The following is a 93,782-nucleotide window of genomic DNA, read 5'->3' as shown; positions in this document are numbered from 1 at the left end:
GGCAGACGACGCTACTTTCGCAACGCGCCCTAGGCCACGAGGTCGCGCATCCTGCTGATCTCGGTCGTCTGCTGGGCGATCACGTCGTCGGCCATCTCCTCGATCAGGATGTTGTTGCCCTGGGACTTGACGTCCGTGGCCATCGTGATCGCCCCCTCGTGATGAGTGATCATCAGCTTCAGGAAGAGGCGGTCGAACTCCACCCCGTCGAGCGTGCCGAGTTTCTTCAGCTGCGCCTCGGTCGCCATGCCGGGCATCTCCCCGTGGTCGTGCGACGTGCCCTTCCTGTCGTCGTCGTTGACCTTCAGCCAGCCCTCCATGGCCTCGATCTCCGGCTTCTGGGCGGCCGAGATGCGCTCGGCGATCCGCTTCACCTGTGTCGACTTCGCGTGCTTCGGCGCGAGTTCGGTCATCTCCAGGGCCTGGCCGTGGTGGACGATCATCATGCGGGCGTAGGCGAAGTCCGCGGAATTCGGCGAGTCGTCCTCGGCGCGCCGCTTTTCCGCCTCCTCGGGGGACAGAGTGTGGGCCGCCTCGCCGGGTTTTCCGGGTGCGATCACCGCGGGTCCGCCGGACCGGCCGGAAGCGCCGTCGGGTTCGGCGTCCGACCCCGAGTCACAGGCCGCGAGCGCGAGGAGAGCGGCCGTCAACGAGGCCGTGACCAGCGACGCGCGGGATGTGCGGCGAACGAGCACAGTGACCTCCTGGGCAGAGCAACGGGTGTGCACCTGGTGGGTGTTGACGATCGTTCCTAACACGCATTCAGGTGCCTGTGATCAAATTTGTTCGTTACAAATACATGGCCACCTGTTGTTCTGTGCATGCTGAAGACGATACTTCGGAGGTGCCTGAACCGTTCGACTGCGAACGGCTACGAGGGAGGACACAGTGACCCTGTTAGACAACCTTCGGACGCGCCGCAGACGACTGGGGGTGGCCGCCACGGCGGCCGGACTCCTGGCCGCGCTGTTGACGGCCGGTCCGGCGGCGGCGACTCCCGACCCGGGGGACGCGCCCACCGTGCGCGAGAAGGTCTCCAAGAGCGACGCGGCCGAGGCGCGCGAGGCGATCGCCGCCGGGGAGATACCCGGCAAGGACGAGATCGTCCACTCCGCCAACATCGAGCACCTGACCAACATCCCGAAGGAGGCGCTGCCGGGCACCAACTCCGACCTCGCCTTCCAGGGGAAGTACGCGTTCGCCGGCAACTACGACGGCTTCCGCATCTTCGACATCAGCAACCCCAGGTCCCCGAAGACGGTCGCCCAGGTCCTCTGCCCGGGCTCCCAGAACGACATCTCCGTCTCCGGGAACCTGCTCTTCCTGTCCACGGACTCCTCGCGCAGCGACAGCTCCTGCAACAGCACCACGCAGCCCGCGAGCGAGAAGTCGTCGTGGGAGGGCATGAAGATCTTCGACATCAGCGACAAGGCGAACCCGAAGTACGTCGCCGCCGTCGAGACCGCCTGCGGCTCGCACACCCACACGCTGCTGCCGAAGCGGAAGAACGTCTACGTCTACGTCTCGTCGTACTCGCCGAACGCGGCGTTCCCCGACTGCCAGCCGCCGCACGACGGCATCTCGGTCATCAAGGTGCCGCGCTGGGCGCCCGAGAAGGCGGCCGTGGTGGGCTTCCCCGTCCTCTTCCCCGGTGAGGGCCCGGACGGCGGAGGCAACCCGGGTGGGCCCACGAACCCCGGCGTCTCCAAGACCACCGGCTGCCACGACATCACGGTGCTGCCCTCGAAGGACCTCGCGGCCGGCGCCTGCATGGGTGACGGCATCCTGTTCTCCATCGAGGACCCGGAGAACCCGAAGATCATCGACCAGGTCCAGGACAACGTGAACTTCGCGTTCTGGCACTCGGCGACCTTCAACCAGAAGGCCAACAAGGTCGTCTTCACCGACGAGTTGGGCGGCGGCGGCGCGGCCACCTGCAACGCGGAGATCGGCCCGAACCGCGGCGCCGACGGCATCTACGACATCGTCGGCAGGGGCGACCACCGCAAGCTCGTCTTCAAGAGCTACTACAAGATCCCCCGCCACCAGGCGAACACCGAGAACTGCGTCGCCCACAACGGCTCACTGATCCCGGTCAAGGGCAAGGACATCATGGTCCAGGCCTGGTACCAGGGCGGTGTGTCCGTCTGGGACTTCACCGACTCCGCCAGCCCCAAGGAGATCGCCTACTTCGAGCGCGGTCCCCTCTCCACGGACACGCTGGTCGGCGGCGGTGCCTGGTCGGCGTACTACTACAACGGCTACATCTACTCCAACGACATGGTCAAGGGATTCGACGTCCTGAAGATCGACGACCGGCGCACGAACCCCGCCCGCTGGGTCCACCAGCGTGAGCTGAACGTGCAGACTCAGCCGGACTACTTCGACTTCGGCTGGTAGGACGCCGGACCGACACCGTCAGGTGGCGAAGAAACGCGACAGATCCCTGTCGTACGTCCCGCCGGTCCCCTCGGGGGTCGGCGGGACACCCGACTCCCAGTCGAGTCCGTAGCGCCCGAAGAGTTCCGCGCGCAGGGTGGTGACCGGCAGCGGCGCGTTCGGGAGCACCATCGCGTACACGGCACCCATCAACAGGGCCCGCAGCAGCGGGTAGTCGGCGTCCGGGTCCGTGGAGCCGTGCCGGGTCACCGTGTCCCGCAGCAGTTCGCCCAGCCGCCGCTGCTCGGCGCACTGCACGAACCCCTCCGGGGCCTGGAGCAGGCCCGCCATGTGCTGGCGCATCAGCACGGGCCGGTCCAGGGCCAGTCGCAGGATCGCGTCGACCGCCCGCGCCATCCGCTCCCGCCCGTCGTCGCTGCGCGGCTCGCCCTCCAGCGCCTCCTCCAGCGTCCGGTGCATCAACCGGTGCACCGCCGACTGGACCAACTGGCGCTTGCCGGGGAAGTAGTACGACACCAGGCCCCGTGCCGAACCCGCGCGGTCCGCGATGTCCCCGAGCGTCGTGGCCTCGTAGCCCCGCTCGTCCACCAACTCGACGGCGGCCTGTAGCAGTCGCTCCCGGGAACGCCGACGCAACTCTTCATTGACCGAGGCGCTGCGCGGGGACATCCTGTAACTCCTGCGTTGACTGGCTGCCAGCCAACTATACTCAGCGCTCCCGGGCGGCGACCCTGTGTGTCCCTCCCGGCCGCTGTCCGTCCCGGGCCGCACGGGGGACGGTCCGGGACGGACGACGGGTCGCCTGCGACGGCGCCCCGGACGCCGCGACCCGCCCGACGTACCCCGCGACCGGACGGTGTCTCAGTCCACCAGCCCCAGCACCGGGAGCAGCCCGTCCGGCCGGCTGTCCGCGGGCAGATGATCCACGAAGTGCACCGCGCAGCCCAGGGCCGCCGCGCCGCCGTCGGCCCGCCGGTCGTCACCGACCATCAGCGTGTCCCGCGCGTCGACGCCGAGCGCCTCGCAGGCGAACGAGAACAGCCGCGGGTCCGGCTTCTGGATGCCGTGCTCGTACGACAGCACATAGGTGCCCACGTACGGGTCGAGACCGTGCGCGCGGAACACCGGTCGCAGATCCCAGCCGATGTTGCTCACCACGCCGACGGCCACCCCCCGCTCCCGAAGAGCGGCGAGCACCTCGACGGCGTCCGGGTACGGGCGCCACGCGGGCGGCGTCATATGGCGGTCGTACAGCGCGTCGTGGAGCGCGGGGTCGGGCAGGGACACCCGCCGGGACAGCCCCGTGTAGGCCGCCCGGTGCTGCTCGGCGCTCCGGTCCCGGACCGTCCACAGCTCACCCAGCTCGCCGGTCGGCGGCTCCACGGGGGCGGGCCCGCCGGGCAGCGCGCCCGCCCGCTCCAGCGCCTCGGCGGCCCGCACCACCTCCGGCTCGGGCAGGTCGACACCGGTGTCCGCGAGCACCGCCCGCAGCCAGGACTCCCCGGACTCGATCCGGAAGAGCGTCCCGGAGAAGTCGAACAGCACGCCTTTGATCGTCATGACGGCGATCCTTCGCGGTGGCCCCGCCCCGGTCAAGTACGCCTCGGCGCACCCCACTTCTCGTACACCAGCACGGCCAGTGCCACGGTCAGCGCGCCCAGCAGCCAGCCGCCCACCACGTCCGACGCCCAGTGCACGCCCAGCCAGATCCTGGTCAGACCCACACCGAGGACCGACACCGCGGCCACCGCCAGCGCGACCCGGGTGACGACGCGTCCCGCGCCGTACAGATGGAGGAGCCACAGCAGCAGACCGCACACCACGGTCGCCGTCATGGCGTGGCCCGACGGGAAGGCGGCGTAGTGGGCGGAGTCCACGGGGTCGGGCCACGCGGGCCGCTCCCGGCCGACGGCGGCCTTCAGGCCCTGCTGGACCGCCGTGCCCACCGCACAGGTGACGGCCAGCCAGATCGCGAGCCACCACTCCCGGTGCCGCCACACCAGCCAGACCGCGGCGGCCGCGCACACGAGGCGCATCGTCACCGGGTCCCACACCCAGTCCGTCAGGATGCGGAAGGCGTGGGTGGTCCCGGACTCGGCGACGGCCCATCCGTGGGTGGTGTCGGCGATGCCCTGGTCCAGGGACATCAGCGGCGCCCAGGAGATCGCGACGAGGACGAGCAGCAGGACGGTGGGCGCCGCGAGGGCCGCGGCGACGCGGACGGTGCGGATGTGCGACGGCCGGTGGGGCGGCGCGTCGACGGTGGGGGTGTGCATGCAGCGATCCTCGCCGACCCGTGGGGCTCCGTGCCAACGCCGGGGCGTGAGATCACTGTCACGCGCCGCGACCGGAGCACGAGCCGTGCCTCGCGCGTTGTTCTTGGGTTTCCCTTTGTCGGTTCTTTGCCGGGTCACGGTTAACCGAGTGCCCGCAACCCCGGTACGAAAGCCACCAGAACCGGCAGTGCGGGCAGCAGGGCCGCGCACGCGGTCAGCCGCAGTCGGCGCACGGGCGTCAGCCGGTCCGGGGGAGCGAGCAGCCGGTGGACGCGCCGCGGCACATGGTCCTCGGGGGCCGAGCACGGCCCGAACACGCCCCGGTCCTCGTTGAGCCCGACGAGCGCGAGGGCGGTCGTCAGGCGCCCGTGGCGGCGGGAGGCGGTGTCGTCGGCGGCGAGTTCGACCAGGCGGTGCATCTCGTCGCGGAACGCGGCGAACACCGGCACCCTCGGGAAACCGCCCGCCAGCGCCGCCGAGCAGTGCAGCAGCCAGTCGTGCCGGGCCCGCGCGTGTCCCTGCTCGTGTGCGACCACCGCGTCCACCTGCCGGCCCTTCAGCCGGCGCAACGCGGCGGTGGTGATGACCAGTCGGGGCGCCGAACCGGGCAGCCACCAGGCGTCCGGCCGCTCGCCCTCCACCACCACGAGCCGGTCCGCCCCCGGCTCCTCGCCGGGCAACAGCGGCGCCCGGCGCAGGATCTCCGCCTCCCGTCGCCGCCGGTGCCGCCGGGCCAGCGCGACCTCGCCGACCAGCATCGCCCCGGTCCACACCCCGCCGCACGCGAGCGCGACCGCGGTGACCGCCGCCCACGAACCACCGGTGCCCAGCGCGTACGCCTCGACCACCCCGTGCGGCGCCGGCGCGAACAGCGGCCCGCGCACCGCCGTCCAGGCGGCCGCCGCGCTCAGCGCCATCGACAGCGCACAGCACAGCAGGACGGTCGCCACGACGCACTGCCACACCCACAGCGCGACCACCGGTTCACGGTCCGGCCAGTCCGCCCGGGCCAGCAGTCGCGGAGCGAGGACGGCGGTCAGGGCGCCGAGCAGCAACAACGCCGCGGGGACCATCATGGGCGAAGCCTATGAGCGGGACGGGGCGCGACGACATGGGCCGGGCGGCCCAAGTGACGCAGACCACGATGTCGATCACACCGTGAGCAGCATGGCGAACATCCCGATGCCCATCGACAGCCGGCACGCCCGCGCCACCTCGGGCCGGTCGCCCCAGCCGGTCCCGCCCCCCGCCGCGCGCCCGCTCCCGGAGACGGCCACCGGCATCAGCCGTACGCCCGCCCACAGCACATAGCCGGCGAAGTACAGCAGGAGCGTCCCGGTCAGCAACGGCGACCCGCTGCCGCCGTGCTCGCCGGGGGCGGCCGCCATCACCACCGCCATGTAGACCATGGCGACGGCTCCCACCAGATGGTGCAGATGGTGCGGGCTCGTACGGGCCGCCCACAGCGCGCGCAGCGCGGCGGCGCCGAACACGAGGGCATAGGCCGCCCAGGCCCAGGGCGGGGGCGCCGCCGCGGCGGGCACGGCCATCACGGCCATGCCGAACCCCATGAGCGCCTCACCGCCCGCGGCCCTGCGCTGCTCCTCGACGGCGCTGCGCATCCGCAGCAGGCAGTACCCACCGGTCAGCGCGCACAGCGCGACCAGCAGCCAGCCGGGCGAAGCCGGTCCGTGCACGTGCACCTCCACGCTCGACGGTGTCGAACAGTGATGACCGTGAGGTCGACCAGTCGGTCAGGGCATGCCCCTGCCCGGTGGCGCGCAGACAAGCGCACGGGAGTACGTGGGGGAGCGTGCGGGGTGCATCGGCGCGCGCGTGGATCGGTAGGGGCCCGGCTCCCCCCGAGCGGTGGGCGGCTGAGCGGTGGCCGTGCTGACCTGGGGTGCGGCTGAGCAGGGGTGCGCCGCCCCGCCGTCGGAGCGGGTGACCGCGTCCGGCGGGCCGGACGCCGTACGCTCACGGCGACGGCACGACAGCATGGATTCCACGCTTCGGAGGGCGCACCGGCATGACGGCAGGCAACGGGCGGACGGCGGCGGGGAGCGGCGCGGCTCTGGGGGACACGGTCGCCAAGGTGGTGCGTCAGTGGCAGACGGTGCACCCCGGTCTCGACACCGGCCCCATGGAGATCATCGGCCGGGTGAACCGCTGCGCCGCCCTCCTCCAGCAGGCGGAGGACGCGCCGCTGCGCCGAGCCGGGCTCACCCGTCCCGAGTTCGACGTCCTCGGCACCCTGCGTCGCACCGGCCACGAACTGACGCCCAGTGAGATCGCCCGCGAGACGTTCGCCTCCGGCGCGGCCGTCACCAAACGCATCAAGCTGCTCAGCGAGCGCGGGCTGGTGGAGCGGCGCGGCGACGCCCGGGACCGGCGCGTCGCCCATGTCCGCCTCACGGACTCCGGCCGTGACCTCGTGGACAGCGTCCTGCCGGAGCAACTGGCCTACGAGACGAATGTGCTGTCCGGGGTCGGCACCGACGACCGCCGTGAACTGGCCGGTCTGCTGGGGGAGTTGCTGATCCAGCTGGAGGGACGGCTGGGCCTGCCGCGCACCTGAGGCCCCGGCGCGCACCGGCCGACGGCGTCGGGGGTCAGCGCTCGTCGTCCGCCAGGTGGACGCCGAACATGGCGCCCTGGGGGTCGCGCAGCACGGCGATGCGCGGGCCGTCCGGCACCGTGGTCGGCTCCATGAGCACGGTGCCCCCGGCGTCGACGGCGATCCGGGCGGTGTCGTCCACGTCCTCGACGGCGAAGTAGGGCAGCCAGTGCGAGGGGACCTCGTGCGGGAACTTCTCGTCCATGGTGATCATGCCGCCGAAGTCGGCGCCGGCGATGCCCCACCGCGTGTAGTGCGCGGAGGCGTGCACGGTCCAGCCGAACACGGTGGTGTAAAAGGTCTCGGCCCCCTCCGGCGCGCGGGTCAGCAGCTCCACCCAGCCGAGCGCGCCGGGCGCGTTGAACAGACCGGCACCGGGGAAGGCGCGGGCCTCCCAGAGCTGGAACGCCGCGCCGCCCGGGTCGAACGCCACCGCGAACCGCCCGATGTCGAAGACGTCCATGGGCTCCAGGACGATCGATCCGCCGGCCGCCCGCACCGACTCGACCGCGGCGTCCGCGTCGGCCACCGCGAACGACACGTTCCACGCCACCGGCTGCGATTCCTGGTACAGCGGGGCGAGGGCGGCGACGGCGGCGTCGCCCAGGTGCGCCACCGTGTAGCCGCCGGCCTCCTGGCGCGGGTCGGTCTCCGGACGCCATCCGAACAGCTCGGTGTAGAACCGCTTGGCCGCCTCCAGATCGCTGGTCCCCAGCTCGGTCCAGCAGGGCCCGCCGGTCACCGGCCTGTCGAGCTTCATGGCGCTCCTCGTCGAAGGGACGGCCCCCACCAGCACGCTATGCCCGCACCCCGGCCCCCGGCCACCGGGGGCACCGACGGCCCGGTGGGGCGTCCGGCCGAGGACCGACGCGGGCACCCGGGCAGCCACCGGGCCGGCGTCCGGCGGCCCGGGTCAGATGCCGGGCCGGTACCGCAGCGGATGGTCCGCGGGGATCTCCACCAGCACGATCTCCGTACCGTCCGGGTCGGCGATCCACATCTCGATCAGGCCCCACGGCTCCTTCACCGGCGGCCGCCGCACCTCCACCCCGGCCGCCACCAGTTCCTCGTGCGCCGCCGCCACGTCCGCCACCTGGAGCCACAGCTTCAGCGCGGGGGAGGGCGGGGTGTCGGAGCGCCCGGCGACCTCCAGGAAACCGCCGCCGAGGAAGTACACGACGCCCCGGTGGTCACCCGTACCGAACTCGCGGTACACGGGAAGCCCCAGCTTCTCGCCGTAGAAGACACGGGAGCGCTCCGGGTCGGTGGGACGCAGAAGGGTACGGCTGCTCAATACATGGACCATGCCGTCGGAGCCTAGTGGGCGCGGGACTACGCTTCAGGGTGCCCGCGCCGCAGCCAGATCCGTCAGGAGCGCCCATGGACACCGCCCCCGGCCTGACCTTCCGTGATGCCACCGACGCCGACGTGGACGTGCTCGTCGCGTTGATCGAGTCGGCGTACCGGGGGGACTCCAGCCGGGCCGGCTGGACCACGGAGGCGGACATCCTCGACGGGCGGCGCACCGACCCGCAGGGCGTCCTGGACGTCATCAAGTCGCCCGACAGCCGGCTGCTCACCGTGGAGCGGGACGGCACGGTCGTCGCCTGCTGCCAGCTCGAACACCGCGGCGACCACGTCTACTTCGGGATGTTCGCGGTGAGCCCCGCGCTCCAGGGCGCCGGCCTCGGCAAGACGATCATCGCCGAGGCCGAGCGGATCGCGGTCGAGACCTGGGCCGCCGGAGAGATGCACATGACCGTGATCTCCGTACGGGACGACCTCATCGCCTGGTACGAGCGGCGCGGCTACCGCCGTACGGGACGCATGAGCCCCTTCCCGTACGGCGACGAGCGCTTCGGCGTCCCACTGCGGGACGACCTGCGCTTCGAGCTGCTGGTGAAGGAGCTGAGGCGGCCGGTCACGCCGTGAAGCGGCCCGTGCGTTTGATGTCCGGGTAGTCCGTCGTCGCACCGTCCAGCTGAAGAGCGCGGACCAGACGCAGATGGTCCTGGGTGTTGACCACCCAGCCGATGATGCGCAGATTCGCCTTGCGGGCGCGCTCGACGACCTCCAGGGTGAGCCGCCGGATGTTCAGGACGAGGGTGGAGGCGCCGACCGCGACAGCCCGGTCCACGACGTCCAGGCCGTACCGGCTGGCGACCAGCGCGGTGCGCACGCCGGGGACGAGGCGTGCGATCTCGGCGACCGCCTCGTCGTGGAAGGACAGCACCTCGACCCGTCCCACCAGGTCGCGCCGGTGCATGACCTCGGCGAGGGCGCGGGCCGCCGCCGTGTCCTTGATCTCGGCCTGCAAAGGCGCCCGGACGGCGTCGAGCACCTCCTCGAAGGTGGGGATCCGCTCACCGCGCCCCGCGTCGAGGGCGCGCAGCTCGGCGAGGGTCTTGTCGGCGATGGGGCCCGTGCCGTCGGTCGTCCGGTCCACATCCGCGTCGTGCATGACGACGAGTGCGCCGTCCTTGCTCAGATGCAGATCGAGTTCGATGACGTCGAGGCCCGCGCGATCGGCGGCGACGAAGGAACGCAGGGTGTTCTCCGGTTCGACACCCATGACTCCGCGGTGACCGATGGTGAGGAAGTTCAAGGTGGACTCGCTTCCGTCGACGGCGGCTCGGGCCGCGTGACCGGGAGGGGACGGCACGCGGCTGGGCCGCAGCGTAGTCGTCCGGCCCCGCGATGCATCCGTACGTGCACAAGCCCATTCGAGCCATCTCAGGCCGTGTCACGTCGGAGAACAGGACCGTTTCCTCGCGTGTCCGCGCGAACCGGGTCATCCCTGAGTGGGCGAGTCCGGCGCGCGTTGACCCCGACGACCCTTCCGGCCGACGGCCTCGCACAAACTGTGACCTGGGACGCGTGTGACAGGAGATTCAGCGGTTAGGTACTGGGGGTGGCGGGAGGATTTCCGGCTTGGTCGGGTGATCGACCTTGCGGGAGACAAGCTTCCCTACATACGGTGTCCGTACGAAAGGTTCTCCCGTGGAGGATGGGTCATGACGGAAATTCTTGTGCAGGTGGGTGCGGAGGGCGCTGTTCCTCCGGTCGGTAGGGTGGTGGAGCACCCGGCCTGGCCCGTGCTCAAGGATGCCGTGGAGCGGATCCGGCCATGGCAGTCCAAGGACGGCTCGATCGACTTCGACGCCGAGGGCGCGCCCGGCGCCGCCGACGCCGAGCAGGCCGTACGCGATGTCGTCGGCGCCGTGGAGGAGCTCTCCGCTCTGCTGCCGCACGACGCGGCGTACCACCGGGCGCTCGTCGAGGACCTGCGCCGGTGGGCCGAGGGCGGCTTCGAGGTGCCGGACTTCCTCGACTCGCTGCTGGCCTTCCAGCCGGCCGCCGACCGCCGGGACGGCCTCCAGCACCTGGTCGTCTTCCCGATGTACACGCAGAACGGCAACCCCGACCGCAATCTCGAAGCGGTCGTACTGCGCATGGTCTGGCCCGAGTGGCTGGCCGAACTGGAGCGCACCCGCTACGACAACCCGCTGTTCTGCGGCATCAAGTTCGAGGACTTCACGGCCGGCTACGACACCAACTCCGCCGTGCTCTTCCCCGAGACGATCGCCGTCCGTGAGGCGCCGGAACGATTCTCCTGGGGTGGCATCTTCTGCGACCGCGAGGCCGCCCGCTTCCGCCGGGTGACCGACGCCGCCGTCGACATCCTCGGCCTGGAGCTCCCCGAGGACATCTCCGCGATGGTCCACGACCAGAAGCGCTGCGAGGAGGCCTTCGTCCTGTGGGACATGGTCCACGACCGCACCCACAGCCACGGCGACCTGCCCTTCGACCCCTTCATGATCAAGCAGCGGCAGCCGTTCTGGATGTACGGCCTGGAGGAGCTGCGCTGCGACCTCACCGCCTTCAAGGAGGCCGTGAAGCTGGAGTCCGACGGGGTGCCGCAGGCCCGTGACGTGCAGTACGCCGTGCTGTTCGACCGGATGTTCCGCTTCCCGGTCACCGGCGAGCGCGTGCGCAACTACGACGGTCTCGGCGGCCAGCTGCTCTTCGCCTACCTGCACAAGCACGACGTCGTCCGCTGGACCGACAACAAGCTGTTCATCGACTGGCAGCGCGCCCCGCAGGTCACCAACGAGCTGTGCGCCGAGATCGAGAAGCTCTACCGCGACGGCATCGACCGCCCGAAGCTCGTCCACTGGTTCGCCGGCTACGAGCTGGTCTCCACCTACCTCGCACCCCACCCCGGCTCCCGCTGGGCCAAGGGGCCCGACGCCCTCGATCTGACGCAGCCGCCGCGCAAGCTCGTCGACGACGTGCTTCCGGACGAGTTTCCGCTCAGCATGTTCTATGAGGCGCTCGCCAAGAAGCTAAAGAACGTGATCGCCTCCACCAAGGGCATCACCGCGGCGAACGCCGAGCGGGCCGCCGCGTGAGCGCCCGATCCGCAGAGGTCACAGTGGCGCTTCAGGAGGCGAAGACCATGGGGAACGGCAACGGAGCACTCAGCGGCGCGGTGATCGCGGTGGCGGGCGCGGGCGGGCCCGCGGGCCGGGCGGCGCTGGCGCGGCTCGCCGAGGCCGGCGCGATCGTCGTCGGCTCCGACAACGACCCGGAGCGCCTGTCCGAGGCGGTGGACGCGGCCCGCTACGCGCACGGCGGCGCCACCGTCGTCGGCGACACGGTCGATCTGCTGGACCTCAAGTCGACCCGCGACTGGGCGCTGCGCGTCGAGAAGGACTTCGGCCGGGTCGACGGCCTCGTCCACCTCGTCGGCGGCTGGCGCGGCAGCGAGACCTTCACCAGGACCAGCCTCGACGACTGGGACTTCCTGGAGATGCTGCTCATCCGCACCGTGCAGCACACCTCCCTCGCCTTCCACGAGGCGCTCCAGCGCAGCGACCGGGGCCGGTACCTCCTGATCAGCGCGGCCGGTGCGAGCAAGCCCACCGCGGGCAACGCCGCCTACGCCTCCGCCAAGGCCGCCGCCGAGGCGTGGACGCTGGCCATGGCGGACTACTTCCGCAAGGCCGGGGGGGCGGAGGGAGCGACGTCCGCGGCTGCCATCCTGGTGGTCAAGGCATTGGTGCACGACGCGATGCGCGCTGACCGCCCCAACGCGAAGTTCGCGGGGTTCACCGACGTCAAGGAACTGGCCGAGGCCATCGTCGACGTCTGGGAGAAGCCCGCCGCCGAAGTGAACGGGAACCGTCTGTGGCTCACCGAGAAGCCGTGAATCCCCCCAGGACCGACGCACGACGCCATCACGACCCGGAGGTGCGCGGCTTCGCCAGCGACAACTACGCGGGGGTCCACCCCGAGGTGCTCGCCGCCCTGGCCCTGGCCAACGGCGGTCACCAGGTCGCGTACGGCGAGGACGATTACACCGAGAACCTCCAGCGGATCATCCGCAGCCACTTCGGCGCCACCGCCGAGGCGTTCCCGGTCTTCAACGGCACCGGCGCCAACGTCGTCGCGCTCCAGGCGGTCACCGACCGCTGGGGCGCGGTGATCTGCGCCGAGAGCGCCCACATCAACGTCGACGAGTGCGGTGCGCCGGAGCGGATCGGCGGACTGAAGCTGCTCACCGTGCCCACCCCGGACGGCAAGCTCACCCCCGAGCTGATCGACCGCCAGGCGTACGGCTGGGAGGACGAGCACCGGGCGATGCCGCAGGTCGTCTCGATCACCCAGAGCACGGAACTGGGCACGCTGTACACGCCCGACGAGATCCGCGCGATCTGCGAGCACGCCCACGCGCACGGCATGAAGGTGCACCTGGACGGCTCCCGGATAGCCAACGCGGCCGCCTCGCTCGACGTGCCGATGCGCACCTTCACCGACGCCGTCGGCGTCGACATCCTCTCCCTGGGCGGCACCAAGAACGGTGCGATGTTCGGCGAGGCCGTCGTCGTGATCAACCAGGACGCCGTCCGGCGGATGAAGCATCTGCGGAAGCTGTCCATGCAGCTCGCCTCCAAGATGCGTTTCGTCTCCGTGCAGTTGGAGGCGCTGCTCGCCAGGGACCTGTGGCTGCGCAACGCCCGCCACTCCAACGAGATGGCCCAGCGCCTCGCCGAGGGCGTCCGCGCGGTCCACGGCGTCGAGGTGCTGTACCCGGTCCAGGCCAACGGGGTCTTCGCCCGGCTGCCGCACGACGTGAGCGAGCGTCTGCAGAAGAAGTTCCGCTTCTACTTCTGGGACGAGGCCGCGGGCGTGGTCCGCTGGATGTGCTCCTACGACACGACCGAGGACGACGTCGACCGGTTCGTGGCGGCGCTGAAGGAGGAGATGGCCCGCTGAGGGTCACCCCCGGAACGGATTGCATAGATATACGGTAGCCCGAAAATGTATTGACTCGCGGGTGATCGTATTTCTATGCTCTGCGGGCATGGAGCTGATCCAGGAAACCCCTGACCTGTCCGCCTATTTGGCCGCCGACGACGTCATCGACCACCACCACCCGGTGGTGCGGGAGACCGCCGCACGGCTGGCCCGGCGTTCAGCCGACTCGTATGACTATGCGCGACTGGCCTTCGAGTTCGTCCGCGACGCCATCCCGCACTCGGCGGACGCCGGTGACCTGCGCGTCACCTGGCGCGCCTCGGACGTCCTGGAGCAGGGCACCGGGATCTGCTACGCCAAGGCGCACGCGCTGACCGCGCTGCTGCGGGCCGAGGACATCCCGACGGCCCTGTGCTACCAGCGGCTGGCGCACGACGACGGTGACGGACACGCCGTGCACGGTCTGGTCGCCGTGCGCCTCGACGGGGGCTGGCACCGGCAGGACCCCCGCGGCAACAAACCGGGCGTGGACGCCCGCTTCTCCCTCACCGGGGAGCGGCTGGCATGGGTCCCCGACCCGGCGGCAGGGGAGTGCGACTATCCGACCCTCCACGCGGCGCCGCACCCCGACGTCGTCGCAGCCCTCAGAGCCGCGCCCGACCGGACACGGCTCTGGGAGACGCTCCCCGCGGCGCTGTAGGCGGGATCAGCGGGCCTCGGCCTCGCGGACCTGCTCCGGGGTCGGGGCCGTGCCGCCGAGGTGGGCCGGCATCCACCAGGTGTCGTCCGGGCCCTTGGGGCGCACCGGGTAGGCGCGCTGCGCGGCCTCCAGCAACTCCTGGACGCGCTCGCGCAGTTGCCGGGTGATCGCGCCGGCGTACTTGTCCTTGGAGGCCTCTATCGCCTCGCCCACCCGGATGGTGATCGGGGTGTGGCTGCGCTTGAAGTTGCGCGGGTGGCCCTTGGTCCACAGCCGCTGGGTGCCCCACACGGCCATCGGGATCAGCGGGACACCGGCCTCCTGGGCCAGCCGGGCGGCACCCGACTTGAAGCTCTTGAGGGTGAACGACTGCGAGATCGTGGCTTCGGGGAAGACGCCGACGATCTCCCCGGAGCGCAGCGAGTTCAGGGCGTGCTCGTAGGCCGCCTCGCCCTGCGCGCGGTCCACCGGGATGTGCCGCATGTTGCGCATCAGTGGGCCGGAGATCTTGTGCCGGAACACCGACTCCTTGGCCATGAAGCGGACCAGCCGCTTCTGCGGCAGAGCAGCCAGACCGTCGAAGATGAAGTCCAGGTAGCTGATGTGATTGCTCACCAGTACGGCGCCGCCCGAGCGCGGGATGTTCTCCGACCCCTTGCAGTCGATCTTCAGGTCCCAGGCCTTGAACAGGGTGAGGGCGAGACCGATCGCGGGACGGTAGACAAGCTCTGCCATGGACGGAGTGGACCCTTCTCTCTGCCTGGGAAAGGGGCTCCCGGCGGAAAAGTTACGCAGCCGTAGGTTTACGGCATGTCGCAGATCGTGCCCCAAGAACGCACGAGTAGCCAGCCCTGGTGCCGGTGAAGTGCGAGATTCTCGTCACGTCGGCCCTTCGGTTCCCTCCCGGACCTTCTCATGTCCTCACCCGGCGCGTACCGTCACCCGCCGGACGAGCAGATACATCTCGCAGCCCAGGCAGTAGCCGAACACCGCGTTGAGGAACGCCGCCGCGAGAGCCGCCCCCGTCGCCGCGAGCCCCAGCCACTCCGGGCCCAGCGTGAAACCGGCCAGCCCCACCAGCGCGAACACCAGTCCGACCGTCTGGGCGAACCGCGGCGGCTGCGGCGACTCGAACTCCGTCGGCGGCCCGAGCCGCGGCCGGACCACCCTGCGGAAGACCCAGCCGTACGGCGAACGACCCACCCCGCCCGCCCCGCCCACCGCGAAGGCGAACGTCTGCCAGGCCAGCAGCCAGGCGCTGCCACTGATCAGCGCGGCGGCCAGCACGACCGCCGTCACGGCCGCGCCGAAACGCGGTCCCCTCACATCGATGTCCATGCGTCAAGCATTCCGCAAGCCAATCTCTTCGAGGAGCCGGGAATCTTTGCAGTCTGATGAACGCTGAAGCACCCTGTGACCGGACTGGTGGTGTGCGTACTGGTGCTTGCCGCGGCGAGCACCTACGGAGTGCTGCAACGGCGGCGGAGCGGGAGGGTCGGAGTGCGCGTGCGGGACGGCGAGAAGCGGCTCGACGCCGCCGAGTTGGGGGAGGCGCTCGGCGAACGGGCCACGCTCCTGCAGTTCTCCAGCGCCTTCTGCGCCCCCTGCCGGGCCACCCGCAGGGTGCTCGCCGAGGTCGCCGCGATGGTCCCGGGCGTCGCCCATGTGGAGATCGACGCCGAGCAACACCTCGACCTGGTCCGCCGGCTCGACATCCTCAAGACTCCGACCGTGTTCGTCCTCGACGCGGACGGCCGGGTCGTACGGCGTGCCGCGGGGCAGCCGCGCAAGGCGGATGTGATCGCCGCGCTCGGCGAAGCCGTGTGAGAGGAGTGGCCCGTGACGCACCTTCCGGATGACGGGACGCGCTTGACTGTACGCGTCACGTATCGTCAACCTGACGGCATGCCCCGGGAACTCCTTCTCTTCGAGCGTGTCCATGTGGACCTGGTCCGCACGGCGAGTTCGCGCTGTCCGGGCTGTTGAGCAGCCACGGACCCCGCTCGTCGACCCCACCCGAAGGACATCACCCATGACGGCCACCTCCGGCCTCGGTTCCCCCCGGCTCGCCTCCCCCGACCTCCTGCGCTCCGTGTTCCGGCGGCACGCCGCCGGAGTCGCCGTGATCACCGCCCAGGGCCTCGCGGGCCCGGTCGGCTTCACCGCCACCTCCCTCACCTCGGTCTCCGCCGAGCCGCCGATGCTCTCCTTCGGCATAGGCACCGGCGCCTCCAGCTGGCCCGCGATCGCCGAGGCGGAGTACGTGGGCGTGCACATACTCGGCGAGCACCAGCAGGAGCTGGCCGCCACCTTCGCCCGCAGCGGCGCCGACCGCTTCGGGGCGCCCACCGAATGGCGTAGCGGCCCCGAAGAGGTTCCCGTTCTCGACGACGTGCTCGCCTGGCTGGTGTGCCGGGTGGTGGCCCGGGTCCCGGCGGGCGACCACCGCATCGTCCTCGCCGAGGTCGTCCTCGGCGACCCCTCCGGTGCGGGGCGGCCACTGCTCTACCACCAGGGACGCTTCAGCGGCCTGCGCGACTGATCCGCGCGGGCGAACGGGGGCACGACGTTTCCCGCCGGATTCCCGGCCGATTACGCAGGGTTGCCTACCTCACAGTTCAAAGCGCTTGCTTAGCGGGGATGAGATGCGGGACGGTAGGCGTCGTACTGGCGAGTAATATTCCGACCGGAGCGCAGGTCGCCCCGATCGGGATCGGCCGCTTCAGGCGCCTATGCTGCCTCCATAGCAGGCAGCCCAGAAATGACGATGCAGTAGGAGAGCCGGCGTGAGCTTGAGGATCGTTGTCACTGTGAAGTACGTGCCCGACGCCACTGGCGACCGGCACTTCGCCGATGACCTGACCGTCGACCGTGACGACGTGGACGGTCTGCTCTCCGAGCTGGACGAGTACGCCGTCGAGCAGGCGCTGCAGATCGCCGAGGACGCCGACGACGCCGAGATCACCGTGCTGACCGTGGGGCCCGAGGACGCCAAGGACGCGCTGCGCAAGGCGCTGTCGATGGGCGCGGACAAGGCGATCCACGTCGAGGACGACGACCTGCACGGCACCGACGCCATCGGCACCTCCCTGGTGCTGGCCAAGGCGATCGAGAAGGCCGGCTACGACCTGGTGATCTCCGGCATGGCCTCCACCGACGGCACCATGGGCGTCGTCCCGGCCCTGCTGGCCGAGCGTCTGGGCGTGCCGCAGGTGACCCTGCTGTCCGAGGTGTCCGTCGAGGACGGTGTGGTCACGGGTCGTCGTGACGGCGACGCCGCCTCGGAGCAGCTTCAGGCGTCCCTGCCGGCCGTGGTCTCCGTGACCGACCAGTCGGGCGAGGCCCGTTACCCGTCGTTCAAGGGCATCATGGCGGCGAAGAAGAAGCCGGTGCAGTCCTGGGACCTGTCCGACCTCGACCTGGAGGCCGAGGAGGTCGGTCTGGAGGGCGCCTGGACGGCCGTCGACTCCGCGGCCGAGCGTCCCGCGCGCACCGCCGGCACGATCGTGAAGGACGAGGGCGAGGGCGGCAAGCAGCTCGCTGAGTTCCTCGCGGGCCAGAAGTTCATCTAAGGCCCCCGCGGCCCGGCCCGGCCCCCTGCGGCCCGGCCGAGCCCAACTCCCTTACGCCCCCTCAGACTTCGTAATTCCGCTAGGAGAACCATTCCCATGGCTGAAGTTCTCGTCTACGTCGACCACGTGGACGGTGCCGTCCGCAAGCCCACCCTGGAGCTGCTGACCCTGGCCCGCCGTGTCGGTGAGCCCGTCGCGGTCGCGCTGGGTGCCGGTGCCGCCGACACCGCCGCCACGCTCGCCGAGCACGGCGCGGTCAAGGTCCTCACGCACGACGCCGCCGAGTACGCCGACTACCTGGTCGTCCCGAAGGTCGACGCCCTCCAGGCCGCCGTCGCCGCCGTCTCCCCGGCCGCCGTGCTGGTCCCCTCCTCCGCCGAGGGCAAGGAGATCGCCGCCCGCCTCGCGCTGCGCATCGGCTCGGGCATCATCACCGACGCCGTCGACCTGGAGGCCTCCGACGAGGGTCCGGTCGCGACGCAGTCGGTGTTCGCCGCGTCCTTCACCACCAAGTCCCGTGTCTCCAAGGGCACCCCGGTCATCACGGTCAAGCCCAACTCGGCCGCAGTCGAGGCCGCTCCGGCCGCCGGCGCCGTCGAGGCGCTGGACGTCACCTTCTCCGCGCAGGCCACCGGCACCAAGGTCACCGGCCGTACCCCGCGTGAGTCGACCGGACGTCCGGAGCTGACCGAGGCCGCGATCGTGGTCTCCGGTGGCCGTGGCGTCAACGGCGCGGAGAACTTCGCGCTGATCGAGTCCCTCGCCGACTCCCTCGGCGCGGCCGTCGGCGCCTCGCGTGCCGCGGTGGACGCCGGCTGGTACCCGCACACCAACCAGGTCGGCCAGACCGGCAAGTCCGTCTCCCCGCAGCTGTACATCGCCTCCGGCATCTCCGGCGCGATCCAGCACCGTGCCGGTATGCAGACCTCGAAGACCATCGTCGCGATCAACAAGGACGCCGAGGCCCCGATCTTCGACCTCGTCGACTACGGCGTCGTCGGCGACCTCTTCGACGTCGTCCCGCAGCTCACCGAGGAGATCAAGGTCCGCAAGGGCTGAGCCTCCCGGCGCTGACAGGCCCCCGCGACCGTACGACGGTCGCGGGGGCCTTCGCTCATCCCAGGGTCAGTGAGGCCTGTACCGGCAGATGGTCGCTCGGGTACAGCCCGTCCATCGAAAAGGTGTTCATCGCGGCCCAGTTGGCGGTGACGCCGGGCGAGGTGAGGATCCAGTCGATCCGCCGCCCACCCGGTCTGAGCCCCTTGTAGCCGTGGTAGGTGCCGTATGCCTCGCTGCGCGAGCCCGCCGCGTCCCAGGCGTCCACGAGGCCGATGTCCAGCATCCCGTCGTACACCCGGTTGTCGTGGGCGGCCGCGTTGAAGTCACCGGTGACGACGACCGGCAACGACCGGTCCCACCCGGCGATCGTCTTGCCGATGAGCCCCACGGACCGCTCGCGGGCGTACTGGCTGACACTGTCCAGATGGGTGTTCAGGGCGTAGAACTCCCGTCCCCCGTCGGCGAGATCGGCGAAACGGACCCAGGTCACCATGCGCAGCCAGTCCGCGCCCCAGGTGTTGGACGCGATCGTGTACGGGGTGTCCGACAACCAGAAGTGGTCGAACTCGATCGGTTCCAGTCGGCGGGTGTCGTAGAAGATCGCCATGAACTCGTCCTTGCTGCCACCCCCACGGCCGGTGCCGATCCAGTCGTAGTGCCCGCCGAGATCCTTCTCGATCATGCGCAGCTGCTGGTAGAGGCCCTCCTGGGTGCCGATGAGGTGGGGCCGCTCGCGGCGCAGCAACGCCCGCATCACCGGACGGCGGGCCGTCCAGCGGGGCGTCTCGTCGACGACGGTCGCGAAGCGCACATTGAACGTCATGACGTTCAGCGCGCCCGCGTACTCGCCGGCGGCAGCGGGCTGTGTGGAGCCCGCCGTGGTGAGCAATGGTGCGGCGATGGCGGCCACCGCCGCGGACTTGAGTCCTTGGCGGCGTGTCACTCCGGCCTCGTTCGGCACGCGATCTCCTCCCCTTGGGAGTCAGGATGAAGCTTGCCGAATGAATACGGAAGAAGGCGGTGGGATAGCGGTGACCAGGGGGAAGCATGGGGAATCCCACGCCGGGACGGTGTTGACCCGGGTCAAGATCCCCGATTAGCTTCGTCATGCGGATTGCTGATTCCGTAGAGCGGAAGGTGGAGGTCGGAATGGGGCAGGGTCGGCAGGAGAACGTGGCGACGAGTCTCGTGGGCGCCGTCAGCGAGGAGATCAGCGCCTCCCTCGCTCCCGTCGACGCGGAACTGGAGCGCCGCTACCCCGGCGACCCCGGCACCCGCCAGCCGGTGCACACCGTCTACGTCCCCGGCGACGCGTTCGCCGCCGACACCCTCCGCACCTGGGGCGACCGGGCCCTCGCCACCCTCGACGCGCACGCCCCCGACGCCGCGTCCCTCGCCGCCGTCCTCGGCCTCCCCGACCACCTCGCCGGCCCCGTGTACGACCGCGTCCGCGCCAAGCTGGAACGCGAACCGATCGAGGACCTCCGCGTCGACTTCGAGGACGGCTACGGGCCGCGCCCGGACGCAGAGGAGGACGAGGCCGCCGCCCGCGCCGCCCGGCTGATCGGGCAGGCGTACGCGAACGGCACGGCCGCCCCGTACATGGGCATCCGCATGAAGTGCATGGAGGCACCGGTGCGCGACCGGGGCATCCGCACCCTCGACATCTTCCTCACCGGCCTGCTGGAGGCCGGCGGCCTGCCCGACGGGCTCGTCCTGACCCTGCCCAAGGTGACGTACCCGGAGCAGGTCACCGCCATGGTCCGCCTGCTGGAGGCCTTCGAGAAGGCGCGCGGTCTCGCTTCCGGCCGGATCGGCTTCGAGATCCAGATCGAGACCAGCCAGGCCATCCTCGCCGCCGACGGCACCGCCACCGTCGCCCGCATGATCGGCGCCGCCGAGGGCCGCGCCACCGGACTGCACTACGGCACCTTCGACTACAGCGCCTGCCTCGGGGTCTCCGCCGCCCACCAGGCCGGCGACCACCCGGCCGCCGACCACGCCAAGGCGATCATGCAGGTCGCCGCGGCGGGCACCGGCGTCCGCGTCTCGGACGGTTCGACGAACGTCCTTCCGGTCGGTCCGAGCGAACAGGTCCACGACGCCTGGCGCCTCCACTACGGCCTCACCCGCCGCGCGCTGGCCCGCGCCTACTACCAGGGCTGGGACATGCATCCCGGGCACCTCCCGACCCGCTACGCGGCCGTCTTCGCCTTCTACCGCGAGGGCTACGAGCAGGCCGCCGCCCGCCTCTCCCGTTACGCGAACCGCGCCGGCGGCGACGTCATGGACGAGCCCGCCACCGCCAAGGCCCTCAGCGGCTATCTGCTGCGCGGCCTCGACTGCGGCGCCCTCGACATCGACGAGGTGTCCGGTGCGACCGGACTGACCCGCGCGGACCTGGAGGGCTTCGCCACGCCCCGCAGGGCGGACCTGACTGTTTCCGGCCACTGATTCCGGCCGGTCGTGTAGCGGTCCTGTGACAGCGGTCGCCGCTGGTCCGAGCCGTCCCCGCGGCACCGTAGTCTGTACGCCCACTCATTGACGTGTTCAGAGGAACGGGGCACTGGTGTCTTCGGGGGCGAACGAACAGGCGGACGGCGTCGGACGGCTCCTCGTCGGGCGGTACCGGATCGTGCGGCAGCTCGGACGCGGTGGGATGGGCGTCGTCTGGCGGGCCGTGGACGAGGTGCTCCACCGCGAGGTCGCCCTCAAGGAGCTACGCACCTACACCGACGCCGACGCGCCCGAACTCGCCGATCTGGGACTGCGGATGCAGCGCGAGGCCCGGGCCGCCGCCCGGATCCGGCACCCCGGGGTCGTCGCCGTGCACGACGTCGCCGAGGTCGACGGCCGCCCCCTGATCGTGATGGAGCTGGTCGACGGCCCCTCCCTGGACGACGTCCTGCGCGACCGGGGCCTGCTCGACCCGCGCGAGGCGGCCGCGATCGGCGCCAAGGTGATGGACGCGCTGGCCGCCGCCCACCAGGTGGGGGTGCTCCACCGCGACGTCAAGCCCGGCAACATCCTCCTCGACCGCTCCGGCCGGGTCGTCCTCACCGACTTCGGCATCGCCACCATGGAGGACCCGAACGACGGCTCCGCCACGCATCTGACCCGTAGCGGCGAACTCGTCGGCTCCCTCGACTACCTGGCCCCCGAGCGCGCCCAGGGCAACGACCCCGGCCCCGCCTCCGACGTCTGGGCGCTCGGGGCCACCCTGTACGCGGCCGTCGAGGGCACCTCCCCGTTCCGCCGTACCTCCACCTGGTCGACGCTGACCGCGATCGTGTCCGAACCGCTGCCGGACGCCCGGCGCTCCGGCCCCCTCGCGCCCGTGCTGCTCCAACTCATGGACAAGCGCCCCGAGCACCGTCCCGACGCGTCCCGCGCACGGGAACTGCTGGAGGCGGTGGCCTCGGGCGCCGCTTCCGCCACACCGGCATCGGGGGCCACGGGCCCGAAGGCACCGCGCGGACCGGAGACCGAGCGCAGCGTGCCCTCGGTGCCCCCGGGCTTCGGCCCGCCCACGGCGGGCGCGGGCGGCGGCTTCGGTACCGCGGGTGCGGGTGCGGGTGCGGGTGTGGTTGCCGGTCCCGGTGCGGGCGCCGGCTTCGGGCCGCCGCAGCCGATCCCGGGGGCCGGGACCGGAGCGTCCCCGTCGGTCGACGGCACCGGCTCCGGCGCACAGCCCCAGGTCCCCGCCTCGGGTGTCGTCACCACCGTGTCCACTTCCGGCAACCCCCGGCGCCGCAAGGGGCGCGCCCTGCTCGCCGCGGTGGCCGTCTTCGTGGTCCTCGCCGCGACCGGGGTCACGTTCGCCCTGGTGAACGGCGGCGACGACTCCGGGACGGGAGCCTGGTCCGCGCCCACCGACTCGACCGGCGCCACGCCGTCCAAGGGCGCCGACAGGGACGCGGTCGACGTCTCGGACGACTCCGAGGACAAGAAGAAGGACGACGAGAAGCCGGACCCGAGCGACAAGCCCAAGGAGGACGACGGCAAGGGGCCGGAGCCGTCCGCCTCCCCGTCGAAGAATGCCGGCGGAGGCACGACGGGCGGGGGTACGGGCGGTTCGGAGTCCTCGGGCGGCTCCACCGGCGGCGACACGACCGGCGGGACCACCGGCGGCGGTGCCACCGAGGAGCCGGTCTGTCACCCGATCGGCGGCGGTAAGTACAACTGCACCGTGTGGTCCACCGCCAAGTCCTACGACGCCGCCGGTACCGAGGTCGGCGTCCTCAAGGCCGGCACCAACTACTTCTACTGTCAGCAGAACACGGGCCGCCGCGAGACCTCCGGCCGCTGGACCAACGTCTGGTGGGCCAAGACCGACGACGACAGCGGCAACCGCGACGTCTTCGTCAGTGTCGTCTACGTCAAGGGCGGCGACAACGACGCCGCGGTGCCCGGCCTCCCGGTCTGCTGAGGGTCCGTCGGCCGCCGTGACCGGGGATGCGGCCGTACGTACGGCTCAAGCCCCGAGGTCGTCGTCCACCTCTTCTCCGCGAACAGCTGCCGCCCCCGGGCGCACAGGGCACGGTCGCCACGCGCCCGGGCGCAGAACTCGTCGGGCGTCGTGCCGAACAGCTCACGCAACTCGGCCGACGCCGCCAGGAGTTCGGTGAGCAGCGGACGCTGCCGGCCGGGGTGGGGGCGAGGGCCGGGCCCGCCGTCGCGCAGGACGCCCCACCGGTTGACGTAGATCCAGGCGGCGTCCAGGACGTCGCCCGACTCCAGCTCGACGGGGAAGTCGGCGGCGGGCAGGGCGGCCCGATGGAAGTTCCCCGTCGGCGAGTCGGCGCCCTCACTGGTGTCGATCACGGCGAGCTGCGCCTCGTCGAGCCAGGTGATGAACAGGTCGCGGGTCGCGCCGGGGGAGCGGAACGGTGACGCGGACAGATAGCCGAGCAGGCTGACATGGGCGGAGACACCGATCCCGATGCCCGTCACCCTGGCCCTGACCATGGGGACGCGGCACTCCACACCGTGCTCCGCCATCTTGTGCACGAGCTGCGCGGGGCAGGCGTTGGAGCCGACCGAGAGCACGGGGACACGGTCCTCGAAGCGCAGCCTGTCCAGGGGCAGCATGCGGTTGCCGTCCAGGAGCGCGGACGCCTCGGGCCAGGCGCCCGGATAGCTCAGCGGGTCCTCGCGGGGCGCCACGTCGAGGCCGAGCGCCTCCAGCGTACGGGGGTCGGGGGGCGCCAAGGCTCAGTCCTCGGGCGGCAGTTCGCCCGAGCCGCGGGCGATCAGCCGGGTCGGGAGCTCGATGCGCTCCGGGGCGAGCAGGGAACCGTCCAGCTGCTGGAACAGCCGCTCGGCGGCGGTCCGGCCCATCCCGGCGGGGTCCTGGGAGATCACCGTGATGCCCGGCTGGAGCAGATCGGCCAGCTCGAAGTCGTCGAACCCTACGAGGGCGACCCGCCGGGCGTGCGCGGCGAGGACCCGTACGACCGTCACCGTGACACGGTTGTTGCCCGCGAAGACCGCCGTCACCGGTGCCGGACCGGACAGCATCTCCTCGGCCGCCCGGCGCACCCGCTCGGGGTCGGTGACGCCCAGGGACATCCAGGTGTCCTCGACCGGTATGCCCGCGTCCTCCATGGCCGCCCGGTAGCCGCGCAGACGCTCGGCGGCCGTGTGGATGCGCGGCATGTCGCCGATGAACCCGATGCGGCGGTGCCCGTGCGCGATGAGGTGGGCGACACCGTCACGGGCGCCGCCGAAGCTGTCCGACAGCACGACGTCGGCGTCGATCCGCCCGGCGGGCCGGTCCACGAACACCGTGGCGACGCCCGCCCTGATCTCGGGCTCCAGATAGCGGTGGTCGTCACCGGCCGGGATGATCACCAGCCCGTCGACGCGGCGCGCGCACAGTGCCAGCGCCAACTCCTGCTCCCGGTCCGGGTCCTCGGCGCTCGAACCGTTGATGAGGAGCGAGCCGTGGGCGCGGGACACCTCTTCCACCGCCCGGCTGAGGGGGCCGTAGAACGGGTCGGCGAGGTCCTCCAGGACGAGGCCGATGCTCGCCGTGCGGCCCTTGCGCAGCACCCGCGCGCTGTCGTTGCGCCGGAAGCCGAGCGCGTCGATCGCCTCCTGCACCCGGCGCTCGGTGTCCGGGGTGACGCCCGGTTCGCCGTTCACCACCCGTGAGACGGTCTTCAGGCCCACGCCGGCCCGGGCGGCGACGTCCTTCATCGTCGGACGGTTTCCGTACCGGTTCTCCGGTCTGCGGGCGATGCTGCGGGCGGTCTCGGGCACTCTGCGCTGTCCTGTCCTGTCGTCCCCGTGCGTGGCCGGTGGTGCCGTGTCCCGAGGGCCGCGGTGTCGTCGTGGCCATGGGTCCCGCGGTGCTCAGGTCCGGTCGGTGCGCACCGGCCGGTCCTCATCGGTCGGGTGGTCACCGTGCTCGCGGTCCTGGTCGTCGGCGTCGGGCACCGGCTGCGCTGTCCTGAGGTGGTGTCGGTGGTCATGACCCCGCGGCTTCGGCTCTCGTCGGTACCCGAGGCGCGGTGGTGTCATGGGTGGTGCGTGTCGGATGTGTACGGCTGTTGAGGATGTGGCGTCGAGCATAGAGCCTGGACAACGTTGTCACAGCCGGGGGAGACTGTCTATCGCATTCTCTGGCCGGCGCCCCCCACCAGGCGAGCGTCGTGCAGCCCGTTTTTCCGGCCGGAGATCCGGGCGCCGCAGGATCCGGGTGCCCGGGAGGAGACTCGGAGCGGGAGAACTGACACTGATGCAGACCGACCTCGTGGCCGCGCTCGACATAGGCGGCACCAAGATCGCCGGGGCGCTGGTGGACGGCCACGGCCGGATCCTGGTGCGCGCGCAGCGCCCGACGCCCGCGCGTGAGGACGGCGACACCGTGATGCGGGCCGTCGAGGAGGTCGTCGGTGAGCTGACCGCCGCCCCGCGGTGGGGTGCCGCCACGGTCGTCGGGATCGGCAGCGCGGGCCCGGTGGACGCCTCCGCCGGCACGGTCAGCCCCGTCAACGTCCCCGGCTGGCGCGGGTTCCCGCTGGTCGACCGGGTCCGGGCAGCCACGGGTGGACTGCCCGTCGAGCTGATCGGGGACGGCGTGGCCATCACCGCCGCCGAGCACTGGCAGGGCGCCGCCCGCGGCCATGACAACGCGCTGTGCATGGTGGTGTCGACGGGCGTCGGCGGCGGCCTCGTCCTCGGCGGCCGACTCCACGCCGGGCCGACCGGCAACGCCGGCCACATCGGCCACATCAGCGTCGACCTCGACGGCGACCCGTGTCCGTGCGGTGCCCGCGGCTGCGTCGAGCGGATCGCGAGCGGCCCCAACATCGCCCGCCGCGCCCTGGAGAACGGCTGGCGGCCGGGCCCCGACGGTGACACCTCCGCAGCCGCGATCGCCGCCGCCGCCCGCGCGGGCGACCCCGTCGCCGTGGCCTCCTTCGAACGGGCCGCGCAGGCCCTCGCGGCCGGTATCGCCGCCACCGCCACGCTCGTCGAGATCGACATCGCCGTCATCGGCGGCGGCGTCGCGGGCGCCGGCGACGTGCTGTTCGCGCCGCTCCGAGCCGCCCTCAAGGACTACGCGGCCCTGTCCTTCGTCCAGCACCTGACCGTCGCCCCGGCCGAGATGGGCACGGACGCGGGCCTGGTGGGAGCAGCCGCGGCGGCGCTGGCACGGGGTCGCTGAGGCGGGGCGCCGCCACGTCGGCGAACGGGCCGGGGAGGGCGGGGGCAGTGACCGGGGCGTGGTGAAACGGGGCGGTCTTCCGGCGGGCCGGCCGGGAGGTCGGGTCGCTGTCCGGTATCCCGCCCTCCCCGGTTCGCCCGGCCGACCTGCCGGTACGGCCAGGGGCCGACGGCCGGCGGGGGACACGACGCCTCCCGGGCCGGCAGCTCGGCGGCGGGCCGGCCGGCGGCCTTCGCCGTGGGCCGGTCCAACGGGGCTGACCAGCCCAGTCGTTTCGAGGACGGACTCGGCGGGTCGTCGCCGGGGCCCGTACTCCGCTGGGGCGCGGCGTCAAGCGGTGCCGCGGTTGCCGGCGCCCGCTGCCGCGGCTGGTGAAGCCTTGTGCTGTGGTTGTCGTCGGCCGGTGCTGTCGCTGTCGACGCCCGGTGCTGCTGGTGCCCTCGGGTCTGCTGTGGCCGGGGTGGCCGGACTGGGGCGCAGTTGGTGGGGGAAACGGTGGGGTGGCCGTGACTCGGTGGTGGGGTGGCGCGTTGAGCGGGGCATGAAGAAGCGCAGCATGCTCGCCATCGCCTCCCTCGCCACCGGATTCGTCGTCGCGGCCATCACGCCGTCGCACGGCCTCGACGCCGCGGACGCCCTCGGAAAGGCCGACGGGCTGAGCAAACTGGATGTCGAGGGAACCCTCGACACGGTCGGCAGGACGGTCGCCGACGACGGCCTGGCGGTCGGCGGCGACGCCCTGGGAGGCGCCACGGGCAAGCAGGGCAAGGCCGGCAAGCAGGGCAAGGCCGGCAAGAAGGGCTGACGCCCTCCGCCGGGAGCGGCGGGTTCCCCCGTCCGCCTCGTACGACACGGTGGCGGGTTCCCAAGCGGTGGGAACCCGCCACCGTGTATTTCACCTCCTCATCAGCGGCTGGTTTCCGCGTCGTAGTGGAGGGCAAGCCTCAGGGGGTCAACAGAAGAGGGGGAACCGTGATCGTCTGGATCAACGGTGCGTTCGGTGCGGGGAAGACCACCACCGCACGGGAACTGATCGACCTGATCCCGAACAGCACGCTCTTCGACCCCGAGGTCATCGGCGGCGCACTGACGCACCTGTTGCCGGCCAAGCGCCTCGCCGAGGTCGGCGACTTCCAGGACCTGCCGAGCTGGCGTCGGCTGGTGGTCGACACCGCCGCCGCGCTGCTCGCCGAGCTGGGCGGCACCCTCGTGGTCCCCATGACCCTGCTCCGCCAGGAGTACCGCGACGAGATCTTCGGCGGTCTCGCCGCCCGCCGCATCCCCGTACGGCATGTGCTCCTCGCACCGGCCGAAACGATCCTGCGGGAGCGAATAGCGGGGCGGGACATACCGCCTGACCTCCCCGACGGCGAGATGCGGATGCGTCAATGGGCGTACGACCACATCGCGCCCTACCGCGCCGCCCTCGGCGGCTGGCTCACCGCCGACGCCCACCTCGTCGACACGAGCGCCCTCACCCCGTACGAGACGGCGCGGCGCATCGCCGACGCCGTACGCGACGGGGACGTACCCGTGTGCGACATCGTGCAGACCCCCGAGCCGACCGCGGAGACCGTGGCCGCCGGGGTACTGATGTTCGACGACGACGACCGGGTCCTGCTCGTCGACCCGACCTACAAGCCCGGCTGGGAGTTCCCCGGCGGTGTCGTGGAGCCCGGCGAGGCACCGGCCCGCGCGGGCATGCGCGAGGTCGTCGAGGAGACCGGGATACGCCTCGACCAGGTACCCCGCCTGCTCGTCGTCGACTGGGAGTCCCCCTCGCCCCCTGGATACGGCGGACTGCGCCTCCTCTTCGACGGCGGCCGCCTCGACGCCGCCGGGTCCCAGCGGCCCGTACTGCCCGGCCCCGAGCTGCGCGGCTGGCGCTTCGTCACGGAGGAGGAGGCCGCGGACCTGCTGCCACCGGTCCGCTACGAACGGCTGCGGTGGGCCCTGCGGGCCCGGGAGCGGGGCGCCGCGTTCTATCTGGAGGCGGGCGCCCCCGTGTGACGGCCGCCCCTGCCCCGTGCACGAAAGGCGCGTCCGGCGCCCCCGGTGGGCGGCGGTGCCGCCCCGGGGACGCCTCGTCCGCTCAGCTCGCCGCGTACTCCGTCAGGAACAGCGCCTCCGTGACCGCCATGCGCTCCAGCTCGTCCGGCGACACACTCTCGTTCACCGCGTGGATCCGCGCCTCCGGCTCGCTGAGGCCGATGAGGAGGATCTCGGCCCGCGGGTAGAGGGCGGCGAGGGTGTTGCACAGCGGGATCGAGCCGCCGTGGCCCGCGTACTGCATCTCCTGGCCCGGGTAGGCGACGGCCATGGCCGCGGCCATCGCCTCGTACGCCGGGCTGGAGGTGTCGGCGCGGAAGGCCTGGCCGTGGCCGATCGGCTCGCAGCTCACCCGGGCACCCCACGGGGTGTGCGCCAGGAGATGGGCCTCCAGCAGCTTCATCGCCTCCTGGACGTCCCCGCCCGGCGGGACCCGCAGCCCGATCAGCGCGCGGGCGCTCGCCTGGATCGACGGGGTCGCCCCGACCACCGGCGGGGCGTCGATGCCGAGCACGGTGACGGCGGGGCGCGCCCAGATCCGGTCGGCGACCGTGCCGGACCCGACCAGTTCGACACCGTCGAGCACCTTGGCGTCCTCACGGAACCGCTCGTCGTCGTACTGCAGACCGTCCCAGGTGCCGTCGCCCGCGAGCCCGTCGACGGTCGTCGTGCCGTCGGCGGCGCGCAGCGAGTCGAGGACGCGGATCAGCGCGGCCAGCGCGTCGGGCGCCGCGCCACCGAACTGCCCGGAGTGCAGGTTGCCCTCCAGGGCGTCGATCCGTACCCGCATGAGGATCATGCCGCGCAGCGACGCGGTGACCGTCGGCAGCCCGGCACGGAAGTTGCCGGCGTCGCCGATGACGACGGTGTCGGCCGCGAGCAGCTCGGGGTGCTGTTCCGCGTACTGCTGGAGCCCGCCCGTACCCATCTCCTCCGAGCCCTCGGCGATCAGTTTGACGGTGACGGGGACGCCGCCGTTCGCCTTGAGCGCGCGCAGCGCCAGCAGATGCATGATCACGCCGCCCTTGCAGTCGGCGGCACCGCGCCCGTACCAGCGTCCGTCCCGCTCGGTCAGCTCGAACGGCGGTGAGACCCAGGCGGCCTCGTCCAGCGGCGGCTGCACGTCGTAGTGCGCGTACAGCAGGACGGTCTTCGCGCCCTCGGGTCCCGGCAGGCAGCCGTACACGGACTGGGTGCCGTCGGGGGTGTCGAGCAGGGCCACGTCCTGGAAGCCCTCGGCCCGCAGCGCGTCGGCGACCCAGTTCGCGGCGCCCTCGCTCTCGCTCCTCGGGAACTGGTCGAAGTCCGCCACCGACTTGAAGGCCACCAGCTCGGTCAGCTCCTCCTTCGCCCTGGGCATCAGTGAGGCGACGGTCTCGGCGACCGGGTGCGACGACATGGGCACGCTCCTCGTGGGTGCGACGTTGTGCTTCTGTGGGTGTGCGTACGTACGCGCGTACCCGGTGTATCGGTGTAGGGCGCACGCGCTGCCGATCCTCCCACAGCGACTCTCGGTGACGACCGCCGTAGGATGCGTGGGAAAGGTGCGGCAGGCGGCTGGATCGGGAGCAGTAGACCATCGTGAGCAGCGAGAACTCTTCGGCGGACGACGTACAGCGGGTGTGGGACGTCGTCGTGGTGGGCGCGGGGCCCGCGGGGGCTTCGGCCGCCTACGCGGCGGCGGTCGCGGGACGCAGCGTCCTGTTGCTGGAGAAGGCCGAACTGCCCCGGTACAAGACCTGCGGCGGCGGCATCATCGGCCCCTCGCGGGACGCACTGCCGCCCGGCTTCGAACTGCCCCTCAAGGACCGCGTGCACGCCGTCACCTTCTCCCTCGACGGCCGCTACTCCCGTACGCGCAAGTCCAAGCAGATGCTCTTCGGGCTGATCAACCGGCCCGAGTTCGACCAGCAGCTCGTCGAGCACGCGCAGAAGGCCGGCGCCGAACTGCGCACGGGCGTCACGGTCACCCGTGTCGAGCAGCACGGCTCTGCCGTACCGGACCGCCGCACGGTCGCCGTCGTCCTCCAGGGCGGCGAGACGCTGCTGGCGCGGGCCGTGGTCGGCGCGGACGGCAGTGCCAGCCGCATAGGGGCGCACGTCGGTGTGAAGCTGGACCAGGTCGACCTCGGCCTGGAGGCGGAGATCCCCGTCCCGGAGACCGTCGCCGAGGACTGGAAGGGCCGCGTCCTCATCGACTGGGGCCCCATGCCCGGCAGTTACGGATGGGTCTTCCCCAAGGGGGACACGCTGACGGTGGGCGTGATCTCCGCGCGCGGCGAAGGCGCCGCCACCAAGCGGTACTTGGAGGACTTCATCGGACGGCTCGGTCTCGCCGGCTTCGAACCCAGCGTCTCCTCCGGGCACTTGACGCGCTGCCGCGCCGACGACTCGCCGCTGTCCCGGGGGCGGGTGCTGGTGTGCGGGGACGCGGCGGGGCTGCTGGAGCCGTGGACGCGTGAGGGCATCTCGTTCGCGCTGCGCTCGGGGCGGCTCGCGGGGGAGTGGGCGGTCCGTATCGCCGAGGCGCACGACGCGGTGGACACCCGGCGGCAGGCGTTGAACTACGCGTTCGCCGTCAAGGCCGGCCTCGGCGTCGAGATGAGCGTCGGCAAGCGTCTGCTGATCGCCTTCGAGCGGCGGCCCGGCCTGTTCCACGCGGCGATCACCGGCTTCCGGCCCGCGTGGCGCGCGTTCGTCGACATCACGCGGGGCTCGACGTCGCTGGGCGAGATCGTGCGCACCCACCCGATCGCCCAGCGCGCGCTGACGGCGTTCGACCGTTAGGCGTGCTGGGGCTGGGGCTGGGGCTGGGGCTGGGGCTGCCGCTCGGGGGTGGCTGGATGGACGGGGCTCCGGCGTGTGTGTGGGGCGGGGCCGGGCGGGGGCCGATCCCGGTCGCGTTGCGGTGCGCTGTCCTCCGGTCCGCGCCTCGCGGCCGGTCACTTCTTGATGGTGATCCGGAAGACGGGGTGCTTCGGGGCGGCGGCGAGCAGTTCCTCGTCCGTGGAGTCGGCGTTGACCTCACCGAAGAAGCGGCCCACCTCCCAGCCCCACTTCTTGAGGTAGGTCCGCAGGACCACCGGCTTCTCCTCGTCGGGCAGCTCGACCGCCGTGAACTCCTGCACCCGGCGCCCCACCTGGAGCCGGCCCCCGCCCGCCGCCCGCATGTTCCGCACCCACTCGGAGTGGCCGCGCGCCGAGACGAGGTAGGGGCCGCCCTCGTACGGCAGCGGGTTCACCGGCAGACGTCGCCACTCGCCGCTCTTGCGACCGCGTACGGACAGTTCCGCCGTACCGAGGAAACTGACGCCTCGCCGGGCGAGCCAGCCGATGGCGTTGTTGACGGCGCGGTCGACGGCGCTGACCTTGATGTAGTGGGTCGACGACATGGTCCCCTCCTGGGGTGCTCGGTGAGCCGTTGAGAGAGCGGTGCTCTCGCTTGAGAGCAGTGTGCACGGGACTGGTGCTCCAAAGCAAGAGCAGTGCTCTCTTTTGTGCGCGCTGCACTCGATTGTGTGCAGTGCTCTGCCTCTGTGGCACACTGCTGCACATGAGCACCGCACAAGGAGCCCGCGCCCGCGCCCGGACCGAGGTCACCGCCGCGATCAAGGACGAGGCCCGCAGCCAGCTCGCCGCCGAGGGCGCCGCCAAGCTGTCGCTCCGCGCCGTCGCCCGCGAGCTGGGCATGGTCTCCTCAGCGCTGTACCGCTACTTCCCCAGCCGTGACGAACTGCTCACCGCGTTGATCATCGACGCGTACGACTCCCTCGGTGAGGCCGCCGAGGCGGCGTACGCGAAGGTGAGCGGGGAGGGTCCGGCGCGACAGTGGGTCGCCGTGTGCGAGGCGGTGCGGGAGTGGGCGCTGGCACGACCGCACGAGTACGCCTTGATCTACGGCTCGCCGGTCCCCGGCTACACCGCGCCCTCGACGACGGTGCCGGCCGCCGCCCGGGTCGGGCTGCTGCTGATCGGGATCGTGCGGGACGCCTACCAGGACAAGGGTGTCGCCCAGTGGAAGCTGCCCGCGGAGTTGGGGCCCGAGGCGCGGCGCATGGCCGAGGATCTCGCCCCCGATCTGCCGCCGGAGGTGGTCGTCGTGCTGATCGGGGCGTGGGCGCAGCTGTTCGGGCTGGTCAACTTCGAGGTGTTCGGGCAGTTCAACCGGGTTGTCGAGGACCGGGGGACGTTCTTCCGCCATGCGGCGGGCCAGCTCGCCCACCATGTGGGCCTCGTGTACCCGAGGTCCGGCGCGAAGGAGCACTGAGGCGGGCCGGGGCGCGAAGGAGCGCCTGAGGCGCGCCGGGGTCACTCGACGGGGCGAGGCAGGTCGGGCGGTGGAGGCGAGGCAGGCGGGGTGGTCGGGGCGGGTCGGCGTACGTCCCGGGGAGTATGTGTGATCACCTCGCTCGGGTGACGCCGGGGGCGGGGCCCGGCGTCCAGCGTGGCCGTCATGGCGGAGCAGGGTGCGGGAGCGGACGGTTCCCCGGGGTGGGGCGGTGGTGGGCGTCGGCACCGTTGGCACGGTGCGCCGCCGTGGTGGAACCGCCCGGACGGTGACGCGTCGCGACACCCATGGCCCTGGCGCTCGACCCTGGCGTTCACCGTCTTCGCTGGTCGCCTCGAACGCCGCCGACATGCAGGAGGGCGAGCGGGCCCTCCTCGACCCCTTCGCCCGTGTCCTGTTGGCGTTGGCGGCGGCCGGTGGTGGTCGTCTTCGGCACGGCCGCGACCGCCATGGTCTATCTGGGCGCCGGCTACCCGTACGGGCCGGTGTTCCTCACCGTCGCCGTGGGCTGCTTCAGCGCGGTCGCCGGGCACCGCAAGGCCGCCTGGTCGGCGATGGGCGCGCTGTGGGCGGGGCACGTCCTGGTGGCGCACTGGCTGTACGCGTGGCTGCCGCCCGGCGGGGACGGCGCGGCGAGCTGGGGGCAGGAGGGGGTCGTCGTGGCCTGGGGCGTGGCGACCCTCGCGCTCTCGGGTCAGTCAGCGGACACCCCCGGCCGGCCGCGCCGTGGCCACGATCAGCCCATGACGATGCCGGAGTTGTCACGCCACAGTGCGGCGAGCGACGGGTCGCCCGTGACGGACGGGAACGGCACGCGGTTCCAGAGGGAGAGGTAGAGCTGTGACGCGGGGCCGGCGATCTCGCAGTCCACGTCCACCTGCGGGCCGGCGAGGGCGGCTGTGCGGGTGGTGACGGGTGGCTCCGGGCTCAGGCGCACGGTCCAGACGGCCTCCGTGTCCGTCGCCCGCACCCGCAGGACGCGGGGCCTGTCGGTGCGTACCCGGCTCCTCGGACGGGCGTGGAAGGCGAGCAACAGTTCGTCGATGCCGTCGACGGCGAGGGCCGCCGCGGGCCCGGTGGGTGTGCCGCCGAGCGCGGACTGCGCGTCGGCGCGGTGCACGGTCGTCTCGTGCGCCTGGCGGCGGGCCCAGAAGGCCAGCGGGGACGGCGCGGGCAGGAAGCTCCAGCACGCGACGTCGGCCGGTGCGGTGCCCAGGGTGTCGACCAGCCGGCGGTGCCCCTGCTCGTACCAGGCCACCAGCGGCTCACCGTCCAGCTCGGGCTCCGCCCCCGGTGCGCGCGGCACGGGGTGCCCGTCGGCGACGAAACCCGTCGCCCAGCGGTGCACGGTTCCGGTGTGCCGCAGCAGGTCCCGGACCCGCCAGCCCGGGCAGGTCGGGACCTCGGCGTCGGTACCGGCCTCACGCGCGGCCGCCGCCAGCAGACGGCCCTCCTCGTCCAGGGTTCTCATGTGCTCGGCAGTGTCCATGGCGAGAGTCTGCCGGATGGAGTGCGGTCCAGGCCGCCGAACGACAGCGGCCTGGCTGCCGCCCCCTGTCCCCGTGCCGTCAGGGTGTTGCCCGGAGCCGGTCGTCCCGTCGGGTCCGCCGCTCCGGTTCCCGGTGGGTCAGCCAGTCGGCGACGGTCTGGGCGATCGGCTGGTCCGTGTCCATCTCCACGAAGCCGAACTGGCCCGACTGATTGCACTCCAGGAACCACCAGATCCCGTCGGCGTCCTCAGCGAAGTCGAAGGCCCCGTAGGTGAGTCCCGCGTCATGGAGGTAGTCGCGGACGGCGGTGGCCGTGCGCGCCGGGACGTCGACCGGCTGCCAGGGCGCGTCGGAGACGGCGTAGCGGACGTCGACCTCGTCGGGGTGGGCGTCCGGGTGGACCGGCTTGCGGGCGGCCAGTATGCGGTCGCCGACGGCGGTGAGGCGGATGTCGGCGGTCTTGGCGATCCGGCGTTGCAGCAGCGTGGGACCGAAGGCGACCGCGGCGAAGTCCGTGCCGGGCGCGACACGGCTGGTGGGGACCGTCCTGGGCGGTTCCTGCGGGTGGGTGCCGGAGACCGGCTTCACCACCAGGTCCGGGAAGCGCTCGGCGAAGTCCCGGGCGGCCTGCGGGAACGTGGTGATGAGCGTGGCCGGCACGGGCAGCCCGACCTCCTGGGCCTGCCGCAGCTGCCACGGCTTGTGGCGGGCGCGCCGGGCCGCGTCCGGGTCGTTCATCCAACGGGCGCCCGTGGCGCGCAGCATGCCGTACAGGGCCTGTGAGGACTCCTCGGTGAGCCAGCCGGACGGCTCGGCCACCCGGCTGGCGGGAGTCCCCGGCCTGCGCAGCCAGATGGACCGCAGCCCACTCATGCCGACCAGGCGCCCCCCGGCGGACAGATGCCCGCGGAAGGCGCCGTGGACGTACTCACCGGAGAGCGCGACCCCGCCGGGCAGGTCGGCGGGGTCGAGGCGGACCACCGGTACGCCGGTCCGGTTCAGCCGGGCCACCACCAGGTCTGCCGTCACATCCTGTTCGGACGTCAGGATCAGCACCGTCATCTGTCGTATATCCGCGTTCAGTCGTCGAAGTGGGTCTTCGAGCCCGCCGTGGACGTGGTGGCCCCCAATTCCCGCATCAGAGCCAGGTCGTGGGCGGCGATCCGCCCGTCGGGGAGCACGTTCAACTGCAGCCCGGAGTCGTAGGTGTACGGAGCGCTGAACTCCAACTGCTCAGTGGTGCGAGCGTAGTTGAGTACGAACAGTCGCATCGTTTCTCCTTGGTTCGGGACCATCCGGAAAAACGGATGGTGACGCTCCGGCCGCACTCTGTTGGGCCGGGTCGCTGTGCCTCCAGGGAGTTATACGAATCGAACGACTGAATGGTTGCCTCATCTTGTCGGCAGTTTCGACTTGCACCGCCAGGCGTCAAATGGCAACGGTGCGTGGTCATTTCGGCGCCGCGTGCCGTGTGGCGAACGCGATGGCGGAGGCGAACGCGGCGAGTGCGGCGACACTGGTGAGCGCGGCGGGAAGGGAGTGCCATTCGGCCAGGAAGCCGATCGTGGGCGGGCCGAGCAGCATGCCGAGGTAACCGAGCGTGGAGGCGGTGGCCACCCCGCCGGGGCCGGCGAGAGCGCCGGCGCGCTCGATGGCGACGGGGAAGATGTTGGCGAGCCCGAGGCCGGTGACCGCGAAGCCGAGCAGGGTCGCCCACACCGAGGGGGCGAGCGAACCGAGCAGCATGCCGGCCGTGGCGGTGGTGCCGCCGACCACGAGTACACGGGTCCTGCCCAGGTGTTCCAGCAGGGTCGTCCCGGTCAGCCGGCCGACGGTCATGGCGAGCGCGAAGCAGGAGTAGCCGAGGGCCGCGACGCCGGGGGAGGCGTTCAGGTCCTCCTCCAGATGCAGAACGCCCCAGTCGGCCAGCGCTCCCTCGCCGTACGCCGTGCACAGGGCGATCAGGCCGAAGGTGACCACCAGGCCACGGGTGCCCGAGCGGTCGCCACCGTCCGAACGGCCGTCGCCGCCCGCGCGGTCACGAGGCCCCTTCGGGCCGGCCGGTGCGCCGTCCGCGGTGGCGGGCAGGTGTTCCGGGGGCCCCGGGGGCCCCGGGGGCGCGGGGGGCGCGTGGTGCAGCAGGGTGCGTCCCGCGACGGCGGTGACCAGCAGACCGATCACGGTGATCCCGAGCAGATGGCGGGTGGCGGACAGCGACCCCGCGACCAGGCCGCCGAGGCCCGCCCCGATCATCCCGCCGAGACTGAAGGCGGCGTGGAAGCTCGACATGACGGGGCGCCGCAGGGCGGCCACCAGGTCGACGGCGGCGCTGTTGAAGGCGACGTTGATGCCGCCGAAGGCCGCGCCGAAGACCAGCAGGACGGCGCCCAGCGCGAGGGCCGAATGGGTCAGTGGCGGCAGCGACACGCTGAGCGACAGCAGGACCGCGCAGACGACCGTCACGGGGTGGCTGCCGAAGCGGCGGCACAGCCGCCCCGTCAGCATCATCGTGACCACCGCGCCGGCGGACACGCCCAGCAGGGCCAGGCCCAGCGCACCCGGTGACGCGCCTGTCTGCTCCTTCACCGAGGGGATCCGCACGACCCATCCGGCGAAGACGAATCCGTCCAGGGCGAAGAAGGCGGTGATGGCGACGCGGAGCCGGGTGAGGTCGTGACCCGGCACGGCGCTGTGCGAACGGGTTTTGTTTATTTGCGGCACAAAGTCAGGCTAGGTCGGTCCGGGTGGCTGGGCAAGCCTGTTCCCTTCCGGTCCGCGACGCCGGGCGCGGCGCACCCTCGACCTCCGGGAGTGCGCCTCCCGCCGGGGCTACAGGGCGTAGACCTGCCCCGTCTGGGCGCCCTCCACGGAGCGGACGTACGCCTGTGCGACGTCGGCGAGGTCGACCGGGGGCATGCCGGGGAAGTAGTCGCCGTAGTCGGCGAGGGACTCGGTGAACACCGTCGGGCTGATCGCGTTGATGCGCTGCGGGGCGATCTCGATGGCGGCGGCGCGGACGAACGCCTCCACCGCGCCGTTCGCCATGGAGGCCGCGGCGCCGGTGGGAATGGGTTCGCGGGCCAGTACGCCGGTGATGAGGGTGAAGGAGCCGCGCTCGGCGACGCGCGGTATGCCCTGCCGGACCAACTCGATCTGGCTGAGCACCTTGCCCCGGAAGGCGGCGAGGTGATCGTCGGGCGTCAGTTCGGTGACCGGCTTGAACGGCACGTCACCGGCGGCGCTGACCACCGCGTCCAGCCGGCCGGCCCGCTCGTACAGGTCGGTGATCCGCGCGGGGTCGGTGAGGTCGCAGCGCAGATCACCGCCGCCGCGTCCCACGGTGAGGACGTCGTGGCCGCGGCTGGTCAGCGTCTTGTGCACGGCCGTGCCGAGCGTTCCGGTGGCGCCGATGAGGAGAATCTTCATGCCGGGACGCTAAGCCCCGTCGACGTGGGAAGAGAAGTGCCGTCCTGGGATCGCGGGGGATGTGGCGTGTTCGGTACGGGAGTTCGAGCCGGCACGGCCGTGGTCGCTGTGCGTCACCGGAATCGGCTGCCGTGCCTCGGGCCGACGTGGCCCCACGCCCTGTGTTTCGGGAGTGCCCCTTTCGGTGGTGAATTGCTTTTCGCTTTCCTGAGGGATATCCCGTGCCGCGAGCGACGGGTGTGAGTCGACAACGCGGTGATAACGCGCGGGAATGGAGGGATCGCGGTCCGGGCCGGTGAAAGGCCGCAACGTCGTCAAAGACGTTCGCCGGTCCGGTCCATCGGGAGTGATCGCGTGCCCCTCCCGCTGCGCCTGGGGAGTTGTCCGGAAGGTGTTCGCCGATTTCGCCGGGATATCGGGGTGGGGTGGATCGGGGGCGGCGATCGGCGCGGGTTTCGGCGAGGGGCGGCCGCGTCGCGCCGCGTCGGCCGCGACGCGGACCGCCCCTTTCCGGTTCAGTCCGCAGGGCGGTCCGCATGGCTGGAATACGTCGGGTCAAATGTGCGCAGGCGCAGGGAATTACCGACGACGAACACCGAGGAGAACGCCATGGCGGCTCCCGCGATCATCGGGTTGAGCAGGCCGGCCGCGGCGAGCGGCAGCGCGGCCACGTTGTACGCGAACGCCCAGAACAAGTTGGACCGGATGGTGCCGAGCGTCCGCCGGGCGAGGCGAATGGCGTCGACCGCGGCGCGCAGATCGCCCCGGACGAGGGTGAGGTCGCCGGCCTCGATCGCCGCGTCCGTGCCGGTGCCCATGGCCAGCCCCAGATCGGCTCGGGCGAGCGCGGCCGCGTCGTTGACGCCGTCGCCGACCATCGCGACCGAACGGCCCTCGGCCTGGAGCCGCTTGACGACGTCGACCTTGTCCTCGGGCAGGACCTCGGCGATCACGTCCTCGGGCGGGATACCGACCTGACGGGCGACCGACTCGGCCACCGCCCTGTTGTCGCCGGTGAGCAGGATCGGGGTGAGGCCGAGCGCGCGCAGCCCGGCGATCGCGTCCGCGCTGGTCTCCTTCACCGCGTCGGCGACCGCCAGCACCGCCCGTACCTCGCCGTCCCAGGCGACCGCGACGGCCGTACGGCCCGCCGCCTCGGCCTCGGTCCCGGCCCGCCGGAGGCCCTCCGGCAGCTCCAGCGCCCACTCGGCCAGCAGCCGCTCCCGGCCGACGAGGACGGCGTGGCCGTCGACGACTCCCCGGACGCCGAGGCCTGGTACGTTCGCGAAGTCCTCCGGGGCGGGCAGCGAACCGAGCTTCTCCAGTGCGCCGTCGGCGACCGCGCGGGCGATCGGGTGTTCGGAGGCGTGCTCCAGGGCGCCCGCCAGCCGCAGGACGTCGGCCTCGTCGGTGCCGTCGGCGGTGTGCACGGACAGCAGTGTCATCCGGCCCGTGGTGACGGTGCCCGTCTTGTCGAGGACGACCGTGTCGACCCGGCGCGTGGACTCCAGCACCTCGGGGCCCTTGATCAGGATGCCCAGCTGGGCGCCGCGCCCGGTGCCGACCAGCAGCGCGGTCGGTGTGGCCAGCCCCAGCGCGCAGGGGCAGGCGATGATCAGTACGGCGACGGCGGCGGTGAACGCGGCCGTGAGCGACGCGCCGTTGCCGAGCCAGAAACCGAGGGTGCCGAGGGCCAGGGCGATCACCACGGGGACGAACCCGGCGGAGATCCGGTCGGCGAGCCGCTGGGCCGCGGCCTTCCCGTTCTGTGCGTCCTCGACCAGCCTGGCCATCCGGGACAGCTGGGTGTCGGCGCCGATCCGGGTGGCCTCGACGACGAGACGGCCGCCCGCGTTCACGGTGGCCCCGGTGACCGGGTCGCCGGGCGAGACCTCCACCGGCACGGACTCACCGGTGAGCATGGACGCGTCCACCGCGGAGGAGCCCTCGACCACCGTGCCGTCCGTGGCGATCTTCTCGCCGGGGCGCACGAGGAAGCGGTCGCCGACCCGCAGATCGGTGGCGGGCACGGTCACTTCGCTGCCGTCGGGGCGCAGGAGGGTGACGTTCTTCGCACCCAGCTCCAGCAGGGCACGCAGTGCCGCGCCCGCCTTCCGCTTGGAGCGGGCCTCGAAGTACCGTCCGGCCAGGATGAACGAGGTCACGCCGGCCGCGGCCTCCAGATAGATGCTCCCGGAGCCGTCGCCCCGGGCGATGGTCAGCTCGAAGGGGTGGGTCATGCCCGGCGTGCCCGCCGTCCCGAGGAACAGGGCCCACAGCGACCAGCCGAAGGCGGCCAGGGTGCCGATCGAGATGAGGGTGTCCATGGTGGCGGCGCCGTGCCGGGCGTTCGTCCAGGCCGCCTTGTGGAAGGGCCACCCCGCGTAGGTCACCACGGGCGCCGCCAGCGTCAGCGACAGCCACTGCCAGTACTCGAACTGCAGCGCGGGGACCATGGCCATCGCGATCACGGGGACGGCCAGCGCCACGGCGGTCACCAACCGCTGCCTGAGCGGCCGCAGTTCGTCGTCGACCGGTTCCCGCCCACCGTCCCCCTCGGGCTGTGGGGGCTCGGGCTCCCGCGCCGTGTAACCCGTCGCCTCGACCGTGGCGATCAGGTCGCCCACGGAGACGTCAACGGAGTGGCTGACCTTCGCCCTCTCGGTGGCGTAGTTGACCGTCGCGGTGACGCCGTCCATGCGGTTCAGCTTCCTCTCGACGCGTGCCGCGCAGGAGGCGCAGGTCATGTCGCCGATCAGGAGTTCGACCTCGGTGGTGGCGTCGGGCGCGGTGGTGGTCATGGCTGCTGCTCCTCGTACGTCGTGGGCGTGTCGCTCGGGCGGCCTCGGTTACGGGGCCCGCGAACAGCGACCCCGGATACGGGCCGGGGGTATCTTCCGGATACAGTCTGTATACCCCTGAGGGGTATACAGCGCAAGTTCCGCCGAGCGCTTGACTCGATACCCCAGGGGGGTATTGTGAGCTGCATCGGGACCCTCCGATGGGACCCTTCCGACCTACGAGGAGACGGCCGTGAACACCGGACTGAGGATCACCGCGTTCGCCGCGGCGCTGGCCGCGACCTTCGGCACCGCCTACGGGGTGGGCAAGGGTGTCGAACCCGTCGTCGCGGACAGCCCGTCCCCGCGCCACGACAGCCACAGCCGGACCTCACCGGGGCCCGACGAGGGTGGCGGCCACACCGGGCGGCACGAGACGCCGCCGGCCGGCGGCCTGCAGATCTCCGAGGACGGCTACACCCTCGACCTGCGCACCACGGCCGTCACCGCGGGAAAGCGCGCCGACCTGCGCCTCGTCATCCGTGACGACGACGGCCACGCCGTCACCGCGTACCAGCGCGAACACGACAAGGAACTGCACCTCATCGTCGCCTCACGCGACCTGGTCACCTACCGGCACCTCCACCCCACCCGCGCGGCCGACGGCACCTGGAGCACCCCCGTCGACCTGCCCAGGGCGGGCGGCTACCGCGTCTTCGCCGACTTCACCCCCGCGGCGAAGGGCGCCCGGAACCTCACCCTCGGCGCCGACCTCGCCGCCTCGGGCGCCTACGACCCGCGGCGGCTCCCCAAGCCGGACACCACCGCCGAGGTCGACGGCTACGAGGTCGAACTGGACGGCAGGCTCCGCCCCGGCGCCGCCGGCGAGCTGAAGCTGACCGTCACCCGGGACGGCCGCCCCGTCACCGACCTCCAGCCCTACCTCGGCGCCTACGGCCACCTGGTCGCCCTGCGCTCCGGTGACCTCGCCTACCTGCACGTCCACCCGAACGGCGCGCCCGGCGACGGCGAGACCGAACCCGGCCCCGGCATCTCCTTCACGGCCACCGCGCCCAGCGCCGGCGCGTACCGCCTCTTCCTCGACTTCCAGCACGAGGGGACGGTCCGCACCGCCGCGTTCACCGTCCGCGCCGGAGGCCCGACGGCACCGGCCGCCCCGGACGAGCCGAACGACGCGGACGGAACCCACGACACGTCCACCGGGCACGGGCACTGAGCGGAAGGGGGCGGGGCGCCTCGCCCGGCCGTCCCGACTGCGAGCCCGGCCGGACATACACCCCGAGAGGCCCCTCGCGGGGCCCCGGCTTTGCTTGGATGGCGTCATGACCGACGCCCATGAGCACATGATGCGGGCCAACGAGGCCAACTGGGACGCCCGGACCCCCGTCCATCTCGCCAGCCGCTTCTACGCCCTCGACGAGAACCTCGACCCCGCCCGCTGGTTCGCCCCCTGGGAGTGGGAGGACCTCGGCGAACTGCACGGCCGGGACGTGCTGCACCTCCAGTGCCATCTCGGCACCGAGACCCTCGCCTTCGCGCAGCGCGGGGCGCACGCCACCGGCCTCGACTTCTCCGAGGCGTCGGTGGCCGCCGCCACCGGCATCGCCCGGAAGGCGGGCCTCGACGTCACCTTCGTCCGGGCGAACGTGTACGACGCGGTCGAGGCCCTGGGGGAGCGGACGTTCGACGTGGTGTACACGGGCAAGGGCGCCCTGTGCTACCTGCCGGACCTGGACCGCTGGGCCGACGTCGTGACCCGGCTCCTGCGGCCCGGCGGGAGATCGTACATCGCCGAGTTCCACCCCCTGCTCAACTCCCTCGGCCCGAAACCCGCCCCCGACTCCGGCCCCGAACTCCTCCTGCGCCACGACTACCTGAACGGCGGGAGCGCCGTACACCGCGACGCGACGTACACCTACACCGACGGCCCCGCCGTGGAGGGCGCCACCGACAGCTACGAGTGGACGCACGGCCTGGACGAGGTGGTCAACGCCCTCATCGGCGCCGGCCTCGTCATCCGGCGCCTGCGGGAGAGCGACGAACTGCCGTGGCCCCGCTGGCCCCGGATGACCCGCACCCCGTCCGGCTGGTGGCGTCTGCCCGAACCCCGCATCCCCCTCCTGTACGGCCTCCTCGCGCACCAGCCCGGCTAGTGCTGCGACCGGCGTTCGGCTCATGGCCGGACACCGAGCTCACGCCGGGACGCCGAGTTCCGCCAGCACGGGAGGCCGCCGCTCGCCGGCCCGCGTCGCCCGTTCGAAGGCGTGCCCGGCCCTGAGGACCGACCAGTCCTGCCGGTGCGGGCCCACCATCTGCAACCCCACCGGCAGTCCCCGCGGGGTGAAACCCGCGGGGACGGACAGCGCCGGGCAGCCCGTGACGGAGATCAGGTACGCCGAGCGCATCCAGTCCAGATAGGTCTCCATCGGGGTGCCGTCGACGACCGTCGGGTACGCCAGATCGATGTCGAACGGCGCGACCTGGCTCACCGGCAGCACCAGCAGGTCGTACGTCTCGAAGAACACGCGGACCCTGTGGAAGAGCGCGCCGTGCAGCGCCTGCGCCCGCCCCAGGTCCGGCCCGGAGAGCGCACGGCCCTCCTCGATGTTCCACACCACGTCCGGGGCCAGCCGGTCCCGGTGCCCGTCGAGCAGTGCCCCGTAGGCGAGCTCCACCTGCCAGGCGCGCTGGGCGAGGAACACCTCGTCCGCGCCGGACAGATCCGGGCAGGCCTCCTCGACCTCGCAGCCCAGCGCCGTGAACACCTCGACCGCCGGGGCCAGCGCGTCCCGTACCTCCGGGTCGACGGGCACCGCCCCGCCGAGGTCGGGCGACCAGCCCACCCGCAACCCCGCGATGTCACCGCCCAGTTGCCAGGCGAAGGTGGAGCCTGGCGTGTCCAGGGAGCGGGGGTCGCGCGGATCGGGGCCGGCCAGCACCGACATGGTCAGGGCGACGTCCGCCACCGTCCGGGCCATCGGCCCCTTCACCGACAGCTGACCCCACGGCGCCCGGTCCGGCCAGGACGGCACCCGGCCGGGCGACGGGCGGAGCCCGACCACGTTGTTGAAGGAGGCGGGGTTGCGCAGCGAACCGCCGGTGTCACTGCCGTCGGCGATGGGCTGCATCCCGCAGGCGAGCGCCGCCCCCGCGCCGCCGCTGCTGCCGCCCGCGCTGCGCGACAGGTCGTACGGGTTGCGGGTCGCCCCGAAGACGGGGTTCACGGTGTGCGAACCGAGGCCCAGCTCGGGGACGTTGGTCTTGCCGAGGGTGAGCGCGCCGGCCCGCCGCAGCCGTTGGACGACCAGGTGGTCCCGGTCGGGCACATGGTCGGCGAAGATCGGCGAGCCGTAGGTCGTCCGCAGGCCCGCCGTGTCGTGCAGGTCCTTGTGGGCCACGGGCAGCCCGTGCAGCGGACCGACCGGCTGCCCCGTCGCGAGCCGCTCGTCCGCCTCGGCCGCACGCTCCAGCGCCCGGTCGGCGTCCAGGGTGACGATGGCGTTCACCGTCGGGTTGACCCGCTCGATCCGCTCCAGATGGGCGGTCATCACCTCCCGCGCGGACACCTCGCGACGCGCGAGCGCCACCGTCAGCTCGTAGGCCGTCCGGAAGCACAGGTCGTCGGCGGGCGGCACGTCGTCCGCGAGGCCGCCGGTGTACGCCGGCCCCGCGGCGAGCGCGCGATCCGCGCCCCGTCCGGGATCCGTGCCGAGTCCGGGTTCGGCGACGGGGCCGGATGCCCCGCCCTCCGGCGGGCTCACCGAACGCTGCGCGGGGTGGTCGACAAAGTGGTTCACGAGGTGGTTCACGCCCCTCCCAGGGAGTCCTTGAGCTGGACGACGGCGAGCAGGCCGAAGAGGACGAAGGAGCCGCCCAGCAGCACGTTCGAGGTGATTCCGTTGCGGTAGGCCGGGTCCACACCCCGGCGGTTGAGCAGGACCAGCAGCGCGCCGGACAGCAGCGGCAGGATCAGCGAGCCGACGGCGGCGTAGGTGAGCACCAGCGGCACCGGCCGCCCCAGGAAGGTGACGACGACCGCGGTGACGGCGCAGTAGAGGACGAAGAGGCGGAAGGGGCGGCGGCTGTGCCGCGCGCCGTGCCGTTCCGCCTCGGCGTCCGGCACACCCCGCAGGGTCCGCAGCGCGTCGGTGAGCAGATGGCTCAGGCCGTTGAAGCCGCCCACGAGCGCGCTCAGGGTCACCAGGAAGAACGTCCCCAGGAACAGCAGCCGCGCCGCCGAGCCCAGGTCGGCGCCGAGCGGGTCCGCGAGCGCCGCCAGGCCCTCCCCGCCGGTGATGCTTCCACCGGTGCCGTACAGCAGGCCCGTGCCCACCACCGTCGTGCACAGCACGAACAGGAACGTGACCGTGTAACTCAACGCCGAATCGGCCCGCATGAGACGCAGTCCGCTCCGGTCCGTCCAGCCCTTCTCGCGCACCCAGTAGCCGTACGACGCGATCCCCGCCGTGCCGCCCACCCCGCCGATCAGGGCGAGCACCGTCAGTATGTCCCCCTCCGGCAGCCTCGGACGGAGGGTGCCGAGCAGCCCCGGCAGATCGTCCGCGCGGGCGAGCGTGGCCACCGCGAGGACGGCCATGCCGAGAAACTTGGCGAGCATGAAGAAACTCATCACCCGCTCGAACAGGGTGTACCGCCCGACGTACACGATCGCCGCCGACACCAGCGCGATGACCACGGCCACCGGCCGCAGAGGCAGCGCCGGGAACAGCGTGGTCAGCGCGAGCGACGCCACCGAACCGAGCGCCGCCCCGTACAGCAGCCCGATGACCAGGACGAACGCGATGAACGCCCACGGCAGCCAGCGGGCGGCCTCCCGCATGCTCCTGATCACGGTCCGCCCGGTCGCCATGTACAGCCGGCCCACCGCCTCGGTGAGCGCGTACTTGAGGACGACACCGATGACGATCGCCCACATCAGGCCCATCCCGTACCCGGCGGCGCCCGCGAGCGACGTCACCATGTCCCCCGCGCCGACGCTCGCGGCCGCCAGCACCAGGCCCGGCCCGAGCAGGGCCTGCCGCCTCCGCCGAGCTTCGGGCCGCCCGGTGGGCACAGAGTCGGCGGGTCCGGCGGCCGGGGAGCGAGGGGGACTTCCTGGAGTCGCGGTCACGTCAACCACCTCCGTATGCAGGGGAGTCACGGGAGCAAGGGACATCCGTACGCCCCGGGGAGGGGCGTCGTGCGACGGCGGGCCATGCGGTCCCTGCGCTTCCGCTTCACGGCAGGCTGGGCCATGGTGACGGAAGGGAACAACAACTCCAGCGGTAATGACGGAATCGGCCATAGTGTGGGTCCGATGGACTCACCGCCGACCGGCCCCGTGACGGATTCGCTGGACCGCCGCATCATCAGCGCCCTCCAGATCGACGGCAGGGCCTCCTGGCACCGCGTCGCGGCGGCCCTCGGCGAGCCCGAACGCACCGTTGTCCGCAGGGGAACGCGCCTCCTGGAGTCCGGCCTGGTACGGATCGGCGCCATGGCGGTACGCGGCCGCAGCACCGTCGTCGGGGTGCGCTGCGCACCCGGCAGGGAGCGCCTCGCCGCGACGGCCCTGGCCCGCCGGCCCGACTGTGTCTTCGCCCACGTCCTGACGGGCACCCCGACCTGCGTCGCGGAGGTGCTCTGCCCCCGCGACCGCCTCGGGGGCCTCGTGATGGACGAACTCCCCGGCCTGCCGGGCATGGAGGAGACCTTCACCCTCCCTGTCCTGCGCCATGTCCGCACCATCCGCGAGTGGCACGCCGGCCTGCTCTCCACCGCCGAGATCGCGGCACTCCGCGACGGAGCCCCCGCGACCCCGTCGGCCGTCGACCCGCTGCCGCCGGGCGAACCACCACCCGAACTCGCCCGCGCCGACCGGCTGTTGCTGCACGCCCTGGCCGAGGACGGCCGCCGTACCCACGACGAACTCGCGCGTTTCGCGGGAGTGTCGGAAGCGACCGCGCGACGCCGGCTGAGCGCCCTGCGGCGGGCGGGCCGGGTCCGGATCCGCGCCGTGCTCGAACCGGCCGTGCTCGGACTGCCGGTGGAGGCGGTCCTCTGGGTACGGACCCCGCCGTCACGGGCCGAGGCCGTCAGCACCGCCCTCGCGGAGTCCGCGCACGTCCGCTACGCCAGCTTCGTCACGGGGGAGCGCCAGTTCCTCCTGCTGACCGCGTTCCCCGACGAGGCCGCCCTCCACCACTTCGTCACCCGTTCCCCCTGGCTGCGCGACGTGGAGTCCGTGGACGTCTCCCTGGTCCTCACCACCCTGAAACGCGGCGGCCTGCTCGCCCCGTGGCTACGGGACTGACCGGCGCGTCCGAGGCCGGCCTCAGACCACCACGACCCGTACCCCCGCCTCCTCGAACCGCCGTACGGTGTCCGGCTCGGCCGCCGCGTCCGTGACCAGGGTGTCCACCGAGTCGGCCGCGCGGATCCACGCGAACGCCCGCCGCCCCAGCTTGCTGGAGTCGGCCGCGACGACGACCCGCTCCGCGCGCTCGCACAACAGCCGGTTGACCGCGGCCTCCGCCTCGTCGTGCGCCGCCGCGCCGTGCACGACGTCGAACGCGACCACGCCGAGCACCGCCACATCCAGGGTGATCTGCCCGAGCACCCCGTCCGCGAGCGGCCCGACCAGCTCGTACGACTGGGCGCGGGCCACCCCGCCCGTCACCACGATCTTGAACTGGGGCCGCACGGCGAGCTCACTCGCGATGTTCAGCGCGTTGGTGACCACGGTCAGCGCGGGCGCCCCGGACGCCAGATCGCCCCGTACGGCCAGCGCCCGCGCGACCTCCGTGGTGGTCGTGCCGCCCGTCAGGCCCACCGCCTCACCGGGCGCGACGAGGTCCGCCACCGCCTTCGCGACGCGCTGCTTCTCGGTGGCCCGTCGGGCCGTCTTGTAGCGCAGCGGCAGCTCGTACGACACCCCGTGCACGACCGCCCCGCCCCGTGTCCGGACGAGCATCTGCTGCTCGGCCAGCTGGTCGAAGTCGCGCCGGATGGTCGCCGCCGACACCGCCAGCTCGGCCGCGACCTCCTCGACGTCGAGCCGCCCCCGCTCCACGAGCAGTTCGAGCAGCACCTGCCAGCGGGCGTCGCGGGACATGGGGCACCCCACCTCTCCGTCCGGACGTGATCTTCGGACGACCCTAGCGCAGACGGCACCGTCCGCATGCTTGAAGATGTTCGAAAAGAGGCTCTATCTTGCACATACGAGCATGGAGCTGTCGTCTGCTGGGGAGGGTGACCGCATGACCCACGTCGAGGACGAACTGAACAGCCAGCCCGAGTGCTGGTCCCGTGCCGCCGCCGAGGCGGTGTCGCACGCCGGTGCCCTGCCCGCGGCGGGGGAGCGGGTGGCGCTCGTCGGCTGCGGCACGTCGTACTTCATGGCCCAGGCCGCCGCCGCACTGCGTGAACGCGCGGGGCAGGGCGAGACAGACGCCTTCGCGGCCTCCGAGTTCCCCCACGGCCGCGCCTACGACCGGGTCGTCGCCCTCACCCGGTCCGGCACCACCACCGAGGTGCTCGACCTGCTGGGCGCGCTCCGGGGCCGTACCCGCACCACCGCGATCACGGCCGACCCGGACACACCGGTGACGACGACCGCCGACGACCTCGTCGTGCTGGACTTCGCCGACGAGAAGTCCGTCGTCCAGACCCGCTTCGCCACCACGGCGCTCACCTTGCTCCGCGCCCACGTGGGCCTCTCCGTCGACGGGGCCGTGGCCGACGCCCGCACCGCGCTGGAGGCCCCGCTGCCCGAAGGGGTCGCCGACAGCGCCCAGTTCACCTTCCTCGGCCGCGGCTGGACCGTGGGCCTCGCGCACGAGGCCGCGCTCAAGATGCGGGAGGCCGCGCTGGCGTGGAGCGAGGGATATCCGGCGATGGAGTACCGGCACGGCCCCATCAGCGTCACCACACGGGGTACCGCGACGTGGATGTTCGGGGAGGCACCCGAGGGGCTGGCCGAGCAGGTCCGCCGGACCGGCGGGACCTGGGTGGCCGGCCGGCTCGACCCCCTCGCCGAACTCGTCCGCGCCCACCGTCTCGCCGTCGCCGTGGCCACGGCCCGCGGCCTCGACCCGGACCGCCCCCGCCACCTCACCCGCTCGGTGATCCTCGACCCGACACCGTGACAAGCCCGGCCCGCGCGGCGCGTGCGGATCGTGCGGCGAAGGCCCGCCGCGCGGCACCCGCGCCCCGGGCGACGACCCCGTACCGCGTGCGGATCCTCGACCGTCCAGCCCCTCAGGAGGAGTTGTGCCCCTCACGACGACCGGTGAGCTGATCACGGGGGCCGCCGCCGCGCACACCGCCGTGGCCGCGTTCAACATCATCACCCTGGAGCACGCGGAGGCCGTCGTCGCGGGCGCCGAGTCCGTCGACGCGCCCGTCGTCCTCCAAGTCAGCGAGAACGCCGTCAAGTTCCACGACGGGGATCTGCTCCCGCTGGCCCGCGCCGCCACCGCCGCGGCCGAGCGGGCGACCGTGCCCGTCGCGCTCCACCTCGACCACATCCAGAGCGACGACCTGCTGCGCCGGGCACCCGACGCCGGCTTCGGCTCGGTGATGTACGACGCGTCCCGCCTGCCGTACGCCGAGAACCTCGCCGCCACCCGGGCCGCCGTCGACTGGGCGCACGCCCGGGGGCTGTGGATCGAGGCCGAGTTGGGGCAGGTCGGCGGCAAGAACGGACTGCCGCCGCTGGACGCGCACGCCCCCGGCTCCCGTACCGACCCCGACGAGGCCCGAGCCTTCGTGGCCGATTCCGGGGTGGACGCCCTCGCCGTGGCCATCGGCAGCGCGCACGCCATGACCACCCGGACCGCCACCCTCGACCACACCCTCCTCAAGCGGCTCTCCGGAGCCCTCGACGTCCCTCTCGTCCTGCACGGCTCCTCCGGCGTCCCCGACGACGAACTCCGGGCGGCCGTCGCCGGCGGTATCGCCAAGGTCAACATCGGGACCGCCCTCAACATCGCCCTGACCGGCGCGATCCGCGACTTCCTGACCACCCGCCCCGAGGCCGTGGACCCCCGCACCTACCTCGCGGCGGGCCGTACGGCGATGACGGAGACGGTGGCCCGGCTGATCGGCGTCCTGGCCACCCCGTCGACATGAGGGTCGGCGCCAGGCGACGGGCGCCATCCGGTGCGCCGGGGCGTCCCGGACGACCTGAGGCCGTCCTCGGCGGAAGAAGGGCGCCCGAGGGCTGCCGGGTAAAGGTCCTGCTAACGGAGTCACCCGGGCGGGGAGTGTGACGGCCGTCACTGGTACTTTTCCGTCATGCGGGAGACGGAGATCCACCTCGGTGAGCCGCCCGTCGTCGCGGGCATCGGAGTCGGCGTGCACGGGGTGGCCGGGCGGACGGACGTCTTCCGGCTCCCGGAGCTCTGGCAGCTCCACCTCTACCAGTACGAGGCCGAGTTGACCGTCGACGGCTCCGTCCACACCATCCGCCCCGGCCGGGTCAGCCTCGTCCCGCCCGGCACCACGGTCCGCTACCGCTACCGGGGGCGCTCGGAGCACCTCTACGCCCACCTGCGCATCGCCCCGACCGGCGCGCTCCGCACGGTCCCCGTCGTCCAGGACGCCGGCCCCGAACTCCCCGCCCTGACCGACCTGTTGCTCCAGGCGGTGGCCGCCGCCCCGAGCGAGCCCGAGCGCACCAGAGCCGAGATCTGGACGACCCTGTGGCGGGTCGCCCACCTCACGCCGCCCGCGGCGGCGGACCCGGGCCCGCACCCGGCGGTCATCACGGCCATCGCCCACATCGAGGCCCACCTCGCGGCCCCGCTGTCCATCCCGGACGTGGCCCAGGCGGCCGGTGTGTCCCACAACCATCTGACCCGGCTGTTCCGGGTGGAGACGGGCAGCACGGTCGTCGGCTACATCCGCCGCCGCAGACTCGAACGCGCCCACCACCTGCTGCGCGCCACGACCCTCTCCATCCCCGCCGTCGCCGCCTCCGTGGGCATCCCCGACCTCCAGGCCTTCAACAAGGCGTGCCGCCGCGAGCTGGGCGCCTCCCCGAGGGCCCTGCGCGGGGTCGCACCGTGACCTGCCGCCGAACGCCACGGTCAGGCACCCCCGCCGTCAGGAACCCCGCTTGACCGCCTGCAGCACCACGAACTTCGCGTCCCCGGCGACGAGTCGGCTGTTGCCGAAGATCCGCCGCAGCTTCACGTGATACCCCAGATGGCGATTGCCGACCACCCACAGCTCACCCCCCGGCCGCAGCGCCCGCCGCGCCCCGGTGAACATCCGCCAGGCCGTGGCGTCGGTCGTCGCCTGGTGGGAGTGGAACGGCGGGTTGTTGAGGACGAGATCGACGCTGCCCGGCGCGAACCCCGCCATCCCGTCCCCGACCCGGAACTCGGCCCTGCCGTCGGCGTTCGCCCGGTACGTCGCCTCCGCCGAGGCCACCGCCTGGTACGACTCGTCCACGAACACCACCTCGGCGTCCGGGTCGTCCAGCGCGACCGCCGTACCGACCACGCCGTTGCCGCACCCCAGGTCCACCACGCGCCCGCCCCCGCGGCCCGGCGGCAGGTGCCGGAGGAAGAACCGGGTGCCGATGTCGAGCCGGTCGGCGCAGAACACCCCCGCGTGATTGACGACGGTACGCCCGGCCAACGGCCCGATGTCGTCCGGAAGTTGATAGGTGTACGGCCACGGGTCGGCCTCACGGGCCCGCACGACCCCGGCGTCCGGCGTGCAGAGGATCAGCCGTGCCTTCTGCTCGGCGAGCGAGGTCCGGGTCGGCCCGAGGATCCGCTCGAACAGCTTCAGCGTCGAGGTGTGGATCTCCTTCACCATCCCGGTGCCGACGACGACCGTCCCCTCGTGCACGGCCGGCGCCAGCCGGTGCAGCTGGTCCTCCAGGAGGGCGAGGCTCTTGGGGACCCGGACGAGGAGCACGTCGACCCGCTCCGGAGGCGGGTCCTGGGTGGTGAGCAGGCGCACGGTGTCCGGGTCGGCGCCGTTGCGCGCCAGGTTCGACCGGGTGGCCTCCCGGCTCAGGAAGGAGTCGGTGATCTGGGTCGGCCGGTGCCCGGCGAGCGCCGTGGTCAGTGCGCCCCAGCGGTCACCGACCACCACGACCGTCCCGTCCAGCGGTGTCCCGCTCGCCGCGAGGTGGCGCAGCAGATACGCGTCGGACGCGTCCCAGGCGCGCAGCCGGTCACGGGGGTCCTCGGGGTGGCGGGCCAGGGCGTACTCGCCCCAGGGCGCGGTCATACGGTCGCTCATCGTGTGCCCAGGCTAACCGAGCCGCAGCTCAGGCCGGGTCCCCACGGGGTGCGTGATGATGGAGCCATGGACGCCGAGCTGTTCCCCCGCGGCCGTACGGAGATCGCGCCGGGCGCGGTCCACGTCCCCGACTGGCTGGACATGGAGCGGCAGCGGCGGCTCCTCGCGGCCTGCCGCGACTGGGCCCGCCCGCCCGCCGGGCTCCGCACGGTCCACACCCCGGGCGGTGGCACGATGACCGCCCGCCAGGTCTGCCTCGGCCACCACTGGTACCCGTACGGCTACGCCCGCACGGTGGTCGACGGAGACGGCGCCCCCGTGAAGCCGTTCCCGGCCTGGCTGGACGCCCTGGCCCGACGCGCGGTCGCCGACGCCGCCGGGACCACCCCGGACAAGGACCCCGGCCCCGCGACGGTCCCCGGCACGGCAGCCGGCCCGGCGGCGGACCCCCGCGTGCCGACCGACCCGTACGACATCGCCCTGATCAACTTCTACGACGGCGACGCCCGCATGGGCATGCACCGCGACAGCGACGAGAAGTCGGACGCGCCGGTGGTGTCGCTGAGCCTCGGCGACACCTGCGTCTTCCGCTTCGGCAACCCGCGCTCGCGCGCCCGGCCGTACACGGACGTGGAGCTGCGCAGCGGCGATCTCTTCGTGTTCGGCGGGCCGTCCCGGCAGGCGTACCACGGCGTGCCCCGGGTGTACGCCGGGACGGCGCCGCCGGCGTTGGGCCTGGCCGGGCGGCTGAACATCACTCTGCGGGTGAGCGGCTTCGCCGGCGGGTGAGGCCGACTCGGCGGCACCCGTGCCGGTACGGATCATGGGAGACTCGCCCTCATGGACGGCAAGGCGGCCCCCAAGGCGGCGGGCGAGGGGACAGCGACGACGACACGCACCCGGCTGGACCGGGGGAGGGGCGCGCTCGGTCCGGCGCTCGAACTCGTGCACACCGGGCGGGCGCCGACGCGGGCCGTGCTCACCGCCGAGCTGGGCGTCACGCGGGCCACGGCGGGTGCCGTGGCCGCCGAGCTGGAGGCGCTGGGGCTGATCCGGGTCGACGCGCACCCCGGCGCGGCCGCCGGTTCCCAGGGCCGCCCCTCGCACCGTCTGGAGGTCGCCGAGGAGGGACCCGTCGCGCTCGCCGCCCAGGTGCACGCCGACGGGTGGCGGGCCGCGCTGGTCGGGCTCGGCGGGCGGATCGTGGCGACCGCCCCCGGCTGCGAGACCGTCGACGCGGACCCGGCGAAGGTGCTCGGGTCGGTCGTCGAGGCGGGCGCCGACCTGCTCCGCGAGACGGGCCGGCGATGCGTGGGCGCGGGACTCGCCGTGCCGTCCGCCGTGGCCGAACCGGCGGGTCTGGCCCTCAACCCCCTTCACCTGGCCTGGCCGGCGGGTGCCCCGGTCCGCGAGATCTTCTCGGAGCGGGTACGGGCGGCCGGTATCCAGGGCCCGGCCTTCGCGGCCAACGACGTGAACCTCGCCGCGCTCGCCGAGCACCGGCACGGCGCCGGCCGGGGCGCCCGCGACCTGCTCTGCGTGGCCACCGGGCACCGGGGCGTCGGCGGCGCGCTGGTCCTCGACGGCCGCCTGCACACCGGGAGTTCCGGCCTCGCCCTCGAAGTCGGCCATCTCACCGTCAACCCCGAGGGCCGCCCGTGCCACTGCGGCAGCCGCGGCTGCCTCGACGTGGAGGCCGACCCGCTGGCCTTCCTCACCGCGGCCGGCCGGGACCCCGGGCCCGTCATCTCCCTGCTCCAGCAGGCCAACGACCTGATCCGCACGGAGTACGCCGACCCGGCCGTCCGGACCGCCACCGAGTCCCTCATCGACCGGCTCGGCCTGGGTCTCGCCGGCCTCGTCAACATCCTCAACCCCGACCGGATCATCCTCGGCGGCCTGCACCGCACGCTCCTGGACACCGACCCCGACCGGCTGCGCAGCGTGGTCGCCGACCGCAGCCTCTGGGGCCGCCAGAGCGGAGTGGTCCCCATCCTGCCCTGCACCCTCGACCACAACAGCCTGGTCGGCGCCGCCGAACTGGCCTGGCAACCCGTACTCGACGACCCGCTGGCAGCCCTGACCTGACGGGCCCCGTACTCCGCGGGAGGTACTCCCACTGCCGCTGCCCGTACGCCGACCCGCACCCCCTCGCGGCGAGAACCTCGACTCATCGACACAAGGCGCGTCCCAAGGAGATGAGTTCGAGATGCACACCCTCGCGCACGGGAACGGCCCCGGCCCCTGGCTCCTGCTCTTCCCCGTGATCTGGGCGGCGGTCGTCGTCGGAGCCGTCACCCTCCTGCGCCGCACCGTGCGGCACGGGCACCGGGCCCCGTGGTGGCCGTCGGCGGCCGGCTCCGCCCCGCACGGCGACAGCCGTCACACCGGCGACTCACCGATCGCGATGCTCGGCCGCCGCTTCGCCTCCGGTGAGATCGACGAGGACGAGTACTGGCGCCGACTGTCCGTCCTGGACGAGCAGTTCGGACGGTCGGGCAGGGGGATGGGATCCCGGCCGGGGTCACCGCCGGCGCAATGACCAGCCGTACCGCGAAGGTGGTCACCGCCCGGTCAGCCTGCGACGGCCGACCGGGCGGGAGCGTGTTCGGGCCTGCGCCCGCGCGCGGTGGGCCGGAACCCGGTGTCGCACGGCTGCAACTGCGGCTGGGGCTGCCCGACGTCGTACGGCGAGATCTTCGGCACCGCCGCCGACGCCGCCGGCAGCGTGAACCACACGACCTTCCCCGTCCGGCCGTGGGGACGGACACCCCAGCTCTCGCTCACGGCGGCGACCATCGCGAGCCCGCGCCCACTGGTGGCGAACAGCTCCGCGTCCTGGACGATCGGGAGACGGGGGTCGTTGTCCTGCACCGAGACCGTGAGCCGGCCGAGGAGCAACTCCATCTCCACGGTGCACGACTTGTCCGGCTCCGCGTGCCGGTGGACGTTGGACAGCAACTCGGTCACACCGAGCGCGGCCCGCTCTATCAACGGATCCAGATGCCAGTAGCGCAATTGCGCAGATACGATTCTGCGGACCTGGCCGATCCGCGACGGCAGGGCTTGGAGCTCCACCGTGCAGTGCCTGCTTTGCTGGCTGATCACGGCTGCGACTCCCCGATGTGAGTCCGGAAGATCGGAGTACGGATCCAGCGAGGTGGCTGGGCGAAAAACGCCGCCTGCTGTGGGGCGGCCTGTGACTGCCGCCTGGTGGACGGCCGCCGGGGGCTGCCGTCTGCTCGTGGGGTGGCTGCGTACAGATCGCCGCCCGCTGTCGTGGCCGGCGGGCTGGTTCGCAGCGTTATCGCCGGTAAACCCAGAGTTACGTGAGACCAGCGTGACCCAGGGGGTCGGGTCCCGCAACTCGCGGTCCGTCAGCCGCCGCGCCCCGCCGCCTTGCGCACCGCCTCGATGAACCGGCGCGCCGAGGGCGGGCCGGGCTTCCCCGGAGCGGGGTCGTGCTCGTTCAGGGTGAGCGTGTAGCGGGTGCCGTTGACATCGGCCAACGCCCGGTCCTCGTTGGCGAACCAGGGCTTCGAGGCGCGCACCGCCTGCACCGGGGCGCTGTCGATCTCGCTGCCGTAACTGGTCAGCAACTGGAGCCGGCCGTCCTCGATCCTGACCTGGCCCGCCCGGGTGAGCTGCCGCAGCCGCTTCCCGATCCGCACGCCCGTGGCCGTGAACTCCGGCTCCGCCATGTGCCCCGCCCCCTAGTGTGCTCTCGCCTGTCCGCTGTCGTGTCGGCCGTCCGTGTCGTGATCCGTACCGGACCGTGATCCAGTGTGCCCGAGGGGCGCGTTCCCCCGTGCCACCCCTCGGAGGGATCGACCAGGCCCGTGCGGTGAAGTCTGCACGTCCCCGCCGTCGAGCACCAGTGCGCACGGTTGGTCGGGGGCGGGGTTCCGGCGCACGCGCGGCATGCGCCCCCCATGCGCCCCGCGCATTGTTGCCACAGGGCTGTCTTTGAGTTGCTCAAAGGCATGTTTATGCAGGTGAGAAGCGTGCGGAAGGTGTTTATCATCGGGACGTCCGACGCCGCGACACGCCGTCGGCGCACCCTGTGAGGAGCACGCCGTGAGCACCCCCCAGACCACTCGCCCTGGCGCGACCCTCGACGTCGACCACAGCGACCCCGAGTATCGGACCTGGCTCAAAGAGGCGGTCCGGCGGGTCCAGGCCGACGCCAACCGCTCCGCCGACACCCATCTGCTGCGCTTCCCCCTGCCCGAGGAATGGGGGATCGACCTGTATCTCAAGGACGAGTCGACCCACCCCACGGGCAGTCTCAAGCACCGCCTGGCCCGTTCCCTCTTCCTGTACGGCCTGTGCAACGGCTGGATCCGGCCGGGCCGTCCCGTCATCGAGGCGTCCAGCGGCTCCACCGCCGTCTCCGAGGCGTACTTCGCCAAGCTGATCGGCGTCCCCTTCATCGCCGTCATGCCGCGCACGACCAGTGCCGAGAAGATCCGCCTCATCGAGTTCCACGGCGGTCGCTGCCACTTCGTGGACGACTCGCGGAAGATGTACGAGGAGTCGGCCCGCCTCGCGGTGGAGACCGGCGGCCACTACATGGACCAGTTCACCTACGCCGAGCGGGCCACGGACTGGCGGGGCAACAACAACATCGCCGAATCCGTCTTCCGCCAGCTGGAGTTGGAGCGCTTCCCCGAGCCCACCTGGATCGTCGCCACCGCGGGCACCGGCGGCACCTCCGCGACCATCGCGCGCTACGTCCACTACATGCAGTACGACACCCGCATCTGTGTCGCCGACCCCGAGAACTCCTGTTTCTTCGAGGGCTGGACCACCGGCGACCCGGACGTCACCTGCGACTGCGGTTCCCGTATCGAGGGCATCGGCCGCCCCCGGATGGAGCCCAGCTTCGTCCCCGGCGCCATCGACCGCATGATGAAGGTTCCGGACGCGGCCAGCGTCGCCGCCGTACGGGCCCTGGAACAGGCCATCGGCCGCAAGGCGGGCGGCTCCACCGGAACGGGCCTGTGGAGCGCCCTCAAGATCATCGCCGAGATGGTGGCGGAGGGGCGGCGGGGCAGCGTCGTCACGCTCCTGTGCGACCCCGGCGACCGCTACCTCGACAAGTACTACTCCGACACGTGGCTGAGGGAACAGGGCCTGGACATCGCCCCGTACGCGGCGGCCATCGACTCCCTCCTGGCGACCGGGGTGTGGGCGGCGCCCCCGCGGTGACGGTGCAGGCCCTACGACCGGTGCGGCCGTACGGCAACCGCGTCGCCGTCAGACGTCGCCGTCCTCGTCCTCCCCGGCCACCACCAGCCGCCGCAGATGCTCGGAGATCTCCGCCCGCGCCTGCGCGGCCAGCCCGGCGTCCGTCACCAGCGTGTCCACCTGGTCGAGCGCGGCGAACGAACTCAGGCCCACCGTCCCCCACTTGGTGTGGTCGGCCACGACGACGACCCGCCGCGCCGACTGCACGAGCCGGCGGTTGGTCTCGGCCTCCGCCAGGTTCGGCGTGGACAGGCCCGCCTCGACCGATATCCCGTGCACCCCGAGGAACAGCACATCGAAGTGGAGCGCCGCGATCGCCTGGTCGGCCACCGGCCCCACGAGCGAGTCGGACGGGGTCCGCACCCCACCGGTGAGCACCACGGTCGCCGCCCCCTGCCGGGGACCCGTCGTGCGCTGCGCGGCGTGGAAGACGTCCGCGACCCGCACCGAGTTCGTGACCACGGTCAGATCCGGCACGTCCACGAGCCGGTGCGCGAGCGCGTAGGTCGTCGTACCGCCCGACAGGGCGATCGCCGAACCCGGTGCCACCAGCTCGGCGGCGGCCCGCGCGATGTCCTCCTTGGCGCTCAGCTCCAGCCCGGACTTCGCCTCGAAACCCGGCTCGTGCGTACTCGCCTCGGCCACCGGGACCGCGCCGCCGTGCACCTTCTCCACGGCGCCCTGACGGGCCAGCGCGTCCAGGTCGCGACGGACCGTCATGTCCGAGACGCCCAGCTTGCGCGTCAACTCGTTGACCCGGACCCCACCCCTGCGGCGCACCTCGTCGAGGATCAGGGCACGCCGCTGCTCCGCGAGGAGGTTCTGATTCTCACTCACGCTCGCTCCGGTCCTTTCGCCCCATCACGCCCGACACGCTCCCATACCCCCTCCGACGCGGACATTCCCCCGCCCCCGGTCCCGAGGACGTCCCATATTCGCACGCCACACCACTGGTCGCGCCACCACCCGCACGCGCGCGAACAGCCCGTATCGCGTTTCCGCGCCCGTCACTATCACACGGATCGGGGAGATTCGGTGCCCACAGGTGTACGAGGACCGCTTTGCGGCGATCATCTGTACCTGCACATGACACATGCCTTGCGGCGTATCACGGGGGAAGCGGACCAGTGGATCGTGCGACGGAGCACGCCGAGTACGAAGAACGCCCCGGACGGTCCGAGACGGGCGGGCGCGAGGCCACCGGCCGCACCGGCACCGACGACGGCACCGCCCTCGAACTGCTCGTCCACGGTGTCGGCGGCACCACCCCCGAACGCATGCTGGACGATCCGCGCACCGTCCGTGTCACCGGCGACGACACGGCGGCGGTCTTCCGCCGCATCGACGACGCCGACGCCGAGACCCGCCCCGCCGACCGGCGCGGCGGACCCGTGCCCGAGGCCTACGTCTGGTGCAACCTCACCTCCGGCAACGGTTCCCGCGCCCTGTGGCTGTTACTGCTGCCGTTCATGGTCGTGAACCTCGCCCACTGGATGCGGCCCGCCACCCGCCACAGACGGCGGACCATACGTCTGCACGGCCTCCTGGTCCGCCTCACCGGTCTGACCCTGACCGTGCTGCTCGTGGCCGCCGCCTGCGAGGTCGCCCTCGACCTGACCGCCTGGCAGTGCGCGGGCACGCGCGCGTGCGCCGAGGCGCACACCTGGCTCGGTTTCCTCTCCCCGGACCTCTCCCGCCACGGCTGGTGGAGCAGCCCCGGCCGCCGCCTCGCCCTGGCCGCCGTGGTGCCCGCCGCACTGACCGTGCTCCTGTGGTACCTCTCCCACCGCACCTGGAGCGAGTACGAGTCACAGCGCCCCATGGACCGCGCCGAGGTCCGCCCCACCGAGGACGACGTCGAACCGGTCGCGCTCGGCCGTCCCGGCTTCTGGTACGGGCGCCGCCTCGTGGCCCGGCTGCGGGCCGCCCACACGGCGGCCGGGTTCCTGACGGTCGCGGCGGCCGTCGGGACGTCCGCCGCCCGTGAGGACCGCCGCCCGGGCGGCCCCGCCGTCCTGGAACTCCTGGGGTGGCTGTTCAACGCGACGCTCGTGGTGCTCGCCGTGGTCGTGGTGTGGGTGGTGTGCCGCAGAGGCCGCTCCGAGAGGCGCCTCGACCGCGAACTCGACGGGCACCTCGTACGCGGCCTGCCCACGGCCTCGATCGCGGTGCTCGTCCTCGCCCTGGTGTACGCGGGCTGGTCACGCCCCGGCTGGAGCTCGGCGGGCCGGCTGCCGGGGGACCTGACCTTCGGCGGGATCACCCTGGTCCAGGGCCTCCTCGTCCTGGCCCTCGGGGTGGTCGCCCGCGTCCTGCACCGTTCCCGCCCCGACCCGCGGACCGCGCTGTACGGCCTCGGCGGCCCCGCCGTCGCGATGTTGTCCTGTGCCCTCGGCGGTGTCATGTCCGCCGGTGTCGCCCAGCGCGTCGCCGACTGGCTCGGCGGCACCGAGGACGCCCTCCCCGGCCCGCCGATCCTCCTCACCTGGCAGGCCGCCGTCATCCCGCCCCTGCTGATGGTGGTGGTGACCCTGCTCGTCTGGCTGGCCCGCCGCACCTGGGTGCTGCGGCGCGAGGAGACGGCGGCGGTGGAGGAGGAGTACGGCCTGGCCGCGGCCGTACGGCCGCGGGTGAGCGGGCCCGACGAGGAACCCGAACCCCGCGACGCCGCCCGAACCCTGCGCATCGCCCGTACCCGCGCCATGGCCGCCCTCACCGACCGCGCGCCCCGCGTCGTCGGCATCATCTCGACCGTGACACTGCTGCTCGGCGCCGGGGCGCTGGCCGGCGCGTTCGCCACGGGGGAGACCCCGGCGCGGGCCGCACAGGACTCGTACGCCTTCGTCGCGGGCGCGGCCCAGACCGCGCAGGCGCTCGGGTCCTGGCTGATCGGCGTCGGCTTCCTGCTCTTCGTCACCTGGGGCCGCCGCGCCTACAAGGACGCCTCCGCGCGCCGCACCATCGGCATCCTCTGGGACGTCGGCACCTTCTGGCCGCGTGCCGCGCACCCCTTCGCCCCGCCCTGCTACGCCGAGCGCGCCGTGCCCGACCTCACCTGGCGGATGGCCACCTGGACGCGGACCACGGGCGGACGACTGGTCATCTCCGGACACTCCCAGGGCAGCGTCCTCGCCGCGGCCGCCGCCTGGCAGCTGACCCCGTCGGTCCGCAGCCGGGTCGCGCTGCTGACGTACGGCTCACCGCTGGAGCGGCTGTACGGACGGTGGTTCCCGGCCCACTTCGGCCCGGCGTCCCTCGCCTCCCTGCACCGAGAGGTCGACTGCTGGCGCAATCTGTACCGGCTCACCGACCCCATAGGCGGCCCCGTGCGGCTGCCGGGCCGGTGCGGGCCGGAGGTCGACGCCGAGCCGTTCAAGGACCCCCTCGCCTACGGCCGCACCGCCGGCCATCCGCTGCCCGCCCCGATCCTCGGCCACTCCGACTACCAGGCCGACCCGGCCTTCGCCGCCGAACGGCAGCGGCTGCTGGCCCGCATCGGTCCCGGGGTGCCGGGCCCCCGCGACTGCTAGGCCGTGTCCCTCGGGTCACGACGACACCCATCACCCCGGCTCAGAAACCGCCCTTGCGGTACTCCGTGGTCCCGGCGGTGGAGGTGGTGGTGACGTTGTAGCGGTCGCCGTCGGCGTCGCGATCACCCTGGTTGTGGTTGTACTGGAACCTGAAGACGTAGGTGCCGGGGTCGACCGTGACGCCCGGCTTCAGTGTCACCACGTAGTCCAGCTCGCCGCTGCTCGACGCGGAGGCCACCGACACCTGGTCCCCGAGGCTGGTCCAGGTGCCGGTGTCGGCCACGCCCCCTGTCTGGGCGATCTTGACGACCACTTTCAGGCTTTTGAGCGCCTTCGTGGTCTGCACGGTGACGGCGCTCTGGTCCCAGTAGGGATTGGAGTCGCCCTCCACGGCGCCGTCGGACCAGAGATAGCTGGTCGACGTCTGCGGCGTCGGGGCCGTCGCCCGGGGCGGGGAGGTTCGTGTCTTCCCCGCCTCGCTGCCGTCGTCCGCCCCGCCGGAGCCGTGGGAGCCGTCGGAGCCGGCGTTCCCGCCGCCCGGGGCGGGGAGATAGACCACCGCCGGACCGTCGTCCCGTTCCTTGTGCGCAGGCGCGGCCGAGGACGCGGACGCGGTCGGTGTACGGCTGTCGGCCGGGGCCTTGTCCTTCGCGGTGTCCTTCTTCTCGGCCGCCGTGGTCACCTTGTTGTCGCCGCCACCGCTGAAGTCGATCTGGGAGACGAGCGCGGTGGCACCCGTGATCACCAGCACCATGGCCGCGGTACCCCCGACGGCGCTCCAGACCCTGCGGCCGGGCAGGAAGCCGCGCAGCGGGGTACGCGTCCTGCGGGCGAACAGGTCGGCGAACGCGCCGTCCGAGCGGCTGGGGCGAACAGGCGTCTGCGGCATGAGACGGGTCCTTTTCAAGGAGATCGGGCCTGACTGGAGGGGCTGTGGCAGGGACGGGTGGGCTGCCACGGCGGCGCGGGGCGGGGCGCGCTACGGGACGTCTTCCGGTGTGAGGGTCATCAGGTCCGACTCCGAGACGTCGGACAGCTCGGCGACGCGGTATGCCTGACGCTCCGTCATCGCCTGGAACAGCTGGCGGGCCGCGCGACCGTTGCCGAATCCGCGCTCCCTGGGCAGCGTGTCGAAGTGGGCCGTCAGGGCTTCCCGCGCGGTCGACGTGAGCTGGTACTGGTGTTGGGCGGCCTGGTGCTCCACGATGCTGACCAGTTCGGCGGAGCCGTAGTCCTCGAAGAGCAGCGTGCGGTTGAAGCGTGAGGCCAGACCGGGGTTGGAGCGGACGAAGACCTCCATCTCCCGCGGGTATCCGGCGACGATCACCACCACGTCGTCGCGGTGGTCCTCCATCAGCTTCAGCAGGGTGGCGATGGCCTCCTGCCCGAAGTCGTTGGTGCCGGCGTACTGGGTGAGGGTGTAGGCCTCGTCGACGAAGAGGACGCCGCCCCGGGCCTGTTCGAAGACGCGCGTGGTCTTCGGACCGGTGTGGCCGACGTACTCGCCGACCAGTGCGGAGCGGTCGGCCTCGACCAGATGGCCGCGGTCGAGGAGGCCGACGGCGGCGAGGATGCGGCCGTAGAGGCGGGCGATGGTGGTCTTGCCGGTGCCGGGGTTGCCGGTGAAGACCAGGTGGCGGCTGAGCGGGGGCGCGGCGAGGCCCATCTCCTCGCGGCGGCGCACGGTCCGCATCAGTTTCACCAGCGAGGACACGTCGTTCTTGACCTTGTCCAGACCTGCCAGTCCGTCGAGTTCGGCCAGCAGGTCCTCCAGGGTGTCCTCGGCGGGGGCCTCGGTCTCCCGCGCCCGGGTCGCCGCGGCAGTGTCGCCGCCCTCGGTGGACGCGAGCGTCTCGGCGCGGGCGGTGGGCAGGGCGGGGTGGGTCACGTCGCGTGAGACGCAGGCGTCGAACACCGGGCGGGCTCCCTTCTCCGCGGCGACGTCCTCCTCCGCGTCCCGGACCACGCAGCCGCGCAGCACGGGCGCGCTGCCGGCCGCCAGGTGGACGGCCGGGAACGCCTCGCCGTCGTGGCCGGCGCCGGCGAAGACGCACTCCTCGAAGGTGCCGCGCGCCTTCTCCCCGACGAACAGGCTGTTCTTGCCGGTGCGGGCCACGGTGACGGCCTTGACCCGTGGTTCGGCCGCTGGGCCCAGGACCAGTCCGGAGCCGGTCGCGTCGCGCACCGTGCAGTCCTCGATGCTCGGGGTCGCTCCTTCGCCGATCACGAGGCCCGCGGTGCCGGTGCCGCTGATCCGGCAGTCCCGCAGTACGGCCGAGGTGCCGGTGCCGCAGGTGATGCCGGCGCGTTCGGGCTGTGTGACGTCGCATTCCTCCAGGACGACCGTGCCGCTGGACTCGGCCTGGATCCCGGTGCGGCCGCGCAGCACGGACAGTCCGCGCACCCGGGCGGCCGCCGCCGAGTCGATCTGGAGGCCGGAGAGTCCGCAGTCGCTGATGCGCACGCCTTCGAGGGTGAGCTCGGCCCGGTCGGTGGCCCGGACGCCGTGTTCCGGGGTGGCGCCGATCCGGCAGTCGGTCAGCGACAGCCGGGAGTCGTCGCAGGCGTGGACGGTGCTGAAACCGCAGTCCGTCACGTCGCTCGACGCCAGGGCCACCTGCGAACGGCCGCCCGCCAGCAGGCCGTTGGCCCGGCTGCCGTGCACCGAGGTGCCCTCCGCGGACAGCCGGGCGTTGCCCCGGGCCACCAGGCACGAGCCGTGCGGCCGGTCCACCCGGCAGTCGACCAGGACGACCGTGCTGTCGTCGTCGGCGCTCACGCCGGCCCCGGAGCCGCCCCGTATCCCCGTGGTCAGGAGCAGGACGTCCCCCGTACCCGAGACGGCGACCCCGTCCGTGCCGGTACGCAGCACCTGGCAGTCGGCGAGGACCACCCCGCCCTCGGCGGCCTCGGGACGCCCCGGACTCCCCTCGGGGCGGCGGGAGCTGCCCAGCACCCGTATGCCTTCCGCGCCGCTCTCCTCCAGCCGGCAGTCCAGCACGGCCACGGACGCCTCGTCCTCCGTCAGCAGCCCGCTGCGGCCGGGACCGGTGATCCGGCAGTCGCGGAGCACGGCCGAGGCCCTGCCCCGCACCCGGACGCCGGATCCGGTGACGTCCCGGACCGTCAGCCCCAGGACGTCCGCCGTCGTGGCGGAGCCCAGGACGACTCCGGTGCCGTCGACGTCCTCGACCAGCGTGTCGGTCAGCTCGGTCCGGCCGGTGGTGTTCGCGTGCACCCCGGCGAGTGCGGCACCGGAGACCCGGCAGTCACGCAGTGCCAGCGAGGCGTCGCCGCCGGCCTCGACCCGGCCGCCGGAGATCTCACAGCCGTCCAGCTCCAGACCGCCGGCCGTCACCAGTACCGCGGGCAGGGCCGGGTCCTGGCCGGTCAGCGCGATCCCGTCGACGCGGACGCGAGCTGCCGTGATCTCCAGGACGGGCCGGCCCGGGTCTGCCGCCAGCAGTCGCACGGCACGGTCCGGCCCTTCTTCCGGCAGCAGGCTGACCGCACGGTCCAGGACCAGCACCTCGACGTAGTCGCCGGGGGCGATGCGGATCTCGTCGCCGTCGGCCGCGGCGCGTACGGCGGCGGTGATGCTGCGGTGGGCGCCGCGGCCCTTGGGGGCGACCCGGTGCACGGCAGGGATGGCGGTGGCTGTCACGGGAGCTCCAATCCCTCGATGGGTGCGTCGGGTTGATCGGCCGGGGGCTGCGGGGCCGGTGGGGGCGGTGGCGCCGCGGGGACGGTGACCGGCTTGGGGAAGGCCCGGCCGGGGGACGGCAGGTGGCCCCCGTTCCGACTGTCCGCCTGACTGATCTGGAAGGCGATGTACCGGGACAGCGCGGACTCGACCCAGTTCATGCCCAGTTCGCCGAGGCCGCCCTTGTGGAAGACCCGGGCGCCGGTGGCCAGGTGCCAGGCGTTGCGGGCCAGACCGGTGGTCACGCCGCTGAACAGCGAGCCCGCGGCACCCCACATGCCGGCCCGCAGCGCGTCCGCGCCCTGGATCTCGTTGCCGTTGACCCCGAACACCGCCGAGCTGATGGCGGTGCTGACGAAGCCGCTGAGGGCGCCGGTGGCGAGGCCCACGGTGTTGGCGTAGGTGGCGTTGCGCCAGCGGGTGGGCTTCTCGGAGGCGGCCCAGTCGGTGACCCAGTCGTCGGTGTTGCCGGCCATCGACTGCTTGGGGTGGCCGCCCCAGTCGCGCGCACCCATGCTGGTCTTGAAGTACCCAAGACCGGTGTGGTTGTACGCGATGTTGAGCCCGCCGCTGAAGGTGCCGCCGACCGCGCCGGACAGCAGCGCCTTGAAGACGTCCTCCGGCTTGATGTTGCCGTTGTTGGTGAGCTCGGTGATCAGCAGGCCCGCGGTGAAGTCGGTGACGAACCCGGTGCTGAACGAGGTCAGGAAGCCGCGGAGCTCGCGCTGCCACATGGGCATCTCGACGGACTCGCCGTTCCTGACCCCCTGGAACAGACCGTGCCACGGGTCCTGGACCTCGCGCAGATAGCCCATGGCCTCGATGTCGGCGCCGCGGTAGTCGAACTCCCGGCCGATGAGCTGCCAGGCCCGGTCGCCGGGCAGGCCGACGTCGCCGCCGACCTTGGGCAGGACCCCTGCGAGGTAGTGGGGGATGACGGCCGGGCCCGACATGCTGAGCCGGCCGAAGGGGTCGGTCCTGTAGACCCGCCCGTCGAAGACGCGCTGCTCCACCAGATGGCCGTTCTGGTACTCCCGCCACTGGCCCCACTGCTTGTCGACCTCGCGGTAGCGGACGGGATCGCCGTCCACCTTGACGCGCTCGCGGAAGAGCTTGCCGAGGTTGTACTCCTTCCAGGCCTCCCGGTCCACGCGGACCGTGCGGGGCGTCTCGAAGTGGCGCGCGGCCTGGTCGAGCAGATCGCGCAGCGTCGTCCCACGCGTGAGGTCGGCCGCGGGCGCCGCGGGCGGGTGCGCGGTCTCGATCTCGTACGCGTACTCGCGCACCCGTCCGCCGTCCCTGCTCCGGACCACCTGGTCGTCGATGAGGTCCCGCCAGCGGCCCTTCGCGACGTCGTCGTACACCCGGACGCCCTCGGAGTGGACCGTGCCGTCGGCGGCGGTCTTCGTCCACTTGTAGGTGCCGTCGGGCTGCCGCACCGCGTCGACCCAGGAGGCGTTGACGTCGGTCGCGTTGCGCTCTCGCACCACGTTGCCGAGCCGGTCGAGGTCGACGAAGGAGTCGTCCCAGGTGCGTGAGTAGAGCGAGCCGCGGTTCTGCTTGCGGATGCCCTCGTCGAGGACGGTGGCGGGGTTGGCGGAGTCGTACGTCTTCCATGTCCAGTCGGTGCGGTAGGGACTGCCGGACGACTCCACGAACACGTCGCCCACCAGATCCCGCCGACCGGTGATGTGCAGCAGCGAGTTCCTGTCGACCCAGACGCCCGCGCGGTCGTTGCGGGCGAGGTCGTGCGGGGTCGGTGCGTCGAAGAGGTACTCGCGTGTCCCGGTGCCCTCGCTGCGCAGCCGGACGCGTTCGACGCCCTCGCCGTCGGTGAAGACGTCCCGCCACCCTCCGACACCGTCGGCGTGCCGCGTGCCGGTCTCGCCGGTCGTCGTGTTCCGCCAGTGCAGCTCGTACGGGGCGCCGTTGCGGTACTCGGGAAGCGGCGCCCAGCGCGTGGCGTCCTCGGCGCTGCGTCCGATCTCGATGACGCTTCCGTCGTCCAGCTTGCGGCTCTCCCGGACGACGCGGCCGAACTGGTCGACGTCGACCCAGTTGGCGGCCGACGGGTTGAGCCGGACACCGGTCACCGTGTTGCCGTCGGCGGCGGTCTGGGTCCAGTGGCTCACGCGGTTCAGGGAGTCGCCCGCGAACAGGTCTCCGAAGAGGTTGTCGAACGGGTTGCGGCCCGCCGCGCCCTTCCACAGGAAGGCGGGCGGACGCATGTCGGCGAACCGCTTGACGAGCAGGCTGCCGCCGTCCGCCAGCGTCTCCAGGCTCTCGATCTGCGCGTTCGCCGGGCCCTGACCGACATACCTGCCGGGGTCGATCCGGGTTCCGGCCGGGGCGTGGCCGGGCAGCAGGGAGTGCTCCTGGTACATCCGGGAGCCGTGCAGTCCGCCGAACGGCCAGGTCTGGCCGCGCCGTTGGGCCACCGTCTCGAGTCCCGTGGCCGGGTCGAGGAAGGTGTCCTTGAAGCCGACGTGGTTCGCGCTCCAGTGCCGAGTGCCGGAGAGCGCCTCCACGCCGTCCTTGTCGAAGCGCTGCCAGGTCCAGTGGCCGTCGGCGCCCTTCTCGGCGCGCACGAGGCCGCCGTCGAGGGCCTTGTGGTAGGTGCGCACGTCGACGTTGTTGAGCAGGCGCCAGGAACCGTCCGGCACGTCGTGGTACGTCCGCTGGTCCGGGTCCCCGATGCGCTCGCCGGACCGGACCCGGTTGCCCGCGTCGTCGAACTCGGTCCAGCGGGCGTGGCCGAAGCGGTCCCGGGCGATGTGCAGGGTGTTGCCGTTCTTGAGGACCTCGCGCTCGAACAGGGTGATCTTGCCGGGCTCCTTGCCGGTCAGCTTGACCTGTCCGGTGGGGGACGTCTCCAGCTTGGCGGTGTCGAAGCGGCCGGTGAACGGCGTGTTGTCGCCGTTGACGCGGACGCCCTTGCCGGTCGCGTGGTCGATGGTCCAGTACGAGCCGGTGGGCTTGCCGCCGCTGCCGCGGATGGCGAAGGTCTCCTCCAGCAGCTTGCCGCCGCTCGCGTCGAAGACGGTCCGCTCCAGTGGCTGGGTGCCCTGCCCGGTGTGGATCAGGGCGATACGGCCGTCGTCGAGCCGCTCCGCGCGCAGGGTCAGGGACGCGTTGCCCGACGTGTCGAGGACCCGGGGCACTCCGTCCGGAGCGCCCGCCTCGAAGCGGAACGCGCCCCGGTCGCCGACGAGTTGGACGTCCCTCAGGGCGAGCGTGCCCTCGGGGCCGTAGTGCCACTTCGTCGCGCCGGCGGCGTCGGCGACGGTGAAGCCGCCGCGCAGGTCGGCCGGGAGGTTCGGGTCGAGACGCGTGACGGTGAACGCGTCGTCGGCCACGTGCGTGCCCACGAAGTGGAAGGAGTCGGGGGTCCAACGGCCCTCGGCGGCGCGTCCGGTGAGCCCGAGCCTGGTCCCGTCCAGCTCGGCGGGGCCACCCGTGACGAACACCTCCCGGTAGAGCGGCTCGCGGTTGGGGCCGAAGCCGGTCGTCAGGTCCGTCGGCGTGTGGGTGACGGTGAAGCGGCTGCCGCCGGGGCCGCCGTGCGGGGTCGGTGTGACGGAGAAGTCGCCGAAGACACGGCTGCCACCGCTCCGCAGGTCCTCCAGACGTGCGGTCAAGGGCAGGTTCTGATACTCCCGCATGACGGTGGCGGCGCCCTGCCGGATGCCCTCGTGGGCCTGCGCGGTCATCTGGCGGAGCTGGTCGTGGAGGAGCTCGGGTCGCAGCCCGGGGAACCTGTTCAACGAGTCGGTGGCGTCGCCCGCGAGCTGCCGCACGCGCAGGAGGTCCAGGTTGTGCAGGGCGGGGGAGTCGGGTGCGGCATGCAGGAACTCCATGGCGCCGGAGATGGACGACAGGTCCACCGCTGCCGCTCCCTCGGCCAGGGGCCGTATGCCCGACGCCTCGTCGAGGGTGCGCTCGAAGAGTTCCGAGATGTCGGTGAGCCCCTCGTCCAGGAGGTCTTCCTCCGGGATGGAGGTGAGCGGGAAACGCTCGGCCAGCGGGTCGACCAACCGGGTCGGCTGTGCGTCGCGCGCGCCCTCCGTGAACCGCAGGAAGCCCGAGCCGTCATGGGCCGGCAGGTCGCGGAAGACGAGGGCCCCGGTCCGGTCGAAGTGGAAGCGGCTGCCGGTGACGGTGTCGGTGAGGGTGAAGCCACCGGGCAGCCGCCCGGCGAGCGCGCCCTCCGGCGCGGTGACCCGCAGCGACCTGACGGAACTGTCGGGACCGAGCAGATCGACCTGCGTGAACCCGCCCGCCTCGTTGTGGGTCGCCGAGACCCGCAGGCCGGAGGGGAGTCCCTCACCGGTGAGCACGGCCTCACGGCCCAGGAAGGAGCCGTCCTGGGCGAAGGTCCACGTCGTGTTCCCGGTCGGGTCGGTGAGGGCGAACCCGCCGTCCGGAATCCGTTCGACCGTGAAGTCCGCGCCACGGACCGTTCCGTCCGCCGCCGGGGCACGGTCGAGGAGTTCGAGGCGGAACGAGCCCGGTTCCGTGTCGGTGGACGGTACGCGCAGCATCCGTATCTCAAGATCGGCGAGGTCGTCCGCGCCGGTCAGCCGGATCCCGGGCGTCCGTTCCAGGAGCCCGGTCCAGTGCTCGTCCAGGGCTCGCCAGGCCGCGCGGAGGTCGAGGTCGGGCGCGTCGCCCGCGCTCAGCCGGGTGAGCCACTGGTCGCCGTGCTCTCCCAGGGCGTCGGACAGGCGCAGGGCGGCGGCACCGTCCGGGCCGGGCAGGTGCGGAGCGGCGCCGAGGGACAGGCCGGTGACGTCCGGCATCGGACGCACGCCGCCCGATGCCTCGTCCAGGGTGCGCCGGAAGTGCCCGGCGAGGTCGTCCAGGCCCGAGGAGCCGCCCAGGTCGTCGAGCCGGACGGGCGGGACGTCGGACGCGCCCTCCGTGAACCGGAGGTATCCGGAGCCGTCTCGGGCCGGCAGGTCGCGGAAGGCGAGACGGAGGTCGGCGTCGTAGTGGAAGCGGCTGCCCGTGACGTTGTCGGTCAGGGTGAAGCCGCCCGGCAGACGGTCCTGGAGCGTCCGGTCGATGGTGGTGAGTGGGAAGGAGTCGGTGACTTCGCGGGGACCGACCAGCCCCACGATCCTGGAGGTGACGCCGTCCGTCGTGGTCGTGGCCGTGTTCCTGAACCACAGCCCGGACGGCAGCCCCAGGTCGTGGGCGGCGAGCGCCGTCTCCCGGGCGAGGAACTCGCCCCCGGCGCCGAACTCCCAGCGGGTGGTGCCGGCTGGGTCGGTGAGGCGGAACGCGCCGCTGTCCATGCGTTCCACCGTGAACCGCGGCCGCGGTCCCGCCCCGTGAGGCGCCGGGACGGCCCGCGTGACGTCCAGCCGGACCGTACCGGGCACGCCGTCGGCGGCGTTGCCTCCGACGATCCGGAACTCCAGCCCGGCCAGGTCGCCCGCGCCGGACAGCGGTACGTCCTGGAACTCGGTCAGGCGTACGAGGGGCAGGTCGGCGGGCAGCGCGATGTCCGCCGCACGCGTGACGGCCGGTGGGCGGGCACCGGTCAGCTCGATCCCGGGCAGGTCGGACGCGGCGCCATCCAGGGGGGTGTGCTCGGGGAGGGAGTACAGCGGGAACCGCTCGGCCAGGGGGCGGCCGAAGTCGTCGACGGCCGTCAGCGGGCCGACGCTCGGGTCCGGCAGGGTCGTTCCCACCGTTTCCGGCGCGGTCGTCCCGGCCGCGTCCACCCGTACCGGCGGGACGTCCGCTGGGGCGTCCACGAACCGGCCCGCGCGGTCGAAGACGAACCGGTCGCCGCTCGCCAGGTCGGTCACCGCGAAGCCCCCGGCCGGCAGCCGCCCGGCCGCGTCCCCGCCCGGCAGCCGTACGACGGAGAAGGCCCCGTCGCCGCCCAGCCCCGGGGCCGTCAACCGGAGAGTCGGCACCATCTCACGGCCCGGCCCTCGGGTGAACGTCGTGACCAGCCGTGCGTCGGTCAGTGCACCGCCGGTGTGGCCGGAAAGCCGCAGTTCCTCGGACAGTGGTGTGCCGTCGAGGTCGAACCGGGCGATCCAGGCCCCGTCCGGTGTCCCCACCTTCACACCGGTGACCACGCCGAGCGCGCCCCTGACCGGGTCGACCACCGCACCGGTACCGGACGGCGGCACCCCGTCCGGACCGACCCACCGGGGCAGCGCGTCCGGACCCGGTGCGGCCTCGAACCGCAGGAAGCCGTCCGTCCCAGGAACCCGGTAGTCGCGGAACCGGAGAACCTCGTCCGCGCCGAACACCAGGCGCGCACCGCCCGCCTCGTCGGTGAGCGTGAACCCGCCCCCGCCCAGCGGAGCCCACTCCCATTCCGTCCGCAGGTGCGACGTCCCTGCGACTTGCTCCGGACGCAGAAGCACCGTCTCGGTGCGGGGCGCGGGAGCGTCGAAGCGGTCCAGCCGGGTCACGTTCGTCGTGAACGTGTCGCCTGCGCGGAGGCTGCCGGCGAGCTCGTCAACGGTCCCTCGGAGCGCACCGTCCGCGGGAAGGATGTCGGCGAACACGATCACCTGGGCCTTGTCACCGAACTCGCCGGCCAGTTCGTGCGCGAAGTGACCGTCCCGCACCAGCACCTGGTTGATCTTGATCTGGGTGTTGACCGGGAACGTGACCTCCGCCTCGGCCGGGTTCTCCGACCCCAGCACCCGGCCCGGATGACCCTGCTCCGGCACGTCGAACTTCCAGATCACGGCCTTGGAGTTGACGAAGTTGTGCGTGGTGGCACTGCCCGTAGTCGTGGACATGATCCCCGGCCAGGAGATGGTCCTCCCGACGTCGTGGTACCCGCCTCCCGGGTAGTGCGCCGGATCCAGGATCCCGTCGAACGACGCGAAGATCTGCCGGCTGTCGCCGCGCACCACGGCGTTGCCCGGGATCGCCGGGGACGGGAAGTCGTCCCACGCCCGATGGATGGACTTGATGCTGTCATGCCACCGGTGCAGGTCCTGCAAGTCCCAGGACTCCGTGACCTCCCGTGACGCGTACCCGCGTTCCGTGGCCACCCGCTTCCAGTTCTCCAGAACGTCGGCGGCCCGCTCCGAGAAGTCGAAACCCACATGTCGTACCTGCGCAGCCGTGTACCCGGCCTCCTCGAACGCTGCCAGCAGCGGATTGATCGACCGGTACCCCGAACTCAGGTACTTCCCGCCCTCCTGCAGATCCGCCTTCTTCAGCTGCTCGGCCGCCCTCTTCAGCTGTTCCGCCTCGAACACCTGGCGGGAGGCGGCGGCGTTGTCGAGGGTCGCCCACGCGCGATCGCTGGCGGAGACCAGCGAGACGGAGCCATCGTCGGTGTTCCTGATCTTGTAGCGTCCGAAGGTCGCCTTACCGTCGATGACCCAGTGCGAGGTGTCCCCGCCCGGTGCGTGCCGGACCACGGGGGTCCCGGCATCCAGCCCCGACCCCAACCCGTGCGTGCCCACGGAGGGCGGTGGAACCGGTGCCGTTCCCCCGATTCCCTTGCCGAGCGGCGGAACAGGGGGAGCGGAAGGAGCATGCGGAGCCGGGCGAACGGACGGCACGGCGGGAGGCCGCGGTGGTGCGCCGATGTGCAGAGGGCCGGCGTTCACGCCGTCGAGGCCGTGCGGTTCGACGAAGACGGGCTTCACCTCGACGTCCGCCTTGAACGTGTCCGACAGACGGAGCTTGCCGGCGGCCTCGTCGAGACCACTGAGCGGGCCGGCCGACAGCGCGTCACCGAGCCCGGAGGAGGCCCCCGCCCTAGGGTACGGACCCTCCAGATAGCTCTTGGGAATGGTGCCCTTGATCAGCCATTCCTGGTCACGGGTGGTGTTGAGCAGGACCCGGACATCCGCGACGAACTTGTTGGACTTGGCCGGATTGACGTCGTGGCTCTTGAGGAAGTTCAGGACGTCCTGCCGGGAGCTGTTCCCGCTGAGCGCGGAGGTGAAGTCCAGGCGTTTTCCTATGGTCCTCTCGATCTGGTCGGCGATCAGCCGCTGGAGGTCCTTGGCGGGGAGAATCCCCACGTCCGGCAGTCGTCCGGCCTTGATGTCCACGCCCAGCTTGTAGGCGTCGAGGGTGAACTCCATGTCGCCGTAGGTCTTGTGGTTGCCGATCTCGGCGAAGGAGGTGAACGGGCTGTTGCTCTTCCGCGTGGCGTTCTCCGCGCCGGCGACATGCTGGAACGCGGTCGTCCTTCCCTCCGGGTTGGCGGGGATCATGCCGACGTCCGGATCGAAGTACGACTTGCGCAGCCCCTTGAGGTCCTGCTGGACCATGTGGAAGTCGTCCTGCCGGACGAGCTTGACGCCGCGCAGGTCCTCAAGGTCGACGTTGGACATGTAGAAGTCGTCCGACTTGAGGACCGGCTTCGGCAGCTCCACCGGAGGCAGCCCGGAGCCCGAGGCGCGGCCCGCCGATTCCAGTGTGTTCGTGGCGGCGGTGAGCGGTGTGCTCGGCGCGGCCGGTATGTGCTGGAGGGAGTCGGCCGTCGGATACGGGCCCTTCAGGTAGTTCGCGGGGATGGTGCCCTTGATCAGCCAGGTGTTGTCCCGGCGCACCTGCAACAGAGTCTTGATGTCGGCGGTGACCTTGGTGGCCATCCCCTTGGTGACGCCGTTCCTGGCCAGGAACTCCTGGATCTCCTTGTTTCCGGTCGTGTGGGTGAACGTCGACGGGACGTCCAGGTCGAGCACTCCGGTCTTGATCCGGATCTCTTCGAGAATCTCGTGCTGCACCTTGGTGGTGGAGAGGATCTCGATGTTCCTGACGTTCTCGACCCCGGCGTCGATGTCGTTCCGCAGGGCGATCAGATCGAGTCCGATCTCATGGTTTCCGTAACTCTTGACGATGCTGCCGGGCGGGGAAAAGGCCGTGAACGGGCTGTCCGCCTTGGACGCCTTGGCGTTGGCCGTCGACACCGCCTGGAGCGGTGTGATGGTGCCGTCGATCTTGACCGGCACGAGACCCTCGGCGGTCAGACGGGTCTTCATGCCGGATTTGAGGCTGGACGTCGCGAAGTCCATGTCCTGCCGCACCAGCCAGTGGACCTGCGGCACGACCGGTACGTCCACCCGCACCTGATCGACGCCGTGGACCGTCGAGGGGCCCGCCGGCATCTCCGGGCGCACGGGGACGTCGACGCGCAGGGGCGCGCCGTCCGGGCCGAACCTGGTGAGGATGCCGTCGGCGCCGGTGACGGTGAAGTGGCCGTCGACCATCTCCACCCTGACGTCCGGGACGATCCCGGCGTCCGTTCTGAGTACGTAGGTGATCCGCTCCCCGGGCTCCATCGTGATCCACTGCCCGGTGGGCCGTGCCAGGTCGTCCAGCAGCCGGAGTTCGCCGGTGGGCAGGTGCGCTCCCGGACCGTCCAGGCGGGCCATCATCACCGTGATGTTCTGGTGGACGGTGTCCAGGTTCCTGCCGAGCCGGTCGAATTCGAGCCGCGCGTGGTTGAACTTCAATTCGGCCGCGCTCACGTCCAGTTCGGCCTCGGCGCGGTGCAGGGGCGACACGTGGGGCAGGTCGGCGACCTGGGCGAGCTTCTGGCCGGCCGTGTCGAGGTCGAGGGCGGCGTTCTGCGCCCTGACCCAGGCCTGGAAGCGGTCGGCGCCGGTCTTGCCGACGGCACCGCCGGTGATGATCTCGCGCAGGGTGAGCGGGGGGAACCCGGTCTGTTCGGCGGTCCTCCCGGGGGCGAAGCCGGGCTTCAGCGGCCCGAGCCCCAGCAACTCCCGTGCGCGGCCCACGTCGCCGGGGGCGTCCGGGAACAGCCGGGTCAGGTCGTCGAGCTTGATGCCGAGGCGCGAGTCCGCTCCGGTGAACTGGCCGACCAACTGGCCCGCGCCCAGTTCGTCCGGGTCCATGACGCGGATCGTCACGTCGCCCTTCAGCCCGACATGGACGGTCATCGGGTCGGTCGTGCCGATGCGCAGGATCACCCCGTCCGGTACGACGCCGACCAGGTCGATCTCACCGTCGAGGACCTCGCGCACCTGGACGGTGGTCAGACCGCCGAACTTGCCGTCGATACTGAAGGGCGCCAGCTCCGCCAACTCGTCCATGGGCTTCAGCAGTCCGGCCTCGGTGCGGTCCAGGCCCGCGAAGGCGTCCAGGTCCCGCAGCCGGGCGACCGCGCTCTGCGGCCGCTCCAGCAGAGGGGACCGGACGGCGGCGCCGGTCCCGGCCAACGCGTCGAGGTCGTCCAGGGCGTCGAGGGCGTTGCGGAACCGCGGGGACAGCAGTCCACCGGCACCCAGGTCAGCCACATCGATGCCGCCGTCCCGCAGCAGGGGGCCGGAGCGGGAGCCGAGGGCGTCCAGGTCCCTGAAGGCGACGGGCTCCATCAGGTCGTCGAGCGTGCGGGAGAACCGGCCCGAGGGGATCTCGGGGACGCGGGACAGGGAACTCGCGCCCGTCGAGCGCGGCAGCGCGGTCGGCGGGGGGATGAACTCCGTCAGCTCGTCGAGCGCGTCGTCCCAGGCCCGGGTGCCGGGCACGACCAGCTTGCCGCGGTCCCCGACCGGCCTCGCGGCGTCGGGGGTACGCAGCCCTCGGCCGGTCCCGGCGGCCAGGTCGCCGGCGGAGCCCGCAGTCCTGCCGAGGGCACCGCCGATGGAGGGCCTCCTGAGCAGGCCGCGCTCGAGGATGCCCATGCGCCAGGCGCCCCGGAAGCCGAACTTGGCGAGCTCGGAGTAGCGCAGCGGCAGCAGCGCCGACAGCACGAAGTCGAAGGCCCGGCCCAGGTTGGTGATCGCGTAGACGCCCAGCCGTCGGCCCATGCCTCCGCCGACGAACGCGGTGGCCATGAAGAAGTCGCGGCGCAGCGCGAACCGCCCCCACTGCCACGTGCTCCTGGCCAGGCCGCCGGCCATCCGCATGGCGCTCGCGAAGGCCCGGGGCGTGCCGGCGAGGAGGCCGGGCAGCCGGGACATGCCGGTGACGAACATACGGCCGCCGGCCTGGAACAGCTTCGCCATCCCCTGGCCGGTCAGGGCGGCCAGCGTCCGGGGCGCCATCATCAGCCTGCCGCCCCGCATCACGAGACGGCCTCCCGCGGAGAGGGCTCTGCCGGCGCCCCTCAGGCCGACGTTGGCGCCCGACTTGAGCATGCGCAGCAGTCCGCCGGCCGTGGTGAGGCCCTTCGTCGACGGGAAGAGCACGCCGAGGAAGGCGAGGCCGAGGCCGACGCCGTTGAGCTTGCCCTGGCTGTAGTCCACCAGCGCCTTGCCGAAGAGGACAGCGCTCATCCCGAACGCCAGCAGCCCCAGCGGGCCGCCGACGATCATCGCCGCGATCGAGACCACGATCGTGACGATCTCCAGTGCCTTCCAGAGCCCCTCGACGAGCCGCTGCTTGAAGTTCTTCTTCGGTGGGGCGATGGGCGAGGAGACCATGTCGGCCGCCGTCCGAAGGGCGTCCTCCAGGATCTTGGCCTCGCCGGTGATGAAGTCGACCTCGGCCTCGATGTCGTTCTTCGCGGCGGTGAGTGCCGCGGGGGGCGGGGCGTTCTTCCCCACGAGACCGGCCGGGGGGATCGCCACCGCGCCGCCTCGGGCCGCGGCGTTCTCCGCCCTGCCCTGGGCGTCCCGCAGTGCGTTCGCGTATCTGGCCGTGGCCGAGGCCGCGAGGTCGAAGGCGCTGTGGGCGTTCGCCATGAACTTCTTGAGCGACTGCTTCACATAGGTGCGCAGGGCGTCCGCCGTCTTCCCCTCGAAGCCGCCGTCCGACGCGGTGCGCAGCATGTCGTCGAGCCCGGCGTCGACATCGGCTGCCAGATCCCGAAGCAGGCGGAAATCCCGTGTGAAGCCGTCGAGGACACGAGGGTTCCCGGCGACGGGATTTCCGCCGTACCCCACGTGATTCCAGTCGCCAGGGCTGGCCACAAGGTCCTCCAAGATGTCCACGGCGCAAGGGTCGGCCCTTTGCATGCGGATGACTTCCTGGTGACGTGCTCAAGGGGATCAGCGGTTCAATGAAGTGACCGAAACCACATACCTGCTGGTCAGTAAGGTGTCGGCCGAAATTCCTTTGAACCTTTCGGGTCCGTCTCTGCGTCTACAGATCGAACACGACGCCACCGCTTGTTCGGCATCACGAACATTGCTGACCCGTCAGCCCGAATGCCGGAAGAAAGGACGGGAAAACGTGACCCGCATTTCGATCGACTACGATCTGATGTACACGCTCGCCCGCCACATCTGGCATCTCCGGGATGAAATGGATATCCCCGCGGGCGTGAAGCACAGCTTCGAAGCCGGTGACATCGGGCCTCGCCGGGAGACGGCCGAGGAACTGGCGAACTTCTCCACCACCTGGCAGAAGGCGTTCACCGAGGGCTGGCAGGTCATGACCGACCTGGGCAACCTCCTCGACGAGATCGGCAAGGCGTTCTACGACTCCGACGCGCAGATCGCGGTCGGCGCCGCGTCGATGGCGGCGGCCTACCAGCGGCAGAACATCAAGGCGGAGAACGAGGCCTACAAGCAGCGGCAGGACGCCATGTACAAACAGGCCGAGGCAGCGAACCTGGAGCGGCGGCACCGGCCCGGGCAGCTCTATCTGGAGCGACAGCAGCAGGAGTTGGAGAAGAGGCGGGCGGCTCTGCGGAAGGAGCAGGACGCCCAGGCGAAGCGCCAGGAAGCCCTTACCAAGCAGCAGAACGAGCTCCAGAAGCGGCAGGAGCCTCTGCGGCAGCGCCAGGACGAACTCGACCGGCGTCAACAGGAGCTGTGGCGGCGGCAGAAGGCCGAGCGTGCGGAACTGGAGGCAGGCTTCACGGCGAAGCAGGACGCCCTGGACAAGGAACGGGCGGCGCTCACCGCGGGGCAACCTTCCCGCGAGCAGATGGACGAGCTGCGGCGCGAACAACAGGACCTCTGGCAGGAGCAGGAGACCGAGCAGAAGGCCCTGGAAAGCAAGCAGGCGACGGAGCAGAGCGACCTGAACCGGGAGCGGGACGCCTTGCGGAAGGAACAGGACGCCTTCGCCCCCGAATGGGACGAGCTGGACAAGAAGCAGCACGACCTGTGGAAGGACCAGGCCGCGACCGAAGAGGCGCAGAAGCAGCTCGACAAGGACCAGGAACCGCTGACGAAGCGGGCCGAGGAGATGCAGAAGGCCTACGCCAAGGAGCAGGAGGAGGTGGCGAAGAAGCCGGCCTGGACCCCGGAGAGCGGCGAGCCCAACCCGCTGCACATGAACCGCGAACTCGGCCCGCAGGGGCCGGCGGAGACCCCACCGCCCGCCGTACCCACCACCTACGAGCGGGACGACGGCAACGGCCACACGAAGATCGAGTACAAGCTGAACGCCGACGGTGAGATCGAGGTCGACAAGAACGGCAACCCGGTCGAGACGACGACGACGATCACCAACAAGAACGGGCTGACGTACACCGAGACCTACCGATCACTCGCCCGTGAGGGCGACTCCGTGACGACTACCCAGGGCGCCGACGGCAAGGTCACCAAGGTCTACGTGGACGCGAACGACGAGTTCTACGGCAAGGGGTTCCAGAGGCGGTACGTCACCGACGAGAAGGGCAACACCCTCCAGGTCTGGCTCAAGGCGCCCGACGGTGACTGGACCCTGCAGACCGAGGCCAAACCGGCGGAGGGCTCGGAGGGGTCGGACAACCCCGATGCGGACGCGGCCGCCGTCGGGCAGGCGCCGCTCGAGTACCTGGAGCGGCCGCCCGCCTACCTGACCGTGGACAAGCCGATGGTCGACGCGACCGGGAAACCTGCCGACGGCACCTTCTCGCCAGGGAAGACGATCTCCAACCTGCCCGGCGACGCCACGCGTACCGACTACACCAACCCGGACGGCTCCGGCCTGCACGTCGTCACCGCGGGCATCAGCCGCTATGTCGCCGACGACAAGGGCGAGATCCAGGAAGTCTGGCAGAAGAACCGGTACGGCGACTGGTACCTCAAGGACTCCATCACCCAGCACGAGCGCTACGGCGACGAACCCCCTCTGGGCATGATCGGCGAGAACTGGCGCTGATCTCTCCCAGCCAGGGCCGGACAGCCTCCGGCCCACCCCCTGAGCTCCCTGCGGGCGCCCACCCCCTGGCGCCCGCAGGGTCCCCGGGGCCCGCGGTCGCGGGCCCGGCGGTTCCACCACCCAGGTGCCCATCCGGTCGCGACCGGGCGCGCCGCAACAGAAAGAGGCCCCCATGGCCAAGACCCACGTCGACGACGAGCAGGTCAACGCGACAGCCGCCAAGCTCAACAACGCCGTCAGCTCCACGCTGGTGCCCCAGCTGTCGGACCTCCAGCGGGAGGTCGAGGCGCTGCTCGGCGACGGCCTGGTACTGGCGCAGACCAGCCCCAAGCTGCGCGAGTCCTACGCGAACTTCAACACCTCGGTGACCCAGGCGGTGAACAACATCACCGAGTTCGCCAAGCAGTTCCAGCAGATCGCCCACTCCGTGAGCGACCTGGACGGCCAGATCGCCGGCGGCATCCCCGCCTGATGCTCAACAAGTGAGATCAAACAAGGGCGAATGGGGCATAGCCCCCATTCGCCCTGATCGTATGCGTAGGTCGAACGTCACGTTCACCTAAAGAGGGTTGAAGCTCGCGGAAACCTCCATAGACTCACCGCCATAAAGGGAGTTTCCGCTTCCGCTTGTGATGGCGGCGTCATCCGAACTCCCGTAATCACCCCGCTCAGTACCCGCCGCGCCCGCGGCGCCCGAACGGACCGGCTCATGACCCGACGCCGGTTCCGGGGGAGGCACCACATGAGTACGCCCACCACCTGTCAAGACGCCGAGAGCTCACACAGACGCCCGGGGAGCGCTCCCACGAGCGACGCGTCCTTCCGTGAGCTCTTCGAACGGCACCACGGTCCCTTGTTGCGCTACGTCTCCCGTCTGCTGGGCGGCGACCGGCAGCGTGCCGAGGACTTCGTCCAGGAGACCCTGCTGCGCGCGTGGCTGAGCAGCGCGGACCAGCCGCCGGACTGGTCGCCCTGCCGGACCTGGCTGTTCCGCGTGGCGCACAACCTGGTGGTGGACTGGACGCGACGCGAGCAGACCCGCCCCGAGTGCCACCAGGAGCTGCTGGAGTCGCACGCCGAGCCCGTCGACCCGATCGGCCAGGCGGTGCACCGCCGCTTCCTCGTGCACGCCCTCTCCCGCCTGTCCCTGCCGCACCGCGAGGTGCTCTTCTACGTCTACGTGCTGGGCTGGACCGGCCCGGATGCCGCGGACGCCCTGTCCATCCCTCCGGGCACGGTCAAGTCGCGCACGCATCACGCGCTGCGCGAGCTGCGCCGACGCCATCCCGAGGACGCGCTGGTGGCCGCATGACGCCCGCTCCGGCCCAGGGCCACCAGATCTCCCTGGCCAAGCCCGACTCGTCGCTGGTGACGGCGCTGCTCGTCACCGTCGCCGTGCTCCTGGTGCTGTTCCTGCTCCTCCGGCACGTCGTGCGCAAGCAGGGCGGCTGGCGCCGCTTCCGGCGGGGCGTCGCCCGTGAACTCGCCCTGACCGGCCGGGCCTTCGGGGAGCCGCTGCGCGCCTTCCGGCGCCACCGACGCGGGGTACGGGCGCTGTCCCGCCACCTGTGTGACCCCCGGTCCGGTCTGCTCGTACGCCGACTGCTGGACGCGGCCGCGGCGGCGCTCGGCGATGTGCCCGGAGCCTTCGCCTACGGCCTGCGGACGGAGCCCGGCTGGGCCGCCGTCCAGATCGCGGCCCGCAGGCTGCCCGGCCCGCCCGCCCCGTGGGAGATCGAGGACGAGCTCGGCGGGCAGTCCTGGTGTCTGAGCCTGGACGACGAGGAGTCGTTGCCGGAAGCCGCACCCCGCGCGGGCGCCCGGGTGCGGCCACTGCCGGTCGCCGTCGGCATGGCGGACGACCTGTGTGTCCACCTCGACCTGGCCGCCGGGCCCCGGATGATCACCGTCGAGGGCGATGCCGCCACGCGCTCCCGGCTGCTCCAGGCCATGGCCGCTCAGCTGGACCGGCCGGGCAGCGGAGCCTCGGTCACCGTGACGGACGGCGTCCACCCGCACTACCACGGGGAGCCGCTCGACTCCGTGCTGCGCCGACTGGAGGACACGCCCTCCCCGGCGACGGGGGAGGAGGCCGCCACCTCGGCGATCACGGTCGTGGTCTGCGCCTCTCCCACCCGGGAACAGGCCCGGCGGCTGAGCGCGCTCGCCGCCACCGGCACCGTCGTCTGTCTCGCCGACGGCCCGGCGGCAGGGCACAGCTGGGCGCTGCGCGTCACTGGCCGCGGCCGGGTGACCGCCCCGGAACTCGACCTGTACGCGGACTCGGCCCCGCTGGTCAGGGCCGTCGCCGCAGCCGTACGGGCCGACCGGCGCCGCGCTCGCCGAGCGCCGGCGCGGCAGGCGCCGATCGAGTCGGCCGTCGAGCCGCGCACGGAACCGGAGCAGCGGGCCTCCGGGACGGGCGAGCCACCCGACAGCTCCGCGCTGTCCGAGCTCGCCGAGGAAGTCAGGTCCCCGGCCACCGCTCCGGCCCGGACCGTCGCCGGTTCCGACCTCCTGTCCGAACCGGCCACCGCCCGGTCCCGTTCCGCCGAGGCGTCGTCCACCGGCGGGGAGTGACCCTCCCGTCAGGCTCCGCCGCGGTGCGCAGACCGCCGCCGCGGTCCGGCACCGCAACCTGCCCGTCCGCGAACCACCCCCCGAAGGGGAGACATGAAACTCCTCATCACCACCGTCGTCGACGGCGATCCCGCATGCCGTCAGGACGTCGTGCTGAGCGCCGATGCCGCCACCCCCGTGCGCGACATCGCCGAGCACCTGGCCCGGCTGCGCGCCGACGACCCGGCATCGACGCCGGACCGGGCGCCCGTCTGCTACCTGGGCGACGACCCGCTGCCCCCCGCGGCCCCCTTGGCACGAACCCCCGTGATGGACGGCAGCGTCATCGGCCTCGGCATGCCCGTCCCCCGGTCCTGCGCGCAGTACGGACCCCAGCGCTCCGCCATGCCGCAACCCCAGCGGGTGGACCACTCGCCGGTGGTGGAACTCCAGGTCGTGGGCGGTCCGGACGCGGGGCGGGTGTACGCGCTCGGCGTCGGCACCCACGGCATCGGCCCACTGGAGGGCTCCGCCGTACCGCTCCAGGGCCGTGGCCTTCCGTCCGAGGGCATACGGATCTCCGTGCGCCCCGACGGATCCGCCATCGTCGAGCTGCCGCAGGACACCGGCGCGCGTCTGTCCGTACCGGAACCGCCGGAGCACCGGGGCAGACCGAACGTCGTCCTGCTCCCCCTCGCGGAGCAGGACGAGGAGGACACCCAGGACGAGTCGGAGGAAGAGGCCACCGGGGCCGGGGCCCTCCCCGACGGTTGGGTGCCCTGGCCGCTCGGCGGTGAGCTCGCCCTCGGCGCGTACCTGCTGCGGCTGACCGAGCCGACGCCGCGGGACGCCGCGGTGGTGCCGTCCGAGGGCGGCGGCGGACTGGACTACAACCGGCCGCCGCGCATCCTGCCGCACCTCGAACCGGAGCGCTTCCGCCTCCCCGCACCGCCGGAGCCGCCCAACCGCAGGCCCATTCCGTTCATGGTCGCGTTCGCCCCCATGCTCATGGGCCTCGGCATGGTGCTCTTCATGCATTCGTACTACTACCTGCTCTTCATGTTCATGTCGCCGATGCTGATGGCGGCGAACCATGTCAGCGGGCGTCGTACGGCCCGCAAGGACTTCGAGGAGAAGTCCCGCACCTATCGGCTGCGCCGGGCCTCGCTGGAGGAGGACGTCCGGCAGAAGGTCGTCACCGAGCAGCGGCTGCGCACCGAGAGCGCGCCCGACCCGGCGATGGCGGGGCTGTGGGCCGTCGGCCCGGGCCGACGGCTGTGGGAGCGCCGACGCGGCGACCCCGACCACCTGGCCCTGCGCATCGGTACCGCCAGCCAGTCGTCCCTGCTCGGCATCGAGGACGCGGCGCGCGAGGACAACCACACCTCCGTGCACTGGACCATCCCGGACGCGCCCGTCAGCGTCGACCTCGAACACTGCGGAGTGGTGGGGCTGGCCGGTGAGACCGGCCCGGTGCAGGCGCTGGCCCGCTGGATGACGGCCCAGGCCGCCGTTCTGCACACCCCACGCGATCTGCGGATCGTCGTCCTCACCGACAAGACGTCCGAGGAGTCCTGGGCCTGGGCCCGCTGGCTGCCGCACTCCCGCGACGGTCTGCCCGGATCCCGCGGCGGCGCCGTCACCCTCATCGGCAACGACCCGGAGACGGTGGCCAACCGGGTCGCCGAGCTGGTGTCCACCCTGCGCACCCGGCAGCGGGCCGCGGAGTCGACCATGAGCAAGGCGCTGCTCAGCGAGCCGGACGTGCTGGTCGTCATGGACGGCGCCCGACGTCTGCGTGACGTCCCCGGTGTCGTGTCCATCCTCAAGGAAGGCCCGTCCGTACGGATCTTCCCGCTCTGCCTGGACCACGAGGAGCGGCTCCTGCCAGAGGAGTGCACCGCGGTGGTCCGCCACGAGAACCACCGGCTCACCCTGCGCCGCACCGGCCTGCCCGCCATCGGGGACATCCGCCCCGACCTGGTCGAACCGGCCTGGTGCGAGCGCCTGGCGCGGGGCATCGCCCCGATCCACGACGTCACCCCCGACGCCTCGGAGGGCCTGCCCGACCGGGTCGGCCTGCTCGACCTGCTGGGCCTGCCGGAACCGACCGGTGAGGCCGTCGCGGCGCGCTGGGCCGGACGCCCCGCGTCCACCGAGGTGCTGCTCGGCGCGGGCTACGACGGCCCGGCCGCCTTCGACCTGGTCAAGGACGGACCACACGGTCTCGTCGCGGGCACCACCGGATCCGGCAAGTCGGAACTGCTCCAGACCCTCGTGGCCTCCCTCGCCGCCGTCAACCGGCCCGACGAGCTGACCTTCGTCCTGGTCGACTACAAGGGCGGCAGCGCCTTCAAGGACTGTGTGCGGCTGCCGCACACCCTCGGCATGGTGACCGACCTCGACAGCCACCTCGTGCAGCGGGCGCTCACCTCGCTGTCGGCCGAGCTGGTGCGCCGCGAGCACATCCTGGCGGCCGTCGGCGCGAAGGACCTGCCCGAGTACCAGACCCTGCGCCGCCGGGACCCCGGACTGGAGCCGGTGCCCCGGCTCGTCATCGTCATCGACGAGTTCGCCACCCTCTACCGGGAGATCCCCGACTTCATCCCGGGCCTGGTGAGCATCGCCCAGCGCGGCCGCTCCCTGGGCATCCATCTGATCCTTGCCACACAGCGTCCCGCCGGAGTGGTGAACGCCGACATCCGTGCCAACACCAACCTGCGGATCGCCCTGCGGGTCACCGACGCCACCGAGAGCCAGGACGTCATCGACACCAAGGACGCCGTCAGCATCTCCCCGAGCACCCCCGGCCGTGCTCTGGCCCGCCTCGGGCACGGCACGGTCGTCCCGTTCCAGACCGCGTACTCCGGGGCCGTACGGCCGGGAGCGGCGCCCGTCCGGCAACCGCGGCCGGCGACCGGGGCCGAGGCACCCCGGATCTGGGGCACCGCACTGCCCTGGCAGCGCCTCGGCCGCGCGGTCGGCCTGCCGAGCACCGAAGCCGAGCCCACCACTTCCGCCGTGGACGACGACGTCCCCACCGACCTCAACGCGTTCGTGGAAGCGGTGCGCGAGGCGGCGGAGCTCACCGGCTGCGCCCCGCAGCCCAGCCCGTGGCTGCCCCCGCTCGGCCAGTCCGTGCTGGTCGACGACCTGCCACGGCCCGAGCCGACCGGCGACGCCCGCCCGGCCCCGGTGCCCTGGGCCCTGTCGGACCTGCCCGGCGCCCAGGCGCAGGAGCCGGTGCGGCTGGACCTCGCCACCTTCGGCCACCTGTACGTCATCGGCATCCCGCGCTCGGGCCGGTCGCAGGTGCTGCGGACGATGGCCGGCGCGCTGGCCCGCGCCCACACCGCCGCGGACGTGCATCTGTACGGCGTCGACTTCGCGGGCGGCGCGCTGTCGGCCCTGGGTGTGCTGCCGCACTGCGGCGCGGTCGTACCGCGCGGCGACACCGAGCGGCTGGACCGCCTGTTCGCCCGGCTCGACGCGGAACTGCACCGCCGCCAAGAGCTGCTGACCCAGCATCACGCGGCGAACCTGTCGGAGCTCCGCGAGATCGTCCCCGTCTCATCCCGCCCGGCGCACGTACTGCTCCTCATCGACGGCTGGGACGCACTCGTCGACGTCATCGCCGAGCACAACGGCGGTCGGCAGATGGACCAGTTGAACCGTCTGCTCAGGGAAGGCGCCGCCTCGGGTCTGCATGTCGTGGCCACGTCCGAGCGGGCCCTGCTGGCCGGGCGGGCCACCGCGCTCAACGACAACAAGCTGCTGCTGCGCCTCAACGACCGCTCCGACTACCACGTCGTCGGGATGCGTCCCCGCGAGTTGCCCGACGTGATCAGGCCCGGACAGGGCTGGACCTCCGACGGGACCGAGATCCAGGTCGCGTTGCTCGCACCCGGGGCCACCGGGCAGGAGCAGGCGGAGGCGCTGCGTGCCATCGGCACCGAGGCGACCCGCCGCGACGCCGGGCTGCCCCCCGCCCGCCGGCCCGTGCGGATCGGCACGCTGCCGGCGAAGGTGGCGTTCACGGACGCGTACGAGAAGGTGGCCGAGGAACTGCGCCGGCCCATGTGGGGCCTGCTCGGGCTGGGCGGCGACGACGTCGCACCGGTCGGGGTGGACTTCGCGGGCTCCTCGCCGACGTTCGTGGTCGCCGGGCCGCCCGGCTCGGGCCGCAGCACCGCGCTGGCGAGCCTGGCGGTGTCCCTGCTCGCCTCCGGCACCCGGCTCGTCGTCCTCACGCCGCGGGAGTCGCCTCTGCGCGCGTTGAACGGTCATCCGGGCGTGCGCCTGCTGACCTCGCCGTCCCCCACGGCACAGGAACTCGCCGCCGCGCTGCGTGGCGACGAGCCCCGCGTGGTGCTCGTCGACGACGCCGATCTGCTGATCCTGCCGGAGATCGACCAGGACCTGCGCGCCCTGGTCGAGTCCGGGCGGGACCGCGGCATCGGTGTGGTCGCCGGTGTCACCGGGGAGACGATGGCGGGCGCCATGGGCTGGCTCAGTGCCCTGAAGCGGCACCGCCGGGGCGTGCTCCTCGACCCTCAGAGCGTGATGGAGGGCGACATCCTCGGCGTGCGCCTCACCCAGGCGCAGCTGCGCAACCGCAGGCCGGGCCGGGGCCTGACCGTCGACCCGCGCTCCGGAGAGCCGATCAACGTGCAGATCCCCGAGACACCCCTTGACTGACGGCGCACGGCCGGGCCGCTCAGGGCACGCCCCGCCTACGCGTCGGGGCAGGTCACATCCCGCTCGGGCCGCTGTCCCGTGAGCAGGAACGTGGTCACCGTCCGGTCGCCGCACGCGTTGCCCGTGCCCAGGTAGACGCCGTGGCCGCCGCGCTCCACGGTGACGAGCCGCGCCCGGTCGCCGAGGGCCGCCCGCATCCGCAGCGCGCCGACATGGGGCGTGGCCGGGTCCCGCCGGTTCTGGATCATCAGGATGTTGGACGGGCCGTCGTCGGTGATCCGGGTCGGCTTCTGCGCGGGCCGGTCCCTCCAGAAGGAGCACGGGCCGATGTTCACCGGCATGCCGGCCGTGAGCGGGTACCGCACGCGGTGCTCGGCCACCGCCCGCTCGTGCGCCGCCACCGACGTCGGCCAGCGCACGTCGTTGCAGATCACCGCCATCACGGCCGCCGCGTCCTCGTCGCTCAGCGGCCCGGCCAGATCGGGCGGCAGGACCGGCGTAGCTCTCGGGTCACCGGCCTGCCGTATCAGGAGGGCCAGCTTGTCGAAGGACGCGTCGTTGTAGAGGGCGAGCTGCATCGCCTGACGCAGCCGGTTGCCCGTGAGCGGCACGCCCCGGGTGGTCGTCTCGCGCGGCGTACGGTCCAGTTCGGCCGCCAGGGCCAGGAACAGCGGCCGTACGTCCTCCGGCCGCCCCGCGAGCCGCAGGCCCTCCGGCGCGCGGGCCGGGTCGGCGGCCCAGGCGGCGAAGTCCGGGAACCGGTCCTCCGCGCCCCGTGCCATGTTCTCCAGCCAGCGCCGCGCGACCCGGCGCGGATCGGGGTCGTCGTTGCTGTCCATCACCCAACGATCGGTCCGCTCCGGGTACTTCTGCGCATAGACGGCACCCACGTACGTCCCGTACGACACCCCGTACGCCGACAGCCGCTCCTCGCCCAGGGCCCGCCGGAAACGGTCGATGTCGCGTACCTCGTTGGCGGTGCTGAGGCTGCGCAGCACGGCCCCGCCGTTCCTCGCGCACGCCTCGGCGGTGCGCCGGGCCCGTGCGACGTTCTCACCGATGCCGCCGTCGGGCGCGGGCCAGGACCGCAGGGTCACCAGGTGCCGGTCCTCGGCGGGGAGACCGCAGCTCGCCCGTGTGCTGCCGCCGACACCACGCGGGTCCAGGCTGACGATGTCGTACGCGCCGCCGAGTTGCCCGCGCAGCGCCTTCCCCTGCTGGGTCAGGCGTCGGACGCCCGAACCGCCCGGTCCGCCCGGGATCACCAGCAGCGTGCCGCGCCGTGCCTCCGGGTGCTCACTGCGCAGCCGCGATACGGCGAGCGTGAGCCGGGGGCCGTCGGGGTCGCGGTAGTCGAGCGGGACGGGCAGGTCGGCGCACTCCTGGTCGGTGGGGCCGCCGGGCTGCGCGCAGGGGCGCCAGGTGAGTGCGGACGGGGCGGAGGGCGCGCCGGCCGCCGGGCCGGCGAGGGCGGTCAGCGTGGTGGCGGCGGCCGAGACGGACAGGGCGAGGACGAGGGCTCGTCGAGTGCGATGCGTCATGGGGATCATGCTGTCGGCCGGGGCCCCTCGGCCCCATCCGGCCGACCGCACACCTGTGGTGGGGTTCTCCCCCTGGGGCTCACCCCAGGGGGCCGCGCCCCGACGGCTCCGCGGCGGGCGGCGGGGGAGCCGTCACGGCAGGTCGGGGAGGTCCTCCGCGTACAGCAACGTCAGGTCGTCGGTGCTGGGTTCGTCGACCTGGGCGACCCGGCTCGCGTGACGCTCCACCATCGCCTCGAAGGTCTGCCGCGCGGTACGGCCGTTGCCGAAGGCGGGGCCCTTGGGGATCGCCGTGAAGTACTTCAGCAGGGCCTCGCCCGCGCCCGGCGCCAGCCGGTACTCGTGCTCCTCTGCCTGCTGCCCGACGATCCGCAGGAGCTCCGCGGGCTCGTAGTCGTCGAAGGTGATCGTGCGGGAGAAGCGGGACGCCACACCGGGGTTGACGGTGAGGAAGCGCTCCATCTCGGCCGTGTAGCCGGCGACGATCACCACGACCGCGTCGCGGTGGTCCTCCATCAGCTTCACGAGTGTGTCGATGGCCTCCTTGCCGAAGTCCCGCCCGGAGTCCTCGGGGGACAGTGCGTACGCCTCGTCGATGAACAGCACCCCGCCGCGGGCGCGTTCGAAGGCCTCCTGGGTGCGGATGGCGGTGGACCCGATGTGCTCGCCGACCAGGTCCACACGGGACACCTCGACGAGATGGCCCTTGTCCAGGACACCGAGGGACGCCAGGATCTCGCCGTAGAGACGGGCGACCGTGGTCTTTCCGGTGCCGGGGGAGCCGGTGAAGACGAGGTGCCGCTTGACGGAGGCGGCCTTCAGACCGGCCTGCTGGCGACGGCGGCCCACCTCGATCATGTCCGTGAGGGCCCGCACCTCGCGCTTGACGCTGTCCAGGCCGACCAGCGCGTCCAGTTCACCGAGCACGGCCTTCGACGTCCGGGCCGGCTGCTCGGGTTCCGCTGCGGGCGCGGTGACCGCCGGCGGCTGCGGTTCGACGGTGCGCTGGCCGGGGATGGAGCCCAGCAGGCCGGGGGAGAGGGGCGCGCTCTGCGTCGCCGTCTCGTGCGCGACCGGGGGCCGCACGCCGGCGCTCTCGTCGCTGGTGCAGTCCTCGACCACGGGCCCGCCGCCCAAGGAGCCGGGGCCGCCCTCCGCGAACTCGTAACCGCCGCGCGCGCAGCGCTCCGTACGGCATTTGCGCAGGGTCGCGCGGCAGCCGTCGATGATGTGGAAGCCGTAGCCCCCGCTGCCGGTGACCCGGCAGTTGAGGAAGCTGCCGCGGCCCTCGGCCGAGACGTAGAAGCCCGCCTCGGCGGGCGAGGTGACCGTGCAGCGCTCGATGGTGGGGTCCGCGCCCTTGGTGACGATCACTCCGGTCTGCGTGCCGTCCAGGGTGCAGCCGTTGAGGGTGCCGCCGCTGCCGTGGTCGCGGAACCAGGCGCCGGTCGCCGCGTCCCGGATCCGGCAGTCGTCGAGCTGAGCGGTCGCGCCGTCGCTCACCGACACCGCCGTGTTCCGCACCTGTGACAGATCGCTGTCCACGACGTCCGCGCGCGACCCCCGGTCCAGGACGAACAGGGCGTCCGGCACGTCGTGGACCCGGCAGGACTCCAGGACGGCCGTGGCGCCGTCGCTGATCCAGACGGCGGGATAGTCGCCCGTGCTGTCGAAGATCTCGCACTGGTTGGCGTCCACGCGGGTGCCCGGGTCCCACACCGACAGTCCGTTGCGCCCGAACTGGCGCACCGTGGTGCGGGTCAGGGTGAGCACGGAGCGGGAACGCAGATCCACCGCGTTCTCCGGGATGTCGTGGATGCGGCAGTCCGCCAGGGTGAGCACGGCGTCCGTGTCCAGCGTGACGCCGTCCGCGGTCGTACGGTGCACATCGCAGTCGGTGAGATGGGCGGTGGCCCGCCCGGTGATCTGGACGCCGCTGCCCCGGACCTCGTAGATCTCGCAACCGACGGCCTCCAGGGCGGAGTTCTCGCCCGTCGCCGTCAGGCCCGAGCCGGAGGCGTGGTGCACCCGGCACCGGTCGAGCCGTGGATGGCCGCCGCCGCGCACCGCGACACCGGCCTGCCCGGCCGCGACGACCTCGCACTCCTCGAACACCCCGCCCCCGCCGTCGACGACGGCGATACCGATCCCGGCGGGGTTGTCGACCGTGCACCGCCGGACCGTCGGGCGGGCGGTGCCGCGCACCTCGATGCCGACCGCGGAGCGGGTCACGATCCTGAGGTCCAGCAGCTCGGGCGTGCCCTCCTCGACGAGCAGCGCAGGCGCCGCCGCGTCCTGGCCCTCCACGTGCAGATCCTGTACCACGGCCGAGGCGGACACCGTGAGCGGCACACCGTCCACGGGTGCGATGCGGACCGAGCCGGGCGATCCCTCGGGGCCGCGCAGCGTGACCCCGCGCTGCACGACGAGGTTCTCCCGGTACGTGCCGGGAGCGACGATGAGCACATCGCCGTCGCTCGCGGCCTCCAGGGCCGCGGCGAGCGATGTGTACTCACCCGTGCGGCGCCGCCACCGCGATGTACCGGTGTGCGTCACCTGGACCGTGCCCTGTGCCATGGCGTTGCTGTGCCCCCACCTCGTGGAACGCGGGTCGATGCCGAACAGTTCGGCTGGTCGGTCCACCGTAGCGTGCGCGGGCAGGGCGAGTTGACCGGAGTGGGAAGGCCGTCAGCTGCCCGTGCCCGTCCTGCCCCAGTCCGGCCCCGCCTTGTCCCATGCCTGGTCCAGGCGGACGTACCGGTGGCGGATCATGCGCCAGACGATCAGCCGTCTGCACCCCTCGATGAAGCCCGCGGCCAGGACGGTCGCACCGAATCCGGCGAGGACCGCGTGGGTCGTCGCGGTCGCGCTGTCGAGCGGCCGGCCGACCGTGCGGCCCTGGGCGTCCGTCCACAGCGCGAAACGGTCCCCCGGCCGCGGGTCCTTGAGGCCCGACAGGACCGTGCCGTGCCGGTCGGTGCCGTCGGGGCCGGTCCAGTCGGCGACCACGCGGCTGTGCCGGTCGCGGGAGGTCGACGTCTCGGGGTCGGGGTCGAACGGGGAGCCGGCGACCCGCTTGACGACGGTGGCCGCCACCAGGTGCCGGGCCGCCCGCTGGTCCCGCACGGACTGCTGCAAGGAGCCCTGGGTGGCCGTCCCGACGACGGCGCCGACCAGGGGGGCGGCGACGAGGATCAGCGTGAGGGCCGCGAACGCCAGCCACGCCTCGACGAGATCGGTCGTCCGGCGCAGGGGATTGTGGCGCCAACGCCACAGCCCGCCGAATGCGCCCAGCCCGCCGATTGCCCGCACTGTCCCACGCCCCCTTCCGCGTCCGTGATAACCCCCAGCGGGGACGCCCACGCGCGGTACCGGTGAAGAGAGAGTGAAATCACCTCTCCGACCGGCCTCCTCATGAACTTCTCACAAAGGCCCAACGGCCGGGCCGGGTACCTGTGTTCCCGACCGCCGACCGAATCCAGGATGTTGAATTTTCAAGGTGGATGGTACTCCCATGCGTACGCGGGGATCTCCACGACCCGAACACCCCTTATCCGCAAGGCTATTCGAGCACGCGCACCGGATCGCCGATCCGAACCGTGCCGCGGGATTCCGGAACGAGGTTCTGCCCGAAGACCAGCTTGTCCCCGAACCGCCGGTGCCGCGCGAGGGTCCGCAGCGGCTCCCGGCCCCGCTGGGCGGTGTCCTGGTCGGTGGTGGTCACCACACACCGCCCGCACATCTTGGCGACCCGGAAGGTGACCTCGCCGATGGCGACGCGCCGCCAGCCGTCCTCGGCCCACCCCTCAGTGCCGTCCACCACGACGTTCGGCCGGAAGCGGCTCATGGGCAGCGGGCCCTCCTCGGGATGGTCGCCGTGGGCGATCAGGGAGTTGAGCGCGTCGAGCGAGCCGAGGGTGGTGAGCAGCAGCGGGTAGCCGTCGGCGAAGCTGACCGTCTCGCCGGGACGGGCGAACTCGGGGTCGACGGGGCGACGGGTCGCGGGGTCGTCCAGGTGGACCAGGCGGACGGGGACGCCCAGGTAGTCGCTGAACCAGGCGTGCGCGGACGCGTCGGCGGGGACCGCCTCCACCTTGTCCTGCCAGATCTCCACCGTGACCGTCGGGGCCGGTCCGGGTACGGCGACGGTGAGCTGCTCGCGGCCGGGCGCGGACAGCACGACGCCGCCGCCGGGCCCCAGCCCGGCGGCGGCCAACGCCATGCGCGGATGCGGACGTTGTGTGATGACCTTGCCCGAGTCGTCGACCAGCACCCAGCGACGGTCACCCGCCAGACCCCAGGGCTCCACGACGGCCTCCTCGGGGGCGAAGCCCCGGGCCGCCTTCAGCGGGTGGACGTGGATCGAGTGCAGTGACGGATTCCCCATGGGGCCATCCTGCCAAACGGCGGTGACCACCCCACGCGGAATGTTTCAGTCGGCTCGGTACCGCGGCTCAGTACCCGCGGTACTGCTGGCCGTTGTACGGATCCTGCTGGTACGGGGCCGTGGGTGCCGGGCGCGGGGCGGCGGGGCGCATGGCCTCGTAGCCCGTGCCGGGGCCCATGGGGCGTTGCTGCTGCGGCTGCTGCGCGCCGGGGTAGCCACGCGGACCCCCGGCCTGCTGCGGGATGTACGCGGTCGGCGCCTGCTGTAGTGGCGACGGCTGCTGGGCCTGCGGATAACCGTAGGCGGGCGAGGGCTGCGAGGGGCCCGCCGACAGCGCGGGGAGCGCCGACGGGAGGGCGGGCAGATTGCTGCCCGGCGTGTCGTACGCGGCCGGGACTCGGATCGGCGCGATCTGAGGGGTTCCCCGCTCGGCGACCAGAGAGTCGTAGATCGGGGTGTCCGCGAAGGACGAGGCGGAGTAGTAACCGCCGCCGTAGGTGGAGCGGGGGGAGGTCATGGCACATAAGTTAAGCCCACGATGTGCTGGTTGGGGAGACCGATAAGAGGGTTGTTTTCCGTGTCCGCCGTGACGCTGGATCCCCAATGCGAGCGAACTCGGCGAAAAAGGGCAGCGAAAAGGGCTGTGATCGTGTAAAGGCCGAGTTCCGGGCGGGTTACCGGGGGTTGGCCACTGATCTTTCGGTACGGCTTCTGGGGGTTCGGGCGTCGGGGGAATAGGTTTGGCGCCGACAGGCGGGCCGGACGGTTCGGGCGGACTGCGTGGGACGCGGCCTGGCGATGACCCTTGCGGGTGACCTTCTGATGGGGGCGGACATGACAATGCCGAAAGGATCGAACGTCGCGGTGCCGACGGCCGCGCTACGCGTGGAATTGGGCTGGCGCTCCGGACCGGGTGTGCCGGACGCCGACGCGTCGGCGCTGCTGCTGACCGGGGGGAAGGTCCGCTCCGACGCGGACTTCGTCTTCTACAACCAGCCCGCGCACTCCTCCGGCGCCGTCCGGCACGGTGGCAAACAGGACATCGGCGGACAGGTGACCGACTCCCTGCACGTCGACCTCACGCGCGTGGAGCCCGCCGTCGAGACGGTGGTGCTGGCGGCGTCCGCCGACGGAGGAACGTTCGGGCAGGTGCCCGGCCTGTACATCCGTGTGCTCGACGAGCGGGCCGGCACCGAGGTCGCGCGCTTCGACAGCGCGGACGCCGGCGTCGAGACGGCCTTCGTGCTCGGCGAGTTCTACCGTCGGCAGGGAGCCTGGAAGTTCCGTGCCGTCGGCCAGGGCTACAGCAGCGGCCTCGAAGGACTGGCCACCGACTTCGGCATCACCGTGGACGAACCCCAGCACGCCGCCGCCCCGCAGGCGCCGGTGTCCCCGCGGGCCCCGATGTCTCCTCCCACGCTCGTCTCCCCGCAGGCGCCCGTCTCCCCGCCCGTCACCGTGCCGCCGCCGGTGACGACCGCGCCGCCCGTGCCCCCGGCCCCGCCCACCGCGCCGCCGGCCCCCGTGCGCCTCACCAAGGTCACGCTCACCAAGGAGGCCCCGGCGGTCTCCCTGACCAAGCAGGGCGGCACATCCGGCGCCATGCGCGTCAACCTCAACTGGGAGGTGCGCAAACAGTTCACCGGGTGGGGCAGCAAGCTGGGCCGGGCCGTCGCCATGCACGCCGACCTCGACCTCGACCTCTGCGCCCTGTTCGAACTGTCCGACGGCAGCAAGGGCGTCGTCCAGGCGCTCGGCAACGCCTTCGGGGCGCTGCACCGCCCGCCCTTCATCCACCTCGACGGCGACGACCGCACCGGGGCGGTGTCGAGCGGCGAGAACCTCACCATCAACCTCGACCAGAAGAACGCCTTCCGGCGCATCCTCATCTTCGTGACCATCTACGAGGGGGCCCGCTCCTTCGCGGACCTCCACGCGACGGTCACGCTCCAGCCCCAGTACGGGGCGCCCGTCGACTTCTCCCTCGACGAGTGCACCGTCCCCTCCACCGTCTGCGCGCTCGCCCTCATCACCAACCAGGGCGGCGACCTCATCGTCCAGCGCGAGGCCCGCTACCTCGTCCCCGAGCGCGGCGTCAGCCCCCAGCGCACGGTCGACCACGCCTACGGGTGGGGCATGAACTGGACACCCGGCAGGAAGTAGCCGCCCCGTGTGAAGAGAGCCGCTCCTCTTGGGAGGGGAGCGGCCGGCGTCTCATGGCACTAGGGCGTGTT

General features: G+C 72.3%; 72 protein-coding genes and 1 pseudogene. 36 read left to right on the top strand and 37 right to left on the bottom strand.

The window, feature by feature from the left end:
- Positions 1-29: 29 nt before the first annotated feature.
- The gene (locus tag SMA5143A_RS32465; RefSeq protein WP_107466426.1) at positions 30-695 is read right to left on the bottom strand and encodes a DUF305 domain-containing protein; all 666 of its coding nucleotides are present in this window, start codon (positions 693-695) and stop codon (positions 30-32) included.
- 193 nt (positions 696-888) lie between these two features.
- Between SMA5143A_RS32465 and SMA5143A_RS32460 the strand changes: the two genes are divergently transcribed.
- Positions 889-2,400, top strand: coding sequence for an LVIVD repeat-containing protein (locus SMA5143A_RS32460; RefSeq protein WP_107466425.1), 1,512 nt, complete (start codon positions 889-891; stop codon positions 2,398-2,400).
- An 18-nt stretch (positions 2,401-2,418) separates the two neighbouring features.
- Here the strand turns inward: SMA5143A_RS32460 and SMA5143A_RS32455 are convergent, their stop codons facing one another.
- The 5 genes from SMA5143A_RS32455 to SMA5143A_RS32435 all read right to left on the bottom strand — a co-directional run bounded on the left by SMA5143A_RS32455 (position 2,419) and on the right by SMA5143A_RS32435 (position 6,373).
- Positions 2,419-3,069, bottom strand: coding sequence for a TetR/AcrR family transcriptional regulator (locus tag SMA5143A_RS32455; protein ID WP_107466424.1), 651 nt, complete (start codon positions 3,067-3,069; stop codon positions 2,419-2,421).
- A gap of 192 nt (positions 3,070-3,261) precedes the next feature.
- Positions 3,262-3,960 (bottom strand): HAD family hydrolase, encoded by a 699-nt coding sequence (locus SMA5143A_RS32450; protein ID WP_107466423.1) that lies wholly within the window; start codon positions 3,958-3,960, stop codon positions 3,262-3,264.
- A 32-nt stretch (positions 3,961-3,992) separates the two neighbouring features.
- Positions 3,993-4,676 (bottom strand): phosphatase PAP2 family protein, encoded by a 684-nt coding sequence (locus tag SMA5143A_RS32445; protein ID WP_107466422.1) that lies wholly within the window; start codon positions 4,674-4,676, stop codon positions 3,993-3,995.
- 140 nt (positions 4,677-4,816) lie between these two features.
- Complete coding sequence (locus SMA5143A_RS32440; protein ID WP_107466421.1) at positions 4,817-5,752, bottom strand: M56 family metallopeptidase; 936 nt, start codon at positions 5,750-5,752, stop codon at positions 4,817-4,819.
- A gap of 75 nt (positions 5,753-5,827) precedes the next feature.
- Positions 5,828-6,373 carry a DUF5134 domain-containing protein gene (locus tag SMA5143A_RS32435; protein WP_107466420.1) on the bottom strand — a complete coding sequence of 182 codons (546 nt, stop codon included), beginning with the start codon at positions 6,371-6,373 and terminating at the stop codon, positions 5,828-5,830.
- A gap of 332 nt (positions 6,374-6,705) precedes the next feature.
- On the opposite strand from SMA5143A_RS32435, the gene SMA5143A_RS32430 reads away from it, so the two are divergent.
- On the top strand, positions 6,706-7,254 hold the full coding sequence (locus SMA5143A_RS32430; protein ID WP_107466419.1) for a MarR family winged helix-turn-helix transcriptional regulator: 549 nt from the start codon (positions 6,706-6,708) through the stop codon (positions 7,252-7,254).
- 34 nt (positions 7,255-7,288) lie between these two features.
- Here the strand turns inward: SMA5143A_RS32430 and SMA5143A_RS32425 are convergent, their stop codons facing one another.
- Positions 7,289-8,053 (bottom strand): VOC family protein, encoded by a 765-nt coding sequence (locus SMA5143A_RS32425; RefSeq protein ID WP_107466418.1) that lies wholly within the window; start codon positions 8,051-8,053, stop codon positions 7,289-7,291.
- Positions 8,054-8,206: 153 nt separating this feature from the next.
- Positions 8,207-8,599: a VOC family protein gene (locus SMA5143A_RS32420; protein WP_055712886.1), complete on the bottom strand. Its 393-nt coding sequence runs from the start codon at positions 8,597-8,599 to the stop codon at positions 8,207-8,209.
- Positions 8,600-8,673: 74 nt separating this feature from the next.
- Between SMA5143A_RS32420 and SMA5143A_RS32415 the strand changes: the two genes are divergently transcribed.
- Positions 8,674-9,225, top strand: coding sequence for a GNAT family N-acetyltransferase (locus tag SMA5143A_RS32415; RefSeq protein ID WP_107466417.1), 552 nt, complete (start codon positions 8,674-8,676; stop codon positions 9,223-9,225).
- Here the strand turns inward: SMA5143A_RS32415 and SMA5143A_RS32410 are convergent.
- On the bottom strand, positions 9,215-9,898 hold the full coding sequence (locus SMA5143A_RS32410) for a glycerophosphodiester phosphodiesterase (protein ID WP_055521921.1): 684 nt from the start codon (positions 9,896-9,898) through the stop codon (positions 9,215-9,217). The genes SMA5143A_RS32415 and SMA5143A_RS32410 overlap by 11 nt on opposite strands.
- Before the next feature lie 409 nt (positions 9,899-10,307).
- Between SMA5143A_RS32410 and SMA5143A_RS32405 the strand changes: the two genes are divergently transcribed.
- The 4 genes from SMA5143A_RS32405 (at position 10,308) to SMA5143A_RS32390 (ending at position 14,254) form a co-directional block, all read left to right on the top strand.
- The gene (locus SMA5143A_RS32405) at positions 10,308-11,705 is read left to right on the top strand and encodes a DUF6421 family protein (protein WP_107466416.1); all 1,398 of its coding nucleotides are present in this window, start codon (positions 10,308-10,310) and stop codon (positions 11,703-11,705) included.
- A 47-nt stretch (positions 11,706-11,752) separates the two neighbouring features.
- Positions 11,753-12,505 (top strand): SDR family NAD(P)-dependent oxidoreductase, encoded by a 753-nt coding sequence (locus tag SMA5143A_RS32400; RefSeq protein WP_107466415.1) that lies wholly within the window; start codon positions 11,753-11,755, stop codon positions 12,503-12,505.
- Entirely contained in the window at positions 12,502-13,572 is a 1,071-nt protein-coding gene (locus SMA5143A_RS32395; protein WP_099969184.1) for a threonine aldolase family protein, read from the top strand. Before SMA5143A_RS32400 ends, SMA5143A_RS32395 begins: the two co-directional genes overlap by 4 nt.
- A gap of 88 nt (positions 13,573-13,660) precedes the next feature.
- Positions 13,661-14,254, top strand: a complete 594-nt coding sequence (locus SMA5143A_RS32390; protein ID WP_181362104.1) for a transglutaminase-like domain-containing protein — start codon at positions 13,661-13,663, stop codon at positions 14,252-14,254.
- A gap of 6 nt (positions 14,255-14,260) precedes the next feature.
- Here the strand turns inward: SMA5143A_RS32390 and SMA5143A_RS32385 are convergent, their stop codons facing one another.
- Entirely contained in the window at positions 14,261-14,989 is a 729-nt protein-coding gene (locus SMA5143A_RS32385) for a lysophospholipid acyltransferase family protein (protein ID WP_107466413.1), read from the bottom strand.
- Between the two features lie 186 nt (positions 14,990-15,175).
- Complete coding sequence (locus tag SMA5143A_RS32380; RefSeq protein WP_107466412.1) at positions 15,176-15,592, bottom strand: DUF4395 domain-containing protein; 417 nt, start codon at positions 15,590-15,592, stop codon at positions 15,176-15,178.
- Positions 15,593-15,667: 75 nt separating this feature from the next.
- Here SMA5143A_RS32380 and SMA5143A_RS32375 point away from each other — a divergent pair, with 75 nt between their 5' ends.
- The 4 genes from SMA5143A_RS32375 (at position 15,668) to SMA5143A_RS32360 (ending at position 18,885) form a co-directional block, all read left to right on the top strand.
- Positions 15,668-16,081 (top strand): TlpA family protein disulfide reductase, encoded by a 414-nt coding sequence (locus SMA5143A_RS32375; protein WP_107466411.1) that lies wholly within the window; start codon positions 15,668-15,670, stop codon positions 16,079-16,081.
- A 205-nt stretch (positions 16,082-16,286) separates the two neighbouring features.
- Positions 16,287-16,796, top strand: a complete 510-nt coding sequence (locus tag SMA5143A_RS32370) for a flavin reductase family protein (protein WP_107466410.1) — start codon at positions 16,287-16,289, stop codon at positions 16,794-16,796.
- Between the two features lie 244 nt (positions 16,797-17,040).
- Positions 17,041-17,826 (top strand): electron transfer flavoprotein subunit beta/FixA family protein, encoded by a 786-nt coding sequence (locus SMA5143A_RS32365; protein WP_107466409.1) that lies wholly within the window; start codon positions 17,041-17,043, stop codon positions 17,824-17,826.
- A 96-nt stretch (positions 17,827-17,922) separates the two neighbouring features.
- Positions 17,923-18,885 carry an electron transfer flavoprotein subunit alpha/FixB family protein gene (locus SMA5143A_RS32360; RefSeq protein WP_107466408.1) on the top strand — a complete coding sequence of 321 codons (963 nt, stop codon included), beginning with the start codon at positions 17,923-17,925 and terminating at the stop codon, positions 18,883-18,885.
- A gap of 55 nt (positions 18,886-18,940) precedes the next feature.
- On the opposite strand, the gene SMA5143A_RS32355 is transcribed toward SMA5143A_RS32360, so the two are convergent.
- The gene (locus tag SMA5143A_RS32355; RefSeq protein WP_107466407.1) at positions 18,941-19,846 is read right to left on the bottom strand and encodes an endonuclease/exonuclease/phosphatase family protein; all 906 of its coding nucleotides are present in this window, start codon (positions 19,844-19,846) and stop codon (positions 18,941-18,943) included.
- A 188-nt stretch (positions 19,847-20,034) separates the two neighbouring features.
- Here SMA5143A_RS32355 and SMA5143A_RS32350 point away from each other — a divergent pair, with 188 nt between their 5' ends.
- A complete protein-coding gene (locus tag SMA5143A_RS32350) occupies positions 20,035-21,339 on the top strand; it encodes a DUF6986 family protein (protein ID WP_107466406.1) in 1,305 nt (434 codons plus the stop codon).
- A 115-nt stretch (positions 21,340-21,454) separates the two neighbouring features.
- Positions 21,455-23,314 (top strand): serine/threonine-protein kinase, encoded by a 1,860-nt coding sequence (locus SMA5143A_RS32345; RefSeq protein WP_107466405.1) that lies wholly within the window; start codon positions 21,455-21,457, stop codon positions 23,312-23,314.
- Here the strand turns inward: SMA5143A_RS32345 and SMA5143A_RS32340 are convergent.
- Entirely contained in the window at positions 23,260-24,096 is an 837-nt protein-coding gene (locus SMA5143A_RS32340) for a hypothetical protein (protein WP_107466404.1), read from the bottom strand. The genes SMA5143A_RS32345 and SMA5143A_RS32340 overlap by 55 nt on opposite strands.
- 3 nt (positions 24,097-24,099) lie before the next feature.
- The gene (locus SMA5143A_RS32335) at positions 24,100-25,149 is read right to left on the bottom strand and encodes a LacI family DNA-binding transcriptional regulator (RefSeq protein WP_107466403.1); all 1,050 of its coding nucleotides are present in this window, start codon (positions 25,147-25,149) and stop codon (positions 24,100-24,102) included.
- A gap of 478 nt (positions 25,150-25,627) precedes the next feature.
- Between SMA5143A_RS32335 and SMA5143A_RS32330 the strand changes: the two genes are divergently transcribed.
- From SMA5143A_RS32330 to SMA5143A_RS32320, 3 genes are all read left to right on the top strand, one after another.
- Complete coding sequence (locus SMA5143A_RS32330) at positions 25,628-26,560, top strand: ROK family protein (RefSeq protein WP_107466402.1); 933 nt, start codon at positions 25,628-25,630, stop codon at positions 26,558-26,560.
- Between the two features lie 541 nt (positions 26,561-27,101).
- On the top strand, positions 27,102-27,365 hold the full coding sequence (locus SMA5143A_RS32325) for a hypothetical protein (RefSeq protein ID WP_107466401.1): 264 nt from the start codon (positions 27,102-27,104) through the stop codon (positions 27,363-27,365).
- A gap of 167 nt (positions 27,366-27,532) precedes the next feature.
- A complete protein-coding gene (locus tag SMA5143A_RS32320; protein WP_107466400.1) occupies positions 27,533-28,570 on the top strand; it encodes an NUDIX hydrolase in 1,038 nt (345 codons plus the stop codon).
- An 82-nt stretch (positions 28,571-28,652) separates the two neighbouring features.
- On the opposite strand, the gene SMA5143A_RS32315 is transcribed toward SMA5143A_RS32320, so the two are convergent.
- Positions 28,653-30,008 carry a dipeptidase gene (locus SMA5143A_RS32315; RefSeq protein WP_107466399.1) on the bottom strand — a complete coding sequence of 452 codons (1,356 nt, stop codon included), beginning with the start codon at positions 30,006-30,008 and terminating at the stop codon, positions 28,653-28,655.
- Between the two features lie 182 nt (positions 30,009-30,190).
- Between SMA5143A_RS32315 and SMA5143A_RS32310 the strand changes: the two genes are divergently transcribed.
- On the top strand, positions 30,191-31,396 hold the full coding sequence (locus SMA5143A_RS32310) for a geranylgeranyl reductase family protein (RefSeq protein ID WP_107466398.1): 1,206 nt from the start codon (positions 30,191-30,193) through the stop codon (positions 31,394-31,396).
- Between the two features lie 155 nt (positions 31,397-31,551).
- On the opposite strand, the gene SMA5143A_RS32305 is transcribed toward SMA5143A_RS32310, so the two are convergent.
- Positions 31,552-32,001 (bottom strand): nitroreductase family deazaflavin-dependent oxidoreductase, encoded by a 450-nt coding sequence (locus tag SMA5143A_RS32305; protein WP_107466397.1) that lies wholly within the window; start codon positions 31,999-32,001, stop codon positions 31,552-31,554.
- Between the two features lie 161 nt (positions 32,002-32,162).
- On the opposite strand from SMA5143A_RS32305, the gene SMA5143A_RS32300 reads away from it, so the two are divergent.
- The gene (locus SMA5143A_RS32300; protein ID WP_107466429.1) at positions 32,163-32,876 is read left to right on the top strand and encodes a TetR/AcrR family transcriptional regulator; all 714 of its coding nucleotides are present in this window, start codon (positions 32,163-32,165) and stop codon (positions 32,874-32,876) included.
- Between the two features lie 186 nt (positions 32,877-33,062).
- Positions 33,063-33,589: pseudogene (locus SMA5143A_RS32295) on the top strand (sensor histidine kinase); the annotation flags it as partial.
- Between the two features lie 44 nt (positions 33,590-33,633).
- Here the strand turns inward: SMA5143A_RS32295 and SMA5143A_RS32290 are convergent.
- The 6 genes from SMA5143A_RS32290 to SMA5143A_RS32265 all read right to left on the bottom strand — a co-directional run bounded on the left by SMA5143A_RS32290 (position 33,634) and on the right by SMA5143A_RS32265 (position 40,614).
- On the bottom strand, positions 33,634-34,386 hold the full coding sequence (locus SMA5143A_RS32290) for a maleylpyruvate isomerase family mycothiol-dependent enzyme (RefSeq protein WP_107466396.1): 753 nt from the start codon (positions 34,384-34,386) through the stop codon (positions 33,634-33,636).
- Between the two features lie 79 nt (positions 34,387-34,465).
- A complete protein-coding gene (gene tgmB / locus SMA5143A_RS32285) occupies positions 34,466-35,449 on the bottom strand; it encodes an ATP-grasp ribosomal peptide maturase (protein WP_107466395.1) in 984 nt (327 codons plus the stop codon).
- A 17-nt stretch (positions 35,450-35,466) separates the two neighbouring features.
- Entirely contained in the window at positions 35,467-35,658 is a 192-nt protein-coding gene (tgmA, locus tag SMA5143A_RS32280; RefSeq protein ID WP_055517641.1) for a putative ATP-grasp-modified RiPP, read from the bottom strand.
- Positions 35,659-35,836: 178 nt separating this feature from the next.
- Positions 35,837-37,072, bottom strand: a complete 1,236-nt coding sequence (locus SMA5143A_RS32275; protein WP_107466394.1) for an MFS transporter — start codon at positions 37,070-37,072, stop codon at positions 35,837-35,839.
- Positions 37,073-37,216: 144 nt separating this feature from the next.
- Positions 37,217-37,813, bottom strand: a complete 597-nt coding sequence (locus tag SMA5143A_RS32270) for a short chain dehydrogenase (RefSeq protein WP_107466393.1) — start codon at positions 37,811-37,813, stop codon at positions 37,217-37,219.
- 515 nt (positions 37,814-38,328) lie between these two features.
- Entirely contained in the window at positions 38,329-40,614 is a 2,286-nt protein-coding gene (locus SMA5143A_RS32265; RefSeq protein WP_107466392.1) for a heavy metal translocating P-type ATPase, read from the bottom strand.
- Between the two features lie 232 nt (positions 40,615-40,846).
- Between SMA5143A_RS32265 and SMA5143A_RS32260 the strand changes: the two genes are divergently transcribed.
- Both SMA5143A_RS32260 and SMA5143A_RS32255 read left to right on the top strand, forming a co-directional pair.
- Complete coding sequence (locus SMA5143A_RS32260; protein ID WP_107466391.1) at positions 40,847-41,830, top strand: hypothetical protein; 984 nt, start codon at positions 40,847-40,849, stop codon at positions 41,828-41,830.
- A 106-nt stretch (positions 41,831-41,936) separates the two neighbouring features.
- Positions 41,937-42,767 carry a class I SAM-dependent methyltransferase gene (locus SMA5143A_RS32255; protein WP_107466390.1) on the top strand — a complete coding sequence of 277 codons (831 nt, stop codon included), beginning with the start codon at positions 41,937-41,939 and terminating at the stop codon, positions 42,765-42,767.
- Between the two features lie 39 nt (positions 42,768-42,806).
- Here the strand turns inward: SMA5143A_RS32255 and SMA5143A_RS32250 are convergent, their stop codons facing one another.
- Both SMA5143A_RS32250 and SMA5143A_RS32245 read right to left on the bottom strand, forming a co-directional pair.
- The gene (locus SMA5143A_RS32250) at positions 42,807-44,423 is read right to left on the bottom strand and encodes an amidase (protein ID WP_375136572.1); all 1,617 of its coding nucleotides are present in this window, start codon (positions 44,421-44,423) and stop codon (positions 42,807-42,809) included.
- Positions 44,420-45,745 (bottom strand): Nramp family divalent metal transporter, encoded by a 1,326-nt coding sequence (locus SMA5143A_RS32245; protein ID WP_258193860.1) that lies wholly within the window; start codon positions 45,743-45,745, stop codon positions 44,420-44,422. The genes SMA5143A_RS32250 and SMA5143A_RS32245 overlap by 4 nt, the downstream gene beginning before the upstream one ends.
- A gap of 186 nt (positions 45,746-45,931) precedes the next feature.
- On the opposite strand from SMA5143A_RS32245, the gene SMA5143A_RS32240 reads away from it, so the two are divergent.
- A complete protein-coding gene (locus SMA5143A_RS32240) occupies positions 45,932-46,927 on the top strand; it encodes an Lrp/AsnC family transcriptional regulator (protein ID WP_107466388.1) in 996 nt (331 codons plus the stop codon).
- Between the two features lie 21 nt (positions 46,928-46,948).
- On the opposite strand, the gene SMA5143A_RS32235 is transcribed toward SMA5143A_RS32240, so the two are convergent.
- Complete coding sequence (locus tag SMA5143A_RS32235) at positions 46,949-47,728, bottom strand: DeoR/GlpR family DNA-binding transcription regulator (RefSeq protein ID WP_107466387.1); 780 nt, start codon at positions 47,726-47,728, stop codon at positions 46,949-46,951.
- Positions 47,729-47,873: 145 nt separating this feature from the next.
- Between SMA5143A_RS32235 and SMA5143A_RS32230 the strand changes: the two genes are divergently transcribed.
- From SMA5143A_RS32230 to SMA5143A_RS32220, 3 genes are all read left to right on the top strand, one after another.
- A complete protein-coding gene (locus SMA5143A_RS32230; protein WP_107466386.1) occupies positions 47,874-48,761 on the top strand; it encodes an SIS domain-containing protein in 888 nt (295 codons plus the stop codon).
- A gap of 124 nt (positions 48,762-48,885) precedes the next feature.
- A complete protein-coding gene (locus SMA5143A_RS32225; RefSeq protein WP_107466385.1) occupies positions 48,886-49,746 on the top strand; it encodes a class II fructose-bisphosphate aldolase in 861 nt (286 codons plus the stop codon).
- 165 nt (positions 49,747-49,911) lie between these two features.
- Positions 49,912-50,685: an AraC family transcriptional regulator gene (locus SMA5143A_RS32220; RefSeq protein WP_107466384.1), complete on the top strand. Its 774-nt coding sequence runs from the start codon at positions 49,912-49,914 to the stop codon at positions 50,683-50,685.
- Positions 50,686-50,721: 36 nt separating this feature from the next.
- Here SMA5143A_RS32220 and SMA5143A_RS32215 read toward each other — a convergent pair whose 3' ends face one another.
- Positions 50,722-51,876, bottom strand: a complete 1,155-nt coding sequence (locus SMA5143A_RS32215) for a methyltransferase (protein WP_181362103.1) — start codon at positions 51,874-51,876, stop codon at positions 50,722-50,724.
- A 66-nt stretch (positions 51,877-51,942) separates the two neighbouring features.
- Here SMA5143A_RS32215 and SMA5143A_RS32210 point away from each other — a divergent pair, with 66 nt between their 5' ends.
- From SMA5143A_RS32210 to SMA5143A_RS32200, 3 genes are all read left to right on the top strand, one after another.
- Positions 51,943-52,665: an alpha-ketoglutarate-dependent dioxygenase AlkB family protein gene (locus SMA5143A_RS32210; protein ID WP_107466382.1), complete on the top strand. Its 723-nt coding sequence runs from the start codon at positions 51,943-51,945 to the stop codon at positions 52,663-52,665.
- Between the two features lie 51 nt (positions 52,666-52,716).
- Positions 52,717-53,964 (top strand): ROK family protein, encoded by a 1,248-nt coding sequence (locus SMA5143A_RS32205; RefSeq protein WP_107466381.1) that lies wholly within the window; start codon positions 52,717-52,719, stop codon positions 53,962-53,964.
- Positions 53,965-54,085: 121 nt separating this feature from the next.
- Positions 54,086-54,418: an SHOCT domain-containing protein gene (locus SMA5143A_RS32200; protein ID WP_107466380.1), complete on the top strand. Its 333-nt coding sequence runs from the start codon at positions 54,086-54,088 to the stop codon at positions 54,416-54,418.
- A gap of 32 nt (positions 54,419-54,450) precedes the next feature.
- Here the strand turns inward: SMA5143A_RS32200 and SMA5143A_RS32195 are convergent, their stop codons facing one another.
- Both SMA5143A_RS32195 and SMA5143A_RS32190 read right to left on the bottom strand, forming a co-directional pair.
- Positions 54,451-54,984, bottom strand: a complete 534-nt coding sequence (locus tag SMA5143A_RS32195; RefSeq protein ID WP_107466379.1) for an ATP-binding protein — start codon at positions 54,982-54,984, stop codon at positions 54,451-54,453.
- 269 nt (positions 54,985-55,253) lie between these two features.
- Positions 55,254-55,577 (bottom strand): hypothetical protein, encoded by a 324-nt coding sequence (locus tag SMA5143A_RS32190; RefSeq protein ID WP_055517608.1) that lies wholly within the window; start codon positions 55,575-55,577, stop codon positions 55,254-55,256.
- 376 nt (positions 55,578-55,953) lie between these two features.
- Between SMA5143A_RS32190 and SMA5143A_RS32185 the strand changes: the two genes are divergently transcribed.
- Positions 55,954-57,087 (top strand): PLP-dependent cysteine synthase family protein, encoded by a 1,134-nt coding sequence (locus tag SMA5143A_RS32185; protein WP_107466378.1) that lies wholly within the window; start codon positions 55,954-55,956, stop codon positions 57,085-57,087.
- Positions 57,088-57,135: 48 nt separating this feature from the next.
- Here SMA5143A_RS32185 and SMA5143A_RS32180 read toward each other — a convergent pair whose 3' ends face one another.
- The gene (locus tag SMA5143A_RS32180) at positions 57,136-57,963 is read right to left on the bottom strand and encodes a DeoR/GlpR family DNA-binding transcription regulator (protein WP_107466377.1); all 828 of its coding nucleotides are present in this window, start codon (positions 57,961-57,963) and stop codon (positions 57,136-57,138) included.
- 290 nt (positions 57,964-58,253) lie between these two features.
- Here SMA5143A_RS32180 and SMA5143A_RS32170 point away from each other — a divergent pair, with 290 nt between their 5' ends.
- Entirely contained in the window at positions 58,254-60,656 is a 2,403-nt protein-coding gene (locus SMA5143A_RS32170; RefSeq protein WP_107466375.1) for a hypothetical protein, read from the top strand.
- A gap of 40 nt (positions 60,657-60,696) precedes the next feature.
- Here the strand turns inward: SMA5143A_RS32170 and SMA5143A_RS32165 are convergent, their stop codons facing one another.
- From SMA5143A_RS32165 to SMA5143A_RS32150, 3 genes are all read right to left on the bottom strand, one after another.
- Complete coding sequence (locus tag SMA5143A_RS32165; RefSeq protein WP_107466374.1) at positions 60,697-61,545, bottom strand: hypothetical protein; 849 nt, start codon at positions 61,543-61,545, stop codon at positions 60,697-60,699.
- 90 nt (positions 61,546-61,635) lie between these two features.
- Positions 61,636-64,320, bottom strand: coding sequence for a right-handed parallel beta-helix repeat-containing protein (locus tag SMA5143A_RS43520; RefSeq protein WP_219923621.1), 2,685 nt, complete (start codon positions 64,318-64,320; stop codon positions 61,636-61,638).
- Positions 64,317-76,259 carry a hypothetical protein gene (locus SMA5143A_RS32150; RefSeq protein WP_146193984.1) on the bottom strand — a complete coding sequence of 3,981 codons (11,943 nt, stop codon included), beginning with the start codon at positions 76,257-76,259 and terminating at the stop codon, positions 64,317-64,319. The genes SMA5143A_RS43520 and SMA5143A_RS32150 overlap by 4 nt, the downstream gene beginning before the upstream one ends.
- A gap of 241 nt (positions 76,260-76,500) precedes the next feature.
- Here SMA5143A_RS32150 and SMA5143A_RS32145 point away from each other — a divergent pair, with 241 nt between their 5' ends.
- From SMA5143A_RS32145 to SMA5143A_RS32125, 5 genes are all read left to right on the top strand, one after another.
- The gene (locus SMA5143A_RS32145) at positions 76,501-78,363 is read left to right on the top strand and encodes a hypothetical protein (RefSeq protein ID WP_107466370.1); all 1,863 of its coding nucleotides are present in this window, start codon (positions 76,501-76,503) and stop codon (positions 78,361-78,363) included.
- A 172-nt stretch (positions 78,364-78,535) separates the two neighbouring features.
- A complete protein-coding gene (locus tag SMA5143A_RS32140; RefSeq protein WP_181362102.1) occupies positions 78,536-78,835 on the top strand; it encodes a hypothetical protein in 300 nt (99 codons plus the stop codon).
- Between the two features lie 237 nt (positions 78,836-79,072).
- Positions 79,073-79,675, top strand: coding sequence for a sigma-70 family RNA polymerase sigma factor (locus tag SMA5143A_RS32135; protein ID WP_308812056.1), 603 nt, complete (start codon positions 79,073-79,075; stop codon positions 79,673-79,675).
- Complete coding sequence (locus tag SMA5143A_RS32130; RefSeq protein ID WP_107466368.1) at positions 79,672-80,943, top strand: hypothetical protein; 1,272 nt, start codon at positions 79,672-79,674, stop codon at positions 80,941-80,943. Before SMA5143A_RS32135 ends, SMA5143A_RS32130 begins: the two co-directional genes overlap by 4 nt.
- A 93-nt stretch (positions 80,944-81,036) precedes the next feature.
- Positions 81,037-85,620 (top strand): FtsK/SpoIIIE domain-containing protein, encoded by a 4,584-nt coding sequence (locus tag SMA5143A_RS32125; RefSeq protein ID WP_107466367.1) that lies wholly within the window; start codon positions 81,037-81,039, stop codon positions 85,618-85,620.
- Between the two features lie 35 nt (positions 85,621-85,655).
- On the opposite strand, the gene SMA5143A_RS32120 is transcribed toward SMA5143A_RS32125, so the two are convergent.
- From SMA5143A_RS32120 to SMA5143A_RS32100, 5 genes are all read right to left on the bottom strand, one after another.
- Entirely contained in the window at positions 85,656-87,161 is a 1,506-nt protein-coding gene (locus tag SMA5143A_RS32120; RefSeq protein WP_181362101.1) for an alpha/beta hydrolase, read from the bottom strand.
- A 132-nt stretch (positions 87,162-87,293) separates the two neighbouring features.
- A complete protein-coding gene (locus SMA5143A_RS32115) occupies positions 87,294-89,738 on the bottom strand; it encodes a right-handed parallel beta-helix repeat-containing protein (protein WP_181362100.1) in 2,445 nt (814 codons plus the stop codon).
- A 111-nt stretch (positions 89,739-89,849) separates the two neighbouring features.
- Positions 89,850-90,473 (bottom strand): Rv1733c family protein, encoded by a 624-nt coding sequence (locus tag SMA5143A_RS32110; protein WP_107466364.1) that lies wholly within the window; start codon positions 90,471-90,473, stop codon positions 89,850-89,852.
- 250 nt (positions 90,474-90,723) lie between these two features.
- Positions 90,724-91,548, bottom strand: coding sequence for an MOSC domain-containing protein (locus SMA5143A_RS32105; RefSeq protein ID WP_107466363.1), 825 nt, complete (start codon positions 91,546-91,548; stop codon positions 90,724-90,726).
- A 67-nt stretch (positions 91,549-91,615) separates the two neighbouring features.
- Positions 91,616-92,065 carry a DUF6643 family protein gene (locus SMA5143A_RS32100; RefSeq protein WP_107466362.1) on the bottom strand — a complete coding sequence of 150 codons (450 nt, stop codon included), beginning with the start codon at positions 92,063-92,065 and terminating at the stop codon, positions 91,616-91,618.
- A gap of 317 nt (positions 92,066-92,382) precedes the next feature.
- Here SMA5143A_RS32100 and SMA5143A_RS32095 point away from each other — a divergent pair, with 317 nt between their 5' ends.
- The gene (locus SMA5143A_RS32095) at positions 92,383-93,711 is read left to right on the top strand and encodes a TerD family protein (protein ID WP_107466427.1); all 1,329 of its coding nucleotides are present in this window, start codon (positions 92,383-92,385) and stop codon (positions 93,709-93,711) included.
- The last annotated feature ends 71 nt before the right edge of the window (positions 93,712-93,782 follow it).

The organism is Streptomyces sp. MA5143a, assembly GCF_900290235.1.
Lineage (GTDB): Bacteria > Actinomycetota > Actinomycetes > Streptomycetales > Streptomycetaceae > Streptomyces.
This window is presented reverse-complemented; position numbering and strand designations above follow the sequence as displayed.

Excerpts from the sequence above, each read along its gene's own strand:
- SMA5143A_RS32115 (WP_181362100.1), bottom strand. The coding sequence starts at position 89,738 with ATGGCACAGGGCACGGTCCAGGTGACGCACACCGGTACATCGCGGTGG.
- SMA5143A_RS32105 (WP_107466363.1), bottom strand. The coding sequence starts at position 91,548 with ATGGGGAATCCGTCACTGCACTCGATCCACGTCCACCCGCTGAAGGCG.
- SMA5143A_RS32385 (WP_107466413.1), bottom strand. The coding sequence starts at position 14,989 with ATGGCAGAGCTTGTCTACCGTCCCGCGATCGGTCTCGCCCTCACCCTG.
- SMA5143A_RS32190 (WP_055517608.1), bottom strand. The coding sequence starts at position 55,577 with ATGGCGGAGCCGGAGTTCACGGCCACGGGCGTGCGGATCGGGAAGCGG.
- SMA5143A_RS32360 (WP_107466408.1), top strand. The coding sequence starts at position 17,923 with ATGGCTGAAGTTCTCGTCTACGTCGACCACGTGGACGGTGCCGTCCGC.
- SMA5143A_RS32425 (WP_107466418.1), bottom strand. The coding sequence starts at position 8,053 with ATGAAGCTCGACAGGCCGGTGACCGGCGGGCCCTGCTGGACCGAGCTG.
- SMA5143A_RS32235 (WP_107466387.1), bottom strand. The coding sequence starts at position 47,728 with ATGTCCCGCGACGCCCGCTGGCAGGTGCTGCTCGAACTGCTCGTGGAG.
- SMA5143A_RS32100 (WP_107466362.1), bottom strand. The coding sequence starts at position 92,065 with ATGACCTCCCCCCGCTCCACCTACGGCGGCGGTTACTACTCCGCCTCG.
- SMA5143A_RS32415 (WP_107466417.1), top strand. The coding sequence starts at position 8,674 with ATGGACACCGCCCCCGGCCTGACCTTCCGTGATGCCACCGACGCCGAC.
- SMA5143A_RS32220 (WP_107466384.1), top strand. The coding sequence starts at position 49,912 with ATGCGGGAGACGGAGATCCACCTCGGTGAGCCGCCCGTCGTCGCGGGC.
- SMA5143A_RS32255 (WP_107466390.1), top strand. The coding sequence starts at position 41,937 with ATGACCGACGCCCATGAGCACATGATGCGGGCCAACGAGGCCAACTGG.
- SMA5143A_RS32125 (WP_107466367.1), top strand. The coding sequence starts at position 81,037 with ATGAAACTCCTCATCACCACCGTCGTCGACGGCGATCCCGCATGCCGT.
- SMA5143A_RS32215 (WP_181362103.1), bottom strand. The coding sequence starts at position 51,876 with ATGAGCGACCGTATGACCGCGCCCTGGGGCGAGTACGCCCTGGCCCGC.
- SMA5143A_RS32270 (WP_107466393.1), bottom strand. The coding sequence starts at position 37,813 with ATGAAGATTCTCCTCATCGGCGCCACCGGAACGCTCGGCACGGCCGTG.
- SMA5143A_RS32405 (WP_107466416.1), top strand. The coding sequence starts at position 10,308 with ATGACGGAAATTCTTGTGCAGGTGGGTGCGGAGGGCGCTGTTCCTCCG.
- SMA5143A_RS32205 (WP_107466381.1), top strand. The coding sequence starts at position 52,717 with ATGGACGGCAAGGCGGCCCCCAAGGCGGCGGGCGAGGGGACAGCGACG.
- SMA5143A_RS32400 (WP_107466415.1), top strand. The coding sequence starts at position 11,753 with ATGGGGAACGGCAACGGAGCACTCAGCGGCGCGGTGATCGCGGTGGCG.
- SMA5143A_RS32440 (WP_107466421.1), bottom strand. The coding sequence starts at position 5,752 with ATGATGGTCCCCGCGGCGTTGTTGCTGCTCGGCGCCCTGACCGCCGTC.
- SMA5143A_RS32120 (WP_181362101.1), bottom strand. The coding sequence starts at position 87,161 with ATGACGCATCGCACTCGACGAGCCCTCGTCCTCGCCCTGTCCGTCTCG.
- SMA5143A_RS32135 (WP_308812056.1), top strand. The coding sequence starts at position 79,073 with ATGACCCGACGCCGGTTCCGGGGGAGGCACCACATGAGTACGCCCACC.
- SMA5143A_RS32140 (WP_181362102.1), top strand. The coding sequence starts at position 78,536 with ATGGCCAAGACCCACGTCGACGACGAGCAGGTCAACGCGACAGCCGCC.
- SMA5143A_RS32200 (WP_107466380.1), top strand. The coding sequence starts at position 54,086 with ATGCACACCCTCGCGCACGGGAACGGCCCCGGCCCCTGGCTCCTGCTC.
- SMA5143A_RS32450 (WP_107466423.1), bottom strand. The coding sequence starts at position 3,960 with ATGACGATCAAAGGCGTGCTGTTCGACTTCTCCGGGACGCTCTTCCGG.
- SMA5143A_RS32455 (WP_107466424.1), bottom strand. The coding sequence starts at position 3,069 with ATGTCCCCGCGCAGCGCCTCGGTCAATGAAGAGTTGCGTCGGCGTTCC.
- SMA5143A_RS32430 (WP_107466419.1), top strand. The coding sequence starts at position 6,706 with ATGACGGCAGGCAACGGGCGGACGGCGGCGGGGAGCGGCGCGGCTCTG.
- SMA5143A_RS32290 (WP_107466396.1), bottom strand. The coding sequence starts at position 34,386 with ATGGACACTGCCGAGCACATGAGAACCCTGGACGAGGAGGGCCGTCTG.
- SMA5143A_RS32325 (WP_107466401.1), top strand. The coding sequence starts at position 27,102 with ATGAAGAAGCGCAGCATGCTCGCCATCGCCTCCCTCGCCACCGGATTC.
- SMA5143A_RS32315 (WP_107466399.1), bottom strand. The coding sequence starts at position 30,008 with ATGTCGTCGCACCCGGTCGCCGAGACCGTCGCCTCACTGATGCCCAGG.
- tgmA (WP_055517641.1), bottom strand. The coding sequence starts at position 35,658 with ATGCGACTGTTCGTACTCAACTACGCTCGCACCACTGAGCAGTTGGAG.
- SMA5143A_RS32210 (WP_107466382.1), top strand. The coding sequence starts at position 51,943 with ATGGACGCCGAGCTGTTCCCCCGCGGCCGTACGGAGATCGCGCCGGGC.
- SMA5143A_RS32095 (WP_107466427.1), top strand. The coding sequence starts at position 92,383 with ATGACAATGCCGAAAGGATCGAACGTCGCGGTGCCGACGGCCGCGCTA.
- SMA5143A_RS32130 (WP_107466368.1), top strand. The coding sequence starts at position 79,672 with ATGACGCCCGCTCCGGCCCAGGGCCACCAGATCTCCCTGGCCAAGCCC.
- tgmB (WP_107466395.1), bottom strand. The coding sequence starts at position 35,449 with ATGACGGTGCTGATCCTGACGTCCGAACAGGATGTGACGGCAGACCTG.
- SMA5143A_RS32390 (WP_181362104.1), top strand. The coding sequence starts at position 13,661 with ATGGAGCTGATCCAGGAAACCCCTGACCTGTCCGCCTATTTGGCCGCC.
- SMA5143A_RS32420 (WP_055712886.1), bottom strand. The coding sequence starts at position 8,599 with ATGGTCCATGTATTGAGCAGCCGTACCCTTCTGCGTCCCACCGACCCG.
- SMA5143A_RS32240 (WP_107466388.1), top strand. The coding sequence starts at position 45,932 with ATGGACTCACCGCCGACCGGCCCCGTGACGGATTCGCTGGACCGCCGC.
- SMA5143A_RS32330 (WP_107466402.1), top strand. The coding sequence starts at position 25,628 with ATGCAGACCGACCTCGTGGCCGCGCTCGACATAGGCGGCACCAAGATC.
- SMA5143A_RS32230 (WP_107466386.1), top strand. The coding sequence starts at position 47,874 with ATGACCCACGTCGAGGACGAACTGAACAGCCAGCCCGAGTGCTGGTCC.
- SMA5143A_RS32350 (WP_107466406.1), top strand. The coding sequence starts at position 20,035 with ATGGGGCAGGGTCGGCAGGAGAACGTGGCGACGAGTCTCGTGGGCGCC.
- SMA5143A_RS32305 (WP_107466397.1), bottom strand. The coding sequence starts at position 32,001 with ATGTCGTCGACCCACTACATCAAGGTCAGCGCCGTCGACCGCGCCGTC.
- SMA5143A_RS32370 (WP_107466410.1), top strand. The coding sequence starts at position 16,287 with ATGACGGCCACCTCCGGCCTCGGTTCCCCCCGGCTCGCCTCCCCCGAC.
- SMA5143A_RS32265 (WP_107466392.1), bottom strand. The coding sequence starts at position 40,614 with ATGACCACCACCGCGCCCGACGCCACCACCGAGGTCGAACTCCTGATC.
- SMA5143A_RS32445 (WP_107466422.1), bottom strand. The coding sequence starts at position 4,676 with ATGCACACCCCCACCGTCGACGCGCCGCCCCACCGGCCGTCGCACATC.
- SMA5143A_RS32165 (WP_107466374.1), bottom strand. The coding sequence starts at position 61,545 with ATGCCGCAGACGCCTGTTCGCCCCAGCCGCTCGGACGGCGCGTTCGCC.
- SMA5143A_RS32380 (WP_107466412.1), bottom strand. The coding sequence starts at position 15,592 with ATGGACATCGATGTGAGGGGACCGCGTTTCGGCGCGGCCGTGACGGCG.
- SMA5143A_RS32300 (WP_107466429.1), top strand. The coding sequence starts at position 32,163 with ATGAGCACCGCACAAGGAGCCCGCGCCCGCGCCCGGACCGAGGTCACC.